110 protein-coding genes, 1 tRNA gene and 2 riboswitches (2 of these 113 running past the window's edge) are annotated in these 112809 nt (G+C 61.2%); of the genes, 64 read left to right on the forward strand and 47 right to left on the reverse strand.

The genetic code is table 11. The features are described from left to right. On the reverse strand, positions 1-121 hold the beginning of the coding sequence (locus GVL52_RS12875; RefSeq protein ID WP_160007619.1) for an alkaline phosphatase family protein. Its footprint begins 1400 nt before the window's first position; only the first 121 of its 1521 coding nucleotides appear in the window; its start codon is at positions 119-121; the stop codon falls past the left edge of the window. A gap of 12 nt (positions 122-133) precedes the next feature. Then, on the reverse strand, positions 134-1117 hold the full coding sequence (gene galE, locus GVL52_RS12880; RefSeq protein WP_160007621.1) for a UDP-glucose 4-epimerase GalE: 984 nt from the start codon (positions 1115-1117) through the stop codon (positions 134-136). Between the two features lie 353 nt (positions 1118-1470). On the opposite strand from galE, the gene GVL52_RS12885 reads away from it, so the two are divergent. Then, complete coding sequence (locus tag GVL52_RS12885) at positions 1471-2253, forward strand: class I SAM-dependent methyltransferase (RefSeq protein ID WP_160007623.1); 783 nt, start codon at positions 1471-1473, stop codon at positions 2251-2253. 163 nt (positions 2254-2416) lie between these two features. Here the strand turns inward: GVL52_RS12885 and GVL52_RS12890 are convergent, their stop codons facing one another. The 4 genes from GVL52_RS12890 to GVL52_RS12905 are packed head-to-tail and all read right to left on the reverse strand — an operon-like array spanning position 2417 to position 5032. Next, the gene (locus GVL52_RS12890) at positions 2417-3064 is read right to left on the reverse strand and encodes a CDP-alcohol phosphatidyltransferase family protein (RefSeq protein WP_160007625.1); all 648 of its coding nucleotides are present in this window, start codon (positions 3062-3064) and stop codon (positions 2417-2419) included. Beyond that, positions 3061-3453, reverse strand: coding sequence for a hypothetical protein (locus tag GVL52_RS12895; RefSeq protein WP_160007627.1), 393 nt, complete (start codon positions 3451-3453; stop codon positions 3061-3063). The genes GVL52_RS12890 and GVL52_RS12895 overlap by 4 nt, the downstream gene beginning before the upstream one ends. Next, on the reverse strand, positions 3450-4400 hold the full coding sequence (locus GVL52_RS12900; RefSeq protein WP_160007629.1) for a phosphatidate cytidylyltransferase: 951 nt from the start codon (positions 4398-4400) through the stop codon (positions 3450-3452). The genes GVL52_RS12895 and GVL52_RS12900 overlap by 4 nt, the downstream gene beginning before the upstream one ends. Then, the gene (locus tag GVL52_RS12905; RefSeq protein ID WP_160007962.1) at positions 4397-5032 is read right to left on the reverse strand and encodes a lysophospholipid acyltransferase family protein; all 636 of its coding nucleotides are present in this window, start codon (positions 5030-5032) and stop codon (positions 4397-4399) included. The genes GVL52_RS12900 and GVL52_RS12905 overlap by 4 nt, the downstream gene beginning before the upstream one ends. Positions 5033-5235: 203 nt before the next feature. Here GVL52_RS12905 and GVL52_RS12910 point away from each other — a divergent pair, with 203 nt between their 5' ends. The 9 genes from GVL52_RS12910 (at position 5236) to GVL52_RS12950 (ending at position 15692) form a co-directional block, all read left to right on the forward strand. Continuing rightward, a complete protein-coding gene (locus GVL52_RS12910; RefSeq protein WP_160007631.1) occupies positions 5236-5550 on the forward strand; it encodes a DUF6074 family protein in 315 nt (104 codons plus the stop codon). Between the two features lie 433 nt (positions 5551-5983). Beyond that, on the forward strand, positions 5984-7147 hold the full coding sequence (locus GVL52_RS12915) for an isovaleryl-CoA dehydrogenase (protein WP_160007633.1): 1164 nt from the start codon (positions 5984-5986) through the stop codon (positions 7145-7147). Between the two features lie 37 nt (positions 7148-7184). Further along, the gene (locus tag GVL52_RS12920; protein WP_160007635.1) at positions 7185-8792 is read left to right on the forward strand and encodes a carboxyl transferase domain-containing protein; all 1608 of its coding nucleotides are present in this window, start codon (positions 7185-7187) and stop codon (positions 8790-8792) included. Between the two features lie 7 nt (positions 8793-8799). Then, on the forward strand, positions 8800-10785 hold the full coding sequence (locus tag GVL52_RS12925) for an acetyl/propionyl/methylcrotonyl-CoA carboxylase subunit alpha (protein WP_160007637.1): 1986 nt from the start codon (positions 8800-8802) through the stop codon (positions 10783-10785). 2 nt (positions 10786-10787) lie between these two features. Beyond that, complete coding sequence (locus GVL52_RS12930) at positions 10788-11672, forward strand: hydroxymethylglutaryl-CoA lyase (protein ID WP_200847811.1); 885 nt, start codon at positions 10788-10790, stop codon at positions 11670-11672. Further along, the gene (locus GVL52_RS12935) at positions 11665-12456 is read left to right on the forward strand and encodes a crotonase/enoyl-CoA hydratase family protein (protein WP_160007641.1); all 792 of its coding nucleotides are present in this window, start codon (positions 11665-11667) and stop codon (positions 12454-12456) included. Before GVL52_RS12930 ends, GVL52_RS12935 begins: the two co-directional genes overlap by 8 nt. 173 nt (positions 12457-12629) lie before the next feature. Then, positions 12630-13187 carry a thioredoxin gene (locus GVL52_RS12940; RefSeq protein ID WP_160007643.1) on the forward strand — a complete coding sequence of 186 codons (558 nt, stop codon included), beginning with the start codon at positions 12630-12632 and terminating at the stop codon, positions 13185-13187. Between the two features lie 115 nt (positions 13188-13302). After that, entirely contained in the window at positions 13303-14736 is a 1434-nt protein-coding gene (locus tag GVL52_RS12945) for a DUF6880 family protein (protein WP_160007645.1), read from the forward strand. Positions 14737-14870: 134 nt separating this feature from the next. Then, positions 14871-15692: an SHOCT domain-containing protein gene (locus tag GVL52_RS12950; RefSeq protein WP_160007647.1), complete on the forward strand. Its 822-nt coding sequence runs from the start codon at positions 14871-14873 to the stop codon at positions 15690-15692. Between the two features lie 125 nt (positions 15693-15817). Here the strand turns inward: GVL52_RS12950 and GVL52_RS12955 are convergent. After that, positions 15818-15907 (reverse strand) — tRNA-Ser (locus GVL52_RS12955). 301 nt (positions 15908-16208) lie between these two features. Here GVL52_RS12955 and rplU point away from each other — a divergent pair. From rplU to GVL52_RS12975, 4 genes are all read left to right on the forward strand, one after another. After that, positions 16209-16526: a 50S ribosomal protein L21 gene (gene rplU / locus GVL52_RS12960; RefSeq protein WP_112429547.1), complete on the forward strand. Its 318-nt coding sequence runs from the start codon at positions 16209-16211 to the stop codon at positions 16524-16526. A 34-nt stretch (positions 16527-16560) separates the two neighbouring features. Next, positions 16561-16830 (forward strand): 50S ribosomal protein L27, encoded by a 270-nt coding sequence (gene rpmA / locus GVL52_RS12965; protein ID WP_160007649.1) that lies wholly within the window; start codon positions 16561-16563, stop codon positions 16828-16830. Between the two features lie 130 nt (positions 16831-16960). Next, complete coding sequence (locus GVL52_RS12970; protein ID WP_160007651.1) at positions 16961-17593, forward strand: GNAT family N-acetyltransferase; 633 nt, start codon at positions 16961-16963, stop codon at positions 17591-17593. Continuing rightward, complete coding sequence (locus GVL52_RS12975; protein ID WP_160007653.1) at positions 17590-18162, forward strand: GNAT family N-acetyltransferase; 573 nt, start codon at positions 17590-17592, stop codon at positions 18160-18162. Before GVL52_RS12970 ends, GVL52_RS12975 begins: the two co-directional genes overlap by 4 nt. A 53-nt stretch (positions 18163-18215) precedes the next feature. On the opposite strand, the gene GVL52_RS12980 is transcribed toward GVL52_RS12975, so the two are convergent. Then, complete coding sequence (locus GVL52_RS12980; protein WP_160007964.1) at positions 18216-19082, reverse strand: endonuclease/exonuclease/phosphatase family protein; 867 nt, start codon at positions 19080-19082, stop codon at positions 18216-18218. Between the two features lie 80 nt (positions 19083-19162). On the opposite strand from GVL52_RS12980, the gene obgE reads away from it, so the two are divergent. The 7 genes from obgE to modC all read left to right on the forward strand — a co-directional run bounded on the left by obgE (position 19163) and on the right by modC (position 26436). Beyond that, positions 19163-20242: a GTPase ObgE gene (gene obgE, locus GVL52_RS12985; protein ID WP_160007655.1), complete on the forward strand. Its 1080-nt coding sequence runs from the start codon at positions 19163-19165 to the stop codon at positions 20240-20242. Further along, entirely contained in the window at positions 20235-21404 is a 1170-nt protein-coding gene (gene proB / locus GVL52_RS12990; RefSeq protein WP_160007657.1) for a glutamate 5-kinase, read from the forward strand. The genes obgE and proB overlap by 8 nt, the downstream gene beginning before the upstream one ends. Next, the gene (locus GVL52_RS12995; protein WP_160007659.1) at positions 21397-22680 is read left to right on the forward strand and encodes a glutamate-5-semialdehyde dehydrogenase; all 1284 of its coding nucleotides are present in this window, start codon (positions 21397-21399) and stop codon (positions 22678-22680) included. The genes proB and GVL52_RS12995 overlap by 8 nt, the downstream gene beginning before the upstream one ends. Further along, positions 22655-23305, forward strand: coding sequence for a nicotinate-nucleotide adenylyltransferase (locus GVL52_RS13000; protein WP_160007661.1), 651 nt, complete (start codon positions 22655-22657; stop codon positions 23303-23305). The genes GVL52_RS12995 and GVL52_RS13000 overlap by 26 nt, the downstream gene beginning before the upstream one ends. 484 nt (positions 23306-23789) lie before the next feature. Then, positions 23790-24575 (forward strand): molybdate ABC transporter substrate-binding protein, encoded by a 786-nt coding sequence (gene modA, locus GVL52_RS13005; protein WP_160007663.1) that lies wholly within the window; start codon positions 23790-23792, stop codon positions 24573-24575. Positions 24576-24670: 95 nt separating this feature from the next. Continuing rightward, complete coding sequence (gene modB, locus GVL52_RS13010; RefSeq protein WP_160007665.1) at positions 24671-25372, forward strand: molybdate ABC transporter permease subunit; 702 nt, start codon at positions 24671-24673, stop codon at positions 25370-25372. Next, positions 25369-26436: a molybdenum ABC transporter ATP-binding protein gene (modC, locus tag GVL52_RS13015; RefSeq protein WP_160007667.1), complete on the forward strand. Its 1068-nt coding sequence runs from the start codon at positions 25369-25371 to the stop codon at positions 26434-26436. Before modB ends, modC begins: the two co-directional genes overlap by 4 nt. A gap of 18 nt (positions 26437-26454) precedes the next feature. Here the strand turns inward: modC and GVL52_RS13020 are convergent, their stop codons facing one another. Further along, the gene (locus GVL52_RS13020) at positions 26455-26814 is read right to left on the reverse strand and encodes a winged helix-turn-helix domain-containing protein (RefSeq protein WP_160007669.1); all 360 of its coding nucleotides are present in this window, start codon (positions 26812-26814) and stop codon (positions 26455-26457) included. Positions 26815-27020: 206 nt separating this feature from the next. Here GVL52_RS13020 and rsfS point away from each other — a divergent pair, with 206 nt between their 5' ends. From rsfS to GVL52_RS13050, 6 genes are all read left to right on the forward strand, one after another. Then, complete coding sequence (gene rsfS / locus GVL52_RS13025) at positions 27021-27461, forward strand: ribosome silencing factor (RefSeq protein ID WP_160007671.1); 441 nt, start codon at positions 27021-27023, stop codon at positions 27459-27461. Between the two features lie 187 nt (positions 27462-27648). Continuing rightward, positions 27649-28131 carry a 23S rRNA (pseudouridine(1915)-N(3))-methyltransferase RlmH gene (gene rlmH / locus GVL52_RS13030; RefSeq protein WP_160007673.1) on the forward strand — a complete coding sequence of 161 codons (483 nt, stop codon included), beginning with the start codon at positions 27649-27651 and terminating at the stop codon, positions 28129-28131. Between the two features lie 121 nt (positions 28132-28252). Beyond that, positions 28253-29701, forward strand: coding sequence for a murein hydrolase activator EnvC (locus GVL52_RS13035; RefSeq protein WP_244619164.1), 1449 nt, complete (start codon positions 28253-28255; stop codon positions 29699-29701). Continuing rightward, positions 29691-31013, forward strand: a complete 1323-nt coding sequence (locus GVL52_RS13040) for a S41 family peptidase (RefSeq protein WP_160007675.1) — start codon at positions 29691-29693, stop codon at positions 31011-31013. Before GVL52_RS13035 ends, GVL52_RS13040 begins: the two co-directional genes overlap by 11 nt. A gap of 79 nt (positions 31014-31092) precedes the next feature. After that, positions 31093-32289 carry a divergent polysaccharide deacetylase family protein gene (locus GVL52_RS13045; protein WP_160007677.1) on the forward strand — a complete coding sequence of 399 codons (1197 nt, stop codon included), beginning with the start codon at positions 31093-31095 and terminating at the stop codon, positions 32287-32289. A 12-nt stretch (positions 32290-32301) separates the two neighbouring features. Continuing rightward, complete coding sequence (locus GVL52_RS13050) at positions 32302-32832, forward strand: RNA pyrophosphohydrolase (RefSeq protein ID WP_160007679.1); 531 nt, start codon at positions 32302-32304, stop codon at positions 32830-32832. Positions 32833-32873: 41 nt separating this feature from the next. Here GVL52_RS13050 and bfr read toward each other — a convergent pair whose 3' ends face one another. The 5 genes from bfr to GVL52_RS13075 all read right to left on the reverse strand — a co-directional run bounded on the left by bfr (position 32874) and on the right by GVL52_RS13075 (position 39668). Then, complete coding sequence (gene bfr / locus GVL52_RS13055) at positions 32874-33359, reverse strand: bacterioferritin (RefSeq protein ID WP_160007681.1); 486 nt, start codon at positions 33357-33359, stop codon at positions 32874-32876. Beyond that, on the reverse strand, positions 33325-33699 hold the full coding sequence (locus GVL52_RS30885; RefSeq protein WP_244619165.1) for a (2Fe-2S)-binding protein: 375 nt from the start codon (positions 33697-33699) through the stop codon (positions 33325-33327). The genes bfr and GVL52_RS30885 overlap by 35 nt, the downstream gene beginning before the upstream one ends. A gap of 116 nt (positions 33700-33815) precedes the next feature. Beyond that, positions 33816-37265, reverse strand: a complete 3450-nt coding sequence (locus tag GVL52_RS13065) for an error-prone DNA polymerase (protein WP_160007685.1) — start codon at positions 37263-37265, stop codon at positions 33816-33818. Further along, positions 37262-38734 (reverse strand): DNA polymerase Y family protein, encoded by a 1473-nt coding sequence (locus tag GVL52_RS13070; protein ID WP_280179103.1) that lies wholly within the window; start codon positions 38732-38734, stop codon positions 37262-37264. The genes GVL52_RS13065 and GVL52_RS13070 overlap by 4 nt, the downstream gene beginning before the upstream one ends. Further along, positions 38718-39668: an ImuA family protein gene (locus tag GVL52_RS13075; protein WP_244619166.1), complete on the reverse strand. Its 951-nt coding sequence runs from the start codon at positions 39666-39668 to the stop codon at positions 38718-38720. The genes GVL52_RS13070 and GVL52_RS13075 overlap by 17 nt, the downstream gene beginning before the upstream one ends. A gap of 164 nt (positions 39669-39832) precedes the next feature. Between GVL52_RS13075 and GVL52_RS13080 the strand changes: the two genes are divergently transcribed. After that, complete coding sequence (locus GVL52_RS13080; protein ID WP_160007689.1) at positions 39833-40270, forward strand: metallopeptidase family protein; 438 nt, start codon at positions 39833-39835, stop codon at positions 40268-40270. A gap of 68 nt (positions 40271-40338) precedes the next feature. Here GVL52_RS13080 and GVL52_RS13085 read toward each other — a convergent pair whose 3' ends face one another. Continuing rightward, positions 40339-40545 carry a DUF1737 domain-containing protein gene (locus GVL52_RS13085; RefSeq protein WP_018901046.1) on the reverse strand — a complete coding sequence of 69 codons (207 nt, stop codon included), beginning with the start codon at positions 40543-40545 and terminating at the stop codon, positions 40339-40341. Positions 40546-40556: 11 nt separating this feature from the next. Next, positions 40557-41495: a CoA ester lyase gene (locus GVL52_RS13090; RefSeq protein WP_160007691.1), complete on the reverse strand. Its 939-nt coding sequence runs from the start codon at positions 41493-41495 to the stop codon at positions 40557-40559. 128 nt (positions 41496-41623) lie between these two features. Between GVL52_RS13090 and GVL52_RS13095 the strand changes: the two genes are divergently transcribed. From GVL52_RS13095 to GVL52_RS13115, 5 genes are all read left to right on the forward strand, one after another. Next, on the forward strand, positions 41624-41866 hold the full coding sequence (locus tag GVL52_RS13095) for a hypothetical protein (protein ID WP_160007693.1): 243 nt from the start codon (positions 41624-41626) through the stop codon (positions 41864-41866). Positions 41867-41987: 121 nt separating this feature from the next. Beyond that, positions 41988-42416, forward strand: coding sequence for a glyoxalase/bleomycin resistance/extradiol dioxygenase family protein (locus GVL52_RS13100; RefSeq protein WP_160007695.1), 429 nt, complete (start codon positions 41988-41990; stop codon positions 42414-42416). 131 nt (positions 42417-42547) lie between these two features. Beyond that, entirely contained in the window at positions 42548-43156 is a 609-nt protein-coding gene (gene leuD, locus GVL52_RS13105; RefSeq protein WP_160007697.1) for a 3-isopropylmalate dehydratase small subunit, read from the forward strand. Positions 43157-43336: 180 nt separating this feature from the next. Continuing rightward, positions 43337-43576 (forward strand): CopG family ribbon-helix-helix protein, encoded by a 240-nt coding sequence (locus GVL52_RS13110; protein ID WP_244619167.1) that lies wholly within the window; start codon positions 43337-43339, stop codon positions 43574-43576. After that, positions 43576-43929 (forward strand): type II toxin-antitoxin system RelE/ParE family toxin, encoded by a 354-nt coding sequence (locus GVL52_RS13115; protein WP_160007701.1) that lies wholly within the window; start codon positions 43576-43578, stop codon positions 43927-43929. Before GVL52_RS13110 ends, GVL52_RS13115 begins: the two co-directional genes overlap by 1 nt. Before the next feature lie 10 nt (positions 43930-43939). On the opposite strand, the gene GVL52_RS13120 is transcribed toward GVL52_RS13115, so the two are convergent. Further along, positions 43940-44872, reverse strand: a complete 933-nt coding sequence (locus GVL52_RS13120; protein WP_160007703.1) for a pyridoxal-phosphate dependent enzyme — start codon at positions 44870-44872, stop codon at positions 43940-43942. 176 nt (positions 44873-45048) lie between these two features. Between GVL52_RS13120 and leuB the strand changes: the two genes are divergently transcribed. Both leuB and GVL52_RS13130 read left to right on the forward strand, forming a co-directional pair. Continuing rightward, complete coding sequence (gene leuB / locus GVL52_RS13125; RefSeq protein ID WP_160007705.1) at positions 45049-46161, forward strand: 3-isopropylmalate dehydrogenase; 1113 nt, start codon at positions 45049-45051, stop codon at positions 46159-46161. Between the two features lie 116 nt (positions 46162-46277). Next, entirely contained in the window at positions 46278-47039 is a 762-nt protein-coding gene (locus GVL52_RS13130; RefSeq protein ID WP_160007707.1) for a phosphatase PAP2 family protein, read from the forward strand. Positions 47040-47108: 69 nt separating this feature from the next. Here GVL52_RS13130 and GVL52_RS13135 read toward each other — a convergent pair whose 3' ends face one another. Beyond that, positions 47109-48995, reverse strand: coding sequence for an MFS transporter (locus tag GVL52_RS13135; protein ID WP_160007709.1), 1887 nt, complete (start codon positions 48993-48995; stop codon positions 47109-47111). A gap of 168 nt (positions 48996-49163) precedes the next feature. Further along, positions 49164-49517 carry a VOC family protein gene (locus GVL52_RS13140; RefSeq protein WP_160007968.1) on the reverse strand — a complete coding sequence of 118 codons (354 nt, stop codon included), beginning with the start codon at positions 49515-49517 and terminating at the stop codon, positions 49164-49166. Between the two features lie 133 nt (positions 49518-49650). On the opposite strand from GVL52_RS13140, the gene GVL52_RS13145 reads away from it, so the two are divergent. Continuing rightward, the gene (locus GVL52_RS13145; RefSeq protein ID WP_160007711.1) at positions 49651-50121 is read left to right on the forward strand and encodes a nucleoside deaminase; all 471 of its coding nucleotides are present in this window, start codon (positions 49651-49653) and stop codon (positions 50119-50121) included. A gap of 154 nt (positions 50122-50275) precedes the next feature. Here GVL52_RS13145 and GVL52_RS13150 read toward each other — a convergent pair whose 3' ends face one another. After that, positions 50276-52039, reverse strand: coding sequence for a glucan ABC transporter ATP-binding protein/ permease (locus tag GVL52_RS13150; RefSeq protein ID WP_160007713.1), 1764 nt, complete (start codon positions 52037-52039; stop codon positions 50276-50278). Between the two features lie 330 nt (positions 52040-52369). On the opposite strand from GVL52_RS13150, the gene GVL52_RS13155 reads away from it, so the two are divergent. After that, a complete protein-coding gene (locus GVL52_RS13155; protein WP_160007715.1) occupies positions 52370-53113 on the forward strand; it encodes a LuxR family transcriptional regulator in 744 nt (247 codons plus the stop codon). 115 nt (positions 53114-53228) lie between these two features. Beyond that, positions 53229-56693 (forward strand): pyruvate carboxylase, encoded by a 3465-nt coding sequence (gene pyc, locus GVL52_RS13160; RefSeq protein ID WP_160007717.1) that lies wholly within the window; start codon positions 53229-53231, stop codon positions 56691-56693. 287 nt (positions 56694-56980) lie between these two features. Here the strand turns inward: pyc and GVL52_RS13165 are convergent, their stop codons facing one another. The 3 genes from GVL52_RS13165 to GVL52_RS13175 form a co-directional block, all read right to left on the reverse strand. Further along, positions 56981-57742, reverse strand: a complete 762-nt coding sequence (locus GVL52_RS13165; protein WP_160007719.1) for an amino acid ABC transporter ATP-binding protein — start codon at positions 57740-57742, stop codon at positions 56981-56983. Next, positions 57739-58419 (reverse strand): amino acid ABC transporter permease, encoded by a 681-nt coding sequence (locus GVL52_RS13170; RefSeq protein ID WP_160007721.1) that lies wholly within the window; start codon positions 58417-58419, stop codon positions 57739-57741. The genes GVL52_RS13165 and GVL52_RS13170 overlap by 4 nt, the downstream gene beginning before the upstream one ends. A gap of 119 nt (positions 58420-58538) precedes the next feature. Then, on the reverse strand, positions 58539-59312 hold the full coding sequence (locus GVL52_RS13175; protein WP_160007723.1) for an amino acid ABC transporter substrate-binding protein: 774 nt from the start codon (positions 59310-59312) through the stop codon (positions 58539-58541). Between the two features lie 238 nt (positions 59313-59550). On the opposite strand from GVL52_RS13175, the gene GVL52_RS13180 reads away from it, so the two are divergent. From GVL52_RS13180 to ispG, 3 genes are all read left to right on the forward strand, one after another. Then, positions 59551-60333, forward strand: a complete 783-nt coding sequence (locus GVL52_RS13180) for a DeoR/GlpR family DNA-binding transcription regulator (protein WP_160007725.1) — start codon at positions 59551-59553, stop codon at positions 60331-60333. 67 nt (positions 60334-60400) lie between these two features. Continuing rightward, a complete protein-coding gene (locus tag GVL52_RS13185) occupies positions 60401-61594 on the forward strand; it encodes an MFS transporter (protein WP_160007727.1) in 1194 nt (397 codons plus the stop codon). Positions 61595-61691: 97 nt separating this feature from the next. After that, complete coding sequence (gene ispG / locus GVL52_RS13190) at positions 61692-62945, forward strand: flavodoxin-dependent (E)-4-hydroxy-3-methylbut-2-enyl-diphosphate synthase (protein WP_160007729.1); 1254 nt, start codon at positions 61692-61694, stop codon at positions 62943-62945. Between the two features lie 29 nt (positions 62946-62974). Here the strand turns inward: ispG and GVL52_RS13195 are convergent, their stop codons facing one another. Together GVL52_RS13195 and GVL52_RS13200 are read right to left on the reverse strand one after the other, a co-directional pair. After that, positions 62975-63613, reverse strand: a complete 639-nt coding sequence (locus tag GVL52_RS13195) for a LysE family translocator (RefSeq protein WP_160007731.1) — start codon at positions 63611-63613, stop codon at positions 62975-62977. Between the two features lie 130 nt (positions 63614-63743). Then, the gene (locus GVL52_RS13200) at positions 63744-64655 is read right to left on the reverse strand and encodes a polyprenyl synthetase family protein (protein WP_160007733.1); all 912 of its coding nucleotides are present in this window, start codon (positions 64653-64655) and stop codon (positions 63744-63746) included. A 134-nt stretch (positions 64656-64789) separates the two neighbouring features. Between GVL52_RS13200 and GVL52_RS13205 the strand changes: the two genes are divergently transcribed. The 4 genes from GVL52_RS13205 (at position 64790) to GVL52_RS13220 (ending at position 67195) form a co-directional block, all read left to right on the forward strand. Further along, complete coding sequence (locus tag GVL52_RS13205; protein WP_200847812.1) at positions 64790-65536, forward strand: transglycosylase domain-containing protein; 747 nt, start codon at positions 64790-64792, stop codon at positions 65534-65536. Positions 65537-65652: 116 nt separating this feature from the next. Continuing rightward, on the forward strand, positions 65653-66300 hold the full coding sequence (locus GVL52_RS13210) for a glutathione S-transferase family protein (protein ID WP_160007737.1): 648 nt from the start codon (positions 65653-65655) through the stop codon (positions 66298-66300). 156 nt (positions 66301-66456) lie between these two features. Next, the gene (rpmF, locus tag GVL52_RS13215) at positions 66457-66642 is read left to right on the forward strand and encodes a 50S ribosomal protein L32 (RefSeq protein WP_148183836.1); all 186 of its coding nucleotides are present in this window, start codon (positions 66457-66459) and stop codon (positions 66640-66642) included. A gap of 145 nt (positions 66643-66787) precedes the next feature. Beyond that, the gene (locus tag GVL52_RS13220; protein WP_160007739.1) at positions 66788-67195 is read left to right on the forward strand and encodes a hypothetical protein; all 408 of its coding nucleotides are present in this window, start codon (positions 66788-66790) and stop codon (positions 67193-67195) included. Positions 67196-67255: 60 nt separating this feature from the next. Here GVL52_RS13220 and phaR read toward each other — a convergent pair whose 3' ends face one another. Further along, entirely contained in the window at positions 67256-67834 is a 579-nt protein-coding gene (phaR, locus tag GVL52_RS13225; protein WP_160007741.1) for a polyhydroxyalkanoate synthesis repressor PhaR, read from the reverse strand. Between the two features lie 236 nt (positions 67835-68070). Between phaR and GVL52_RS13230 the strand changes: the two genes are divergently transcribed. Then, positions 68071-69252 (forward strand): acetyl-CoA C-acetyltransferase, encoded by a 1182-nt coding sequence (locus GVL52_RS13230; RefSeq protein WP_160007743.1) that lies wholly within the window; start codon positions 68071-68073, stop codon positions 69250-69252. Between the two features lie 64 nt (positions 69253-69316). Continuing rightward, entirely contained in the window at positions 69317-70042 is a 726-nt protein-coding gene (locus GVL52_RS13235; RefSeq protein WP_160007745.1) for a beta-ketoacyl-ACP reductase, read from the forward strand. Positions 70043-70097: 55 nt separating this feature from the next. On the opposite strand, the gene GVL52_RS30400 is transcribed toward GVL52_RS13235, so the two are convergent. The 7 genes from GVL52_RS30400 to metA all read right to left on the reverse strand — a co-directional run bounded on the left by GVL52_RS30400 (position 70098) and on the right by metA (position 75788). Continuing rightward, positions 70098-70250, reverse strand: a complete 153-nt coding sequence (locus GVL52_RS30400) for a hypothetical protein (protein ID WP_200847813.1) — start codon at positions 70248-70250, stop codon at positions 70098-70100. A gap of 96 nt (positions 70251-70346) precedes the next feature. Next, entirely contained in the window at positions 70347-70481 is a 135-nt protein-coding gene (locus GVL52_RS31180; protein WP_280179101.1) for a hypothetical protein, read from the reverse strand. Between the two features lie 140 nt (positions 70482-70621). Beyond that, on the reverse strand, positions 70622-71773 hold the full coding sequence (gene nagA, locus GVL52_RS13240) for an N-acetylglucosamine-6-phosphate deacetylase (protein ID WP_160007747.1): 1152 nt from the start codon (positions 71771-71773) through the stop codon (positions 70622-70624). Further along, positions 71773-72804 (reverse strand): SIS domain-containing protein, encoded by a 1032-nt coding sequence (locus tag GVL52_RS13245; protein WP_160007749.1) that lies wholly within the window; start codon positions 72802-72804, stop codon positions 71773-71775. The genes nagA and GVL52_RS13245 overlap by 1 nt, the downstream gene beginning before the upstream one ends. Continuing rightward, the gene (locus GVL52_RS13250; RefSeq protein ID WP_160007751.1) at positions 72801-73574 is read right to left on the reverse strand and encodes a GntR family transcriptional regulator; all 774 of its coding nucleotides are present in this window, start codon (positions 73572-73574) and stop codon (positions 72801-72803) included. Before GVL52_RS13250 ends, GVL52_RS13245 begins: the two co-directional genes overlap by 4 nt. A 128-nt stretch (positions 73575-73702) precedes the next feature. Then, positions 73703-74725 carry an aldose epimerase family protein gene (locus GVL52_RS13255; RefSeq protein WP_160007753.1) on the reverse strand — a complete coding sequence of 341 codons (1023 nt, stop codon included), beginning with the start codon at positions 74723-74725 and terminating at the stop codon, positions 73703-73705. A 139-nt stretch (positions 74726-74864) separates the two neighbouring features. After that, a complete protein-coding gene (gene metA / locus GVL52_RS13260) occupies positions 74865-75788 on the reverse strand; it encodes a homoserine O-succinyltransferase (protein ID WP_160007755.1) in 924 nt (307 codons plus the stop codon). Positions 75789-75823: 35 nt separating this feature from the next. Continuing rightward, positions 75824-75901, reverse strand: a riboswitch (SAM riboswitch). Positions 75902-76052: 151 nt separating this feature from the next. Here metA and GVL52_RS13265 point away from each other — a divergent pair. Next, positions 76053-77882: an ABC transporter ATP-binding protein/permease gene (locus GVL52_RS13265; protein WP_160007757.1), complete on the forward strand. Its 1830-nt coding sequence runs from the start codon at positions 76053-76055 to the stop codon at positions 77880-77882. 18 nt (positions 77883-77900) lie between these two features. On the opposite strand, the gene GVL52_RS13270 is transcribed toward GVL52_RS13265, so the two are convergent. The 5 genes from GVL52_RS13270 to GVL52_RS13290 form a co-directional block, all read right to left on the reverse strand. Next, positions 77901-78521 carry a DUF5666 domain-containing protein gene (locus tag GVL52_RS13270; RefSeq protein ID WP_160007759.1) on the reverse strand — a complete coding sequence of 207 codons (621 nt, stop codon included), beginning with the start codon at positions 78519-78521 and terminating at the stop codon, positions 77901-77903. A gap of 251 nt (positions 78522-78772) precedes the next feature. Next, positions 78773-80596, reverse strand: coding sequence for an ABC-F family ATP-binding cassette domain-containing protein (locus GVL52_RS13275; protein ID WP_160007761.1), 1824 nt, complete (start codon positions 80594-80596; stop codon positions 78773-78775). A gap of 3 nt (positions 80597-80599) precedes the next feature. After that, complete coding sequence (locus GVL52_RS13280) at positions 80600-81256, reverse strand: thiamine diphosphokinase (RefSeq protein WP_244619168.1); 657 nt, start codon at positions 81254-81256, stop codon at positions 80600-80602. A gap of 76 nt (positions 81257-81332) precedes the next feature. Beyond that, positions 81333-82013, reverse strand: coding sequence for an OmpW family protein (locus GVL52_RS13285; protein WP_160007765.1), 681 nt, complete (start codon positions 82011-82013; stop codon positions 81333-81335). An 83-nt stretch (positions 82014-82096) separates the two neighbouring features. Then, positions 82097-82633: a MarR family winged helix-turn-helix transcriptional regulator gene (locus GVL52_RS13290; RefSeq protein WP_160007767.1), complete on the reverse strand. Its 537-nt coding sequence runs from the start codon at positions 82631-82633 to the stop codon at positions 82097-82099. 115 nt (positions 82634-82748) lie between these two features. On the opposite strand from GVL52_RS13290, the gene GVL52_RS13295 reads away from it, so the two are divergent. The 5 genes from GVL52_RS13295 to GVL52_RS13315 all read left to right on the forward strand — a co-directional run bounded on the left by GVL52_RS13295 (position 82749) and on the right by GVL52_RS13315 (position 89660). Beyond that, the gene (locus tag GVL52_RS13295; protein WP_160007769.1) at positions 82749-84281 is read left to right on the forward strand and encodes an MDR family MFS transporter; all 1533 of its coding nucleotides are present in this window, start codon (positions 82749-82751) and stop codon (positions 84279-84281) included. A 61-nt stretch (positions 84282-84342) separates the two neighbouring features. After that, positions 84343-84458: riboswitch (TPP riboswitch) on the forward strand. Between the two features lie 49 nt (positions 84459-84507). Then, positions 84508-85530 carry a thiamine ABC transporter substrate binding subunit gene (gene thiB / locus GVL52_RS13300; protein WP_244619169.1) on the forward strand — a complete coding sequence of 341 codons (1023 nt, stop codon included), beginning with the start codon at positions 84508-84510 and terminating at the stop codon, positions 85528-85530. Continuing rightward, the gene (gene thiP / locus GVL52_RS13305) at positions 85530-87164 is read left to right on the forward strand and encodes a thiamine/thiamine pyrophosphate ABC transporter permease ThiP (RefSeq protein ID WP_160007972.1); all 1635 of its coding nucleotides are present in this window, start codon (positions 85530-85532) and stop codon (positions 87162-87164) included. The genes thiB and thiP overlap by 1 nt, the downstream gene beginning before the upstream one ends. Then, positions 87157-87873: an ATP-binding cassette domain-containing protein gene (locus tag GVL52_RS13310; protein ID WP_160007771.1), complete on the forward strand. Its 717-nt coding sequence runs from the start codon at positions 87157-87159 to the stop codon at positions 87871-87873. The genes thiP and GVL52_RS13310 overlap by 8 nt, the downstream gene beginning before the upstream one ends. A 242-nt stretch (positions 87874-88115) precedes the next feature. Next, positions 88116-89660: a M48 family metalloprotease gene (locus tag GVL52_RS13315; protein WP_160007773.1), complete on the forward strand. Its 1545-nt coding sequence runs from the start codon at positions 88116-88118 to the stop codon at positions 89658-89660. Positions 89661-89740: 80 nt separating this feature from the next. Here the strand turns inward: GVL52_RS13315 and GVL52_RS13320 are convergent, their stop codons facing one another. From GVL52_RS13320 to GVL52_RS13340, 5 genes are all read right to left on the reverse strand, one after another. Beyond that, positions 89741-90604, reverse strand: coding sequence for an RNA polymerase factor sigma-32 (locus GVL52_RS13320; RefSeq protein WP_160007775.1), 864 nt, complete (start codon positions 90602-90604; stop codon positions 89741-89743). A 379-nt stretch (positions 90605-90983) separates the two neighbouring features. Next, complete coding sequence (locus tag GVL52_RS13325) at positions 90984-91559, reverse strand: CarD family transcriptional regulator (RefSeq protein WP_160007777.1); 576 nt, start codon at positions 91557-91559, stop codon at positions 90984-90986. Positions 91560-91955: 396 nt separating this feature from the next. After that, a complete protein-coding gene (gene fdxA, locus GVL52_RS13330; RefSeq protein ID WP_160007779.1) occupies positions 91956-92294 on the reverse strand; it encodes a ferredoxin FdxA in 339 nt (112 codons plus the stop codon). Positions 92295-92488: 194 nt separating this feature from the next. Beyond that, positions 92489-92893 carry an RNA-binding S4 domain-containing protein gene (locus GVL52_RS13335; protein ID WP_160007781.1) on the reverse strand — a complete coding sequence of 135 codons (405 nt, stop codon included), beginning with the start codon at positions 92891-92893 and terminating at the stop codon, positions 92489-92491. A 3-nt stretch (positions 92894-92896) separates the two neighbouring features. After that, on the reverse strand, positions 92897-96046 hold the full coding sequence (locus GVL52_RS13340; protein WP_160007783.1) for a helicase-related protein: 3150 nt from the start codon (positions 96044-96046) through the stop codon (positions 92897-92899). Between the two features lie 688 nt (positions 96047-96734). On the opposite strand from GVL52_RS13340, the gene GVL52_RS13345 reads away from it, so the two are divergent. Both GVL52_RS13345 and GVL52_RS13350 read left to right on the forward strand, forming a co-directional pair. Next, positions 96735-96890: a DUF3309 family protein gene (locus GVL52_RS13345; RefSeq protein ID WP_160007785.1), complete on the forward strand. Its 156-nt coding sequence runs from the start codon at positions 96735-96737 to the stop codon at positions 96888-96890. A gap of 27 nt (positions 96891-96917) precedes the next feature. Beyond that, on the forward strand, positions 96918-97175 hold the full coding sequence (locus GVL52_RS13350; protein WP_160007786.1) for a YMGG-like glycine zipper-containing protein: 258 nt from the start codon (positions 96918-96920) through the stop codon (positions 97173-97175). A 144-nt stretch (positions 97176-97319) separates the two neighbouring features. On the opposite strand, the gene efp is transcribed toward GVL52_RS13350, so the two are convergent. Next, on the reverse strand, positions 97320-97889 hold the full coding sequence (efp, locus tag GVL52_RS13355; RefSeq protein WP_160007788.1) for an elongation factor P: 570 nt from the start codon (positions 97887-97889) through the stop codon (positions 97320-97322). A gap of 151 nt (positions 97890-98040) precedes the next feature. Here efp and epmA point away from each other — a divergent pair, with 151 nt between their 5' ends. From epmA to GVL52_RS13395, 8 genes are all read left to right on the forward strand, one after another. Then, positions 98041-99105: an EF-P lysine aminoacylase EpmA gene (gene epmA, locus GVL52_RS13360; RefSeq protein WP_160007790.1), complete on the forward strand. Its 1065-nt coding sequence runs from the start codon at positions 98041-98043 to the stop codon at positions 99103-99105. After that, entirely contained in the window at positions 99102-100157 is a 1056-nt protein-coding gene (locus GVL52_RS13365; protein ID WP_160007792.1) for a lysine-2,3-aminomutase-like protein, read from the forward strand. Before epmA ends, GVL52_RS13365 begins: the two co-directional genes overlap by 4 nt. 258 nt (positions 100158-100415) lie before the next feature. Then, positions 100416-100667: an acyl carrier protein gene (locus GVL52_RS13370; protein WP_160007794.1), complete on the forward strand. Its 252-nt coding sequence runs from the start codon at positions 100416-100418 to the stop codon at positions 100665-100667. Next, the gene (locus tag GVL52_RS13375) at positions 100667-101848 is read left to right on the forward strand and encodes an acyl-CoA dehydrogenase family protein (protein WP_160007796.1); all 1182 of its coding nucleotides are present in this window, start codon (positions 100667-100669) and stop codon (positions 101846-101848) included. Before GVL52_RS13370 ends, GVL52_RS13375 begins: the two co-directional genes overlap by 1 nt. Before the next feature lie 5 nt (positions 101849-101853). After that, positions 101854-102762 (forward strand): amino acid--[acyl-carrier-protein] ligase, encoded by a 909-nt coding sequence (locus tag GVL52_RS13380; protein WP_160007798.1) that lies wholly within the window; start codon positions 101854-101856, stop codon positions 102760-102762. Next, entirely contained in the window at positions 102753-103733 is a 981-nt protein-coding gene (locus GVL52_RS13385) for a DUF1839 family protein (protein WP_200847817.1), read from the forward strand. Before GVL52_RS13380 ends, GVL52_RS13385 begins: the two co-directional genes overlap by 10 nt. A gap of 16 nt (positions 103734-103749) precedes the next feature. Further along, positions 103750-106224: a glycoside hydrolase family 2 protein gene (locus GVL52_RS13390; RefSeq protein ID WP_160007802.1), complete on the forward strand. Its 2475-nt coding sequence runs from the start codon at positions 103750-103752 to the stop codon at positions 106222-106224. A gap of 91 nt (positions 106225-106315) precedes the next feature. Next, positions 106316-109687 carry an alpha/beta fold hydrolase gene (locus GVL52_RS13395; RefSeq protein WP_160007804.1) on the forward strand — a complete coding sequence of 1124 codons (3372 nt, stop codon included), beginning with the start codon at positions 106316-106318 and terminating at the stop codon, positions 109685-109687. A 118-nt stretch (positions 109688-109805) separates the two neighbouring features. Here the strand turns inward: GVL52_RS13395 and GVL52_RS13400 are convergent, their stop codons facing one another. The 3 genes from GVL52_RS13400 to GVL52_RS13410 all read right to left on the reverse strand — a co-directional run bounded on the left by GVL52_RS13400 (position 109806) and on the right by GVL52_RS13410 (position 112333). After that, a complete protein-coding gene (locus GVL52_RS13400) occupies positions 109806-110987 on the reverse strand; it encodes a glycosyltransferase family 4 protein (RefSeq protein ID WP_160007806.1) in 1182 nt (393 codons plus the stop codon). A gap of 139 nt (positions 110988-111126) precedes the next feature. Continuing rightward, complete coding sequence (locus GVL52_RS13405; RefSeq protein WP_160007808.1) at positions 111127-111363, reverse strand: Lrp/AsnC ligand binding domain-containing protein; 237 nt, start codon at positions 111361-111363, stop codon at positions 111127-111129. Positions 111364-111436: 73 nt separating this feature from the next. Next, the gene (locus GVL52_RS13410) at positions 111437-112333 is read right to left on the reverse strand and encodes a LysR family transcriptional regulator (RefSeq protein WP_200847814.1); all 897 of its coding nucleotides are present in this window, start codon (positions 112331-112333) and stop codon (positions 111437-111439) included. An 84-nt stretch (positions 112334-112417) separates the two neighbouring features. Between GVL52_RS13410 and GVL52_RS13415 the strand changes: the two genes are divergently transcribed. Beyond that, a protein-coding gene (locus tag GVL52_RS13415; RefSeq protein ID WP_160007812.1) for a VOC family protein crosses the window boundary here: on the forward strand, positions 112418-112809 show its beginning. The gene runs 1039 nt beyond the window's last position; 392 of the gene's 1431 nt are visible here — the first part of the coding sequence; it begins with the start codon at positions 112418-112420; the stop codon falls past the right edge of the window.

Below are 112809 nucleotides of genomic sequence, written 5' to 3' on the forward strand. Positions count from 1 at the left end.
TGCCTTCGGAGGCCAGCGCATCGACATTCGGCGTCGTGACGCAGGGATGGCCGACCGCTGAGAGGCAATCACCGCGCCACTGGTCCGCGGTGATCAGGAGGATGTTCGGTTTCCCCGGCATAGGTTCCGTCGCTCAGTGATGGTTGGATTTCGAGTGCCAGTTCCATGCCGAGCTGATGATCTGGGAAAGATCATGCTGCGGCACCCAGCCAAGAACTTCGCGGGCCTTGTCGTTGTTGGCAACGAGTGTGTGCGAATCACCCTCGCGGCGACCGACATATTCGACCGGGAATGGCTTTGCCGAGACGTCCTCGATGGTCGATAGCAGTTCCTTGACCGTGGTGCCGGTGCCGGTGCCGAGATTGAGAGCGACGGACTCCCCGCCCCGCAGAAGATATTCAACGGCGCGTACATGGGCGTCGGCAAGGTCGAGGACATGGATGTAATCGCGCACGCAGGTGCCGTCACGCGTCTCGTAGTCGCTGCCGAACACCTTGAAGCCCTCGCGCCGGCCAAGGGCGGCGTCGATCGCAAGCGGGATGGCATGGGTTTCAGGCTGGTGCCACTCGCCGATGCGGCCTTCGAAGTCGGCACCGGCGGCGTTGAAGTAGCGCAGCACCACCGAGCGGAAGCCTGTGTACTTGTCGTAGTCGGCGAGCGCCTGCTCGACGATATACTTGGTCTGGCCGTAGGGATTGATCGGCACCTGCCGGTGTGTTTCGTCCAGCGGTACGCTCTGCGGCAGGCCATAGGTCGCGCAGGTGGAGGAGAAGACGAAGGCCTTGATGCCGGCTGCCTGTGCGGCGGCCAGCAGGGTCAGCGTGCCGATAACGTTGTTCTCATAAAAGGCGACCGGGTCCTTCACCGATTCGCCAACTTCGATCAGGGCCGCGAAATGCAGGATGGCTGCGGGCTTGTGCTTGGCCAGAACCTCGTCCAGCCGCGCGCGGTCCTTGATGTCGCCTTCTTCTGCCGGGCCCCATTGCACGAACTCGCGGTGGCCATTTGAGAAGTTGTCGAAAACGACGGGCTTGAAGCCCTTGTTCGCGAGATCGAGACACGTATGCGAGCCGATATATCCGGCACCACCCACGACGAGAACCGTTTCACCTGCCATGCACCACCTTCTGTAGTTTGGAATCGATGACGATAGAGTTAGGCCAACCGGATGGCGATAAAAAGAAGGAAATGGATGGCCGGCGGCTTTGATTGCATCTTATCGCCAACGCAATTAGCGAATTGCCGTGCCACAAGTACGACGATCGCCAATTGTCTTATATCTGCAGGAGTCGCATAACGAAATATTGCTTCCATGAGAATATCTTGCTGGATGCATCATGGATAGGAAATGATCTCATCAAAGATACTGCCTTATTTTAGCTTTCATGCATGGTCTATGCTTTTCTTTCACGTCGGATCTGGCAAATCACTGTGAATAGAACGCAGCAAAGACTTGGAAAATAACCACGCATGGACGCAAATATTCTGAAGTTCATCTTTCACGATCTTCAAACGATCGAGGGATATATAGATCCTCCGGATGCGCTCGTTTTTCTTGCCCTCCTGCAGTATCAGGCTTCCGTGGGCTTTGAAGGTACCGTCGCCGAAATCGGCGTCTACTATGGGCGCTCCTATTTTCTCTTCAGGCGCATCTGCGGCGACCAGGAGCGGATCGTTGCCATCGATCTGTTCGACATCGACAGCGCTTCCAAAGGAAGCGAACAATACCTGAAGTTTGTCGAGAACGGCCGGCGTCTTGGTCTTCCGGTCCAGGAAAATCTGGTCATCAAAGGCGACAGCACGCTGTTGAAGGCGGCAGATATCTCAGCCAAGGCCGGGCTTGTCCGTTTCTTCAGCATCGACGGAGGCCACATGCTTCACCATGTGATCTCCGATACGCATCTGGCCGCGGATACGCTTGCCGACCACGGGATCATTGCATTCGACGACACATTCAATCCCACCTGGCCGGAAGTGACGGTTGGCGTCGGTGATTTCCTGCGTGAGCAGGAAGGCGCATATGCGGTCTTCTGCATCACCAAATATAAGACTTATGTCTGCCGCCAAGCGTTTCACGCCGGCTATTCTGCCGCGATCGCTGCATCGGCGGATCTTTCGGCGTTCGGTCACGTCGAAACCGAGTTCCTCGGTTCAAAGGCGACGCGGCTGGAAAATCCGATGCGGCGGCGGCTTGTCCATCAACTGCTGGTTCGCAGTGGCATGAGCATTTTCGCGGAGAGAGCTTATCGCTAGACCGGTTGCGATGGTCATCAGCAAAGGCGGAAAAGTGCCTCGCCGAAGCGAGGCTAGTCCAAGGTCGCTTCGGGGAAAACAAGAAGCGACGCGGTTGTTCTATGGATGCCTTATGTTTCCGCAAGCGCAGATTCGGTCATTTGGGTACGCCTGGCGCAAACAGCTAGGGCCTGTTGCCGTTCAGACGTTGGACAAGTGTGCGGCCACGGCGAAGCGCCGTCAGCGCGGTGCCGATTGCGATCACCCATAGAGCAACAGTCAGGATCTCATTGCGTCCGTTCCATAGCGGCTCGAATATCGAGAACGCAGCGGCGACCGTGATCGTTGCCATGCGATGCTGCTTGGCCATCGGGCCGGAAAAGTCACTCGGCTGGCCGGCGGCGCGGCCGAGTTCGCGAACATAAGCCGTCAGCACGGCGAACGATGCAGCTGCCCAGCCAAGACCCGGCAAGCCGATGCCGGCCCCTGCCCCGACGAGGATGAGAATGTCGGCGACGCGATCAGGAAATTCGTTCCAGAAAGGTCCGTCGGCAGCGCCTTTTCCGCCTTCGACCGCGACCATGCCGTCAAAGAGATTGCAAAGCAGCCGCAACTGGCAAAAGGCGGCGGCCAGCAAGAGGAAAACCACCCTACCCCAGCCGGTGCCTTGTCCCGACAGAAAGAAGGCGGCGCCGGCCAGTGCAGCGGCGACCATGCTTGCCTGCGATATGTGATTGGGCGTGACGGATTTCGATGCCAGCCATTGGGCGATCGAACGCGCCCAACGCGTGTTGCGGCTTGCCAGTGGCCTGCGGTCGCCGGATTCAATCATGCCCGATCTCCCTTCCGGTACAGAGAATAATTGTAGATTGCCGCGTAGCTGGTGGAAACGGCCAAAGGCAGCGCGATCGTCTTCGCAATCTCAGGTGTGCCGCTCAAGGCATGAATTGTCGCCAGGATGGCGCTTGAGGCGATGCAGGCGAGGAGCGGTGGAGCCCAGAGTGCCGTTGGTCCGCAAAAGCGCGCCGAAAGCCGTTCGACGGCCGTTTTCAGGAATAGCGTCAGGCAGGCAGACAAGGTGCCCTGGACGAGGCCTGCCAGCAGGGCTCGGGGCAACGGATAAACGCGGTTCGCAAACACGGCCCAGCTGCCCATCGCGATGAAAGCGAATGCGACATGCGTGATGCTGCTGCCTGCCAAGCGCTGCAGCCGGGTTTTCATGCCGCCGTCCACCAGTAGCGGACGAGATGGAAGAAGATCGGCGCTGAAAACACGACCGAATCCAGCCGGTCGATCAGTCCGCCATGCCCTTCGATGAGGTTGCCCCAGTCCTTGACGCCGCGGTCGCGCTTGATCGCCGACATCACGAGGCCACCGAAGAAGCCCATCATGGTGATGATGAAGGCGAGCAGGCCCGCCTGGAATGGCGTGAACGGCGTGATCCACCAGAGGCCTGCGCCGATCAGTGTGGCGCTGGCAACGCCGCCGACAAAGCCTTCGACGGTCTTGGAGGGCGACAGCTTCGGGGCAATCTTGGTGCGGCCGAACAGCTTGCCCCAGACATATTGGAGAACATCGCTCAGCTGCACGATGATGACCAGGAAGGCGATCAGCAGGACATTGCGGCCTTCATAGCCCGGAATATGGAGCGTCAGCAGGGCCGGTACGTGCGAAGCGCAGAAGACGCAGATCATCAACGCCCATTGCACTTCGGCGATCCGGTCGAGAAAGCGCTCGGTGTCGCCGCGCAGCACCGAGATGATCGGCATCAGCAGGAAGGCATAAACAGGGATAAAGATCGAGAAGATGCCGTATTGCTCTGCCCAGAGCAGAAAATATTGTAGCGGCAGCACGATGAAGAAGGCGGTGGCAAGCGCCCAGTGATCGGCACGCTTGGTGTGGGTCAGTGTGATGAACTCTCGAAGCGCTGCGAAGGAGCAGAAGCCGAAGAGGACGAGCACACCGATCCGGCCGGCCAGGAAGGCGATGCCGATCAGGATCACCATCACCCACCATGCCTTGATGCGCGCGTTGAGATTTTCGATCGAGGCGTTCGAACCATCCGGCGATAGTCGCCGTTCCAGGATGTAGCCGATCACGGATGCCAGGAGGAGAACCGCGAGGATGCCGAGCACAAGGGTCCAGAGATCGGAGTTGGCCGCGCTCATTCGCTACCGCCTGCCTGTTTGGGGGATAGGTCGAGAAGTGCAGTCCTTGCCCGGTCGAGAAAGACCTGCTTGTCCTCGCCCATGTGCATCTGCATCGGTTCGCCGAAGGTCACCGTGCAGATCAGCGGGATCGGGACGATTTCGCCCTTGGGCATGACGCGGTTGAGGTTGTTGATCCACACCGGCACGAGGCGAACGTTCGGCCGCGCCGATGCGAGATGGAAGACGCCGCTCTTGAAGGGCAGCAACGATGCATCCGTCTGGTTGCGAGTGCCCTCCGGGAAGAGGATCAGCGAGGAGCCGGCATCCAGGGCGCTGGCCATGATTTCGATCGGGTCGCTGGTTCGCCTGTCACGCTCGCGCTCGATCAGAACAGCGTCGAACACATCGCGGCCGATGAAGCGGCTGATCGGCGATTTCAGCCAGTATTCCGCACCGGCAACGGGGCGGGCCGATTGGCGCAGCCGCGGCGGCAGCACGGCCCAGACCAGGATGAAGTCGCCATGACTGGAGTGGTTGGCGAAATAGATGCAGGGCTCGGATGGGACGCCTTGGCTCGGCCAGATTGCCCGCACGGCGGTGATGGCGCGTGCGAACAGAACGATCGCCGTCGCCACAGGTGTCGCGAGCATCTTTCGCAGCAAACTGGTTCCCCCTATCCGCCCCACGCAGATACTCAATGTGTAGCCTTGTTCGCAGCCGATCAAAAGCCCCCCGGTTTTCAGGGAGCTGTAGATGTCGGCCCGAGCAGGCCCGGCACAAGCTGGCTGAGGGAGGGAGGAAAACGTTAACTATGCTTCGGTAGGAATGATGTCGAACACAACGGAACGAATCGATGTCGGTAAACACCAGCAAGAGTTTGAAGGCCATGACCACAAGTGAAATAGTGCTTTTTCCTGTGGCCTCGCGTGCTGGCGATATCGATCGCAGCGCGGCCGAACTCGAGCGTCTCCACGGTGCCGATGCCGTTCAATATTGGAAGACCGAATGCCGGCGTCTGGCCAATGAGCTGACATCGCTTGGCATTTCCGAGGATGACGTGCGCGAGCAGGTGATGATTTTTCAGGCCGAGGTTCAGCAGGCGCTGATGCAGCGTTCCCAGTCGCGCGCCATTTCCCAGAGCCGCAGCGGTCGCGCGCTGAAGCGCTAGTCTAACCGGCGGCTTACCACTTCCTCGAGCACAGACGTCATTTTCGAATGAAAATGTCGCGTCGGTGCTCGATTTTTTTCCTTTCCTGCAACAGATAGTCCTTCTTGGTTCGGAAACTCCGGTTGCCAGGTGGTAGTGTCTTTGCGTCGCGCAGGTGATCCGAGAGGATACACGCGCGACGATACTGCCGTGATGCTGTCTTGGGAGGAGAGCAGATGCAGGAAGACAATGCGTCGCGCGACGACGCTTGCCCTGGCAACGGCCTTGCGGTTGCTGCGCCGATACGGCTGACATGTCATGACAGCTTTCGAACGGCCCGCGCCGGCGGCCTGCCGGTGCATTCGTGGCTTCGTGGAGGAGCATCGCAACAGGCTTGAGACGGGAGCAGGCGTCGCGGATGCCGCTTGTTGTGGCGGGCAGAGGGAGGAAGCACATGTATGCCGGGGGGCTGAATTTCGGGTTTTCGGATGAGATCGAAGCGTTGCGCACCGGCGTCCGTCGTTTCGCGATGGACCGGATCGCGCCGCTTGCCGGTGAAACCGATTCAAGCAACAGCTTTCCAACGTCGCTCTGGCGGGCGATGGGCGGTATGGGGCTGCTCGGTATCACTGCCGAGGACGCATATGGCGGGGCGGGTCTCGGCTACCTCGCGCATTGCCTGGCGATGCAGGAAATCAGCCGCGCATCCGCTTCCGTTGGCCTCAGTTACGGCGCCCATTCCAATCTCTGCGTCAACCAGATCAGTCGCAACGGCACAACCGAGCAGAAATCCCGCTATCTTCCCAAGCTCATTTCCGGCGAGCATGTCGGTGCTCTTGCGATGTCGGAAGCATCGGCAGGTTCGGATGTGGTGTCGATGAAGCTTCGCGCTGACAAGCGAGGCGATCACTATATCCTCAACGGTACCAAGATGTGGATCACCAACGGTCCCGATGCCGATGTGCTGGTCGTGTATGCCAAGACGGATCCTGAAGCCGGGCCGAAGGGGATCACGGCTTTTCTCGTGGAGAAGGGTTTTAAAGGTTTCTCGACGGGCCCGAAGCTCGACAAGCTTGGAATGCGTGGTTCCAATACCTGCGAGTTGGTCTTTTCAGACTGCGAGGTTCCCGAGGCGAATATCCTCGGCAAACCCGGTGGCGGGGTGCGGGTGCTGATGTCTGGGCTCGATTACGAGCGGGTGGTGCTGGCGGCCGGTCCGCTTGGCATCATGGATGCTTGCATGGATGTCGTCGTCCCCTACCTTCACGAGAGACAGCAGTTCGGCCAGGCGATTGGCGAATTTCAGTTGATGCAGGGCAAGCTTGCCGACATGTATGTTACGATGAATACGGCGCGCGCCTATGTCTATGCGGTCGCCGCCGCCTGCGATCGTGGCGAGGCAAGTCGCAAGGATGCGGCAGGCTGCATTCTCTACGCTGCGGAAAAGGCGACGCTGATGGCTCTGGAAACGATCCAGGTCCTCGGCGGCAATGGCTATACCAATGATTATCCGGCAGCACGGCTGCTGCGTGATGCAAAACTTTATGAAATCGGCGCCGGCACATCTGAGATCAGACGCATGCTGATTGGCCGGGAAATTTTTGCCGAGACAGCCTGACCGAGAAAGTTCATCTGCAACCAGCCTTGGGTGACAAATGACGGTTCTGAAGTCGCATATTTCGACGCATTCGGAAAGCTTCAGGAGCAATCGCGTCGCAATGGCCGATGCGTTGCGGGTGGTGGAGGACGCTGCCGTCGCTGCCATGCATGGCGGGGGGGCGGCCCAGCGCGAACGACATGTCAGCCGCGGCAAGATGCTACCGCGGGATCGCATCGCGGCGCTGATCGATCCGGCGACCCCGTTTCTCGAGGTCGGGCTGACGGCAGCGCACGGTCTCTACAACAATGACGCGCCGTCCGCCGGCCTGATCACCGGGATCGGCCGCATTGCCGGCTGCGATTGCATGATCGTTTGCAACGATGCCACCGTCAAAGGCGGGACCTATTATCCGATGACGGTCAAGAAGCATCTGCGGGCGCAGGAGATCGCCGCGCAGAACAATCTGCCCTGCATCTATCTGGTCGATTCCGGCGGCACCAATCTGCCGAACCAGGACGAGGTGTTTCCGGATCGCGATCACTTCGGCCGTATCTTCTTCAATCAGGCAACCATGTCCGCGGCAGGGATTCCGCAAATTGCGGTGGTCATGGGCTCCTGTACCGCAGGCGGGGCCTATGTGCCGGCGATGTCGGACGAAGCGATCATCGTCGAAGGACAGGGAACCATCTTTCTGGCCGGGCCACCCTTGGTGAAAGCGGCAACGGGGGAGGTGGTGTCGGCTGAGGATCTCGGCGGCGGCGATGTCCATACCCGGCTATCCGGCGTTGCCGACCATCTGGCACGCGACGATGCGCATGCGCTAGCGCTGGCCCGGCAAGCGGTCGCCAATCTGAACCGCGGCAAAGCATCGTCTGCGGCGGCAAGGCCGGCGGAGCCACCGATCTACGATCCTGCCGAGATTGCCGGGATCGTTTCGTCCGATCTCAGGCATCCCTACGATGTCCGCGAGGTGATTGCCCGCATCGTCGATGGTTCGCGCTTCGACGAGTTCAAAGCCCGCTATGGACCGACGCTGGTCTGCGGCTTCGCGCATCTGCACGGCATGCCGGTCGGTATCGTCGCCAACAACGGGGTGCTGTTTTCGGAATCGGCACTGAAGGGCGCGCATTTCGTCGAGCTCTGCTCGCAGCGGAAGATCCCGCTGGTTTTCCTGCAGAACATCACCGGCTTTATGGTGGGCCGCAAATACGAGACCGAGGGCATAGCCAAGCACGGCGCCAAGCTGGTGACGGCGGTGGCGACGACCTCGGTGCCGAAGGTGACGATGCTGGTGGGCGGCTCGTTCGGCGCCGGCAATTACGGAATGGCCGGTCGCGCCTTCTCGCCGCGTTTCCTGTGGACCTGGCCGAACAGCCGCATCTCGGTGATGGGCGGCGAGCAGGCGGCAGGCGTGCTGGCAACGGTGCGCGGCGAGGCGCTGTCGCGGGCCGGAACGCCGTGGACACCGGAGGATGAGGCAGGCTTCCGGCAGCCGGTGCTCGATCTGTTCGAGCGGCAAAGCCACCCGCTCTATGCCTCCGCGCGGCTTTGGGACGATGGAATCATCGATCCGGCGAAATCCAGGGATGTGCTCGGGCTTTCACTGGCGGTGTCGTTGAACGCACCGATCGAGAATACTCGGTTCGGCCTGTTTCGGATGTGAGGCGGCGATGTTTCAGAAGATCCTGATTGCAAACCGTGGCGAGATCGCTTGCCGGATCATCCGAACCGCGCGGCGAATGGGCATATCGACCGTTGCGGTCTACTCGGATGCGGATGTCGGCGCATTGCACGTCAATATGGCCGACGAGGCCGTTCGCCTTGGTCCTGCGGCGGCGCAGGAAAGCTATCTTTCGATCGAGCGTATAATCGCCGCTGCCCAGCGCACCGGAGCGGATGCGATTCACCCGGGCTACGGGTTTCTCTCCGAGAATGCCGATTTTGCGGAAGCGGTGGAGGCTGCCGGTTTTGTCTTCATCGGGCCGCAACCGGCGTCGATCCGGGCGATGGGGTTGAAAGATGCCGCCAAGGCGCTGATGGAGCAGTCGGGCGTGCCCGTTGTTCCGGGCTATCACGGCGACGAGCGGGACGGCGGCTTTCTGGCCGACCAGGCGACCCTGATCGGCTATCCCATCCTGATCAAGGCGCGCGCGGGCGGTGGTGGCAGGGGGATGCGGCGGGTCGAGAGCGAGGAGGATTTCGCCGACGCGCTCGATGCGGCGCGGCGCGAGGCGCGGGCTGCCTTCGGCGACGACGGCGTGTTGCTGGAGCGCTGCCTGCTGCAGCCGCGGCATATCGAGGTACAGATATTTGGCGACCGGCATGGCAACGTCGTTCACCTGTTCGAGCGCGATTGCTCGCTGCAGCGCCGCCACCAGAAGGTGATCGAGGAAGCGCCGGCACCGGGAATGACAGCAGAGATGCGGCGGGCGATGGGGGACGCCGCCGTGCGCGCTGCCCGCACCATCGGTTATCGCGGCGCCGGCACCGTCGAGTTCATTGTCGATGTCTCGAACGGGCTTCTGCCGGACCGCTTCTATTTCATGGAAATGAACACGCGGCTGCAGGTCGAGCACCCCATCACCGAGGCGATCACCGGTGTCGATCTGGTCGAGTGGCAGCTGCGCATTGCCGCTGGCGAGCCGCTGCCGAAGAAGCAGTCGGAACTTGAGATAGATGGCTGGGCGTTCGAGGCGCGGGTCTATGCCGAAGATGTCGCCAAGGCGTTTATGCCGGCGGCGGGAACGATAGCGCAGATGCATTTTCCTGGCGACGGCGTTCGCATCGATGCCGGCGTGCGCTCCGGTGATACGATCTCCACTCACTACGACCCGCTGATTGCCAAGCTGACCGTGCACGGTCCGAACCGTGCCGCGGCATTGTCGCGTCTGACCAAGGCGCTCAGGGCGTCCGATATCACCGGCCTCACGACAAACCTTGATTTTCTGGCACGCTTGAGCGTTCAGGACGAGTTCGTTGCCGGCCATCCTGATACCGGGCTGATCGACCGTAACATCGATCTCCTGACAGCGTTTGCCCCGCCCGCGGACACGGCCATCGCGATCGCCGCCGTTCTTTCGCTCGGCGCGCTTGATCGACATCGCGGCAGCAATCCCTGGGAGACGCTCGGGCATTGGCAGTTGTGGAGCGACATGCAGCGCATCGTTACCCTGGAACATGACGGCGGCAGCGCTAGCCTGCGGATCGCCGCAAGAGGTTTTGATTTCTTCGCGGTGCATGACGGGCGGCGGGTCATTCCCGTGAAGATTGTTAGCCGGGTAGAGGGTGGGTGCCGGGCAGAGGTCGATGGCCGGCAGGTCGAGGTGACGGCAAACCACATGCCGGACCGCCTGATGCTGCGGGTGGACAGCCGAACCTATGTCTTTCATCTGCCTGACCCGCTGAATGTCGCTACGGAGGAAACAAGCGCCGGCAGCCGGCTGATGGCGCCTATGCCGGGTTTCGTCAAGATTGTCAGGACACAGGCGGGTGATACGGTTCTCCGGAATGCGCCGCTGGTCGTCATGGAAGCCATGAAGATGGAGCTCACGCTAGTGGCCCCCCGCGATGGCGTGATCGAGGCCATCGAGGTGACGGAGGGGCAGCAGGTCGATGAAGGCGCCTTGCTGGTTATCCTCAAGCCGGTGGAGGCGTGACGATGGCGGTCGGACAATCACTCTTGCCGCGCGACGTATCCATCGTCGAAGTGGCGCCGCGCGATGGCCTGCAGAACGAAGCGGCGCTGATTGCGACGGAAAAGAAAATCGCTTTGGTCGACATGATTTCCGAATGCGGCTTCGAGCGGATCGAGGTGACCAGCTTCGTCAGCCCCAAACGGGTGCCGCAACTGGCGGATGCGGCCGGCGTGATGGCCGGGATCTACCGGCGGCCCGGCGTGCGATACGCGGTGCTGACGCCCAATATCCAGGGCTTCGAGGCGGCGATGGCAGCAGGCGCCGACGAGGTTGCCATATTCGCCTCCGCTTCCGAGAGCTTCTCGCGGCAGAATATCAATTGCAGCATCGCAGAAAGCATCGAGCGTTTTCGACCGGTAGCAGACGCAAGCCGCGCCCGCGGTGTGCCGATGCGCGGCTATGTCAGCTGTGTCGTCGAATGTCCCTATGAGGGCGCGGTCGCACCCGGTGTGGTCGCCGATGTGGTCGAGCAGTTGCACGCGCTTGGATGCTATGAGATCAGCCTCGGCGATACGATCGGCCGCGGCACGCCGGAGATGGTCGATCGCATGCTGGTGACGGTCCTTTCGTCGGCGCCGGCGACGATGTTGGCGGGCCATTTTCACGATACCGACGGGTGGGCACTCGACAATATCGGGGTGTCGCTAGCCCATGGCCTTCGCGTGTTCGATGCCTCGGTGGGCGGGCTTGGCGGCTGTCCCTACGCCCCGGGCGCCAAGGGCAATGTCGATACGCTCAGCGTGGCGCAGTATCTAGCGCGCAAAGGCTACCGGACGGGTCTGCAGACCGACAAACTGGAAGCGGCCGCTGCCTTTGCCATCAGCCTGAGAGGCGCCAGCGATGAGTGAGACGCTGCGCATATCGATCGATCAGCGCGGCGTTGCGGAGTTGCGGCTGGCGCGCCCGCAGAAGCACAATGCGATCTCAGCGGACATGATCGAGGAACTGACGACGGCGGCTGACCGGCTGGGACGGGACGATCGCGTCCGTCTCGTCATTCTCCGCGCAGACGGCGACAGCTTCTGTGCCGGCGGCGATCTGGGGTGGATGCGCGCGCAGTTTAACGCCGGGCGCCGCGAGAGAATGGTCGAGGCGCGCCGCCTTGCGATGATGTTCAAGGCGCTGAACGACCTGCCGAAACCATTGATGGCGCGCGTGCACGGCAACTGCTTCGGTGGCGGCATCGGATTGATCAGCGTCTGCGATCTGGCGGTGGCGGCCGATACGGTGCGTTTCGGGCTGACGGAGGTTCGCCTCGGCCTGATCCCGGCAACGATCAGCCCCTTTGTCGTTGCCCGTATCGGCACGGCCGCTGCAAGGCCGTTGTTCCTGTCTGGAAAAACCTTCGATGCAGCGCATGCAGGGGCCATCGGTCTGGTCGGATGCGTGGTCCCGGCGGTCGATCTCGATACAGCAGTCGAAGCAGAAATCGAGGCGTTTCTCGCCGCTTCGCCACAGGCGGCGTCGCGCGCCAAGGCGCTGGTGCGGTCGCTGGAAACACCGATCTCGGATGCGGTGATCGACGCGGTCGTGCGGCAGCTCGCCGATAGCTGGGAGACCCCGGAGGCGAGAGAGGGCATCGATGCGTTCTTTGGGAAGCGCAAGCCGAACTGGTCCTTGCCTGAAAGTTAGCGTGCTTGAGGATGTCGTATCGGCAGCGAACCGGTTGGGCGGTTGCAGGGGTCTGGACTTCGGAGCGTCAACGATTCAGATTAGATTCCAACGCATAGTCTTGCATCGGATTGCGCTGCAGACAGGGGTGCAGCTTTGATCTGGACGGCGGATGGTATCGAAAAGGAAATCGAATGACGAAACAAGGCTGGCGCGCAGATCCCCTCGTCTGGGGAACTGGTTCGCGCATATTCGAGGTCTTCCTGGAGCCGACGTGTCCCTACTCGGTCCGGGCCTTCAACAAACTCGATGCGCTGCTTGCCGAGGCTGGGGATGGCAAGATCACCATCAAAATCCGGTTGCAGTCGCAGCCCTGGCATCTGTTTTCCGGCGTCATTGTTCGCTGCATTCTGGCGGCTTCGACGCTGGAAGGTGGCAAGGATACGGCCAAGGCCGTAATGGCCGCCGTTGCCGCGCACCGGGAAGAGTTCGAATTTGCGCACCATGCGGGCGGTCCGAACATGGATGTAACGCCCAACGACATCATCGCGCGCCTGGAAGGGTATAGCGGCGTTGCGCTCAAGAGCGCATTCGCGATATTTGATCTCGACCGCGAGATGAAATGGCACTGCAAATATGCGCGCCAGAACGGCATCCACGTCTCACCGACCTTCATGATCGACGGCCTGGTGCAGGCTGACATGAGCAGCGGCGATGACGTCTCGGCCTGGGCGGCGCGGCTGCTGAAGTAGTGCGATGCTCTCCAGCCTGGCTGCCGGCGATGGCGGCGATGGCGGCGATGCAAGAGTCAGACCTGATATCGCCGACCTCTCAGTTAATTTCGGCCGCAAACAACAGTGACGATCGATGGCAGCCAAGACAACACTGAATGCGAAAAACCTCGAAGCGCTCGGCGCGCAGCGCCTGTCTGAACTGCTGATCGAGATCAGCACCGGCAGCGCCGCCCACAAGCGACGCCTTCGCATGGAACTGGCTGGCAATCATGGCAGCGCCGAGGTCAGCCGGGAGGTGCGAAAGCGGCTGGCCAGCATTGCCCGTGCCCGCACATTCATCGATTGGCGCAAAGTGAAGGCGCTCAAGGCCGATCTGGAAACCCAGCGGAAGACGATTGTCGATGTTGTGGCCCCAGACGATCCGAAAGAGGCTTTCGAACTCATCTGGCAGTTTCTCGCCATTGCCGATTCCATCTTCGAGCGATCCGACGACGGCAGCGGCTCGCTGATCGAGAGTTTTTACCAGGCATGCGATGATGCCGGCGTTATCGCCAAATCTGCGCATGTGAACACCGCCGTCCTTGCCAGCAAGGTCTTCGCGGCGCTGCAAGACAATGGCTACGGCCAGTATGACAGGCTGATCGCCGCCATGGTTCCAGCGCTTGGCCAACAGGGGCTGGAACAGCTGAAGGCCCTGTTCGTGCAGTGGTCGAAGGAGCCGCAGGAAAAGCCCGCCGAGCATGATCGCCAGGTTCTCGGCTGGGGCAGCAATGGGCCGATATATGCGGATGAGGTCTATGGCAATCACCGGGCGCTGACGGTGCGGATCGCCCTGCAGGAGATCGCGGACGCCCAGGGCGACGTCGATGCATATATCGCCCAGCAGCCGGCAGACACCAGGACAGTGCCGCGCATTGCGGCAGACATCGCCAATCGTCTGCTGGCGACAGGCAGTGCGGCGCAAGCGCTGGCCACTCTTGATGCCGCAGATATGGCCGGGCGGGAGGCTCCCTCCGAGTGGCAGCAGGCGCGTATCGATGCGCTGGAAGCGCTTGGCCGCAAGGAGGAGGCGCAGGCATTTCGCTGGCTGTGCTTCGAAAAGGCTCTGGATGACCATCATCTGCGTGAATTCATCCGCCGCCTGCCCGATTTTGACGACATCGAGGCCGAGGACAAGGCTTTCGCCTATGTCCACGCCTTCCCAGATGTTCATGATGGCGTCGATTTCTTCCTGCGCTGGCCAGCGCTCTCCGAGGCGGCGAAGCTCATCATGCGGCGCAGAGCGGATCTGGATGGAAATCTCTATGAATTGATGACACCGGCTGCCGAAGCGCTCGCTGCCAAGCATCCGCTCGCGGCAACCATCGTCTTGCGTTCGATGATCGACTTCACGCTCGATATGGCACGGTCAAGCCGCTACAAGCATGCGGCCCGGCATCTTGCCGAGTGCGCGTCGCTTGCGCCTTATATCGAAGACTTCGATAGCGTCGGATCCCACGAAGCCTATGTCGCTGACCTGAAGCGCCGGCATGGCAAGAAGCACGGCTTCTGGAGCTTGGTGCCTTGAGCCACCGCGCCTGACAGTCTTTGGCTGTAGAGGTTCGGCGTCCGGCAACAGCTTTGTGGCAGCGAAGAGTGTGCCTATCCTCAAGGGCAGGCAAATGTCATAGATGAGGCCCGGCCAATGGAGAGCAGTCCGTGATGAGAGATCCCCAGGAGCAGAGCATTATCGAGAGCCTGGCGCATAAGCACGGGTTCAGTTCGGGCGTCGTCGAGCATCTTGCCATGGCCTTGATCGCCGGGTTTGCCAACCAGGCGCAGTTCAACCACGCCGAACTCGGCGGGATGGGGCAATGGTCAAGCGGCGGCATGGTGATGGTCGGGGACATGTTCAACAATGGTCTGAAGCATCGCGTGGATATGCTTTGCTCGGATATCGCCGCTTATATCAGGTCCGGTGAACTCTCTGGCCCGAAGATGGATCGGCCCTATCAGTCGCAGAGCCAGGGAGATGGCACCAGCTTCTTTTACCAGTCAAGTTCGCATGGCAGCGCGTGGCCGCAACAGCTGGGCCAGCCCTCGTCAACCGGCGCACAGAACAACCTGCGCTACGCTTTCTTTCCGGCAAGCCGCCGCCTGGCGATCGATGTGAATGGCCAGATCACCGTTTACGATACAAGGGACCACAGCATCGGCGGCTTTTCCCAGCAGCAGAGTGGCGACCAGTCGCTGACCTTCACCTCGCAGCACGGTCTCGTCCGCGTATCGGACCTGGAGATCATATCGGATGCTGATGAAACGCCGACACCCAAGGGCGCGCAGGAGCAACCAACAGGTCAGAGCGACCCCGCAACCCTTTTGGCGATGGCGCGTGAGGACACGAATGTTTTCCAGGTACCAGTTGGCGCGGACCCGGACGATATCTTCACCAAGATCGAGCGGCTCGCCGGCCTGCATTCGAAAGGCATACTCTCCGACGACGAATTCACGGCGAAGAAGACGGAGCTGCTTCAGCGGCTGTAGGGATGGCGTCGCGGCTTGGACATAGTGGAAATGGCCAGGCCACCACAGTAGCATTGCCAGAACTCATGCCTGCGGCGACAGCAAAGCCGGATGAAAGCTAAGTCACTCGCAATTTAGGTGGACCATGGCGGAGAGGGTGGGATTTGAACCCACGGTGCCCTTGCAGGCACGCCGCATTTCGAGTGCGGTACATTCAACCACTCTGCCACCTCTCCGCGGTCTGGTTGACGCCGTTAGGCGCGGGCTGTCTCATAGCGAGAGTTTCGCGGGCTGGCAAGCCGAAATCGCAAAGCTTTTCACCCTTTTGCCTTGACAGTTTTTTTGACCTCGCGTATCTGCGCAAACCAATAGGTGTGGATAAGTCCGTGCCTTGCCTGCCTCGCGCTCGCGTGGGGCATCACCGGCAGAGAGAGTTTTCGGCGAAAAGCCCTGAAATCCCTGCTTTACATCGACTGATAAAAAGACGGCCACCTGTTTGATGCGGGTTGAGCCGGAACGAACATGAAAGGATAAAAAATGTTCGCAGTCATCAAGACCGGCGGTAAGCAGTACCGTGTGGCAGCAAACGACGTGCTGACCATCGAGAAGCTTGAAGTCACCGCTGGCGAATCGATCGAATTCACCGAAGTCCTCGTTATCGGCGAAGGCGCCGACGCTGCGATTGGTGCTCCGTTTGTTACGGGCGCTTCCGTCAAGGCAGAAGTGGTCGAGCACAACCGCGGCAAGAAGGTCATCGCCTTCAAGAAGCGCCGTCGTCAGAACTCGAAGCGCACGCGCGGCCATCGCCAGCACCACACTGTTGTCCGTATCACGGACATCGTGGCTGCTAAGTAAGATCACGGGACTTTAGGTTTAAAGGAGAAATCCAATGGCACATAAAAAAGCTGGCGGTTCGTCGCGCAACGGTCGTGATTCGCAGTCCAAGCGCCTTGGCGTGAAGAAGTTCGGCGGCGAAGCTGTCATTTCCGGCAACATTATCGTGCGTCAGCGCGGTACGCAGTGGCACCCGGGCTCCAACGTCGGCCTCGGCAAGGATCACACGATCTTTGCTCTTACCGCCGGCAATGTAGCTTACCGTACGAAGGCCAATGGCCGCGTGTACGTATCCGTGATGCCGAAAGCGGAAGCAGCGGAATAAGCCGGTAGCGCTTCATAAGCAGCCGGTGTCTCATCGACCCGGCTGAGCGTATCAGGTTCAGTCAAGACAAAAGGGGAGATGGGGCACCACCCATCTCCCCTTTTTCTTTTCCCTCAAGGAGGACTGAACCATGCAAGGCGAATTGTTACGGAGAGACCAAAGGTCTCCCGGAGAGCGGCTGAGGCCGGAGCGGTTAAGGACCGATTGCCCCGTCTTATTATCGGAACGGCTCGTCATGCGCGCGCCGCACGTAGAAGACATTGACGCCCTTGCCCATCTCGCCAACAACGCCAAAGTCGCCACGATGGTGTCGCGCATGCCGCACCCGTATACGGCCAATGATGCCGCCGACTTCGTGCGACGCACGAAAGATGGCGAGATTGGCAAGTGCGTCTATGCGATCACCAAAGCCGAAAACGGTGCCTTTCTGGGGTGCTGCGGGGTGGAGCCGCATCTGGACGGACATACCGTCGAGATCGGCTACTGGCTGGGCGAGCCTTACTGGAATCAGGGCTTCATGACCGAAGCCTGCCATGCGCTTGTCGACATGGTGTTTCGTACCCGTGAGGATGTCGATCAGATCGATGCCCGTTGCCGGGTCATGAACGTTGCGTCGCGGCGGGTGATCCAGAAGTGCGGCTTCCAGTTCCAGGGTTCCGGGCTTGCTGCCTCGCTGGCGCTGGGCAGCAACGTGCCGGTCGAATGGTACAGGCTGGATCGCAAGACCTGGATGTCGCTTCGAAGCTGGGGGAGCGTATTATGAGCGCGATCAGCCTCGAAAGGCCGCGGCCCCAGGTGGTTTCGGCGGGATCGCAGCCCGTGATCGCCACCGCGCGGCTGACGCTACGGCCGCACCGGCTGAGCGATGCCGATGCGATCGCGGAATCGCTGTCCGACTTCGCCGTCACGCGGATGCTGGCGCGGGTGCCGGCACCCTATGACCGGCAGGATGCGCTCGACTGGCTGGTGCCGGTGACGGCGGGTCGTCTGCCAGACTGGCAGATGGCGATCACCAATGGCGATGATGCGCATATCGGCGTGGTGTCGCTCGAGCTCAGGCACGGTCGCTGGCACCTCGGCTACTGGCTGAACCGCTACTACTGGCGGCGCGGCTACATGAGCGAGGCGGTGGCGGCGACACTGGAGCGGTTTTCGCGGCGGATGCCGGAGACGACCGTGCATTCGGGCGTGTTTGCCGACAACCCGGCGTCGCTCCGGTTGCAGGAGAAGCTCGGCTTCCGGATGACCGGTTGCAGCGAAATCTTCAGTTTCGCCCGCAACACCATGGTCACCCATGTCGAGACGATGCTGCAGCCCGGCGGATTGCAGTAGAGCGATTGCGTTGACAGACAGGAAGCGTCCCGAGATCACTCGGGGCGCTTCGTTCAAATGTCGATCTCGACCCAGACGGGAAAATGATCGGAGCCCGTGGCCGTCGTATCGACGCTTGCGGATATTAGCCGGCTTTCAAGGTCGCAACTGACAAAGCAGTAATCGAGATGCATGCGTTTGCCGTGATCCTTGGGATCCATCCAGCTATAGCTTCCGGGCGCATAGGCGTTGAGCGAGGCCAGCGCGTCGATCGGCGTGCCGATCCGCGCCGTGCGGCCGTAATAGCCGTCGCTGGCGCCGGCGAAGGTGCAGTATTCGGGCGATTCCGGCAGCATGTTGAAGTCGCCCATGACGATGTAATCCTCGGGCAACGGCAGTTCGTCGATGTCGAATTCGGCCGCACCGGTCACCGAGCCGCCTTCGCGGGTAAAGGCGTTGATGCGGTCGTTCAGATGGTTGAGCTGGCGGATGCGCTCGTCGTTGGAGACGTGGTCGAGATGAACAGAATAGACGCGCCGCGCGCCGCCGGGAAGGTCGATGACCGCTTCTGTGGCGCCGCGCTGGATGTTGAGCTTGGAAAGGGTGCGGCTGCGCGGCAGAAGCAGCGTCCGGGTGGAGAGAATGGGCCATCGCGACAGGACCATGTTGCCGAATTGCAGACGCGTGTTGCGCGGCGCAGCCTGGTCGTTAACCCGCCCCACATGCAGATCGCAGGCCGGTCCATACACCCAGAAATGGTCGGGGAACAGGGCGGCGAGGTCGGTGACCATGTCGGCATATCGGTTCTTCGAGAAACCTCTGGTGACTTCCTGCAGCGCAATCACGTCCGCACCGGCAAGACTTTCGGTGATTCGCTCGAGATCGTAGAACCCGTCGAGACCGAAGCCGTACTGTATGTTATAGCTCGCAAACCTAACGATAATCTTTGACCTCCGGCTGAACGGCCTATATCGATCAGGCCAAGACGGGCGTCCAACTGACACCGAATGATGGAAGTAAAATGAAATTTCTCGACGAAGCAAAGGTCTATATCAAGTCTGGAGACGGCGGCGCGGGTGCCGTGTCGTTCCGGCGCGAGAAGTTCATCGAATTCGGTGGTCCGGATGGCGGTGATGGCGGACGCGGCGGCGACGTGTGGGTCGAGGCTGTCAACGGCCTCAACACGCTGATCGACTTCCGTTTCCAGCAGCACTTCAAGGCCACCATCGGCACGCACGGCATGGGCAAGAACCGTACCGGCTCCAATGGCGAGCACGTGACGCTGAAGGTGCCTGTGGGCACCCAGATTTTCGAGGAAGACCAGGAGACGCTGATCTGCGACATCACGGAAGAGGGGCAGCGCTATTGCCTCGCCCGCGGTGGCAATGGCGGTTTCGGCAACGCCCACTTCAAGACCTCCGTCAACCAGGCGCCGGATTGGGCCAATCCTGGCCTCGACGGTGAAGAAAAGACCATCTGGCTGCGCCTGAAGCTGATCGCCGATGCAGGCCTGGTCGGTCTGCCGAATGCCGGCAAGTCGACATTCCTGGCCGCGGTCACCCGCGCACGTCCGAAGATCGCCAACTATCCGTTCACGACGCTGCACCCGAACCTTGGCGTCGCGACGATCGACGAGCGCGAATTCATTCTGGCCGATATTCCGGGTCTGATCGAAGGTGCGCATGAAGGCATCGGCATCGGCGACCGGTTCCTCGGCCATGTCGAGCGTACCCGCGTGCTGTTGCACCTGGTTTCCGCGCAGGAAGAGAATGTCGGCAAGGCCTACAAGACGGTCAAGCACGAGCTTCGGGCCTATAGCGACGAGATCGGCGACAAGCCAGAGATCGTGGCGCTGTCGCAGATCGATATTCTCGACAAGGAAACACTGAAGAAGAAGACAAAGGAACTGGCCAAGGCCTGCGGCAGCACGCCCTTCCAGATTTCTGCGGCAACAGGCATGGGCATGACCGATGTGCTGCGCGCGTTGCGCGACATCATCGTCGAGGCCAACGCCAACGCCAACATTCTTGAGAAGCCGGCGAAGGCCCTGAAGCTGCGTCATCGCGATATGGTCGATGATGAGGGCGAGGCCAATGACTAGGCTGAAGTCGCTCGGCAGCTATCGCAGGATCGTCATCAAGATTGGCTCTGCTCTTCTGGTTGATCGCAAGGCCGGCCTGAAGAAGAGCTGGCTGGATGCGATGTGTGCCGACATTGCCAGGTTGAAGGCGAAGGGCGTTGATATCCTGGTGGTGTCCTCGGGCGCCATTGCGCTCGGCCGCTCGGTGCTCGATCTCCCGGCCGGGGCGCTGAAACTCGAAGAGAGCCAGGCGGCTGCGGCCGTCGGCCAGATCGCGCTGGCACGTGACTGGTCCGACAGCTTGTCGCGCGACAAGATCGTTGCCGGGCAGATTCTCTTGACGCTCGGCGATACAGAAGAGCGTCGGCGTTATCTCAATGCGCGGGCGACCCTCAACCAGTTGCTCAAGATCGGCGCCGTTCCTATCATCAACGAGAACGACACGGTGGCCACCAGCGAGATCCGCTATGGCGACAACGACCGGCTGGCGGCACGCGTTGCGACGATGGCCGGTGCCGATCTGCTGATCCTGCTGTCTGACATCGATGGTCTCTACACCGCGCCGCCAAACCTCGATCCGGATGCGCAATTTCTCGAGACCATTGCCGAGATCACGCCTGAGATCGAGGCGATGGCGGGTGGTGCTGCGTCCGAATTCTCGCGTGGCGGCATGCGGACCAAGATCGATGCCGGCAAGATCGCAACGACGTCGGGCTGCGCGATGATCATTGCATCGGGCAAGACGTATAGCCCGCTATCGGCGATCGAGAATGGTGCGCGGTCCTCGTGGTTTGCGCCGTCGGGCACGCCCGTCACGGCACGCAAGACCTGGATTGCCGGTCAGTTGCAGCCAGCCGGCGAACTGCATGTCGATGACGGCGCCGTTGCTGCACTTGGCGGTGGCAAAAGCCTCCTGCCTGCCGGCGTCCGCAAGGTCGTGGGTCTGTTCAGCCGTGGCGATACCGTGGCGATCGTTGGCCCCGAGGGCCGTGAGATCGCGCGTGGACTGGCCGGCTACGACGCTGAAGAAGCGCGGCAGATTACCGGGCGCAAGTCGGGCGAGATCGAGGCCATTCTCGGCTATGCCGGTCGCGCCGCGATGATCCATCGCGACGACATGGTGATGACTTCGCCTATCAGTTCGAAATCGGAAAGGCAGAAGAAGGACACAGCCCATGCTTGATATCGTTGTGCAAAGCCCTGACATTGACGCGCTGATGAATGACATCGGCCGCAAAGCCAAGGCTGCCGCGCGACCGTTGGGCTTTGCTTCGACAGATGCCAAGAATGCCGCTCTCAACGCCATGGCCGATGCCATTATGGCCGACAAGGCTCTGATCCTCTCTGAAAATGCCAAGGACCTGAAAGACGCGGCTGGTGGCGATATGCTCGCTTCGTTCGTCGATCGGCTGACGCTGACCGACAAGCGCATCATCGAGATGGCAGAGGGTATTCGGGCGATTGCCGCTTTGAAGGATCCTGTCGGCGAAGTCATCAGTGCCTGGGACCGGCCGAACGGCCTGCAGATCGAGCGCGTGCGCACGCCGCTTGGCGTCATCGGGGTTATTTTCGAAAGCCGCCCGAATGTAACGGCGGATGCCGGCGCGTTGTGCGTGAAGGCCGGTAACGCCGTCATTCTGCGCTGCGGCTCGGATTCGCGCCGTTCATCGCAGGCTATCCATCAGTGCATGGTGCGCGGTTTGAAGGCTGCCGGGCTTCCAGAGCATGCTATCCAGCTTGTGCCGACGACCGATCGTGCGGCTGTCGGCGCCATGCTGCGTGGGCTTGAGGGCTCGATCGACGTGATCATTCCGCGCGGTGGCAAGAGCCTGGTGGCGCGCGTGCAGAACGAGGCCCGGGTGCCGGTGTTTGCGCATCTCGAGGGGCTTTGCCACATCTATGTCGATGCGTCTGCCGATCTCGACATGGCCAGGCAGATCGTGGTCAACGCCAAGATGCGGCGCACCGGTATCTGCGGTGCCGTCGAGACCATTCTGGTCGACAGCGCTGTGCGTGACACCCATCTCATTCCGCTGCTCGAGGTTCTCTCGGATGCCGGCTGCGAGGTACGCGGATCGTCGACCGTCGTGACGGCCGCACCGGGCACCAAGCCTGCGACCGAAGAGGACTGGTCGACCGAGTATCTCGACGCGATCGTCTCGGTTGCCGTCGTCGATGGTATCTCTGGCGCGATCGAGCACATCCAGAAATATTCGTCGAACCATACCGAAGCGGTGATTGCCGAAGATCCGGCTGTTGTTCAGCGCTTCTTTACCGAAGTCGATTCGGCCATCCTGCTGCACAATGCCTCGACACAGTTTGCCGATGGCGGCGAATTCGGCATGGGTGCGGAGATCGGTATAGCCACCGGTAAGATGCATGCCCGCGGCCCTGTTGGCGTCGAACAACTGACCTCGTTCAAATACCGGGTGCATGGCACCGGACAAATCCGGACCTAGCGTGATCAACGACGAATTAGACCGACACTATCTTCGCATGCCGCATGCAGAGCGGGGCATGGTGGTCGGTCTTTTCGGCGGCTCGTTCAATCCGCCGCACCAGGGGCATGCGCTGGTCGCCGAGATTGCGATCAAGCGGCTGGCCCTCGATCAGCTCTGGTGGATGGTGACGCCCGGCAATCCCTTGAAGGATCGCAGCCAGTTGCTGCCGCTTTCCGAGCGGGTGGCGCTTAGCGAACGGCTTGCCAAGCATCCGGCGATCAAGGTGACCGCCTTCGAAAAGGATTTCGCTACCAGCTACACCGCCCACACGCTGGCGCGGGTCAAGGCCTGCAATCCGCATGTGCATTTCATCTGGATCATGGGTGCCGATAGTCTCAAGACGTTTCATCGCTGGCAGAAATGGCAGGATATTGCCCGGATGTTCCCGATCGCCATCATCGACCGGCCGGGCGCAACGCTGTCGTTTCTGTCGTCGAAGATGACGAAGACATTCGATTTTGCCCGCATCGACGAGGATGATTCACGGGCACTGTGGAAGAAGTCGGCGCCGGCCTGGACATTCATTCATGGCCCGCGATCGCGCCTGAGTTCGTCGGCGATCCGCGCCAAGAACGGCGCCTGAGCAGCAATTATCCAAAGCCTGAAAATGAAAAGCCCGACGGGGGAGGATCCGTCGGGCTTAAAACTTGACCGACAACTGGGAGGAGGAGTGTTGCCGATCCGTATCGAACGGCTTTGGGAGGAGGAGATCACCGTTCGATGAGTTTGTTGTAAGCCAATCGTCGCAAAACGAAAGCGAATTTGGTGCATTGCAGCAATGCATTTCGAGCATGTGTTTTAATGTCGCACCTTCAACGGTGCTTATTTTCTTGGCAATCTCCAGTCAGGCAAAACCAAAATCCGGCTTTTCAGCCTTAAGGCCGGGGTTTTCATCGCGAGCTATCTGGTGTGCCGCCGCTTGATCCTGGATCGCGCCGTGCATTTTCCGGTGTGGATGCTGCGAATTGCGCGCGGCTATTGGCGTTGTGTTCGGAGGAATATAGCGCTGGCCAATTCCTGTATTCCATTATATCCCTGCGGATATCTCGAAGTGTTGGGGAAGTGATATGCATAGCCGTCGCCAGTGGGTGAAATTCGCAGCCGTCGCGGTCTCCGCGCTCTGGCTTGGCGCAACGGCGGGCACAGCCGTCGCTGCCGAAAAGGTCACGATCTTCGCAGCTGCCAGCATGAAGAATGCGCTCGATGCAGCCAATGCCGCATGGGCCAAGGAGAGCGGCAAGGAAACGGTCGTTTCCTACGCTGCCAGTTCTGCCCTTGCGAAGCAGATCGAGGGTGGCGCGCCGGCTGATGTCTTCATCTCGGCCGATCTCGACTGGATGGATTATCTCGCCAAGAAAAACCTGATCAAGGCGGATACCCGCGTCAACCTGCTCGGCAACAGCATCGTGCTGGTCGCTGAGAAGGACAAGGTCAAGCCTGTCGAGATCAAGCAGGGCTTTGACCTGTCTGGCCTGCTCGGCGACGGCAAGCTGGCGATGGGCGAAGTGAAGTCGGTGCCTGCCGGCAAGTACGGCAAGGCAGCGCTTGAGAAACTCGGTGTCTGGTCTTCCGTCGAAGGCAAGGTTGCCGGCGCGGAAAGCGTTCGCGCAGCACTCGCGCTCGTGTCCCGCGGCGAGGCGCCTTTCGGTATCGTCTACAAGACCGATGTGACGGCTGATCCAGGCGTTGCGATCGCCGGCATCTTCCCTGCCGATTCGCACCCGCCGATCACCTATCCGATCGCTGCTCTCTCCGAGAGCAAGAATGCCGATACTGTTGCCTATTTGGACTTCCTGAAGTCAGATAAGGCCGCACATTTCTTCACCGAACAGGGTTTCACTGTTCTCAAGTGAATGGAGCCCTGACATGATTGCGGATTTATACGCAGCCACCTAGCCTGAAGGCCCGCCCCGGTGGGCCTTCATTACTTTTCAGGGGACGTCTGGATTTGGAAGCAGTTGGCCTGAGCAGTGACGAATGGACGGCGATTTTGCTCAGCCTGCGCGTTTCCGTCGTCGCAATGCTGGTGAGCCTTCCTTTCGGGATCGGCGTTGCTCTGCTTTTGGCGCGCGGTCGGTTCTGGGGAAAATCCATCCTGAACGGTATCGTTCACATGCCGTTGATCCTGCCGCCTGTCGTTACGGGCTTCATTCTTCTGGTTCTCTTCGGCCGCCGCGGCGTCATCGGCAGCTTTCTCGATCAGCATTTCGGCATCGTCTTCTCGTTCCGCTGGACCGGTGCGGCCCTTGCCTGCGGCGTGATGGCCTTCCCATTGATGGTTCGAAGCATCAGGCTTTCCATAGAGGCCATTGATCGCAAGCTGGAAGAAGCCGCCAGCACGCTTGGTGCGAGCCCGTTTTGGGTCTTCCTCACCGTGACGCTGCCTTTGACCTTGCCCGGCATCATCGCCGGCATGATCCTGGCCTTTGCCAAGGCTATGGGCGAGTTCGGGGCGACGATCACATTCGTTTCCAATATCCCCGGTGAAACACAGACGCTGTCCGCCGCCATCTATTCCTTCACGCAGGTGCCGGGTGGCGATGCAGGCGCGTTGCGGCTGACGCTGGTGGCTGTCGTCATCTCCATGGCAGCGCTGTTCGCTTCGGAGTTTCTGTCGCGCATGGTGGGCAGAAGGATCGATCCGCAATGACGCTGGTGGTGGAAGCAAAGCACCGGTTCGACGGGTTCTCGCTTGATGCGGGGTTCACTTCCGAGCGCGGGATCACGGCGCTGTTCGGTCGTTCGGGTTCGGGCAAGACGTCGATGATCCGGATGATCGCCGGTCTGACGCGGCCGGACGAGGGGCGGATTGCTCTCGATGGCGAGGTGCTCACCGATACCGTCAAGCGGATCTTCGTGGCCAAGCATCGGCGTCGGTTCGGCTATGTGTTCCAGGAGGCGCGGCTTTTCCCGCATCTGAGCGTTTGGCAGAACCTGACCTATGGCCGCTGGTTCGCACCGAAGGGTGTCCCCGGCGAAAGCCTGGAGCGGATCGTCGATCTGCTCGACATCGAAAGACTGCTCGCGCGCAGCCCCCAGAACCTGTCCGGCGGGGAGAAGCAGCGCGTGGCGATCGGCCGTGCGTTGCTGTCATCGCCACGTCTGCTGTTGATGGACGAGCCGCTTGCCGCACTCGACGAGGCCCGCAAGGCCGAGGTCATGCCGTTCCTGGAGCGTCTGCGCGACGAGATGGATATTCCGATCGTCTATGTCAGCCATTCGGTGACGGAAGTGGCGCGCCTCGCGGATCAGGTGGTGGTCATGCAGGATGGACGAGTGAAGGCTGTTGGGTCGGCAACCTCTGTTCTCAGCCTTCCCGTCGCGTCGCTGGATCGGCGGGAGGCGGGCGCCCTGCTGCAGGGGCAGGTGGAGAGCGTCGATGCAAAGCATCGGCTGGCCACCATAGCGTTGGCGGCCACGCGGCTCTATGTGCCGGAAGCGGGCCTGAAGCCCGGCAAGAAGGTTCGCGTTCGCATTCCGTCTCGCGACGTGATGCTGGCAACGAAGAGGCCGGAGGGTTTGAGCGCGCTGAACGTGCTCGAAGGGGTAATCCAGGCAATGACCGGTTCGGACGACGCAACCGTCGATGTTGCCGTCAACTGCGGTGGAGACGTGATCCTGTCACGGATCACGAGCTTTTCGGCGGAGCGGATGGGACTGGAACCGGGGATGCCAGTCTTTGCCATCGTCAAGACGGTTGCACTGGACTCCTGACCAATCGTTTCCATGCCTTCAGGCCAGACGGTTGGCCTCAAGCCAGGCGAGGTCGTCTGCAAGTGTCACACGGATCGTCTGTTCCATCTGCCGGAAGCGCATCAGCAACTCCTCGCCGAACTCCGTCAGGGCGGCGCCGCCACCCTTCTGCCCGCCGCGCTGTGATTCGACGACGGGCTGCCTGAACATCCGGTTCATCTCGCTGACGAGCAGCCATGCGCGCCGGTAAGACATGTCCATGGCCCGTCCGCCGGCCGAGATGGAGCCGGTCTCCCTGATGTGCTCCAGCAATTCCATCTTGCCGTGCCCAAGACGATCGTCATCCGGGAAACTGATGCGGAGTATCGGAACGAGCGTGCATTCTGAGGCGTTTTTCATATGCAATCTTTGCACTTAGGACGAAGCATCACTTTACGCAGGGTGGCGGCAACTGTACACAGCCGGCTGGATGCACCCAAGGCAGAGCCATTCCTTGCTGCCGCGCCAAATCCGGCATTCATGCTTTGTGATCATGGGCGTCTTGAAACATTAATGGTTCGGTGCCTATCTTAACTATGATCTGGTTCGCCAGATCAGTGATGTGCATGCTTTGTCATTCCGAGAAAGGGAAAGCACTGACAACAGTACACGCCAAGGGAAACACGAAAGTCGTTGTCCCAAAGAGCCTGGAACGTGGCGACGATGCCGCTGCCCGCGCCCTGCACGCCGTCCTCGTCAGCCTCGAGGACTCCAAAGCTGAAGATATCGTTTCTATCGACATTGCCGGAAAATCGGCGCTCGGAGACTTCATGGTTGTCGTCTCGGGCCGTTCGAGCAGGCATGTCATGGCGATTGCCGATCACCTGCTGACGGACCTGAAGGACGAGGGCTACGGTTCTGCCCGCGTCGAGGGTCAGGAAGCCGGAGACTGGATCCTGATCGATACCGGCGATATCATCGTGCACGTTTTCCGTCCCGAAATTCGCGAGTTCTACAACATCGAAAAGATGTGGGCGGCTCCGGATATGGACGAGACGCTGCACTGACCGGTCGTCTGGACGCTACGTCCAGCGCCTGATAGATGGCAATTGATTGGGCCGGAGGGACCATAACCCGGCCCGCGCCATATTTTGTGCCGCGACATTCTTGGCAGCAGGAGGGGCCTGGCAGCAAGAGGGGCCTGGCAGCAGGACTTGCCTGATTGTAGGCTGGCCTGAGAGCAGGAGTGGATAGATGCGCATTGGTCTTTTTGCCGTGGGGCGGCTCAAATCCGGCCCGGAGAAGGATCTTGCGGCGCGCTATTTCGATCGTTTTGCCAAGGCCGGCCCGGCGATTGGCCTCGAATTCTCCCGTGTTGCCGAAGTTGCCGAAAGCCGTGCCTCGAACGCGGATACCCGCAAGCGCGAGGAAGCGGCGATGCTGCAGAAGTCGTTGGCGGACGGAAGCATTCTCATTCTTCTGGACGAGCGCGGCAAAGCGCTCGACAGCGAAGGCTTTGCCAATCTTCTCGGCAATTATCGCGACCAGGGCAAACGCGACCTGACGATTGCAATCGGCGGTGCCGATGGGCTTGATCCGGCGCTTTACGATCGCGCCGATGCGACGCTCTGCCTTGGGAAGATGACCTGGCCGCACCAGCTTGTCCGTACACTGATCGCAGAGCAGCTCTATCGTGCCGTGACCATTCTGTCCGGGCATCCCTATCACCGTGTCTGAGCGGTCACGATCATTCACGCAGGTGTGTCTTGCGCGATTGGTCACAGACGCCCGATCTTTCTGGCAAAGACGGTCAAATCAGCTTAATCTCGGTCTGGTTTAAGAGGATTTCCCAACCGGCATGCCGAGATCTGCATCCAAGCAAAACTATGTGATCGTCTCGGTTGCCGTCGCTGCCGTTTGCGTGTCGATTGTCGGCCTATCCGGTCGGGTTCCCGCCCTGGCGCAGGAGCAGCCGCAGATGGACCGGGCGACGCCCCCGGCCGGCGCTTCGGCGCCTGCCGTGGCGACTGTCGAGCAAGTTGCACCCGATCCAGCGGTCGAACTGGAAAAGAAACGCGACGAGACGCGGACCGAGCTCGAAGCGTTGTCAAAGACGATCAATCTGTCTTCGGACAAGGTCGCAAACCTGCAGAAGAGCATTGACGATCTGGACAAGAGCACCAGCAGCGTGCGGCAGGCGCTGATCGATTCTGCGGCGCGGCGCAAGGCGCTGGAAAAGCAGATATTGGAGAGCGAGAAGAAGCTTGCCGAGCTTGGCGTGAAGGAGGATGCGGTTCGCCGCTCCCTGCACGAGCGTCGCGGCTTGCTTGCAGAGGTGCTTGCGGCGCTACAGCGAATGGGCCGCAATCCGCCGCCGGCTCTGCTGGTGACGCCTGACGATGCGCTGGCTTCCGTTCGTAGTGCCATTCTGCTCGGCGCCGTTGTTCCCGGCATCCGCAAGGAGACCGACAAGCTTGCCGCCGATCTCGGCAATCTGGCGTCGCTTCAGACCGCCAGCGCTGCCGAGAAAGCCAGCCTGACGGGGACGATGACGAACAGCCTTGAGGAAGAGCGGCGGATGGATCTGCTGCTCGCCGAGAACGACAAGTTGAGCCGCAGCAACACCGCGGAGCTTAGCGCCGAAAAGCAGCGTTCAGAGGAGCTTGCCGGCAAGGCCACAAGCCTTGAGAGCCTTGTGGCATCGATGGAAACGGAGATTTCGTCCGTGCGCCAAGCGGCTGCAGCTGCGCGATTGGCCGAGCAAAACCGGAGGCTCCTGACCGACGAGCAACGTGCCCAGGCCAACGCTCTGGCCGAGAGTGGGGTGCCTGATAAAAACCGTATTGCGCCCGCATATCCGTTCGGAGATTTGAAGGCCAAGCTGGAGTTGCCGGTGGCCGGCGATATCCTTCGCCAGTTCGGCGATGCCGATGGAACCGGGCACGAGGCCATGGGAATGACACTTGCGACCAATCCGGAAACGGTGGTCACTGCGCCCGCTGACGGGCTTGTCGTCTATGCCGGTGCATTTCGCAGTTATGGCCAGATGATTATCCTTGATGCCGGCGATGGATACCACCTCGTTCTCTCCGGAATGGAGACGATGAACGCGCGGCAGGGCAAGTTTGTTTTTGCCGGCGAACCGCTTGCGGTGATGGGTGCGAAAAGAGTGGCGAGTGCGACAGCATTGGCGCTGGAAACAAACCGACCAACGCTTTACATTGAATTTCGAAAAGACGGAAAGCCGGTCGATTCCCGACCATGGTGGACCGCCAAAGACACCGGAAAGGCACGCAATGATTCGTAGGGCTTCTCTTGTTCTGGTTGGCGCATTGATGGGTGCGACAGCTATGAGCGTCATTTATTCTGCTGGCGTGCCAGCAGAAGCGGCGGGAGCGTCCACTTACAAGGAGCTGTCCGTTTTCGGTGATGTGTTCGAGCGCGTTCGCGCCCAGTACGTGACGCCACCTGCCGAGGACAAACTGATCGAGAATGCCATCAACGGCATGCTTTCGTCTCTGGACCCGCATTCGAGCTACATGAATGCGAAGGACGCTGCAGACATGCAGACCCAGACGCGTGGTGAGTTCGGCGGCCTCGGCATTGAAGTCACGATGGAAGACGATCTCGTCAAGGTCATCACGCCGATCGACGATACGCCCGCCGCCAAGGCTGGTGTCCTCGCGGGCGACTACATCTCCGAGATCGACGGGCAGTCTGTTCGTGGCCTGAAGCTCGAAGATGCAGTCGAAAAGATGCGCGGCGCGGTCAACACGCCAATCAAGCTGACGCTGATCCGCAAGGGTGCGGACAAGCCGATTGAACTGACGATCGTTCGCGATGTCGTTGCCGTGCAGGCTGTCAAGTCGCGCGTGGAGGATGATGTCGGCTACCTGCGCATCATCTCCTTCACCGAGAAGACCTATCCTGACATGGAAAAGGCCATCGAGAAGATCAAGGCGACCGTTCCGGCCGACAAGCTGAAGGGCTATGTGCTCGACCTGCGTCTCAATCCGGGCGGTCTGCTCGATCAGGCGATCCAGGTGTCCGACGCACTGCTGCAGCGCGGCGAGGTGGTTTCCACCCGTGGCCGCAATGCGGATGAAACCCGCCGCTTCAATGCCGGCCCGGGCGATTTGACCGATGGCAAGCCAGTGGTCGTGTTGATCAATGGTGGTTCGGCTTCCGCCTCGGAGATCGTTGCCGGTGCGCTGCAGGATCTGCGCCGCGCCACTGTTCTCGGCACTCGCTCGTTCGGCAAGGGGTCGGTTCAGACGATCATCCCGCTCGGTGAAAATGGTGCGTTGCGCCTGACGACAGCGCTCTATTACACCCCATCTGGCCGCTCGATCCAGGGTACGGGCATCACGCCTGATATCAAGGTCGAAGAGCCGCTGCCTGATGATCTCAAGGGCAAGATGGTGACGGAGGGCGAATCGTCGCTGCGTGGCCATATCAAGGGTCAGAGCGAGACGGACGAAGGCTCCGGTTCTGTTGCCTATGTGCCACCGGATCCGAAGGACGACGTGCAGTTGAACTACGCACTCGACCTTCTGCGCGGCAAGAAGACAGACCCGTCCTTCCCGCCGAACCCTGACAAGGCTGTAAGCGCCAAGTAATGATCGAACGAGGCGTCAGGCCGGATTATCATCCGGCCTGACGCCTTTTTGCTGTCCTGATGACGGAAGCAGCTGAACGATGAATACCGACCTGCACGCGCCCTTGGGGCAGAATCGCAAACCCGGCGGCAAGCGGCCGGGTGTCTTGCGTATGGGACGGGTGGTTGCCGGGTTGTGCCTCGTGCTCATCGGCGGGTTTTCACTCTACACCGCATTTCGTGGCGACGGCCTGACGCGGGAGACGCCGCCGGAAAAAGAGCAGGCTGCCGCCGTGCCGAGCGAGACCGCGAAAAAACCTTCCTCACCTGATGGACCGCCTCCCGGCGGAATGCCGCGCAGCGATCCGCAGTCCGGCGCGAAGGTGGAGCGGATGACGTCCGGTGATGGCTCCGTAGTGACAAAATACAGCCCGAAAACCCGCGACGGAAGCGGCCCCGTTCTGGTGGATGCCATGCAGGTCGGGCAGGATCCGCGGATGGCAGCGCTGCCGAACGATGCGCTGCTGGAGGCATCTCCGGCTGGCCGGCTGCCGATTGTCGGGCCTGATGGGCGACGCCCGATGGATCAATATGCGCGGCCATGGTCGGGTGCCCATGGAACGAGGATTGCAATCGTCGTCAGTGGCCTTGGCCTGAGCCAGACGGGAACGCAGCGGGCGATCCAGCAGCTGCCTGAAGAGGTGACGCTTGCCTTCGCCGCCAGCGGCAACAGCCTGCAGCGCTGGATGCAGGAGGCGCGTCGTACCGGCCACGAAATCCTGCTTCAGGTTCCGTTCGAACCTTTTGATTATCCGGCGAACGATCCTGGGCCGGATACGCTGCTGACCTCGAAAAGTGCCGCCAAGAATATCGAAAGCCTGCACCGGGCGATGGGCGAGATCACCAATTATACCGGCGTGATGAATTATCAGGGCGGTCGCTTTCTATCCGATCCGAACGCGATGGAACCGGTGATGCGCGATATCGGCAAGCGCGGCCTGTTGTTTCTCGACGATGGCACGTCGGCGCAATCAAAAACGTCGGTCGTCGCCAAGGGCACGGAAGTGCCTTACGCCTTCGCCGACGTCCAGCTCGACGGGCAGGTCGATTTCAATGCGATCACCAGCAAGCTCGACGAGCTCGAGCGCGTGGCGAAGCGCAACGGCCAGGCGATCGGTGTCGCTTCGGCATTCGACGAGAGCATCGACGCGATTTCGAAGTGGACGGAGGAGGCCGCCATGCGCGGCATCGAGATCGTCGGCATTGCGGCGCTGACCAATGATCCCACGAAACCATAGCAGAGACATCCCATGAGCAAGCCGACCGTCAACGCCGAAGACCTGCCCTATCGCCCTTGCGTGGGCGTGATGATCCTCAATGAAAAAGGGCTTGTCTGGGCCGGGCGGCGCATTCCAGCGGAGAATTCCGAATATGATGGGTCGCCGCAGCTCTGGCAGATGCCGCAGGGCGGGATCGACGAGGGCGAAGATCCGCTGGAGGCGGCCTATCGGGAGCTTTACGAAGAGACCGGCATGCGGACAGTGACGCTGCTGGCCGAGGCGAGGGACTGGATCAATTATGATCTGCCGTCGCAGCTGATCGGCATCGGCCTGAAGGGGAAATTCCGTGGCCAAACGCAGCGCTGGTTTGCATTCCGGTTCGATGGCGATGAAGGCGAGATCGCGATCAATCCGCCACCGGGCGGTCATTCTGCCGAGTTCGATGCCTGGGAGTGGAAGCCGATGGAGCGCCTGCCTGAGCTGATCGTGCCGTTCAAGCGGGTGGTTTACGAGCAGGTCGTCAGCGAATTCAGCCATCTGGCTGGGTTGCCTGCTGCCTGACCCAAAAGACCGGCCGCTTTCGCGGCCGGATCTTGAACTTGTTATTCGGCTTCGTTGGCGGAGTCGGCATTCAGCTGGCCATACTTGGCTTCGCCGATCTTGCCGAGCAGCTCCAGCTGCGTTTCGAGGAAGTCGATATGACCTTCCTCATCCATCAGCAGCTGTTCGAACAGCTTCATGGTGACGTAGTCGCCTGCTTCATGACAGATATCGCGGGATTTCTTGTAGGATGTGCGGGCGTCGTATTCGCCGGCGAGATCCGCTTCAAGGACTTCCTTGACGTTCTGTCCGATGCGCAGTGGCGCGAGTGTCTGTAGGTTTGGGTGGCCTTCGAGGAAGATGATGCGTGCCACCAGACGGTCGGCATGCTGCATTTCTTCTATCGATTCGGCGCGCTCCTTCTTGGCGAGCTTGGTGTAGCCCCAATCCTCGAGAAGTCGGTAGTGAACCCAGTACTGATTGACAGCACCGAGCTCCAAAAAGAGGGCCTCGTTAAGCCGCTCTATGACTTTTTTGTCGCCTTTCAATGTCCGCTCTCCTGTTTTCCTCATGGAAGTTCCTGAGGCGGGACATGAAATCAAACATTTCGGCTTCCGTCGAGTGGTGACGGGCGTGATATTCTTCAGTTGTCTGGATAATTATATCAACGACGTTCGGGAAACAGCCGCAGCAACGGCCCCGTTTTTCCATGGCGTGATAGACTTTCGCAGGCACGATAAGCTGCCAACAGTCCTCATCGAGAAGGCTGTTGATAACCTCCCGGATATCCGTGTCCGTTATGTAATTGCAGCTACAGACAAGCACGTCTTCATTCCAAACATGACAATCAATATCGTCTTTTGTGCTAAAGAAGATGGTGGTTGTCAAGAAAAAATCACATGCGCTGTTGGCTCAGCAATTCGACTTTAGGCTCGGTCTCCAGGCGGACAGACAGGGATATGTGGTTGCGATGGGGGCCTGCACCGGCGCTCCATATTGATAAATCAGTGAAAATTGCGCCCCCTCGGCATGACATCGGCTGTGCCCGCAGCCTGTCTGTGGCTGTCTTGCGACAGCATACGTTTTTCCATCGCAGCCTTCTCCACATGGTCGGCGAGTTTGCGCTGCCGCGGATCGGCGGTTGGTCTCAGCACTTCGTCGGAACGATCGCAGACACCGAACCGCTGCGCCTCCTTCTGCAGGAGCCCCAGAGACGGCGTGATATCCTCGATGTGATCGACAACCGTATGGATCACGCCGCTTTGGCTCTGCAGCTTGCCCCTGATCTTGACCAACCGGGCGCCCATGACGATGGCGCGGTACTTCTCGAATGTCTTCGGCCAGACGATGGCGTTGGCGACACCCGTCTCGTCCTCCAGCGTCATGAAGATGACGCCCTTGGCCGAGCCCGGCCGCTGGCGCACCAGCACCAGGCCGGCAATGCTCACCCACCTGCCATTGGCCACGTCAAGGAGATCGACATTGCGGGTGATGCCTATCCTCTTGAGTTCGTCTCGCAGGAACGAAACGGGATGGGCCTTCAGCGATAGCGACAGGTAACGGTAATCCTCGACCACCTGCTCTCCCGGCAACATCTCGGGCAGCCTAGTCTGTGGCTCCACCTGCAGATCGAGGTGGCCTGCCTGATCGAACAGCGGCAATCGCTCGGCCGCGCTCTTCACATCGAGCGCCCGCACCGCCCAGAGCGCTTCCCGCCGGGAGAGACCGATACTGCCAAAAGCATCGGCATCCGCCAGCCGCTCGATATCCGATTTGTCGAGGCCAGATCGGAGCCAGAGATCGCGGATGGAGGTGTAGCCGCCTCCCCGGTTGGCCATCAGCCTGCCCTGGATGGCCTTTTCCGACAGTCCTTTGACCTGTCGAAAGCCAAGGCGGACGGCTCTGTTTGCCTTGATGACCCCGCTCATCTCCCGATGCCTGAAATCGATCCTGCGGCTATCGAAGTAACTTTCCTCCAACAGGCAATCCCAATCCGACCGGTTGATATCCACCTCGCGGATTTCCACGCCGTGTTCCCTTGCATCGCGGACCAATTGCGCTGGCGCATAAAACCCCATCGGCTGCGAGTTCAGCATCGCCGCACAGAAGATGTCGGGGTAATAGGCCTTCATCCAGCAAGAGGCGTAGACCAGTAGCGCAAAGGATGCGGCGTGGCTTTCCGGAAAGCCATACTCTCCGAAGCCCTTGATCTGGTTGAAGCACTGCTGGGCAAATTCAGGGGAATAGATTCCTTTCGAGGTCATGCCATCAATGAAGCGTTTTTCGAAGTTGCCGATGGTGCCGGTGCGCTTGAAGGTTGCCATTGCCCGACGCAACTGATCGGCTTCGGCTGCCTTGAACCCTGCCGCGGTGATGGCGATCTGCATCGCCTGCTCCTGAAACAGCGGCACACCCAGCGTTCTTTCCAGCACGCCTTGCAGTTCCTCGCTCGGATACTCGATCTTAATGCCGCGGTTCCTCTGCTCCCTTCGCTTCAGATAGGGGTGGACCATGTCGCCTTGAATGGGCCCGGGCCTGACGATCGCGACCTCGATGACGAGGTCATAGAATTGCCTGGGCCGCAGGCGTGGCAGCATGCTCATCTGCGCGCGGCTTTCGATCTGGAAAACGCCCAGCGTATCGGCCCGGCACATCATGTCGTAGACCGGCTTTTCATCCTCATGCGTATCGTTGCCGAGATCGGCCAATGTCTTCTTCACATCGTAATGCAGCAACAGCAGATCGAAGGCCTTGCGCAGGCAGGTGAGCATGCCGAGTGCGAGTACATCGACCTTGAGAATCTTCAGATTGTCGAGATCGTCCTTGTCCCACTCGATCATGTAGCGGCCCGGCATGGCCGTGTTCATGATCGGCACAACCTCGTCGAGCCGGTCGCGGGTGATGACGAAGCCGCCGACATGCTGGGTGAGGTGGCGGGGGAAGCTCAGGAGTTCGGTGGCGTATGTCAGCACGTTCCTGGTCATGGGATCGAGAATATCGAGACCGGCAGCCTTGGCCTCCCGCTCCGACAGCGTGTCGTCCGACCAGCCCCAGACCAGGCTGCCGATTGCCGACTGGATGTCTTCCGACAAACCGAAGGCTTTCGAGACCTCGCGTCCGGCGGATCGGGTGCGGTAGCTGGTCACGGCCGCCGTCAGGCCGGCATGCTCCTTACCGTATCTTTGGTAGATATGCTGGATGACCTCCTCGCGCCTGTCGTGCTCGAAATCGACGTCGATATCCGGTGGCTCGTCGCGGTCCATCGACATGAAGCGGTCAAAGAGCAGCGTGCTTTTCTCCGGGTTTACTTCGGTAATCTCAAGGCAGTAGCAGATGACCGAATTGGCAGCCGAGCCGCGCCCCTGGCACAGAATGCCCAGTTCATATCGGGCGTGCATGATGATCCGGTGGACGGTGAGGAAGTAGGGGGCGTACTTCTTTTCCTTGATGAGGCTCAGTTCGTAGTTGATCTGGCCCTGGATCTTTTCCGTGATCCCGTTCGGGAAGCGGCTTGCAGCCCCTGATCTGGTCAGACGCTCCAGCGTTTCATAAGGGGTCTCGCCCTCGTCATTTTCATCGGGGTAGTTGTGCTCCAGTTCGTCGAGATCGAACGACAGCCTGGCGAAGAATTTTTCCGTATTGGCGATAGCGTCCGGGCAATCCCTGAACAGCCGCGTCATTTCGCGGCCATGCTTGATGTAGCGCTCGGCATTCGGGGCCAGCAGGAACCCGGCTTCGGGAATCGGCACATGCTCGCGGATCGAAGTGACGATGTCGGAGAGAGGCCGCCGCGCGGTATTGTGGTAGATCGGCTGGTTGGTGGCGAGAAGGGGCACGCGGTTGCGGGCAGCGAGCCCGGAAAGCACGGCAAAGACACGCTTGTCGCGACCGTCATGGGCCGGCGATAGCACCATGTAGAGCTTGTCCCGGAAGCGACCGCGCAAACGGGTGAGGCAGGCTTCGAATGCCGGATGACGAAGCGGATCATCGGCGAGCGCCAAATCGGGGATAACGGCGAGCATCATCCGATCGCCCCACTCGATCAGATCCGCCTCCGTCAGGAGGCAGTTGCCTTTCTCAGTCCGCAGGTTGCCAGTGCTCAACAAGCGGCAGAGATGCGCCCAGCCTTTTCGATCCTGCGGGTAGGCCAGAATATCAGGCGTTGCGTCCGAGAAGACGAGGCGGGCGCCGGGCTGGAATTGGATCGGGTCGAGAACATCTTCAGGTTTCTCATCCTTCTCCAGAAGCCCCTGCTTTTTCCTCTCGAACTTCTTACGAAGCGCCTTTGCCTGTGCATGGGCCCTGACGACGCCGGCAACCGAATTGCGATCGGCAATGCCAAGGCCGCCAAGCTTCAGGATCGCGGCCTGCAGCACCATTTCTTCGGGTTTGGAGGCGCCCTCCAGAAAGGAAAAGTTCGTCTTGGCGCCGATCTCGAAGAATGCGGGTGTCATGCGAGCACTCCATGCATGTACCAGCTTTGCGTCTCGTCATGGCCATAGAGGCCCTTGCGATAGATCCAGAAGCGATGGCCCTGATCGTCCTCGACGCGGAAATAGTCGCGGGCCGCCGCATCCGATCCGTCGATCCACCATTCCATGGCGAGCCGTTCCGGCCCCTCGCTTTTGACAACGCGATGGCGCATGCGCCGCCAGTGAAAGTTGGCGGGCGCGCCGTCTGGCACTTCGATGGCAAAGGCGTCCATCGGCTCCGGCCGCTCCAGCAGGCGCACAGGCCTCTCGCTGCGCGAGGGGGCGGGATTACATTGGGCGTCCTTTGGGGCCGACAGGGCGTCGATTGTGGGAACGGCCAGAACCGCCCTTTCCGGTACGTGGCTTTCACGCAGCTGGAAGGTCTGCAGGCAATCGGCGCCGAGGCGGGCGGAGACGCGATCGACGAAGACTGCAAGCGATGCATCCTTCTGCCGGTGTCCTTCGAAGTCGCTCTGCGTCGTGTCGAAAGCCTCGTGGCGCAGGACATTGAGGCGCAGGATCTCGAAACCGTAGCCGGCGTCCAGATCGTCGTGAACGGCCTGCAGGCGCTCGGCAAAGAGAGCGGCAATGCGGTTGGGATCGCGCAGCGGCTGGGCCGTGCCCGCGGAAATACGGAAGACCTTGCCGTCCACACGGAAGAGAACGAGCTGAAAGATGCGGCCGCCGGCGCCGCGGGCTTCCAGCGAAGGTTTCAACGAAATGGCAATCTGGCCGGTGAGATCGAGGATCTCCTCCTCCGTGCCAACAGGCTCGATCAACCGGCGCTCGGCCGAAAGGCTGGCAATGGGCAGGCGCGGCGATATCGGCTCTTCGTCCAATCCAAGAACCTGATCCAGTCGCAACAGCACGTTGGCACCGAAGCGGCGGGCCAACGGCGCGCGCGGGGTTTCCATGAGGTCGCCAACATATTTCAGGCCCATCTTGGTCAGGCCGGCGACGGTGTCTTCGGCAATGCGCAGCGCGGCGATGGGGAGGGGGGCGGCGACGCGTTCCGTTTCATTCTCTTCAATGACGCCGCCCTGGCCAAAGCGGCTGATCGCCCATGAGAGGCCGGGCGACGATGCAATGGCACCGCGGACATCGAGGCCCATCTGGAACAGCCGTGAAAGGATATCCTTGAGCAGAGCCTTTTCGCCGCCGAACAGGTGAGCGCAGCCGGTGATGTCGAGAAAAAGGCCATCCCTGCCGTCGAGGGAGACCAGCGGCGTATAGCGGTCGCACCAGTCGGCAATGCCTTCGAGAAAGCGCAGGTCGGCGGCCGGGTCTGCCTCGACCACCTCGATCGTCGGATAGATGGCGCGGGCTTCGGCGACGCCCATGCTTTTGCGGAGGTTGATCGCTTCTGCCGTTTCATCGAGCGCCGTCAGCCTCATGGCGTTGGCATGGCGGCCGGAGCAGACGATCGGCGGTGCCTCAGGACGATCGCGCAATCGCCAGGCGGGGCCCCATTTTTTCCTTGATATCCGATCGGTCGGCAGATGCGGGAAGCTCAGCGCCAGAATGCGCTGTGCGCTCGCCTGGAAAGCGAGTGTCGGCTGATTGGCGGACAGGGAAAAACCGGCGGTCATGGGGGTTCCACTCCAGAAGAAGGGAGAGAGGGGCCGGATTGCGGCTCTTCTCAAGGGTCAGGCGAAAAACCGGATTGCCGATGCTGCCGCCCAGCATCGAACCATCCGGCAAGGGCCGCGCCTTGGCAGGCGCGGGTTCGGCAAGCAAGCGGAAGACGGCGCTGCTGGCCTCCTCCTCTCCTGCCTGCCGCAACAGGAAAAGCGGGCGCCCGGAGGCCTTTGCCCTGAGGTTCAAACGCCGACTTTCCGTCAGCCCGAACGGCTTCGGATTGCCGCGGACCTCCAGAATGGTGGCCGGAAAGACGCCGCTTTCGACGGCGGCTTCCGCCAGCCACAGCGCATCCTCCAGCTTGCGCGGGCTGGCGTAGAGAAACAGCCTTGGTTTCAAGCCGAAATCGCTGAGGCCGACGGCATAGGGTCGTCCCGCCTCCATCGTGGCGACCGTGTCGGAGATCCAGAGGATCGGCAGGGGCGCTTTGCCGTCCTCCTCATCCTGACGCTGCAGCATGGCTGATAGCGCCAGCACGAAGCCGCTGCTTGCGCCTGCATCGCGCAGCAGTCTGGTGCGGATTTCGGTCAATCCGTCCAATGGCAGGCCGCCCTCCAGGGCCTCGTCGAGGACAGGTATTCCGAGCGGCAGGCGGAGCGTGTTATCGGGTTTTTCTCCCTCGAAATCGGTTTCAGCCAAAGCCTGGCTTTCCGCTGCCGACAAGGCCGGTGCGGGCTTTCCTTCAAGCTTTGCAATGGTTTCGCGGAGCGCAAAAATCCGCTCGCGCGCCACGGCGGACTGTGCCATGACGTTCACTCCACATGTCTAATGTTCCTGTTATGTTCCTATAGATTCCTGAGGCCGGCCGAAGAGTCAACAGCCATTTCCTGTGAATTTATTCCTGCCCTTGATTCAACTCTCGAAAATCTCAAGCAAAGGTTCTATATGGGCCGCAAAGGAAGGGAGTTTTTATGGCTCGCATAGACCAGAGCGATAACTGGCAGGATCGCCACGCTCCGACGATCAGCACCTTCGAGTCCCTGGCGATGGAAGCCTACAGCCATCTGCCGGAAGAATTCCGGGCGCTGACCACCAATCTGACCATCGATATCGAAGATTTTCCTGATGACGAGGTGTTCGAGGACATGGCGCTGGAAACGCCGTTCGACCTGCTTGGCCTGTTCGAAGGACGCGGCATTTCCGAGCGTTTCAGCATGGAAACCGGCGAGTTGCCGAACCGCATCCGCCTCTATCGCCGGCCGATCCTTGACTATTGGGCCGAAAACGACGAGACGCTGGGCGATATCATCACCCATGTGCTGATCCACGAGATCGGCCACCATTTCGGTCTCAGCGACGACGACATGGAGCGGATCGAGGCCAGCGCCGAGGAAGCCGTCGAGCGATAGCCGGCGGCTCTTTGTCTTCCGTAATTCCGGATTGAAAACCGCGACACACGTTTTCTGGAGTTGCGGGCTTACTGCTCGGAGAGCTTCATGTCGGGGTGGTAGTCCTTGCCTTCGACATGCTTGACGATCGCCTGGGCACACATCACCTGGCCGGTCTGCGAATTGAAGGTCATTGCCGGAGAGCCGTTCAGCGACCAGCCCTTGTTGAGGGCATCGGTCACGCGGTGGCAGAATGCGGCATCGTCCTGGCCGGTCAGAAGGCGGTAGAGCTTCATGGGATCGTCTTTCAAATCGCCGTCTGGCTTCCTACAATGGGGCTGGCTGCAATCGGGCGGGCTGCAATAAGACGGGCTTTATGAACCAGACTTTCGGCCTGGACAAGATGCAGCCGCTCGATCATCCGCCCATCGATATTGATGATATTCAGCCCGTCCGTGGCCGGATCCGCGAAGGCGGCGATCACGGCCTGCGCCTCGGCGATGGCTGCGGCGTCCGGTCCGAAATGCCGGTTGGCGACGTCGATCTGAGCGGGGTGGATCAGCATCTTGCCGTCGAAGCCCATGGCGCGGGCCTGCGCGCATTCGGCATCGAAGCCGTCCACATCCTTGAAATCGTTGAAGACGCTGTCGATCGCATCGAGGCCATAGGCGCGCACGGCAAGGATCACCTGCATCAGCCATGGCACCAGATAGGTGCGGCCCGGCTGCGGCAGGACGCCGGTTTCCTTGCGCAGATCATTGAGGCCGACGACGAAGCCATCGAGCCTGGAGCCGGCGGTGCGTCCGGCTTCGGCGATGGCGGCGGCGTTGAGGATGCCGCGCGGTGTTTCGATCATCGCCCAGATGCGCAGGCTGTCCGGCGCGTCGGCATCGGCAAGCAGATCACTGACAGACATGACATGCTGTGGCTCGTCCACCTTGGGCAGCAGCACCGCATCGGGTTCCAGGGCTGCGACCAGTTCCATGTCGGCGCGGCCCCAATTGCTGGAGAGGCCATTGATGCGGATGATGCGCTCCTTGCCGATCAGCGGCTTGCCGCGGAAGAAGGCTGCCAGGTTTTCGCGTGCTTCCGCTTTCTTTTCCGGCGCCACCGAATCCTCGAGATCGAAGATCACCGCATCGCAGTCGAGAAGGTGGGTCTTTTCGAGCGCACGGACGTTGATTGCGGGAACGCTGAGCACCGAGCGGCGCAGGGTCATCGAACGGGTGAGGGGACTTTGGCTCATCACGAATGTGTGCCAAGCTTTGTGCTCGGTGGCAAGGTGACGGGGGGCAAGACAACAAAAAGCCATGCTCATCTTGCAGAGAGGATGACGAAGGACCACATTCCTTTCCGAAGAAAGGTTTCAAAACCATGCAGAATATCCGTTCCGTCTTCCTCTTGCTTGCAGGCATCACCGCATTTGCGGCCTTGGCATTGTTCACCTTCTCGGTGACGCTTGCCGTCGGCGCCATTCTGACGGTGCTGATGGTTGGCCGTGCGCTCTCGCTGAAGATGAAGCCGGTGCCGGTTCGCGCCACCGCCAAGTCGAAGCATCACTCCGGTGAGACGATGCGCATCTGGAACGACGGACGCGGCACGATCATCGATCTCTGATCGCCGTCGGCCGCATTCGTCCGCGTTAATTTTCCCGAGACTGTCGGCTCGATCGGTGCTCCAGCGTCTTTGATGCAGCAAGGCTTTGCCTGCTTCATCAATTAAGCGAATGGAGGACCGCATGGAGACCGAAACGCAAGACAGCCAGATGACGATGCCGCCGGTGAAGAACGGGCTGTTGCCCTACATTACCGTCGATGGCGCCCTGAAGGCTGCGGAATTCTACACGCGTGCGTTTGGCGCCGAGAAGGCTTTCGTGGTGCCGCCCGATGAAAAGGGCCGGACGATGCATGTGCATCTCTATATCAACGGCAGCTCGCTGATGCTGAGTGATGCCTATCCCGAACATGGTCATCCGTTCCAGAAGCATCAGGGCTTTTCGCTGCAACTGGTTGTCGATGACGTCGATTCTTGGTGGGATCGGGCGGTCGCGGCCGGTGTCGAGGTGGTCATGCCGGTGGAGCTTATGTTCTGGGGTGATCGCTATGGCCAGCTGCGCGATCCCTTCGGCGTGCTCTGGGCAATGAACGAGCCGGCGAAGGCCAGGTAAATGCAAGAGGGCGGGCTGCGCCCTATCCGCGCGTGGCCGGCCTTTCCAATGCAGATTCCCCTTCATTTTGTCGGGAAACTGGATTAAACGCTGATCAACAAAGTATCTCTGCCGAACTTGGAGGCCAGGCCATGGAAAAATTCGTAAAGCTGACAGGCGTTGCTGCCCCTTTGCCGGTCGTCAACATCGACACCGACATGATCATTCCGAAGGACTACCTGAAGACGATCAAGCGCACCGGCCTTGGCAAGGGCCTCTTCGCCGAAGCCCGTTACAATGAAGACGGCACGGTGAACGAGGATTTCATCCTCAACAAGCCGGCCTACCAGAACGCCAAGATCCTCGTTGCGGGCGACAATTTCGGCTGTGGTTCCTCACGTGAGCATGCTCCGTGGGCGCTGCTCGATTTCGGTATCCGCTGCGTGATCTCCACCAGCTTCGCCGACATTTTCTACAATAACTGTTTCAAGAACGGTATCCTGCCGATCAAGGTCAGCCCGGAAAATCTCGAAAAGCTGCTGGATGACGCCTCGCGCGGCTCCAACGCCATCCTGACGGTCGATCTCGAAAACCTTGAGATCACCGGCCCTGATGGTGGCTCGATCAGTTTCGATCTCGACGCGTTCAGACGCCACTGCATGCTGAACGGTCTCGACGACATCGGCCTGACGATGGAAAAGAGCAAGGAAATCGACAGCTTCGAAAAGGCAAACTCGGCGTCGCATCCCTGGGCTGCCTGAGGCTTTCAAGCAAGTTTCACATAGTCAAAGCCGGGTTTTCGCCCGGCTTTTTCTTTTGCCTCTTGGAAACAATCTTATAGGCCGTCTTTGATTTTGGGGTCCATTGGGTTACGCTGTATCCCAATGAATTGCGGAGGCAGCAGCATGCCCGGCCGAGAAAAAACGCAGGTTTCCTTGAGGTTGTCGACAGATCTCGTCGCAACATTCGATCACATCGCCCAGGTGCTCGATCGTGATCGCAGCTGGGTCATGCAGAAGGCCCTCAAGCAGTATATCGAACATGAGGGTATCGACATTCTTCGCGATGCTCAGGGGCTGGACGAGCTCGATCGCGGCGAGGGTGTCGATCTGGATGACGTGCTGGAGAAGGCCCGAATGATCGTCGATGCCGCTGAACGCCGGCAACGCCGGGCTGGCTAATGCGGCTTGTCCGCTTATCAAGGAGCGCGGAGCGCTGGTTTCTAGCGAAAATCGCGGCGTTAGCGGACGTGAATCCTGCCGCAGCAAGGCACCTTATAGGTCGCCTGGAAAAATTGAAGGCGCTTCTATCGTCGTTTCCCCGGATGAGCGAGAAGGGCATTCTGGAAGGAACGCGGAAGGTGAGCATGCCGCCTTTGGTGCTCACGATCCGCGAGCGGGATGGCATCATCGAAATTGCAGCCATTCGAGACGGGCGCCAGAAGGATGCATTGGCGCCTGCCGAACTGCGGGATGTCGATGATGAAGAAGGCCAGGATGAAAGTGACGATGACGCGGCCAAGCCTCAGTCCTAAGTGATTTGCCTCAGAGCAACTGCTCCCTCCAAACCTTCAGTTTCTCCAGCGATACGCCGATGCCGCCGCAGACCTCGATCAGCGGATTTTTGAAGCGCGCGAGGATGTCCGGGTGAGCGTCGGCCACGGCCAATGCGGCGCCGCAGGCGGGTTCGACCAGGATGCGGTAGGCGTCGGCGAATTTGAGGCAGGCAGCGACAGCCTGCGCATCGGTGACCGTGACGCTTTCGATCGGGTGTTGCTTTGGCAGGTCGAAGACGTGCCGGGCGACCTGACGGGCGCCGAGCGAGTTGGCGATCGAGGTGATGGTGGGAAGGGTGATGCGTTCGCCGGCCGCAAGGCTGGCGTGGAAGGAAGCGGCGCCTTCGGTTTCCACCGCGATGACGGGCACATCGGACAGTCCGTTGCGCTTCAGGCCGGCGACGATGCCGGCCATCAGGCCGCCACCGCCGACGCTGGCGATCACGCAGTCGAATTCGGCGCCCTCGACCACCACTTCATCAATCAGCGTACCGTGGCCTTCCCAGAGCAGCGGGTGGTCGAAGGGATGAACGTAGGCGGCCTTGCGCTGTTCTGCGAGCGTCACCGCATGGGCGTTGGCCTCGTCGAACACCGAGCCGTGAACGAGGACGGTGGCGCCGGTGGCAGCGATCGATTGGCGGACCTCCTCGGAGGTCGTTTCCGGCACGATAATGGTGACCGGGATGCCGAGCGCGCGGCCGGCATAGGCAGCGGCAATGCCGGCATTGCCGCCGGAGGCGCAGAAGATTTCCCTGGCGCCGTTTTCCACCTCGTGCTGGCACAGCCTGCCGATGCCACGCAGCTTGAAGCTTCCTGATGGCTGTAGCGCGTCGAGTTTCAGCCAGAGCGGCTTGTTGCTGGCGCTATAGCTTGGCTGGGTGCGAAACAGCGGTGTGTCGAGATGGAGGGGAGAGGCGGGCATTGGCGATTTCCAGATCGTTGTCACGGTGGTTTCTTGTTACCTGCGTATGCGGGCGGGTCAACTCATGCCGATTGAGCGACTGTGGTGCCAACCGTACCGAAACGGCCCGTTGCTCGCTTGAAATAGCTGTTGCCGGGGTCTAATAAGCCGCAACTTGTTTTTCCCGGAGGATTTCCATGACGACGCGCAATCTTTTCCTGCTGCCTGGCGATGGCATCGGTCCCGAGGCCATGGGCGAGGTCCGCAAGATCATCACCTATATGAACGAAGAGATGTCTGCCGGTTTCACCACCGACGAAGGTCTGGTTGGCGGCAGCGCTTATGATGCGCACGGCGCGGCGATCTCAGAGGCGGACATGCAGAAGGCGCTGGCAGCCGATGCGGTGCTGTTCGGTGCCGTCGGCGGCCCGAAGTGGGATGATGTCGCTTACGAAGTGCGCCCGGAAGCCGGCCTGCTGCGCCTGCGCAAGGATCTCGAACTGTTCGCCAACCTGCGCCCGGCGATCTGCTACCCGGCGCTGGCCAATGCCTCGTCGCTGAAGCCGGAGCTGGTCGAAGGCCTCGATATCCTGATCATCCGCGAACTGACCGGCGGCGTCTATTTCGGCGAGCCGAAGACCATCACCGATCTCGGCAATGGCCAGAAGCGCGCCATCGACACGCAGGTCTATGACACATACGAGATCGAGCGCATCTCCGCCGTTGCCTTCGAGATGGCCCGCACCCGCGGCAACCGCGTCTGCTCGATGGAAAAGCGCAACGTCATGAAGTCGGGCGTGCTGTGGAACCAGGTGGTGACCGCGACGCACAAGGCCAAGTATTCCGACGTCCAGCTTGAGCATATGCTGGCGGATGCCGGTGGCATGCAGCTGGTGCGTGCGCCGAAGCAGTTCGACGTCATCGTCACCGACAACCTGTTCGGCGACATGCTGTCCGACGTTGCCGCCATGCTGACGGGTTCGCTCGGCATGCTGCCGTCCGCTTCGCTCGGTGCGCCCGATGGCAAGACCGGCAAGCGCAAGGCCCTCTACGAGCCGGTGCATGGCTCGGCTCCTGATATTGCCGGCAAGGGCATTGCCAACCCGATCGCGATGATCGCCTCGTTTGCCATGTGCCTGCGCTATTCGTTCAACATGGTGACGGAAGCCGACAACCTTGAGAAGGCGATTGCCAACGTCCTCGACAAGGGCATCCGCACATCGGACATCATGGCCGACGGCGCCACGAAGGTCGGCACGGTTGAAATGGGCGAGGCAATCCTGGCCGAGTTCAAGTCGCTTTCTGCCTGATAGTTCACGTGAAACACGCTTTTGGCCCTTCGCATCAGCTGATGCGCAGGGCCTTTGCTTGAAGGTCGATGCCACCGCCCCTATCTCCATCCTGCATTGAAAAAAGTGGGAGCGGAATGAGCGAGACTGTCGAGCAGGCCCCAAGTTTCTGGAGCTATCTGAAGAAGCGCTATCAGGCGCGGCGCACGATCCATCGGCGCGTTCCCTGGAAGGGCTTTGCATTTTCGGCGATCAATGCGGTGGCTATCGCCTTCTTCGTGTTCGATCGGCCGCTCGGTATCGCCGCCAGGGAGCTGGCACAGCCGCTTGTCACGATTGCCGGCGACATTACCGACATTGGCAGGCTCGCCTGGATTTCTGCCGCTCTTTGCACGGTCTTCGCCACCGGCTATCTCGTCCGGCGCCGCCTGTGGAAGGTGCGCACCCGGTTCCGCGTGGTCTATTTCGCGCAGATGACGACTTATGTCGGCCTCTCCGTTCTGTTCACCGCCATCGTCGCCAATGTCCTCAAGTATGCGATCGGCCGGGCCCGGCCGCTGATCTATGATCAGGAGGGCATCTTCAGCTTCGCGCCGTTCAACATGGACTTCCTGCACCAGAGCTTCCCCTCCGGCCACTCGTCCAACATCGGTGCGCTGTTCGTGGCGCTTGCCCTGCTTTTCCCGCGCTTTCGGCTTGGCTTTATCGGCATCGGTCTCTGGCTCGGAGCCACCCGCATCATTGTCGGCGTGCATTATCCGAGCGATGTTGCCGCCGGTCTTGCGTTGGGGGCATGGATGGCGTTCGCCACGTCGATCCTGTTTGCGCGCTTCGGGCTGGTGTTTTCGATCGGCCGCGATGGCGGCTGGCCGACGCCCAGGCTCAGCCGTCTTCTTTGAACCTTCGCTACATATGAAAAACCCGGCGCCTTTCGAGCGCCGGGTCGATGTTGACGGTGGTCGGTCGTCTCAATCCATGGCGTGGATGTCGCGATCCTTGGTTTCCGGCAGGAAGATCAGGCCGATGACCAGCGTGATCGCTGCGAAGATGATCGGGTACCAGAGGCCAAAATAGATATCGCCTGTGGCCGCGCTCATCGCGAAGGCCGTTGCCGGCAGCAGGCCGCCGAACCAGCCATTGCCGATGTGGTAGGGCAGCGACATGCCGGTGTAGCGAATGCGGGTCGGGAAGAGTTCGACCAGCAAGGCCGCGATCGGGCCGTAGACCATCGTCACGTAAAGCACGAGTACGAACAGGATGGCGATGGTGCCGATCCAGTTGACGCGGGCAGGGTCCGCCGCCATGGCGAAGGTACCGCCGCCGGCGACGGTGTAGACCGCCATGTCGGTGACGCCCTTTGCCTCATCTGCCGTCAGAAGCTTGCCTGCGACCAGCTTGTCGGCAGGCATCGTATCCTTGGTGCCGGCGCGGATTGCCTCGGCATTCAGTGCAAGCTCCGGATTGGCGGCGATGAAGGCGTCGAGCTTGGCATCCGGAACCTTGATGGTGCCGCGGTTGAGCGGGTAGCCGCCATCATGAAGGGCGATGTTGGCGCTCTTCTCGAAGGCTGCCGTCAGGCCCTTTGCCTTGTCGCCAGCGGCGATGACATCGAAGCTGTTGATGGTTTCATCGCCGATCTTGACGGTTGCCGGCTGACCGGCAGGGCCGGCGACGACATCGTAAGGCACCGAGTTCTTGGTGAGGAACGCCGTTGCCACGTCGCAGGAGCTGGTGAACTTCGAGGTTCCGGTCGGGTTGAACTGGAATTTGCAATCCGCCGGATCTGCCGTCACCGTGGCACGGATCGATGCCTGGGCTTCGGCAAGTGCCGGGTTGGCGGTCCAGGTCATGGCCTTGAACAAAGGATTATAGGTGACGGCCGCAATCAGCAGGCCGGCCATGATGATCGGCTTGCGGCCGATCTTGTCGGAGAGGCTGCCGAAGACGACGAAGAACGGCGTGCCGAGGATAAGGCCGATGGCCACCATGATGTTGGCCGATTGCAGATCGACCTTCAGGACGTTCTGCAGGAAGAACAGCGCATAGAACTGGCCGCCATACCAGACGACGGCCTGGCCCATGGTGGCACCGAGAAGGGCGATGAGCGCGATCTTGGCATTCTTCCATTGCCCGAAGGCTTCGGTGAGCGGTGCTTTCGAGCCCTTGCCTTCTGCCTTCATCTTCTGGAATGCGGGCGATTCGTTCATCTTCAGGCGGATCCAGACGGAGACGCCGAGAAGCACGACCGAGACCAGGAACGGAATGCGCCAGCCCCAGGCGGCGAAGGCTTCCTTGCCCATCATGAACTGGACGCTGACGATGACGATCAGTGACAGGAACAGGCCGAGCGTGGCCGTCGTCTGGATCCATGATGTGAAGTAGCCGCGGCGTCCGTTGGGCGCGTGTTCGGCCACGTAGGTGGCGGCACCGCCATATTCACCGCCGAGCGCCAGGCCCTGCAGCATACGCAGCGCAATCAGGATGATCGGGGCGGCGATGCCGATGGTGGCGGCGCCGGGCAGGATACCGACCAGGAAGGTCGACATGCCCATGATCAGGATGGTGACCAGGAAGGTGTATTTGCGGCCGACGAGATCGCCGAGGCGGCCGAAGACCAGGGCGCCGAACGGGCGCACCAGGAAGCCTGCCGCAAAGGCGAGCAGCGTGAAGATGTTGCGGGTGGCTTCCGGATACTGGGTGAAATAGGTGGCGCCGATATAGGTGGCGAGCGACCCGTACAGATAGAAATCGTACCATTCGAATACGGTCCCGAGCGAGGAGGCGAAGATGACCTTCTTCTCCTCCGACGTCATCGGCCCGGCTTTTGCGCCGGCGACGCTTGCGACATGTGACATGTTCTGTCCTCCACAGACTGATATGAAACGCGGCGCGCGACCATACTCTCCTCAAAGCATACCCCTGGTCGCGGTTCGCCCGACGGGACTGTGACAGAAAAGTGATCCGTTACGGAGAGCGGCTTTGGGATTATGACTTTAGTCTAACGCCTTGCGCCGGTTGGCCATTCAGCTTCTGTGGGAGACGATGTTGATCAGCGTTCCGAAGGGATCTCGGACATAGAGTCGGCGCACACCCCAGGGCTCATCGGCCGGGCTATAGGTGATTTCAAAGCCAGCCTCGCTCATGGCTGAAAAGGCTTCGTCGATGTCATCGACTTCGATCGACAATCCCGGCACCGGTGTTCCCGAGCCGCCTTCGCTGGCGAAACTGATCTGCACCGGCATCTCCCGGCCGGAGCCATAGGTGGCGATCCAGCCATGATCCATCAGCGGGTCAAGCCCAAGGATGTCCTGGTAGAAGGCCTTCGCGGCGGCGGGATCGGCGGTTTGGATATTGGCTACGATTCGTCTGACCTGCATGAGACCTCCCGAGGTTCGTCTTGGATGATCAAGGATGATGGTTGCAGCAATCTCGAATCCGGTTTGCACCCCCTTGGAAATGCCTCCGCTTCCAGACAAGATCATTCCGCTTCAAGCTATCTGGGAGACTCCGATGGAAAATCACGAGCCGTTTTTGCGCGAGGCGATCGCGCTGTCGAAATCCGCGGTAGACCGCGGCGACGAACCGTTCGGCTCGTTGCTGGTGAAGGACGGTGACGTCATCCTGCGCGCCGAAAACAGCGTCTTCACCGGCCACGATATGACCAACCACGCCGAGATGAACCTGGTCAAGCTGGCGGCCCAGCACTACGACACGGCCTTTCTGGCTGATTGCACGCTCTACACCAGCACGGAGCCATGCGCGATGTGCTCCGGGGCGATCTATTGGTCGGGCATCGGGCGGATGGTGTTTGCGTGCTCCGAAGTACGGCTTGGCGAGATTGCCGGGATCGGGCTGAATGTGCCGAGCCGGGCTGTGCTGCAGACCGGCGCGCGCATCGTCACCGTGGTTGGCCCGAACCTCGAAGACGAGGCCGCCGCAGTCCATCAGCAATTCTGGCCGAAGCATCTCGGCAAGGTTTAGATCCTCGGCTGAGGACACCTTGATCAGAGCCCGTTTGACGTTGCGGCGATTTCTGGACGCGGCAGCCGTCGCCTGGTCGTATGTCGTTGTCGAACAAGAAAAAAGCCGGATGGCAGAACCATCCGGCTTCGATCGATTGTCAGGCTCGCCTTGATCAGGCAGCTTCCGTCGCGTGGGCATTGCGGACTTCCTCGTCCGTGATGATGCCCGAGGCGCGCAGCAGGGCAGCGAAGCGGCCGTTGCTCTGGCTGAGTTCATCGAAGCTGCCTTCTTCGACGACGCGACCGTTGTCGAGGAAGAGAACCTTGTCGGCTTCGCGAACCGTCGATAGACGGTGGGCGATGATGAAGGTGGTGCGGTTCTGACGAAGATTGTCGATCGCAGCCTTCACGCGGTTTTCGGTTTCGACGTCGAGCGCGCTGGTCGCTTCGTCGAGTACCAGGATCGGCGCATCCTTGAGGATGGCGCGGGCGATGGCCACACGCTGGCGTTCGCCGCCCGAGAGCCTGTTGCCGCGTTCGCCGACATGGGTGTCGTACTGGTCTTCGCGGGTCTCGATGAAGTCTGCAGCAGCGGCAGCTTCGGCTGCACGGCGCATGTCTTCATCCGAAGCGCCTTCCCGACCGAGGCGAATGTTGTCGCTGATCGAACGGTTGAGCAGGCCGGCATCCTGGAACACGGTAGCGATATAGCGGCGCAGCGACTTGCGGGTCACCTTGGTCGTATCGTGGCCATCGACCAGGATCTGGCCACTGTCCGGGTCATAGACGCGCTGCAGCAGGTTGATCATCGTGGTCTTGCCGGAGCCGGTCGGGCCGACGATTGCAACCGTCTGGCCAGCCTTGGCGGTGAAGGACACGTTGTGCAGGCCCTGCGCGGTGTTGCCGAAGCGGAACGAGACGTTGCGGAATTCGACTTCGCCCTTGACGTCCTTGATGTCGGCAGTGCCGGCAGGCTCTTCGCGTTCACGGACCGAGTCTTCGAGCGTGTAGAAGTCCTCAAGCTTGGAACGGGCTTCGAAAATCTGCGTTGCGAACTGGCGCATCTGGTCGAGACGCGAGATCAGCAGGTTGGCAAAGCCGATGAAGGCGATGACGTCACCGATGCGCAGCTCTCCGGCCTGAACCATGACCGTACCGATGACCAGAATGATCATCATGGCGACGGTCGAAGCCATGCGGTTCATCGCGCCGGCAAGGGCCCACCAGTCGAGAACCGGATACTGGGCCTGCAGCAGGCGTTCGGTGAACGAGCGCAGTGCCTTGGTTTCGGCTTCGATGCGGTTGTAGCTATGCAGCACCGAGACGTTGCTGATCGAGTCGCTGACATGCGAGAAAACCGTGTGGTAGTGGTTTTCGACCGACGCCTGGCCATCCTTGGTGCGGCTCATGACGAGACGACCGATCAGCCAGTAGGCGGCGCCGAGCACGACCAGCACGCCGGAAAGGCGCATGTCCATCGACATTGCCGTCGGGATCAGGATGAGGATAGCGACAACGGTTGCGAGGTGATTGCGCATGAATTCGAGCCAGAGGCCGAACAGCGTTTCACAAGCGCGCAGCAGTGTATGCAGGGCATTGGACGTGCCACGCTGATGGTGCCAGGAGAGCGGCATCGAGATGATGCGACCGAAGGCTTCCGTCAACAGCGTTGCACGACGACCATGCGCCAGCCGGTCTGCCTCGCGGGCGACCAGCACGAATGCAATGGTGTTGAAGACGGCAAAGGCCGCCCACATGAAGAGGATCGGCTTGACCTCACCTTTGCCCGAAATGGCATCTATGATCCGACCGAAAAGGATCGGCTCGGCGATTGTGATCGCGGCGAGTACGATGTTCGCGATAACGACCAGGGATACGCGGAACTTGTATGCGCCAAGATAGCGCAAAGCTCTTGCATAGACCTTGAATAGCGACACGGCGATTACCTCTTTGTGCATCTGCGAAATAGCGGATGTTGCAATGCTACAAAATTCTATCTGAACCGGCGATTAACAGCGCATTCATTGTTGGATTCCGGCGGTCGCGCGGCGGCGTTTTTTCCAAGGCGAAAGGCCAGATGTCGTGAAGATTTTTAGTGAAATAAAAAGGCCCTACAATTATCACTTGCGTTGTGGTGCCAGACTGGCACACCATAAACAGATATTCTGAACTCAGTTTTAAATTGCAACGATAACCGTTTGCTATCGGGGCGTATCCCGGCGTGGCGGCTTCACTTAAAAAGCCTGGTACGGGATGGGGGCATTTTAGTGAATATTCATTCTTTAATTCAATTACTTGTCGTTCTTGAAGAGTGCCGGAAAGCGGAATCGGTCGTCGATGAGCTGAAGCATGTTATCCTGTCATATGGGTTCGAGTTCTACGGACTTCTCAAGTATCCCAAGCATAGCGAGGATCTGGTCGGTTCGGTGCTTGTCGGCCAATGGCCGGAAGGGTGGGCGCAGGTCTATATCACCAAGAAATACATGCTGAGCGATCCGACGATCCGCTATCTCGCACATGCGCAACGGCCGTTCCGCTGGCGAGACAGTCTGGCGGCATTTCGCAAGGATCCGCATTACCGGCGCCTGGAGCAGATGATGTCGGCTGCTGCCGGCCATGGATTGAAGGAAGGGTACATTTTTCCGATCCACGGCCGAAGTGGCGTCCTTGGCTACATGACAATCGGCGGCAGGTCGGTCGATCTCTCGCCGGTCGAGATTTCTCTGCTGGATGCGATCGCACGCAAGGCGTTCTGGCGTCTTCTCGAGCTTCGTGGCGAAGAGGGCGTGGCGCTCGAGGATTTGCCCGGTGCAGATACGCGGCTGACGCGGCGTGAAATGGAAATCCTGCAGTATCTGGCGGAGGGGATGACCTCCGTGGAGATCGGCAAGCAATTGCAGATCTCCAACCATACGGTCGATTGGTACATGAACGGTCTGCAGGACAAGCTGAAGGCCAAGAACCGGCAGCATGCCGTGGCAGTTGCTTTCCGGCATGGGCTTATTACCTAGTTTGAAGAAATTCGATTTGGGAGTGGTCGGGGAAATTGAACTTTCCGTGACAGCGCGTTAAGACTCTTCTTCGCGGGTGCAGCATTGCCCGTTTCGATGCCGTGAGGAGACTGCATTGCCCATTTCGAAGATCCTTGTCGCCAACCGTTCCGAAATTGCCATTCGCGTGTTTCGCGCAGCCAATGAGCTGGGCATAAAAACGGTGGCGATATGGGCAGAGGAAGACAAGCTGGCGCTGCACCGCTTCAAGGCGGACGAGAGCTATCAGGTCGGCCGCGGCCCGCATCTGGCCCGCGATCTCGGGCCGATCGAGAGCTATCTGTCGATCGAGGAAGTGATCCGCGTCGCCAAGCTGTCCGGCGCCGACGCCATTCATCCGGGCTACGGCCTGTTGTCGGAAAGCCCCGAATTCGTCGATGCCTGCAAAGAGGCCGGGATCATCTTCATCGGTCCGCGCGGCGATACGATGCGCCAGCTCGGCAACAAGGTGGCCGCGCGCAATCTGGCGATCTCGGTCGGCGTGCCGGTGGTGCCTGCCACCGACCCGCTGCCTGACGACGTGGCCGAAGTCGCCCGCATGGCCGAGGAGATCGGCTACCCCGTTATGCTGAAGGCCTCCTGGGGCGGTGGTGGGCGCGGCATGCGCGCCATCCGCGATCCGAAGGACCTTGCCCGCGAAGTTGTCGAAGCCAAGCGCGAGGCGATGGCCGCCTTCGGCAAGGACGAGGTCTATCTCGAAAAGCTGGTCGAGCGTGCCCGCCATGTCGAAAGCCAGGTGCTCGGCGACACGCATGGCAATGTCGTGCATCTGTTCGAGCGCGACTGCTCGATCCAGCGCCGCAACCAGAAGGTCGTCGAGCGTGCGCCTGCTCCCTATCTCAGCGAAGCGCAGCGCCAGGAACTGGCCGCCTATTCGCTGAAGATCGCGGCTGCGACCAATTACGTCGGTGCCGGCACCGTCGAATATCTGATGGATGCCGATACCGGCAAATTCTACTTCATCGAGGTCAATCCGCGCATCCAGGTCGAGCACACGGTCACCGAAGTCGTCACCGGCATCGATATCGTCAAGGCGCAGATCCATATCCTCGACGGCTTTGCCATCGGCACGCCGGAATCGGGCGTTCCCAAGCAGGAAGACATCCGCCTCAACGGCCATGCGCTGCAGTGCCGCATCACCACCGAAGATCCGGAGCACAACTTCATCCCGGATTACGGCCGCATCACCGCCTATCGTTCGGCGTCTGGCTTCGGTATCCGCCTCGATGGCGGTACGTCCTATTCGGGTGCGATCATCACCCGCTATTACGATCCGCTGCTGGTGAAAGTGACGGCCTGGGCGCCGAACCCGTCTGAGGCGATTGCCCGCATGGACCGTGCGCTGCGCGAGTTCCGTATCCGCGGCGTCGCCACCAACCTGACCTTCCTGGAGGCGATCATCACGCATCCGAAGTTCAAGGACAACACCTACACGACCCGCTTCATCGACACGACGCCGGAGCTGTTCCAGCAGGTGAAGCGCCAGGACCGTGCAACCAAGCTGCTCACCTATCTGGCCGACGTCACCGTCAACGGCCACCCCGAAGCCAAGGACCGGCCAAGGCCGACGGCGGATGCTGCCGCGCCTGTTGTGCCCTACACCAACGGGTCGGGCATCAAGGACGGTACCAAGCAGCTACTCGACACACTCGGCCCGAAAAAGTTCGGCGATTGGATGCGCAATGAAAAGCGCGTGCTGATGACCGACACGACGATGCGCGATGGCCACCAGTCGCTGCTCGCCACCCGCATGCGGACCTACGACATCGCCCGCATCGCCGGCACCTATGCGCATGCGCTGCCGAACCTGCTCTCGCTCGAGTGCTGGGGCGGTGCGACCTTCGACGTGTCGATGCGGTTCCTGACGGAAGATCCGTGGGAGCGTCTGTCGATGGTGCGGGAAGCCGCTCCGAACCTGTTGCTGCAGATGCTGCTGCGCGGTGCCAACGGCGTCGGCTACAAGAACTATCCAGATAATGTCGTCAAATACTTCGTCCGCCAGGCGGCGCAGGGCGGTATTGATCTGTTCCGCGTGTTCGACTGCCTGAACTGGGTGGAAAACATGCGCGTGTCGATGGATGCGGTGGCCGAAGAGAACAAGCTCTGCGAAGCGGCGATCTGCTACACCGGAGATCTCTTGAACTCGGCGCGTCCGAAGTACGATCTGAAGTATTATACCGACCTCGCCGTGCAGCTCGAAAAGGCCGGCGCGCATATCATCGCGCTGAAGGACATGGCGGGCCTGCTGAAGCCGGCGGCTGCCACGGTGCTGTTCAAGGCGCTGCGCGAAGCCACCAGTCTGCCGATCCATTTCCACACGCATGACACGTCGGGCATCGCCGCCGCGACTGTTCTCGCGGCTGTCGATGCCGGCGTCGATGCCGTCGATGCCGCGATGGATGCACTGTCGGGCAACACCTCGCAGCCTTGCCTCGGCTCGATCGTCGAGGCGCTGCGCGGCTCCGAGCGCGATCCGGGCCTCGATCCCGAATGGATCCGCCGCATCTCCTTCTATTGGGAAGCGGTGCGCAACCAGTATGCGGCCTTCGAAAGCGACCTCAAGGGTCCGGCGTCGGAAGTCTACCTGCACGAAATGCCGGGTGGCCAGTTCACCAACCTCAAGGAACAGGCCCGTTCGCTCGGGCTGGAGACCCGCTGGCACAAGGTGGCGCAGGCCTATGCCGATGCCAACCAGATGTTCGGCGATATCGTCAAGGTCACGCCGTCCTCCAAGGTGGTCGGCGACATGGCGCTGATGATGGTGAGCCAGGATCTATCCGTTGCCGACGTCATCAGCCCCGACAAGGAAGTCTCCTTCCCTGAGTCGGTTGTCTCGATGCTGAAGGGCGACCTGGGCCAGCCGCCGTCCGGTTGGCCGGAAGCGCTGCAGAAGAAGGCGTTGAAGGGCGAGGCCGCCTATACGGTTCGTCCGGGCTCGCTGCTCGAGGATGCCGATCTCGATGCCGAGCGCAAGACGATCGAGACCAAGCTGGAGCGCGCGGTCAACGACTTCGAGTTCGCCTCCTACCTGATGTATCCGAAGGTGTTCACCGACTTCGCGCTGGCGTCCGACACCTACGGCCCGGTCTCAGTGCTGCCGACGCCGTCCTACTTCTACGGCCTGCCTGACGGTGCCGAGCTGTTTGCCGATATCGAAAAGGGCAAGACGCTTGTCATCGTCAACCAGGCGATGAGCGGCACCGATAGCCAGGGCATGGTCACGGTGTTCTTCGAACTCAATGGCCAGCCGCGTCGCATCAAGGTTCCGGATCGCGCCCATGGCGCCACCGGTGCGGCTGCGCGCCGCAAGGCGGAGCCGGGCAATGTCGCGCATGTCGGCGCGCCGATGCCGGGCGTCATCTCGCGCGCCTTCGTCTCCGCCGGCCAGACGGTCAGCGCCGGCGACGTGCTGGTATCGATCGAGGCGATGAAGATGGAAACGGCGATCCACGCGGAGAAGGACGGCACCATCGCCGAAGTTCTCGTTAAGGCCGGCGACCAGATCGACGCCAAGGATCTGCTTGTGACGTACGCGGGCTGAGGTGACTTGACGGGTGCCGCGTGATGCGGCGCCCTGCCACCGGATAGGGCATCCGCGATGTTGCGTTCTGGTCGACGTGGTTAGATCCTCGGCACAAGGCCGAGGATGACGTCGAGAATTAATTAACGTAACAATCTCAATTGTTTAATCACGGAATCCCACCCTCCGCCGTCATCCTCGGGCTTGTCCCGAGGATCTGCAACATGTCGGTTGTCTCGACGTGACCGGGCGCCCGGAACAGTGGCTGAGAACGCCGCGCAAGTGCGATGATCTCACGAGGCCGCCCATCAGATATCGTAGGTGTGGGCGGCGTTGATCGTCGAGATGAAGCGTTTGGTGCGCTCGCGTTCCGGGGCGGTGAAGATGTTCCTGGCGCTGCCGGTCTCGACCACGCTTCCGGCTTCCAGAAACACCACGTCGTTGGCGATCTTCGAGGCGAGTCGAAGGTCATGCGTTGCCATGACCATGGTCGTGCCTTCGCTGGCGAGGCGGCCGAGGACATCGACCACTTCGGCCGACAGTTCCGGATCGAGCGCCGAGGTCGGCTCGTCGCAGAGCAGCACGCGCGGCGAGGGTGCCAGCGCGCGGGCGATTGCCACGCGTTGCTGCTGGCCGCCTGACAGCGTCGATGGCCAGGCGTCGGCCTTGTGGGCCATGCCGACCTTGGTCAGCAGTTCCATCGCCCGGTCGCGGGCTTTCTGCCTTGGCCATTTCAGCACGGTCACCAGGCTTTCCATGACGTTTTCGATCGCCGTCTGGTGCGGGAAGAGTTGGAAGTTCTGGAACACCATGCCGGTCTGCCGGCGGATTTTCTGGATCGCCGGCCAGCTGGTTTTCTGGCCGGGCTTGAAGGTCAGTGTCTCGTCGCCGAGATGGATCGTTCCTGCGGTCGGGATCTCCAGCAGGTTGATGCAGCGCAGCAGCGTGCTCTTGCCGCCGCCGGACGGGCCGACGAGGGCGGTGACGTTGCCCTCGGGTATGCGGATGCTGATGTCCTTCAGGATGACGGCGTCGCCGAAGCGCTTTTCGATGTTTTGAAGCTCGATCATGCGTTTGCCTCCAGCATGCCGCCGTAGCGGGCGAAGCGGCGCTCCAGCCTGACCTGCAGCGCCGACAGGACGGAGCTCAGCGCCAGATAGATCAGCGCCGCCTCGATGTAGAGGATCAGCGGCTCATAGGTGGTGGCGACGATGCGCTGGGCGGCCTGGAACAGTTCCGGTACGGTGATCGCGGCTGCCAGCGAGGTGTCCTTGACCAGCGAGATGAAGGTGTTGGAGAGGGGGGGCACGGCAACGCGGGTGGCCTGCGGCAGAATGGTACGGATCATCGCCTGACGCCAGCTCATGCCGATCGAATAGGCGGCCTCCCACTGGCCCTTGGGGACCGAGGAGATGACGGCACGGATGATTTCGGAGCTGTAGGCGCCGACATTCAGCGTGAAGCCTATGAGGGCTGCCGGGAAGGCGTCGAGCAGGATGCCGATGCTGGGCAGGCCGTAGAAGATGACGAACAACTGCACGAGCAACGGCGTGCCGCGGATCACCCAGACGTAGAAGCGCGCGATGGCGACGAAGGGTGCGGCGCCAAACAGCCGGGCAATGGCGGTGATCAGGCCAAGGGTGAGCCCGAGGACAAACGACAGCAATGTCAGCGGAATGGTGAAGATCAGCCCGGCCCACAGCAGGGGCACAAGCGAATCCGCCATCAATTGAAGCCAGTGCGGCACGGGCGTGTTCCTCAATGAAAGAGGCGTTCAGCGAGGCTTCGCTGAACGCTTTATCAAGCAGATATAGAGGATGTCGGGGCGGCGGCAAACCGCCCCTGGGAAGGCGTTGGTCGAAGACCTTACTTGGAGACGTCCTGGCCGAAATACTTGTCGGAAATCGTCTTGTAGGTGCCGTCGGCCTTGATCTCGGCCAGCGCCTTGTTGATCGCTTCCACAAGTTCCGGCTCGCCCTTGCGGATGATGATGCCGGAGTGATCGGCATTTTCTTCCTGCGCTACGATCTTCACCGGAGCATCCGGCTTGTGCTTCTTGAAGTCGAGGAAGGACAGGCTGTCGTTGATGGTGGCATCGGCGCGCTTGGTCAGCACCAGCTGGATCGACTGGTCGAAACCGTCGGTACCGACGAGTTCCGCACCCGATTGTTCGGCGAGTTTGCCGAAATTGCTGGTCAGCGACTGTGCCGACTTCTTGCCCTTGAGATCGGCAAACGACTTGATGCTGTCGTCGCCTGCGCCAACGATCAGCACCGCCTTGGAGGCAATGTAGGGGTCGGAGAAGTCATACTTCTGCTTGCGTGCGTCGGTGATGCCGACCTGGTTGATGACCGTGTCGTAGCGCTTGGCATCGATACCCGCGATCAGGCCGTCCCACTTGCCCTCGACGAACTCGGCCTTGACGCCGAGCTTGGCAGCGACCGCTTCACCGATCTCGACGTCGAAACCGACGAGCTTGCCTGATGTGTCATGAAAGGTGAACGGTGCGTAGGTGCCTTCGGTGCCGATCTTCAGCACGCCTGCCGATTTGACGGCGGCGAGATTTTCACCGGCCAGCGCCGGCATCAGGGCTGCGGCCTGGAGCAGTGCGGCGGTGGCAAGCGTCTTCAGGAGGTTCATGTGTCTATCCAATTCACCAGATGTTCGATGGGTGGAAAATCGCAGAAAAGCCGATGCCTTGATGCGTCGAAAACTGCAAATAAAATCGGCAAGTGCGAATATTTTTCTCATTTATCACGAATTCGGCGCGGACTGTTTCAGTTTGCCAGAAAACGTGTGCCGGCACCCACTTGCTTGCATGTTTGTGCATGTTTATACGTGTTGTCATCGATTTGGCGTGCAGCTAGGCAGAACCGGCATGAATGCGAACGAAATGCTCCTGGGCGAGCGACAAAATGCGATCTCGCGGAAGCTCATGGCCCATGGCCGCGTGCTGGCCGCCGAGCTTGCTTCCGAATTCGGCGTCTCCGAGGATACGGTCAGGCGGGACCTTCGCGAAATGGCGGCCGCCGGTCTTTGCGAGCGCGTCTATGGCGGTGCTCTGCCGATCTCGCCGGCCGGTGGAAGTCTTACTCACCGGGCGACGGTGGCGCGTGATCGCAAGCAGGCGCTGGCGATTGCCACCGTCGCGCAGATCGTGCCCGGCTCGACGGTGTTCTTCGATGCCGGCAGCACCAATCTGGCGATTGCGGCGGCATTGCCGATCGATATGGCGCTGACCGCCGTGACCAACGCACCGGCGATTGCCGCGGCGCTGCTCGAAAAGCCCTTGGTCAATGTCATCCTCGTCGGCGGTCTGGTCGACCGGCAGGTCGGGGGTGCGCTTGGCGCCAAGGCGATGCGCGATATGGAATCGCTGTCGCCGGATCTCTGCATTCTCGGTGTCTGTGGCGTCGATCTGACGGCCGGGGTGACGGTGTTCGGTTTCGAGGATGCCGAGTTCAAGCGCTTCGTGGCGTTGAAGAGCCGGCAGGTGCTGGTTGCCGCCACCTCCGACAAGTTCGGGACCGCGGCGCCACATGGCGTAATTTCCGTTTCCGACTGCCAATGCCTGGTGGTCGAGCGCGATGCCGACCCGGAGATGCTGATCCATTATCGGGAGCGCGGCTGCCGGACGATCGTTGCCGGCGGTGCGGCATAGACAGAATTCAATCGGGCGTCGGGCGGGAGTGCCAATGCCAGTGGCTTCAGGCCCAATGGGAAGAGACATGGACAATCACGTAAACACGGTGCCGGTCGCCAGAAGCGGCCTCATCAACAGACACAGGGCAGCGGTCTCGCTGCTGTTCCTGATCAACGGCTTCATGGTGGGCTCCTGGGCACCTAAGATCCCCGAGTTCGCCGAGCGCCTGCAGCTCAACAAGTTTCAGCTCGGCCTGATGATCCTCGTGCTGGGGATCGGTTCGCTGACGCTGATGCCGATCGCCGGCGCGCAGATTGCGCGCTATGGCTCGAAGCGTGTGGTGCAGATCACCGCGATCTGCCTGCTGCCGGGTCTGCTGACATTGACGCTGGCGCCCAACGTGTTCACCGCAGCGGTGGCGATCTTCCTGTTCGGCGGCTTCATGGGGGCCATGGACGTTTCGATGAACGCCAATGCCGTTGCGGTCGAGCAATCGATGCGGCGGGCGATCATGTCGTCGTGTCATGCGTTCTGGAGCCTGGGTGGCCTGATCGGCGCCGGTCTCGGCGGGCTGCTGATCGCCAATCTCGGCGTGCTCTGGCATGCCGGGATCGCCACGCTGCTTGCAATCGTCGTGCTTATCGTCGCCTGGAGCATGCTGTTTGCCGACCAGCCGCATCCGGATACCAAAAAGGAAAAGACGCGGCTGCCGCTGGTGCCGCTGCCGTGGCTGCTGGGTTTGATGGCATTGTTCTCGATGGTTCCCGAAGGTGCGGTGCTTGATTGGGGCGCGCTTTATCTGCGTGAGGAACTCGGCGCTTCCGTCGCGCTCTCGGGTTTCGGCTTTGCCGCCTTCTCGCTGACGATGGCAGCCATGCGGTTTGGCGGCGATCTGGTTCGTGACCGGCTCGGCGGGGTCAAGACGCTGAGGATCTGCACGCTGTTTGCGATTGCCGGCATGCTGGTCTCGGCCTTTGCGCCAGGTGCGGAAATTGCCATCCTCGGCTTTGCGCTTTGCGGCGTCGGCATCTCGAACATGGTTCCGATCGCCTTTTCGGCTGCCGGCAATATCCCGCATCTGAAGGCAGGTATCGGCCTCTCCGTGGTCACCACGATGGGCTATTCCGGCATGCTGGTGGCGCCATCCGCCATCGGCTTCGTGGCCGAGCATGTCGGCTTTTCGGTCGTGTTCATGGCGTTGCCGGTGCTGCTGTTGGTCGTGCTCGCCTTGTCCAATCTGGCGCGCTATGCCGATGGTATTTCCGGCGACGGTCAGTGAGCTCGCCGCGACACAAAGTGATGGATGCTGCGGGTTGACAAGCGGACGGTCATGATCCACCTGAAAGGCACGTAACTTAAGGGTTCAAGCGCTCTTCATGTCTTCTGCCAGTGATTTTGATCCGAAACCGCGCCGCGCGTCCGTTGCCGTTGATGTCGGCGGCGTCATCGTGGGTGGTGGTGCGCCTGTCGTCGTCCAGTCGATGACCAACACCGATACGGCCGATATCGATGGGACCGTCGCCCAGGTGGCCGCGCTGTTCAAGGCCGGGTCGGAGCTGGTCCGCATCACCGTCGATCGCGACGAAAGTGCCGCCGCCGTGCCGCGGATCCGCGACCGGTTGCTGCGTCTCGGACTGGATGTGCCGCTGGTTGGCGACTTCCACTATATCGGCCACAAGCTGCTGGCCGATCATCCCGATTGCGCCGAGGCGCTGGCAAAATACCGGATCAATCCCGGCAATGTCGGCTTCAAGGACAAGAAGGACAAGCAGTTCGGCGACATCATCGAGATGGCGATCCGCTACGACAAGCCGGTGCGTATCGGCGTCAACTGGGGTTCGCTCGATCAGGAACTGCTGACCGCGCTGATGGACCAGAACTCGGCAGCCGGCTCACCATTGTCGGCACGCCAGGTCACCCGCGAGGCGATCGTGCAATCGGCGCTGATCTCGGCCAATCTGGCCGAAGAGATCGGACTGCCACGCAACCGCATCATTCTGTCCGCTAAGGTCAGCCAGGTGCAGGACCTGATCGCCGTCTATTCGATGTTGTCGGAGCGCTCCGATCATGCGCTGCATCTCGGGCTGACCGAAGCCGGCATGGGCACCAAGGGCATCGTCGCCTCGTCGGCGGCGATGAGCTATGTGCTGCAGCACGGCATCGGCGATACGATCCGCGTGTCGCTGACGCCGGAGCCGAATGGTGACCGGACCCGCGAAGTGCAGGTGGCGCAAGAAATCCTGCAGGTCATGGGCTTCCGCCAGTTTATTCCTGTTGTCGCGGCCTGTCCCGGCTGTGGCCGTACGACGTCCACGGTGTTTCAGGAACTGGCGCAGAACATCCAGAACGACCTGCGCAAGAACATGCCTGTGTGGCGCGACAAGTATCCGGGTGTCGAGGCGCTCAACGTTGCGGTCATGGGCTGCATCGTCAATGGTCCGGGCGAGAGCAAGCATGCCGATATCGGCATTTCGCTGCCGGGTACGGGTGAGAGCCCGTCGGCACCCGTTTATATCGACGGGCAGAAGGCGATGACGCTTCGCGGTCCCAATATCGCCGGCGATTTTGAGGCGCTGGTCGCCGATTATATCGAAAAGCGCTTTGGCCAGAGCAGGACGGCAGCGGAGTAATCCGCGCTGCCGTTTCGCTCAGATCAAAATCAGATGCGGCTGGTCAGCAGCTTCAGGCCTGCGAAGCAGTAGAAGGCTGCCATCGTGCCTTCGATCCAGCGGCGCAGGCTGCGATAGATCTTTAGCGCACGCGGCGTTGAGAACAGCACGGCATAGCCCATGAAGACGATGAAACCGGTCGTCAGGCAGATGCCGACGATCAGGCCGGCCACCGAGGCGGGCGCACCCTGCGGCATGCCGAGCGCAATGATCGCCAGCCAGGCAAAAATCGCTTTCGGATTGGTGACGTGGATGCCATAGCCGCGCAGCAGCAGGGCACGGGTCGACAGGCTCTTCTGCGTGGTCGCCTGCGGCATGTCGTCGTTGGCGCGCACGGCCTTGAACGCCTTGTAGGCGAGATAGAGCAGATAGAGGCCGCCGAAGACCTTCAGAATCTCCAGCGCAATCGCGTATGTGTGCAGGATCGTCGCCAGACCGAGGGCGGCAGCGCAGGCCCAGGTGAAGGAGCCGGCGAAGATGCCGAGCGAGAGCGTCATGCCGGCCCTGCGGCCGTGGACCATCGAGGTCGAGATAATCGCCATGATGGCCGGGCCGGGGCTGATCACCGCGACGATATAGGCGATATAGGCGGGAAGGATCTGCGGCAGGTAACTCAGCGTGTCGTGCATGGCGCGTCTCTGTTCGGCCGGCCGCAATCCATAGGGCGGCGCTGCTGGCCATTTCTAAGCGCGATTTTTGACGTTCGGCAAGGGATTGCGGCTCGAAGATGCGCGGGAATCTTGTCCCGGTGACGCTTTTTCAGCTCTTGCGCTCGGCAATGAAGCGGGCCGTATCGGCCAGAACGGCTGCGCGGTCGCCGTAAGGCTGCAGCAGGGCTTCCGCCTCGCGCACATGAGCCTCAAGCGTCGCTTCGGCCCAGGCCATGCCGTGCAGGCCAACCAGCGTGCCCTTGCCGCGGCCCGCATCCTTGCCGGTTGCCTTGCCCATGGTGGCGCTGTCGGCGGTCAGGTCGAGCATGTCGTCGGCCAGCTGGAAGGCGAGGCCGATGCGCTCGCCGAAGCGGCGCAGGGTTGCGCGGTCGGCTGCCGATGCGCCGGCAACGATGGCGCCGGCCTCGCAGGCGAAGCGGATCAGCGCGCCGGTCTTCATCGCCTGCAGGGTGATGATGCCTTGCTCGTCGGGCGCCTGTTTCTCTGCGGCGAGATCGAGCGCCTGTCCGCCTGCCATGCCGCCGATGCCGGAGGCGCGGGCCAGCGCCAGGATCAGCGCCAGCTTGCTCGCCTCGTCAAGCGCTTCGGTCGAGACGATGATGTCGAAGGCATAGGTCAGCAGGCTGTCGCCGACGAGAATCGCTGTCGCCTCGTCATAGGCGATGTGAACGGTCGGCTTGCCGCGGCGCAGATCGTCGTCGTCCATGGCCGGCAGGTCGTCATGAACCAGCGAATAGCAGTGGACGCATTCGAGAGCCGCGCCGATCCGCAGTGCCGCGTCCCTGTTGCCGCCAAGCATGGTCGATGTTTCGACCACCAGAAACGGGCGCAGGCGCTTGCCGCCATTGAGCACGGCGTAATGCATGGCGGAGCGCAGCCGCTCCGGCCTGATGATCTCGTCGTCCAGAACCCGTTGCGAGAGAAGCGTGTCGAGCACGGCTTCGATCTCGCGGGCGTTGGCTGCCAGTCGGCTTTCGAATGTTTTAAAATGCGCGTCCATGCCCGGTTGTTTGGCATGAGCGGGCTTTGGCTTGCAACGGAATTGTCGATGGGGCGCCCAAGATTTCCATTGTGTCTGGCAATGGCAGTTTGCAGGCGGTATGGAGGGTAAGGGAACGATACTGGGTCAGGGAATTGGACATAGCGCCGGAGAGAGACGACAGCGTGGCCGTGCCGATTTACCGGCGCGCCTTTGTTTGGCTGAAGGGGCGCTCGTTGATGATGCGTATTGTTCTGGCGGTCGCCGCCCTTTTGGCTCTGCCCTATGTGCTGATCTTCCTCTATCTGCTGCCATTCATCCATCCCGTCTCGACGCTGATGCTGCGCGATCTGGCCTTGTTTCGCGGGTACGACCGGCAGTGGGTGTCGATCGACGATATCGCGCCGGTGCTGGTGCAGTCGGTGATGATGTCGGAGGATGGGCAATACTGTTTCCACGGCGGCGTCGATTGGGGTGAGATGCGGATGCTGGTCACCGATACGCTCGGCGGCAAGTCGACGCGCGGCGGCAGCACCATCCCGATGCAGACGGCCAAGAACCTGTTCCTCTGGAACAGCCGTTCCTTCGTGCGCAAGGCGATGGAACTGCCGCTGGCGGTGGCGGCCGATTTCGTGCTGCCGAAGCGGCGATTGATGGAGATCTACCTGAACATCGCCGAATGGGGGCCGGGCATCTACGGTATCGAGGCTGCGGCGCGCTATCATTTCAAGGTGCCGGCGTCCAAGCTCACCAGCCGTCAGGCGGCACTGCTCGCCGTCTCATTGCCCAATCCGATCGACCGGAATGCCGGCAAGCCGGGCCGTGGCCTGCGCCGGCTTGCCGCGGTCATCGAGCGGCGGGCGCGCAGCTCGGGCGAATACATCAGATGCATTTATGATTGATATCAGCAGATGTCGTTGGTGATGGCCGGTCTCGTCTGGCATTGGTGGCTCGACATATGATCCCATTCCCGCCATCGGCTGCCCGTTGACGGGAGCCACGCAAGAGGAAAGATCCGTTGGACAGACTGACGCTTTATATCGGCAACAAGAACTATTCCTCCTGGTCGTTTCGCCCGTGGATCGCGATGACTGCGGCCGGCGTACCGTTTGAGGAGGTGTTGGTGCCCTTCGATATGGCGGCCGGCAATCCCCGCTTCAGGGAATTTTCGCCGACCGGCCAGGTGCCGTTGCTGCAGCATGGCAGCACGCGTGTCTGGCAGTCGCTGGCGATCATCGAATATGTCGCCGAGCTTTATCCGGAAGCGGCTCTCTGGCCAAAGGAGCGCGACAAGCGGGCTGTGGCGCGTGCGGTGTCGATGGAGATGCTGGCGGGCTTCCGGGCGCTGCGCGGAGCCTGCCCGATGAATATTCGCCGACCGAAGAGCAAGATCGTGCTGGCCGACGGCGTGATGGCCGATGTCTCCAGGATCGAGACGATCTGGCGGGATCTGCGGGCGCATTCCGGCGGCCCCTTCCTGTTCGGCGGGTTTTCCGCCGCCGATGCGATGTTTGCGCCGGTCGTCAATCGCTTCGAGACATATGATCTCGTGACAACGGGCGATACATTGAGCTATATGGCTGCGATCAAGGCTCATCCTGCCTGGCAAGCCTGGGAAGACGCGGCGCGCGCCGAGCCCTGGATCGTCGAGGAAGACGAGGCCTGATCCGAGATTTATCTGAATCTCAAAAAATAAAGCTGGGGACTGGTCAAGCCCCTTCAAGGCATGTATAAGCGCGCAAAATTTCCGAAATCGCGACACGTCGTTTCGGCCGCCATTCTGGCTGTTGGATGTGTTCGCCTGTGAAGTGGAGTAACAAAAATGGCTGTACCGAAGAGAAAAACAAGCCCGTCCAAGCGCGGTATGCGCCGCTCTGCTGACGCGCTGAAGACTGCGACCTACGTTGAAGACAAGAACTCCGGCGAACTGCGCCGTCCGCACCATATCGATCTGAAGACCGGTATGTATCGCGGTCGTCAGGTTCTGACACCGAAGGAAAGCGCATAATTTATTTGTGCGTTCTGCTTCAGCGGAATTTGCAAGGTCGGCCATGTGCCGGCCTTTTGCGTTTCAGCGACAATATATTGTTTGACGTCTTGAAGTGACACAGCGATCTACGGCACTATTCTTCCGTCGAGGGAGAATCTTCTAGATGTTCAATGCTATTCCGCTGATGGTCATACCTTTCATTCTTTACAATCTGGCAATGGCTGGATTGATGGGCAGTGGCGGCCTGCCAGCCCTGCACAATGATCTGCTTGTTCTCTCGATGATTTCAGGTGCGATGTGGAGCATGTCGCTCGGCGATCTGTTCATCGTCGTGGCGCTGGTCGTGTTGTTCTTCGAGATATTGAGGGCAACCAACAATTCCCGTGGCAGTCTGGTCAACCACATGCTGTCGATGCTTGTTTTTATCGGCTTTCTGGTCGAGTTTCTGCTCGTTCAGGATGCAGCGACGCAGGTCTTCTTCATTTTGCTGACGATTGCGCTGATCGATGTGATCGGCGGCTTTGCCGTGTCGATCCGCAGTGCCGGACGCGATGTGTCGATCGGGCTTTGAGGTGCGGTGCATCTCTTCGAGCCGTTGCGGCCGAAGAGATGCTGAAGCAATGACGATGGTTCAGAGGCTGTCGAGCTTGCTCTGAAGCGCGCGCAGTTGTTCCTTCAGTTCGTCGATATCCTTGGCCTCGGCCTTGCGGCCTTCCTTGGCGGCTGCCGTCGGCGCCTTGAAGGGCGAGAACATCTGCATCGCCTGCTGGAACATCTCGGTGTTGCGGCGCACCTGGTCTTCGACCATCTGCATCGGCAGTGCGAGGTTCTTGGTCAGCGGCGTTTCACCAAAGGCGCGGGTCACCTGCTCTCGCATCTGCACCTGCTGCTCGGTAAAGGCGCGCATCGAGTGCTCGAGGAAGCTCGGCACCACCATCTGCATCTGATCGCCGTAATAGGTAATCAACTGGCGCAGAAATGAAATCGGCAGGAGCGTATTGCCGGTCTTCGATTCCTGCTCGAAGATAATCTGCGTCAAGACCTGATGGGTAATGTCGTCGCCGCTCTTGGCGTCCTGTACAGTAAAATCCTCCCCCTTCTTCACCATCTCCGCCAGGTCTTCCAAGGTCACATAGGTGCTGGTGCCCGTGTTGTAGAGGCGGCGATTGGCGTATTTCTTGATTGCGATCTGACCCTCATTCTTCGCCATATGAGTCTCCCGAAGCCCGTCTTATTGTCATTGAAATTCCTCCACTTGGGAGTGTAGACGCAAAAGAAGCCCGGTGACAATCTCTTTGTGCGATGCGGCAACTGCCTTTTGCGGCGGTCATAATTGGCCCACGTAAGTTCTTTCGAAAATTCGCAGATGCTCGGTTGGCGTTTGACTCGGGGATGAAGCTTTGTCAGTTTCAACCTATATGTGGTGGAGCTGTTGAGGAGGTCTTCATGTCCAATCCGTCTATCGTCATCGCCGGCGCCGGCCGCACCGCGGTCGGCTCGTTCAATGGTGCCTTTGCGACCGTTCCCGCCCATGAGCTCGGGGCGGCTGCGGTCAAGGGCGCTCTGGAGCGCGCCGGCGTCGATCCTGCAGAAGTGGACGAGGTGATCCTTGGGCAGGTGCTGCAGGCGGGAGAGGGACAGAACCCGGCACGGCAGGCGGCGATGAAGGCCGGCGTGCCGAAGGAGGCAACGGCCTGGGGCTTGAACCAGCTCTGCGGCTCCGGACTTCGTGCTGTTGCGCTCGGCATGCAGCAGATCGCGCTCGGCGACGCCAGGATCATCGTTGCCGGCGGCCAGGAATCGATGTCGATGGCGCCGCATGCAGCGCATCTGCGCAGCGGGACCAAGATGGGCGACATGAAGATGGTCGACACGATGATCAAGGACGGCCTGACCGACGCCTTCTACGGCTACCACATGGGCGTGACGGCCGAGAATATCGCGCGACAGTGGCAGCTTTCGCGCGAAGAGCAGGACATGTTTGCCGTGTCGTCGCAGAACAAGGCGGAAGCGGCGCAGAAGGCCGGGCGCTTTGCCGACGAAATCATTCCCTACATCATCCAGGGTCGCAAGGGCGATGTCACCGTCGATGCCGACGAATATATCCGCCACGGCGCCACCATGGAGGCGATGGCGAAGCTTCGCCCCGCTTTCGACAAGGAGGGCAGCGTGACGGCTGCCAACGCATCCGGCCTCAACGACGGCGCGGCTGCCGCCGTGCTGATGACCGAGGCGGAGGCGTCGCGACGCGGCATCGAGCCGCTGGTGCGGATCGTTTCCTGGGCGACCGCGGGCGTCGATCCGCAGGTGATGGGCACCGGGCCGATCCCGGCCTCACGCAAAGCGCTGGAGAAGGCCGGCTGGTCGGTCGGGGATCTCGATCTGATCGAGGCCAACGAAGCGTTTGCGGCGCAGGCCTGCGCGGTCAACAAGGATCTTGGATGGGACCCTTCGATCGTCAACGTCAATGGCGGCGCGATCGCTATCGGCCATCCGATCGGTGCGTCGGGTGCGCGCGTGCTCAACACGCTGTTGTTCGAGATGAAGCGTCGCGGCGCCAGGAAGGGACTTGCGACATTGTGCATCGGCGGCGGCATGGGTGTGGCCATGTGCTTCGAGGCGCTTTAGATAGCCTGCATTACATGTCTGGTTGAGCTCCGGGGATAGCGGAGCCTTACAATGGGAGCGGAACATGAGCAGAGTAGCTGTTGTGACGGGCGGTACGCGTGGCATAGGCGCGGCAATATCAGTGGCGTTGAAGACTGCCGGCTATCAGGTTGCCGCAAACTATGCCGGCAATGACGAGGCGGCCCAGGCCTTCCACGCTGAAACCGGCATTCCGGTGTTCAAGTGGGATGTGTCCGATTATGCCGCCTGCACCGAAGGCCTGGCGCGGGTCGCGGCCGATATCGGCCCGATCGACGTTCTGGTCAACAATGCCGGCATCACCCGCGATGCGATGTTTCACAAGATGACGCCACAGCAATGGCACGACGTGATCAACACCAATCTCACCGGTCTGTTCAACATGACGCACCAGGTGTGGAACGGCATGCGCGAGCGTGGCTTCGGGCGGATCGTCAACATCTCGTCGATCAACGGCCAGAAGGGCCAGATGGGACAGGCGAACTATTCGGCGGCGAAGGCGGGGGATCTCGGGTTCACCAAGGCGTTGGCTCAGGAAGGGGCTGCCAAGAACATCACCGTCAACGCGATCTGCCCCGGTTACATCGGTACCGAGATGGTGCTGGCGGTGCCGGAAAAGGTGCTGAACGAGCGGATCATTCCGCAGATCCCCGTCGGGCGTCTCGGCGAACCGGAAGAGATTGCGCGCTGCGTGGTATTTCTGGTCTCGGACGATGCCGGCTTCATCACCGGCTCGACGCTGAGCGCCAATGGCGGACAGCTGTTCGTCTAGGATCTGCTCTGATGCACATTTCGGAAAGCGCGGGTGGCGCTTTCCTTCAATCGATCTAGCGGATGGAAGCCGTGTGTTCGATGTCGCGGGCATTGGTCTGCTGCGACTGCTCATGCGGGGCTTTGCGTGTTTCATACGGATTGATCGAAGCCGCATAAGTGGCGAGCGCAATCGTCAGGATCGCTGCTGCGCCGATGATTTTGGTCATTTCATTCTCTCCCAAGGCCGGTCGCGCATTCCTGCTCCTGACCGGTGTCGATATTGGGGCAAATTCGAGGAATTATTCGGTCATTCAACCGTTCGGTTACTGCCGGTTTCTGACCCGGACGCGCACCTTCTGCAGCGCCTGGTTTTGCGAGCGAAGCGCTGCAGCTAAAGTGGTGACGAAGGCTGCCGCGAGCAGGATGGCGGCTGCCGAATTCAGGATGATCTGAGCCATGGACGTGTCCTCTCAAGCGCGTTGGCGAGGTCGCCGCCGGCGCTGTTCATGAGGAGAATATGAGCCTGCTGCCGGCCTCCGGATAGGCCGGGCTTTGGCAACCGATTGTCAATGATGCATTGACAATCGGAGTGACGTGGTCACGCAGCCTCGCCGTTGATCCAGGTCTGCTTGACCTCGATCCTATCCGTCATATGCACGAGATCGGCGCGCAGGCCGGGCGCAAGCCTGCCGCGGTCCTCGATCTTGAGGAACCGTGCCGGATAGATCGTCGCCATCCTGAGCGCTTCGGACAGCGACAGGTCGAGATAGGTCAAGCCATAGCGGATGGCCGAGGCCATATCGACGTCGGAGCCGGCCAGCGTGCCGTCCGATAGAACCAGCTTCGAGCAGAAGCCGCCGGTCTCGCGGCGCACGGTGCGGCCGTTGAGCGTGAAGCTGTTCTCGGCGGAGCCGACCAGCGACATGGCGTCGGTGACGAAGAACAGCTTGCCCTCGCCGCGCTTGGCCCTGAGCGCCGTGCGCAGTGCCTTGGGATCGACATGGTGGCCATCGGCGATGATGCCACACCAGACGGCCGGGTGGTCGAGCGCTGCACCGACCAGTCCCGGCGTGCGATGGCCGAGCTGGCTCATGGCGTTGAACAGATGGGTGACCCCGCGGGCGCCGGCATCGAAACGTGCTTCCGCCGCCTCGCTGGAGCAATCGGAATGACCAATGCTGACAATGATGCCGGCTTCGCTGAGCTGGCGCACCTGCCTGGCTGTCACCTGCTCGGCTGCCATCGTGACCAGCAGCGTGCCGATTGCCTGGGCGGCCTCGCCAAGTGCCTTGACGTCGGCGTCTTCGACCGGGCGCATCAGTTCGGCCAGGTGCGCGCCCTTGCGGGCGGGTGCCAGATGCGGGCCTTCCAGATGCAGGCCGGCGACGCCGCGGTTGGCCTGGACCGCCTGCCTGGCGGCCTCGATGGCGGCGGCTGTGGCGTCGGCCGTATCGGTGATCAGCGTCGGCAGCAGCGAGGTGGTGCCATAGGGGCGGTGTCCCTCGGCGATGGTGTACATCGATGCCGGCGATGGCGCGTCGTTGAGCATGCGGCCGCCGCCGCCGTTGACCTGCGCGTCGATAAAGCCGGCCGAGAGGATGCCGCCGTCGAGCCTGATCGCCTCGCCCTCGGGAAGGTGGTTCAACGCGGCGATGGTCTCGACGCGGCCGTCAGCGACAACCAGCGCCTTGTCGTCATGGAAACGCTCGCCGTCGAAGATGCGGGCGCCGGAGAAGATCTTGCGCGACATCAGAGCGTCTCCGTGACCTTCAGCAGGTTGGCCGGCTTGTCGGGGTCGAAGCCCTTGCGGCGGGTGACGCTCTCGATCATCCGGTAGTAGACCAGCAGCGAGACCAGCGGATCGAGCAGGCCGTTGCCCGTCGTGGGCACCCGCAGATTGATGCCGGAGAGCGGCTGGGTCGAGAACGGGACCGTGGTGGCGCCGAGCTTCTGCAGACGCTCCAGCGCCTTGATATTGTTGGTGTAGGCGGCATCGTCGGGCGCGAAGGCGATGATCGGGAAGCCCGGCTGCACCAGGCGCATCGGGCCGTGCATGAGTTCTGCGAGCGAAAAGGCCTCGGCGTGCAGGCCGGAGGTTTCCTTGGCTTTCAGCGCTGCTTCAAGGGCAATCGCAAAGGCCGGGCCGCGGCCACCGGTGTAGAGCGAGGTGGCGTTGAAAAGCACGTCTTCAGCGGCCAGCGTATCAATGCCCGTGGTGGCGCTGAGCGCTTCCGGAAGCTTTTCAAGTGCGACCTGCAGGTCGGCCTTGGCGCCGATGGCGGCGGTGACGCCGGAGAGGGCTGCAGCCGAGGCGATGAAGGATTTGGTGGCAGCAACGCTCTTTTCAGCGCCGGCATTGAGATCGAGCACAATGTCTGCCTGCCTGGCCAGCGGACTGTCGGTGACGTTGACGACGGCAATGGTCGTGGCGCCGCCGCGCTTGGCGGCCTCCTGCAGGGCAACGATGTCAGGGCTGGCACCGGACTGCGACACGGTGAAGTGGATGCCGCCCTCCAGGTGCAGTGGCGCGCCGTAGACCGAGGCGATCGACGGGCCGATGGAGGCGACGGGCACGCCGCAGGTGATCTCGAACAGGTATTTGAAGAAGGTGGCGGCGTGATCGGACGAACCGCGGGCGGCGGTGGTGACGACGCTCGGGGTGTTCTTCGAAAACAGCCGGGCGATTTCGTCGAAAACCGGCTTTTCCTTCTGCAGCAATGTTGCGACCACGTCAGGCGATTGGCCGGCTTCCTGCAACATCAGTGACTGGGTTTCACTCATAGGTCGTCTCCAATTCTCAATTCTGCAACAAAATCATAAGCATCACCGCGGTAATGCGAGCGTGTGTATTCAACGACGCGCTGGTCCTCCAGACGCGAAACGCGTTCGATCAGAAGCGCCGGGGCGCCCGGCTTGACGTGGAGGGCTGCCGCCGACGAGGGATCGAGTGTCACGGCCGACAGCTTCTGTAGTGCGCGCACCGGCCGGTGGCCGCTTGCCGTCAATGCGTCATAGAGCGAGCCTTCGCCGCCGCCGTTCTCGCCCAGGAATTTTACGGGCACGACCGAGCGATCGATGGCGAGCGGCAGGCCGTCGGCCAAGCGCAAGCGGTCGAGGCGCAGCACGCGTTCATCGATGCCGAGGCCGAGCAAAAAGGCTTCCTCGGGCGAGGGGGTGTTGATGGTGCGCGATAGAATCCTGGCGGCGGGAACGCGGCCGCGGGAACGCATGTCGGCAGAAAAGGAGGAGAGACGCCAGAGCGATTGCTCCATGCGTTCAACCCTGGCCGACACGAAGGTGCCGCTGCCGTGGCGCGATTCGAGCGTGCCTGCGTTCAGCAGATCGCGGTAAGCCGTGCGAACGGTGACGCGGCCGATCTTCAGCGCTTCTGCCAGATCGCGTTCGCTCGGAAGTGCAGCGCCCGGCTTCAGCAGTCCTTCCTGGATCAGGCCGGTCAGCGCCTGCGCAAGACGGCGATACAGAGGGCCGCTGCGCGCGGTGTCGCGCAGGCCGCGGGCATCGATCTCTGCTATCAGACTGGTTCTATCCATGACTTATAAATAGAACCTATCTGGAACCAATTGCAAGAGGCCGTCTGCATGAAAAAACCCTCGCAGAGGTCTGCGAGGGTTTGATGACATCAAGGATGGTGACTATCACTGATCTCCAGCGACGAGTTTCAGTTCTTCGAGAAAATGTAATCCGTGTCCTGGCGGAGCACTTCTCCGGGGCGCAGAACGGCGTTCGGGAAACCTTCGTGGTTGATGGCGTCGGGCCAGATCTGCGTTTCCAGGCAGAAGCCGGCGAAGGGGCCGTACTTGCGGCCACCGATGCCGGGCACCGGCACGTTCAGCTTGAAGGCGGCGTAGAACTGGACGCCGGGCTCGGTGGTGCGGACCTCCAGAGAAACGCCGGAATGCAGGCTGCGGGCCAGCACCACGGAGCGCTTGGCAGTGCGCTCTGGGGAGAGGCAGAAATTGTGGTCGTAGAGCGCCTGTTCGCCGTCCTCGAAGCGCTTCATCGGCGCCATCTCGCGAAAGTCGAAGGCGGTGCCGTCAACGGGCTTCACTTCGCCGGTCGGGATCTGCCGCTCATCGGTCACCAGATAGCCGTCGGCGGCGATCATGATATCGTGGCCGAGTGTATCGTCGCGACCATCGAGATTGAAGTAGGCGTGCTGGCAGACATTGGCGATGGTCGGCTGGTCGCTTGTCGTTTCGTAAGTGACGGAGAGTTCGCCATCGCCATGCACCCGGTAGGTGGCAAGGATGGTGCAATTGCCGGGATAGCCGCCGCGGCCGTCGGCATCGACGATCTTAAGCACGACGCGGTCGGCTTCGTGCTCGACGATCGTCCAGTTGCGCACGGCAATGTTGTCGAAGCCGCCGTGAAGATGGGTGACGCCGTTCTCGTTGAGATCGAGCTGGTAGTCCTTGCCGTCGAGCGTGAATTTGCCACCGCCGGTGCGGTTGGCGGCGCGGCCGGGTGTGGCGCCGAAATAGGGGGAATGGGCAGGGTAGCTGTCGAAATCGTCGAAGCCGAGGGTGAGCGGCGCATCATGACCTTCAAGGCGCAGATCCTGGATTACGGCGCCCCAGGTGATCACGTTCGCGGTCAGCCCGCCGCCGGTGATTTCGACGCGATGGACGGTTTCGCCCGCCTTGGTCGTGCCGAATACGTCGCGTTTCAATTCGCCCGTCATCAAAATTCCTCCCGTATGTCGATCTCTGATTTCGGCAGGGAACCTGCCCCCATTCGCCTGCAACCGCAACCGCCGCGGCACAAAAAAGAAACGCCGCTGGCGATGGGCAGCGGCGTCTTTCGGTGCTGATGAAGCGGCTTCAGCCGTCCTCGCCGATCTCTTCGAGATTATACGACGTCGTCTGGTAGATCTCGTTTATCCAGTTGCCGAACAGCAGATGGGCATGGCTGCGCCACCTGTTCTGCGGGGCGATCGACGGGTCGTTGTGCGGGAAATAGTTATGCGGCATCTTGATTGGCACGCCGGCATTCACATCGCGGAAATACTCGTCGCCCAGCGAGGTGGAGTCGTATTCGACATGGTTGAAGATGTAGAGCCTGTTGCCCTTGCGCTCATGCACAAGACACACGCCCATCTCGCTCGATTCCATCAGGATCTCGAGGCTTTCGGATGTCTCGATGTCGGCGCGGCGCACTTCGGTCCAGCGTGAAACGGGTATCTCGAAATTATCCGAGAAGCCGTTGAGATAGACCGATGATGGCTTGAGGTTGTTGTGGCGGTAGACGCCGAATGCCTTTTCCTTCAATTCGTGCTTCGGAATCCCGTGGAAATGATAGATGGCGGCCATGGCGCCCCAGCAGACGTTCATCGACGAATGGACGTTGGTCCGGGTCCAGTCGAAAATCTGCTGCATTTCTTGCCAATAAGTGACGTCTTCGTATGGAAGCGTCTCGATCGGCGCACCCGTTATGATGAAGCCGTCGAACTTCCGGTGTTTGATCTCTTCCCACGTCTGGTAGAAGGAGAAGAGATGGTCTTCCGAGGTGTTCTTGGCCTTGTGATTGCCGACGCGGACCAGCGACAGCTCGACCTGTAGCGGCGAGGCGCCGATCAGGCGCGCCATCTGCAGTTCGGTCTTGATCTTGTTCGGCATGAGATTGAGAAGGCCGATCTGCAGCGGGCGAATGTCCTGACGGATCGCGGCCGTCTCGGTCATCACGCGCACACCTTCCTGAACCAGGGTTTCAAAGGCGGGCAGGGTATCGGGGATCTTGATCGGCATAGCGGTCACTCGATGAAAAATACGAATATATCGCTATCGGTCCGCACGCGGCCCTTTAGCAACTTCTTTAACGTGGCTGCAAGCCGGCCGGCCAAATCACCACGGAGTGCTCTAAATAGCGCCAGTCGGGCTACGAATCAATCACCGAAAGACGCTCGTCCATTCTGGCAAGGTAACTTGCGCATTAATACGCGCTAGAATCTGTTGCTGGACAGGCTGAGTCACAATGTTATTCAGGTAGGATAGACCGCGTAAGGAAGTATAATGGCAGATGACGTCAAAGGTAGGCCGAGCCTTCAGGGGCAGGACCGGGTGGGTTACGATCTCAGTCTGGTCTTCCGGCTTAAGGTGATGTTCTCGGCATTCTGGCATTCCAGGGTGCGTGGACGGGTTCTGGTTCTATCGACGGCGCTGATCGCCGTCATTTTGGCCACCGCTTACGCCACCGTTATCCTGAACCAGTGGAATGCGCCGTTCTACGACAGCATCGCGCGGCGCGATTTGCCGGAATTCTTCCATCAGCTGAAGATTTTCGCGATGATTGCCGGCATGCTTTTGCTGCTCAATGTGGTGCAGTCCTGGTTCAACCAGATGACGGCGCTCTACATGCGCGAGGGGCTGACCCGCGATCTGGTCGATCAATGGCTGCAGCGCAAGCGGGCGCTGCGCCTTGCTTCGAGCGGGCTGATCGGCGTCAATCCGGACCAGCGCCTGCATGAGGATGCCCGCAATCTGGCGGAAAGCACCACCGGGCTCGTGCTTGGCCTGGTGCAATCCACCATCCTGCTGGTCAGCTTCATCGGCGTGCTGTGGGAGCTTTCCAGCGGCTTTGTCTTCCGCTTCGGTGAGCACAGCTTTTCGATCCCGGGCTATATGGTCTGGGCGGCGATCTTTTATGCGGCGTCGGCTTCCGTGCTCAGCCAGCTTGTCGGCCGCAAGCTGGTGAAGCTCAATGCCGACCGCTTCTCCAAGGAGGCGGAGCTGCGCTTTGCGCTGATGCATGCCAACGAGAACATCCCGGCGATTACCGCTGCACGCGGCGAAGAAAACGAGCGCGGGCGGATCAACACCGATATCAGCGCGGTGCTCGCCGTTCTGAAGCGGCTGGCGATGGCCAACGTCAATCTGACCTGGGTTTCGGCGGGCTATGGCTGGCTGGTCGTGGTCATCCCGATCATCGTGGCGGCACCAGCCTATTTCTCAGGCGGGCTCACCTTCGGCCAGCTGATGATGTCGGTCGGCGCCTTCAACCAGGTGAATACGGCGCTGCGGTGGTATGTCTCCAACTTCGGGCCGATCGCCGAATGGCGTGCGACGCTGATGCGCGTCACCGATTTCCGCCAGGCGCTGACGACGATGGGCGACGATATCGATCTCAAGGAGAAGATTGCCTACGAGCGCAGCGCGCCCGGCACGCTGACGCTTGAGAATGTCACCATAGCAACCAAGATGGACGAGGAGATCGACCAGTGCGGCGGCTTCCGGCTGAAAGAGGGCAGCGTTACCATCAAGGCCGGCGAGAAGGTGATGATCAACGGCGATCACAATGTGAACCGCAAGCTCCTGTTCCTGGCAATGTCGGAGCTCTGGCCCTGCGGCGACGGCAAGATCGGCCTGCCGCCAACCGACGACATGCTGTTCGTGGCGCAATCGGCCTATATCCCCGGCGGCACGCTGCGCGAGGCACTGGCATTCCCTGAACCTTCAGACACCTACAAGAACGACGATGTGGTGGCTGCGCTGGAGAAAGCCGGACTGCACAACCTCGTTGCCCGCCTCGATACCCGCGCGCGCTGGGACAAGCTGCTCGATTCCGACGAGCAACGGGCGATCGGCTTTGCCCGGCTGCTGCTGGTGCGGCCGCAGTGGATGGTGTTCGATGAAGTGCTTGAGGGCATGGAGGCTGAATGGCAGGCGACGATGATCGAGGTTCTGAAGACGATGCCGGACGCCACGATGATCTATATCGGCCGTTCCGAGGCTTATGTGGACGCGTTCCATCCCCGCGTGCTGCATCTGGAAGCGCTGGTCGCAAAGCCCGAAGAGCCGAAGGTCGCAGAAAAGGCGCCGAATGCTCCGGCGCCTGCGCTCTGACAGATTTGATCGGCCGACTTACATCGGTGGGACGATGCCGTTGGTGCCGACCGTGACCTGGGCTGCCGAGACCGTGCCGTCGGCTGCCTTCTCGCCCATGACGATGACGTGGGCGCCCGGTGTCAGATCCGGCTTGCCAGCCGAGGTGAAGGTGACGATCGGCGTATCATTGGCGATCGATATGGTCTTTTCCTTGCCCTGATAGGTCAGCGTCACGCTGTGGCCATCGACAGACTTGACCGCCTTGGCGACGGTCGCGTTGGTCATGCTGCTGTTCGGCTTCAGGTCCCAGGGGCGATTGCCTTCGCCGGTGCCCTTCATGGCCGCCGGAAAGATCAGCACTTCCAGCGCGCCATCGCCGCCGTCAGCCTTGGGCAGGGACGCGATGCCGACGAAATCGCCGGGCTTGATGTCTTCGACCGACGCCTTCTTGATTCCGCCGACCTTCCAGTCCGGCTTCAACGTGATCGTCTGGTCGGTGCCTTCGCGGGTCTTTACGACAAGCGTATCGCCGGTCAGGCTGGTGATGTCGCCACGTACGCGAACGCGCTGGGCGTCGGCTGCCGATGCCTGCGATGCGACGATCAGCATGCCTGCCGCAAGTGCGGCCGCTGCCGTGGTTTTCAGGGAATGGTGCATGGTACTCTCCTTGCAGCCGGGGGGATCGGCTGTTCGGCGAGAGATTAGGCACGCCGCTTCAGCGCTGGCTAATCAATGAAACGTGAGAGGTTTTCAGGGGTTAGCAGGGAACTATTTCGCTGTGGGAGTGATCCAGTGACGGTATCTCGAACCGGTCCATAACCGTTCGAGCGGTTCGATTGACAGGCAAGGAGGATTTCACATGCCAGGGCTGGCGTCGAGGCGCAGATTCCTGAAGCGTGAGGGCTCTATCAGCCCTCCATCTCTTCCCTGAGAATCTCGAGTTCCATCCATTCCTCTTCCATCTTCACGATGCTGTCGCGGAACTTTTCCATCTCGGCGGCGAGACGGTTGAAGGTGGCGGGGTCCTTGGTGAAGAGCTTGGGGTCGGCCATCTTTTCCTCGCGCCTGGCGATTTCGGCTTCGGCCTTGGCCATCTCCTTGGGCAGGTTCTCCAGCGCGAACTTCTGCTTGAAAGACAGCTTGCCCTTGGTCTTCGGCGCATCCGCTGCGGGCGTGGTGTCCGGCGTCTTCGCCTTCTCGGCTTTCTCCGCCTTCCGGCGCTCGTCGGCAGCGCCCTTGCGCTGCACCAGCATGTCGGAATAGCCGCCGGCATATTCGATCCAGCGTCCATCCGGCGCATCAGGAACGGCGGGCGCGATGGTCGAGGTCACGGTGCGGTCGAGGAAGTCGCGATCGTGGCTGACGAGGATGACGGTGCCGGGGAAGCCGGCAACCACTTCCTGCAGCAGGTCCAGCGTCTCGATGTCGAGATCGTTGGTCGGTTCGTCGAGGATCAAAAGGTTGGAGGGACGGGCCAGCATGCGGGCCAGCATCAGGCGGGCGCGTTCACCGCCCGAGAGGTTCTTGATCGGCGTGCGGGCCTGTTCCGGCTGGAACAGGAATTCCTTCATGTAGCCGGTGACGTGGCGCTGCTCGCCATTGACCAGCAGGTTGTCGCCGCGGCCGTCGGTCAGGTAATGCGCCAGCGTGTCCTCGAGATCGAGGTCCTCGCGCTTCTGGTCGAGCGTGGCGATCTCCAGATTGGTGCCGAGCTTGATCTTGCCGCTGTCGGGCTTCAACTGGCCGGTCAGCATCTTCAGCAGCGTGGTCTTGCCGGCACCGTTCGGGCCGACGAGGCCGATGCAGTCGCCGCGATGGACGCGGATGGAGAAGGGCGTGACGATCGGGCGGTCGCCATAGGTCTTGGTGATCTTGTCGGCCTCGATGACGAGCTTGCCGGATTCCTGCGCGTCGGAGGCGGTGGCCTGCACGGAGCCCTGCGGCCCCTTATGGCCGCGGTAGCTGGAGCGCATGGTCTGCAATTCGCCGAGGCGGCGCATGTTGCGCTTGCGGCGCGCGGTAACGCCGTAGCGCAGCCAGTGCTCTTCGCGCTCGATCGCCTTGCCGAGCTTGTGCTGCTCCATCTCCTCCTCTTCGAGAACCTGATCGCGCCAGGCTTCGAAATGGGCAAAGCCGCGGCTGAGGCGGCGCGAGGTGCCGCGGTCGAGCCAGACGGTGGCATTCGAGACCTTTTCGAGGAAGCGACGGTCATGCGAGATCACGACGAGAGCACTGCGGTTCTTCTGCAGCTCGCCTTCCAGCCATTCGATGGTCGGCAGGTCGAGATGGTTGGTCGGCTCGTCGAGCAGGAGGATGTCGGGCTCGGGAGCGAGAACGCGGGCAAGGGCTGCGCGGCGAGCTTCGCCGCCCGACAGGTTCCTCGGGTCTTCCTCGCCGGTCAGGCCGAGATGCGACAGAAGATAGGTGACGCGATAGGGATCGTCTCCTGGCCCGAGACCAGCTTCGGCATAGGCCATCACAGTCTTGAAGTCGCCGAAATCCGGGGCCTGCTCGAGATAGCGCACGGTCGATGAGGGATGCCGGAAGACTTCGCCGGATTGCGCCTCGACCATGCCGGCTGCGATCTTCAGCAGCGTCGATTTGCCGGAGCCGTTGCGGCCGACCAGGCAGATCTTGTCGCCAGGCTCCACCTGCAGGGAAGCGCCGTTCAGCAGCGGCGCGCCGCCAAAGCTCAGGAGGATATCGTCAAGTTTCAGAATGGGAGGCGCCAACAGTCAGACTCCGGAAAGATCGTAAGGGCGGGCGAGCACGACGGCGCGGCCACTTTGAAGGGAAAAGCGCACGCTGCCTTCCGCGACATTGGAAATGGTGCGCGACGAGCCGAACGGCAAATGAAAATCGGTAAGCGGGTAGCGGGCGTTTTCGAGGGATAGCCCGTGTAGTTCGCTGAAGGCAGCGACGGAAAACAGACTGTTCTGCGGCAGGTCGAGAGTGACCGAACCTGGGATCAGCGGCACAGCCTCTTCGCTGCCGGATGTGAGCAGCACGTCGAGGCCCGATTCCGCCAGGCTGACGGCGTAAAGCAGATGCTGCAGCGCATGGTCGGAGCGTTCGCCGGCAAGTGCGCCGGCCAGGATCAGCCGGTTGGCGCCACGGGCGATGGCTTCGGAAACGGCGATCTCGCCGTCGGTGGCGGCCTTGGCTGCGGGATAGGGTTTTCTGGCGACGGATGAAAAGGCATCGGCCAGATCGCCGGGCGTGGAATCGAAATCGCCAACCCAAACCTCCGGCGTGACGCCGAGGGCTGCGGCGTGCCGCATGCCGCCGTCGGCTGCGATGAAACGGCTGCCGGAGACTGCTGCCCGAAGGCGCTCCGTCAGTCGAAGCTCGCCGCCGAGCAGGATGGTGAAGGTGGATTGGCTCATGGGCATTGCCCATAGCGCAAAGCGGGGGGCAAGGGAAAGGGCGCAGACATGGCTTTGTCCGCGCCCTTGCAGGTCTTTATGTCTAGAAGCGGTAGGTTACGCCGGCGCCGATCAGCCAGGGATCGAGCTTTGCCTTGCCCGACATCTCGGTTCCGCCAACATTCACGTCGAAATCGGGACGCAGGAAGATCTTCTTCACATCGACGTTCACGCCCCAGTGGTCGTCGAGCATATAGTCGAAGCCGGCCTGCAGGGCGACGCCGAATGTGTTCTTGATATCAAGGCTTTGGGCGCTCTTGCCCTGCTCGTTGTAGAAAATCGTGTAGTTGATGCCGGCGCCGACATAAGGCTGGAATTTGCCGAAATCGGTGAAATGATACTGCAATGTCACCGTCGGTGGCAGCAGCCAGGTCTTGCCGATCTTGCCGAGGCTCTCGATCGAGCCTTCACCGTTGACGTTGGCGAATGTCGTTCCGAGAACCAGTTCTGCTGCGATGTTCTTGGTGAAGAAATATGTGACGTCGAACTCGGGGATGACGGTATCGGAGTAAGACAGGTCAGATCCTGCAACGCCGCCGACATATCCGGAATCCTGGGTGATGACGCCGAGTGCGCGCAAACGGATCATCCAGGGGCTCTGGCTCTGCGTCGCCTCTTGTGCCGCGGTCGGCGGTGTCAGATCCGCCGACAAGGCCGGATGTGCTGCTGCGACCAGAACTGCGGCTGCAAACATGCCTTTGAGTTTGGATGGGCGGCGCTTCATTGATTCTCTCCTGAATTGTATGTCCCGGAGAGGTTTAGGAAATGACGCCGGCGGCCTGATTGATTCAGATCAATCCATGCGCGTTATTTTGAAGGGCTCGGTGCGTGTGGCAGATTTTTGTCGCGCATGTCAAACACCCGCTCGAAGCCGGTCATGAACTTGTCGAACAGTCCGGCAAAAGCCGCCGCTTCTTCGGTTGACCAGTCGCCGACGATATCCTTGATGATGGCGAGCTTCTGCGCTTTCAATTCTTCCAGCAAGCGCTGGCCGAACGGGGTGACGACCACGAGAATTCGCCGCGCGTCCTGCTGCGAGGCGGCGCGCTCCAGAACGTTCCTGCCGACCATGTCGGCGACCACCCGGCTTGCCCGCGAGGGATCGATGCGCATCGCTTCTGCAATCGTGCCAACGGTGACCTCTCCCTGGTCTGCCGCGCGCATGACCGCATCCAGCACGTCGAGATGCGAGAGTTCGAGCTCCGGCGCCACCTTGGCAATGGCAAGGCGGGCAATCAGCCGCCGCCCGGTGATCATGCGCATGCGGCCCATGCTCTGTCCGATATGGACGATGTCCTCGATCGTCGCATCAGGCTCAGGAGATTTTTTCAGGGTGTCACTCATGCCGCGCAGAATAGCAGCAAGTGCTGCCGAAGAAAATATGCCGATGTCATTTATGTGACATTGACATTTATATGCTAAAGGCACATAAATTTGCCGAAACCTGAAAGATCATTCGATGAACGTGCAAATTGCTGCCCAGCCGCTGGTGACCGATCCCCGTCGCCGGCTCATTCTCTTTCTCTTCCTGATGACCGCGATGTTCATGGCGATGCTGGACAACCAGATCGTTGCCACGGCGCTGCCGACCATCGTCGGAGAGTTCGGCCATCTCGAGCGCTTCAGCTGGATCGGCTCTGCCTATCTTCTGGCGGTGAGCGCGGTCATGCCCGTTTACGGCAAGCTGGGCGATCTGTTCGGACGCAAATATGTGATGATGGCGGCGATCCTGATCTTCACGATCGGCTCGGCTGTTTGCGGGCTGGCGGTGTCGATGAACACGCTGATTGCAGCCCGCCTGCTGCAGGGGCTTGGCGGCGGCGGCATCATGGTGTCGATCTTCGCGGTCACTGCCGATCTGTTCGAGCCGCGCGAGCGGGCCAAGTACCAGAGCTATGTCAGCCTCGTGCTGATGGCGTCTGGCGCCATCGGGCCGGTGCTTGGCGGCACGATGAGCGATCTGTTCGGCTGGCGCTCGATCTTTCTCGTCAATATCCCGATCGGCATGATCGTGCTCGGCGGGCTGGCCTTCATGCTTCCCTACCGCAAGCCGAACCGCCGGCCGAAGATCGACTATGCCGGTGCCATCCTGCTGGCGCTGACGACCACCAGCATCGTGCTGTCTGCCGATGGCGCGCAGGTATTCGGTTCGCTCGTCGCGCCGGAAAATCTGGCGATCATCGCTGCCGGCGTCGTTTGCCTGGTTTCTTGGATCTTCGTTGAACGGAGGGCCGTCGAGCCGATCATCCCGCTGTCGCTGTTTGGCAATTCGACCTTCAGCCTGTTGCTGCTGATGTCGGTCATGAGCGGCGGCATCGCCATCGGCATGGTCAATTATTTTGCGCTTTTCCTGCAGACGACGACCGGGCTGTCGCCCTCCGCAGCAGGCCTGTTCTTCATCCTCTTGACCGGCGGCCTGATGTGCGGATCGATGACGGCTGGCCGGATCATTTCGGTGACCGGGCGCTACAAGCCGTTTGCCGTTGCCAGCCTTAGCTGCAACGCTATCGCTTTCGCGCTGCTGTCGCAGTTCCATGCGGGCACGCCGATCGTCTTCATCGGTGCGGTGATGACGCTGCAAGGTCTCGGTATCGGGCTGGCGCAGCAGGTGCCGATCATCGGCGTCCAGAACGCGGCGCCAGCCCGCGATCTTGGTGCGGCAACAGGGTCTGTGACGCTGTCGCGGATGGGGGGCGCATCGATCGCGATTTCCATCTACGGCGCGATCATCGGTTCGCAGCTCTCACGGGTCGGCTCGTCGATCCCCGGGGTGGCGGATATCGAGCAGCTGACGCCGAAGATGATGGCAGCCTTGCCGGAGGCTGCGCGGCACGCCGTGGCGGAGGCCTATGCCAGCGCCTTCGTACCGCTGTTCATGACATCGTGCTGCATCGCGCTGATCGGACTGATGGCAGCGCTGTCGCTGAAGCCGGTGCAGTTGCCACGCGCCGAGCCATCGACCGTAAAACCAGCTGCGGAAGCGGCCGAATAAACTGGCTAATGTCGCCGGCGGCGGGCTCTTGCCAGACGCCGGCGACAGAGATACATCTTTCGACGCTCTAACGGGGTGCCTCGTGTCCGCAGGATGCTTGGCTGAGAGGCTTGCAAAAGCTAACCCGCGGAACCTGATCCGGCTAACACCGGCGGAGGGATTAGACGCGTGACATCTTCTGGCACCGCCCTTTTCCCCTTCAATTTGAACCTAGAGGAGAGGTGTCATGAATCCATTCAAAATCCCTGCGTCGTTCGTTGCTGCCCTTGCGGCTTTTTCCGCGCTGGGCGCGACGATCGCCGACGCTGCCGACAAGACGCTGACCATCTACACCTATGAGAGCTTCACCTCCGAATGGGGTCCCGGTCCCAAGGTGAAGGCGGCGTTCGAGAAGACCTGTGGCTGCACGGTGAATTTCGTCAGTGTTGCCGATGGCGTGGCGCTGCTGTCGCGCCTCAAGCTCGAGGGCGCCGGCACCAAGGCCGATGTGGTGCTCGGGCTCGACACCAACCTGATCACCGAAGCCAAGGCGACCGGCCTGTTCGATGCCAGTGGCGTCGATACGAGTGGCCTGAAGGTGCCGGGCGATTTCAAGGACGATGTGTTCGTGCCCTACGACTACGGCCATTTCGCCGTAGTCTACGACACGCAGACGGTCAAGACCCCACCGACGAGCCTCAAGGATCTGGTCGAGGGCGATCCGAAGCAGAAGATCGTCATCGAGGATCCGCGCACCTCGACGCCGGGGCTCGGGCTGCTGCTCTGGGTGAAGTCGGTCTATGGCGACAAGGCGCCGGAGGCATGGGCGACGCTCAAGGGGCGCGTGCTGACGGTGACGCCCGGCTGGTCGGAAGCCTATGGCCTGTTCACCAAGGGCGAGGCGCCGATGGTGCTGTCCTATACGACATCGCCTGCCTATCACATGGTCTCGGAAAATACCGATCGCTATCAGGCAGCCGCGTTTTCCGAGGGGCATTACATCCAGATCGAGGTGGCCGGGCTCTTGAAGAACGCGCCCGACAAGGCGCTCGCCCAGGATTTCCTGAAGTTCATGGTGACGACGGGCTTCCAGGACACGATCCCGACCAACAACTGGATGATGCCGGTGGCCACCACGTCGGAACCCTTGCCGGATGCTTTCGGAAAGCTGGTCAATCCGGCGAAGACCTTCCTGATGAGCCCGGACGAGGTGGCCAGGAACCGCAAGGCCTGGATTGACGAGTGGCTTGCGGCGATGAGCATGAACTGATGCTGCTGACGCTGTCGGAGAGGCGATTTTCACTGGCCGGCGGGGCGCTCAGCCTCGCCGCCATCGCCGTCTTTGTGGCCGTCGCAACGCTTTCGCTGCTGATCTCGACCGGCGAGATGTCGCTGACATCGACGCTGTTCGAGCCTTACATTCTGCGCGTGTTGCGCTTCACGCTGCTGCAGGCCTCGCTTTCGACGCTGTTGTCGATCCTGCTCGCCATCCCGATCGCGCAGGCGCTGGCGCGGCAGCCGCGGTTTCCCGGCCGGATCTGGATCATTCGGTTGATGGCGGTGCCGATGGGGCTGCCGGTGCTGATCGGGGCGCTCGGGCTGATCGGCATCTGGGGCCGGCAGGGCATCGTCAACTCGTTGCTTGCTGGTGTGGGGATGGCAGAGCCGGTCAGCATCTATGGTCTCTCCGGTATCCTGCTGGCGCATGTGTTCTTCAACCTGCCGCTCGCCTGCCGGCTGATGCTGGCGGCACTCGAGCGGGTGCCGGGCGAATACTGGCTTGTGGCCAGCGGTCTCGGCATGCGGCCTTTGTCGATCTTTCGTTTCATCGAATGGCCGGTGCTGCGCTCGATCATTCCCGGCATTGCCGGGCTGATCTTCATGCTCTGCGCCACCAGCTTCACGCTGGTGCTGATGCTTGGTGGCGGCCCCGCTGCGACCACCATCGAGGTGGCGATCTACCAGTCGCTGCGTTTCGATTTCGATCCCGGCCGGGCGGTGGTGCTGTCGCTGCTGCAGATCGTGCTGACGGCCGTGGTGCTCGGCGTGCTGGCGCTTTTGCCTGCCACCGGCGATGACGGGCTGACATCAGGCAGGACGCTCAGGCGGCCCGATGGGGCATTTTTCGGCATCCGGATTACCGATGGCGGCTTGCTGTTGGTGACTGTGCTGTTTCTCGGCCTCCCGCTGATGGCGGTCGTCATTGCGGGCTTGCGTGCCGATCTGCTGAAGCTGGTCAGCGAGCCGATCTTCTTGCGTGCGCTTGCGACCAGTGCGGCGATGTCGATCTCGTCTGCGGTCCTGTCGCTTTCGCTTTCGGCACCCTTGGTGCGCGCGCGCCATGCGATGTCGGTCACCGGCGTAAATGGCACAAGCGCTCTCGCGTTCTTCGGCGGCATGGGCGCCGCTTCCTCGCTGGTTCTGCTGGTGCCGCCGATCGTGCTGGCGACCGGCTGGTTTCTGGCGGCGCGGAATTTTGGCGACGTCGGCGTGGTCGCCCCCGTTCTGGTCGTTGCGATCAACGCGCTGATGGCGCTGCCGTTCGTCATGCGGGTGCTGGAACCGGCCTATGGCATCCACCAGCGGCGCACGCAGCGGCTGAGCGCCAGTCTCGGCATCTCAGGGATTGCCCGTTTGCGCTTCGTCGCCTGGCCAGGGCTGCGCAAGCCGCTGCTGACGGCGCTGTCCTTTGCGATGGCGCTGTCGCTTGGCGATCTCGGGGCGGTGGCGCTGTTCGGTTCGGATAGTTTCGTGACCTTGCCGTGGCTGGTCTATTCCAGCCTCGGCAGTTACCGGACCAATGATGCCGACGGACTGGCGCTGATCCTCGGTGTCATCTGCCTGCTGCTGACGATATCAGGGACGATGGGCGAGCCCCGGCAGGAGGCTGCTTCGAATGACTGAGGCTATCGAGATGCACAATGTCGGCCTGCGCCTCGGCCGACATGATTTCGTCTTCGATTGCCGGCTGCCGGCCGGCGCCATCATCGCGGTCACCGGGGCGTCGGGTGCCGGAAAATCGACGTTTCTCAATCTGCTGGCCGGTTTCGACACGGCCACGCGGGGGCGGATCCTGATCGGGGGCAAGGATGTCGGTGATCAGCACCCATCGGAGCGGCCGGTGTCGCTGGTGTTCCAGGACAACAACCTGTTTGCCCATCTCGACGTGTTCACCAATATCGGGCTCGGCGTGCATCCGGCGCTGAAGCTTTCGTCGAGCGACCGGCTGGCGATCGAAGCGGCGCTCGAGAAGGTCGGTCTGGCCGGCTTCGAACGCCGCATGCCGGCAACGCTTTCCGGTGGCGAGCGGCAGCGGGTTGCCTTCGCCCGGGCACTGGTGCGCAGGCGGCCGGTGCTGCTGCTCGACGAGCCGTTTGCGGCGCTCGATCCGGGCCTGCGCAGCGAAATGGCAGCGCTGCTGATCGCAATGCATCGCGACAGCGGCAATACTGTGGTGATCGTTTCGCACGACCCGGAAGAGGTCCGTCGCATCGCCGACTATGCAATTTTCATCGACCAGGGTCGAATTGCCGTTGCGGCGCCGATCGACCGGTTCTCGACCGGCGAGGACCATCCTGCACTGCGTCAATTTCTACGGATTGACGAATCTTAACAAGGCAACGGCACTTTCGCCATAATTTCGTCCGACCCAAAGAACTCCTTAACCACGTTAGGCTTGCTAAAGTACAAAGGCGCCATATTTAGGCAGAGTCTCGCTATGCAACCGATGCGGAAATCAGCTACAGCAAAGACTTGGGTCCTCGATTTGTGCACTGCAGAAACGGGGACAGACGCCTGTTGAACCCTAATGAAGACGACCGGGACGCGATGACAGCGAGCCGGCCGAGAAGCACGATGACTCGGAGAGCCAGACTGGACCGTATGACGACGTGGAAAATGACCGCGCCTTCCAGTGATGTGTTCTTCGCAGCGTGCCGTTGGGCACGAAGGGCGTCGATCGTCTCTGCCGCAAGCGTTGCGCTTTACGGCTGTCAGTCGGCGCTGGAACAATCCTATCAGCCAAGTGTCGGACCGTCCTCCAATCCGCAGATTGTCGATGAGGTCCAGAAGAACGATCCGCGTGCGGCCATGGGCGCGCGCGAGCATCCGCGCATCGTTGCCAGCTACGGCGGCGAGTACAAGGATGCGAAGACCGAGCGGCTGGTGGCCCGCATTGCCGGCGCGCTGACGGCAGTGTCGGAAAACCCGAGCCAGTCCTATCGCATCACTATCCTCAATTCGCCGGCGATCAATGCCTTTGCGCTGCCGGGCGGCTATCTCTATGTGACGCGCGGTCTGCTGGCGCTTGCCAATGATGCGTCCGAAGTGGCAGCGGTGCTGTCGCACGAGATGGGCCACGTCACCGCCAATCATGGGATCGAGCGGCAGAAGCGCGAAGAGGCGGAGGTGATTGCCAGCCGCGTCGTCGCCGAAGTGCTGTCCAGCGATATTGCCGGCAAGCAGGCGCTGGCGCGGGGCAAGCTGAGGCTCGCGGCGTTTTCGCGGCAGCAGGAGCTGCAAGCCGACGTGATCGGCGTGCGCATGCTGGGCGAGGCCGGCTACGATCCCTATGCGGCCGGACGGTTCCTGGATTCGATGGCCGGTTATAGCCGCTTCATGTCCGTCGATCCCGATGCCGACCAGAGCCTCGACTTCTTGTCCAGCCACCCGAACTCGGCGCAGCGCATCGAGCTTGCGCGCGATCATGCGCGCGCCTTCGGCCAGGAGGGCAAGGTCGGCGATACCGGCCGCGGCTACTATCTCGACGGCATCGATGGGCTGCTCTATGGCGACAGCCCGGAAGAGGGCTATGTCCGTGGCCAGACCTTCCTGCATGGCGGCCTCGGCATCCGTTTCGACGTGCCACCGGATTTCAAGATCGATAACAAGGTCGAAGCGGTCATGGCGACCGGCCCCGGCGATGTGGCAATCCGCTTTGATGGCGTGGCCGACAATCAGAACCAGTCTTTGACCAATTACATCTCCAGTGGCTGGGTCACCGGGCTCGATCCATCGACCATCCGGCAGATCACGGTGAACGGCATGGAAGCTGCCACCGCACGCGCAAGCGCCGATCGCTGGGATTTCGACGTGACGGTGGTACGCAACAATTCGCAGATCTTCCGCTTCCTCACGGCTGTGCCGAAGGGCAGTGCGGCGCTGCAAACGACGGCCGACGTGCTGCGGTCAAGCTTTCGTCGCATGACACCGGCCGAGGCGGCATCCTTGAAGCCGCTGCGGGTCCGGGTGTTGACGGTGCAGCCGGGCGACAACATCACCACGCTTGCGGCGCGGATGATGGGGACGGATCGCAAGCTCGATCTGTTCAAGCTGATCAATGCGCTGCCGACAGGCGCCTCGGTCTCTCCCGGTGACCGGGTGAAAATCATCTCCGAATAAAAAGGCCCGGCTTTCGCCGGGCCAGTCACGTCGCTGCTTCACATCACTGCGCCCCATCGCTGGGGGGAGTAATCTCTCGGTCAGTTCGATACGCCCATGTAGGGATCGGCGCTGACCAGCGCGGCCCGGAGCTTTTCCATGGCGCGGCTTTCGATCTGGCGGACACGTTCCTTGGAGATGCCAAGGTCGGTGCCGAGCTCTTCCAGCGTCGCGCCGTCTTCAGCCAGACGGCGGGCGCTGATGATCTTCATCTCGCGTTCGTTGAGATGGGTGAGTGCAGAGGCCAGCCAGACGCGGCGGCGCTCGCCATCGATCATGTTGGTGACCTGTTCATCCGGCAGCGGCTCGTTGCTGACGAGGAAATCCATCTTCTCGGCACTGTCGGCATCGCCCGACACCGAAGGTGCCTGCAGCGAGGCGTCGTTGCCGGAGAGACGTGCATCCATCGTCTGCACGTCATTCAGGCTGACGCCGAGAGCGGCGGCGATTTCCTGGTGAATGGATTGCAGCGTGAGCTGGCTGTCGCCCTTCGCAAGCTTGGCGCGCAGGCGGCGGAGGTTGAAGAACAGCGCCTTCTGCGCAGAGCTCGTGCCGCCGCGAACGATCGACCAGTTGCGCAGGATGTAATCCTGGATGGACGCGCGGATCCACCAGCTGGCATAGGTGGAGAAACGCACGTCACGCTCCGGCTCGAAGCGCGCTGCAGCCTCCAGCAGGCCGACATAGCCTTCCTGCACGAGGTCGCTCATCGGCAGTCCGAAGTTGCGGAATTTGGCGGCCATCGAGATAACGAGGCGCATATGGGCCATGGCGATCTGGTTGCGGGCACCACGGTCTTCGTTGTGCTTCCAGCGAACGGCCAGATCATGTTCTTCTTCACGAGCAAGATAGGGAGCCGCCATGGCGATCTTGATCATGCGACGGTCTGCAGACATATTCTTCATATCGGTCTCCTGGGCTCAGGCTTTCAGCCCCGAAAAAGGGCAAACAATGCTTGCTTCCGGACATCGCTGACCGGATCAAATTTCATGGCTTGAAGATATGATGACCTCGAACTCTGGACGTTTCAGAAGGAGGCCCTATTTACTGCTAGGTCTTGGTCATGCAGTGGGGCCAGATCATTTTCGTTCCTTTGCCGCGTTGGCAAGTTGTGGAAGGCATGATCCGCTCCTCGTCGAATGTTGGCATGAAAACAGACCTCTAGCGAAATTGCTTTCCCGTAGAAGTCCGCACTGACAATTAGAAAACGTGCGAGCTCTAAAAAAGTTCCAATAAAAAACCCGGCTCGAGGCCGGGTTTTTTAGGAGGCAGAGAGGCCTGAAATCAGGCCGCTTCTTCTTCCTGGGCTTCGTCTTCTTCAATCGCCTTGCCGCGCTTCGGACCCTTGTTCAGGTTCGTTTCGACGAGGCGGACAGCTTCCGTTTCCGACAGCTTGTTCACGGCGGCGATTTCGCGTGCCATGCGGTCAAGTGCGGCTTCGTAAAGCTGGCGTTCGGAGTAGGACTGCTCAGGCTGATTTTCGGCACGGTAGAGATCGCGAACCACTTCAGCGATCGAGATCAGATCGCCGGAGTTGATCTTCGCATCGTATTCCTGCGCGCGGCGGGACCACATGGTGCGCTTGACGCGCGCCTTGCCTTGCACAACCTTCAATGCACGCTCGACGAAATCCGCCTCTGAAAGCTTGCGCATGCCAATGCTCATGGCCTTACCGACCGGCACTTTCAGACGCATTTTATCCTTTTCGAAATCGATTACGAAAAGTTCGAGCTTCATGCCGGCGACTTCTTGCTCTTCGATGGTGCTGATGGTACCGACGCCATGAGCGGGGTACACGATCGATTCACCGGTCTTGAAACCATGGCGTGCTGCTGAAGGCTTTTTCTGCTGGATCGTCATTCTTGTCAAAAACTCCCTGTTACGCTGCCGGCAGGCGCCGGAGCCGGGTCAGTCAGGCCCGGATGAGACGGTCGGATCCGTCGGGTGACTTTACTTCTGGTCCCACCGGGGCGAAGCAAGCATGGTCAGACGCGCGATTTTAGGACCTTGACTGCTCAAGATATTGAAACGTCACGGAAATCGCGCTTGGATTTAGTTGCTTTCGTGGTGGTTTGGGGCATTCACGGTGCCGCAAAAGGATCAGTGTGGGAAAGTTACCACAAAAATATGAGGAAATCAATAATTTACTGCGTGTGAGTCATGCGGGCAACACAAGTCGCCCATATGACTCACGCAGATCTGGCGCCTCATAGGCCGGATTTCGGCATGCGCTACGACTATAGTCTCAGGGCAGGATCAGTCGCCTGCGCCGGGCTTTTCGGAAAAGTACTTGTCGAACTTTCCGGTCTCGCCATCCATTTCCTTGGCCCCATCCATCGCGTCCTTCTTGACGGTGATGTTAGGCCACATGCTGGCATATTCGGCATTGACCTTCAGCCACTTGTCGAGGCCCGGTTCCGTGTCCGGCTTGATCGCCTCGGCAGGACATTCGGGTTCGCAAACGCCGCAATCGATGCATTCGTCGGGATGAATGACGAGAAAGTTCTCGCCTTCATAAAAGCAATCGACAGGGCAGACTTCAACGCAGTCGGTATATTTGCAGCGAATGCAATTGTCGGTCACGACGTAGGTCATGAAGAACTCCAGGATTTTTACGCATCCGGGGCCGGGCAACCTGGAACGTCGCGCCTTTCCCCTAGCCGGTGAAAGGACATGATCGGTCTTGGGAACCGCTATGCCATCCGGCAAGTTGCTTGTGAAGTATCGGCTTTGGCGCCGAAATTCAAGAATAAACCTATCGCAAAAGCCGGTCGATGAGAGACAGTTTTCTAATCCTCGTCGGACATCAGCCTGTCGATGGCGCGACGCTCTTTTTTCGTCGGCCGTCCGGCGCCGGATTCGCGCGTCGCCTGCTCGTAGGGCGTCAGGCGCTTCCTGTCTTCGGCGGTCGGGCTGATGTCGTCATAGAGGAGGCGCGCTTCCTCGAAAGGCCCGCGCCTGTGGCCGCCGGATTTGACGATCAGCACGATCTCCCGGCGGTCGAGCGAGAGCTCGACCTTGTCGCCGGGTTTGATCTGATGGCTGGGCTGATTGACGCGCTCGCCGTTGATGCGGACATGGCCGGTCTGGATCTGGCCTTGCGCCAGCGAGCGCGACTTGCTCATGCGCGTGAAGAACAGCCATTTGTCGATGCGCTGGCGCGGACCGCTTGGTGGCTGTGTCTCCCCGCTCATGGACTACTTCTTCATCTGCTCCTTCAAGGCAGCGAGCTTGGCGAAGGGCGAATCGGGATCGATCGGCTTTTCCTTGCGCGGCGGCTTTGCCTCGAAGCGCAGCGGCTGGGCGCCGCCACGGTTGTTGTTGCGGTCGTTGCGGTCCTTGCGATCGCCACCACGGTCATTGCGGTCACCGCGCTGCTCGTTGCGGCCCTGGTTCGGCTTGCCGCCGTCCTTGCCGCGGTTCGGGCGATTGTCGCGGTTGTCGCCGGCACCTTCGCCACCCGGGCGACGATTGCCCTGGCCGCGATCCTGGCGTTCGCCACGTTCCTGACCCTGACCGCGTTCCTGGCCCTGGCCCTGACGCTCTCCACCACGGCGATCGCCATGGCCGCGCGCCTGGCGCTGGCTGTTGTTGTCGGTGCGTCCACCCAGGCGCCACAGCAGCACCGGCTTCGGCTCTTCAGCCTCTGCCGCATCGGCTACCGGCGTTGCTTCGGCGACCGCTTCCGGCGCAGCTGCGTCGGTTGCCGCGGCTTCTGCCACAGGTGCCTCGGCGCCTGGCGCTTCGGCAGTCGGTGCTTCGACGGCTGGCGTCTCAGTCGTTGCTTCTTCCGACGAGGCGCTGTCGGCATCGTCGTGGTCGGCCTTGTCGACGCCTTCTTCGGCGACGACGTCAACCGTTGCAGCAACAGGTGCCGCGGAGGCATCCTGGGTCGCAAGGTGCGCCGAGGCCTCTTCGGCCTTCACGGCGTCTGCACGATAGCCGAGACCCTTGAGGATCTCTTCCATGTCTTCGAGCGTTGCGCCGAGGATGGAGAGCATGGCTGTCGTCGTGGTGAAACGGCGACCGTCATAAGCGCCCTCGGGACGGTTCGGCTGACCCGGCTTCCACTGCAGCAGCGGACGGATGATATCTGCCAGACGCTCGAGGATATCGACGCGCACGGCACGCTTGCCGAGGAAACGGAAGCCGGCGAGCTTGTAGAAGGTGCGCTCATAGGTCGGATCGGTGACAACAGAGGTGCGGCCGGCGGCCAGCACCGGAATGAGGTCGCCATAACCCGGCTTGTCGAGGCCGTCATTCTTCAGCGCCCAAAGCAGCGTGATGAGCTCGGCCGGAGCGGGCTTCAGAAGCGCGGGAACGAAGATGTGGTAGGCGCCGAAACGAACGCCGTAGCGGCGCATCGATGCGCGCGCATCCTGATCCAGCGACTTGACCTCCTCGGTCACGTCGCGACGGAACAGCACGCCCAGATTTTCCACCAGCTGGAATGCCAGACCCTTGGCCAGGCCCTGCAGGTCTTCGGCGCGCGACAGATCGTCGAGCGGCTTCAGCACCGTGCTGATGTGGTGATTGACAAAGCGTTCGACGCGGGCTGCGACGTGGTCGCGCGCGTTGCCGCTCAAGCTATCGTCGGCCAGCAGGATCACGCGCGGACGCATGATGTGCTCGGTGCCCGACAGGCGGGCCACCGGATCGCCGATCCAGCGGATCAGACCATCCGAACCGATCGCCAGATCGCCATTGCCGGACGCGTGGATACGCGCCGCACGGGCTTCAAATTCCAAAGCAAGCGCCTTCTGCGAAGCAGTCTGGACCGCCTTGGCGTCCGGACCATCCGCTCCCGATACAGGCGTGAACCGGAAACCGGACAACTGCCCCACATGATGTCCTTCTACAAAGACATCGCCATTTACACTGATTTCAGCTTCCAGCATCGCATTCTCTCTCAGGCGCTTCATGAGCACAGATGTCCTGCGATCAACAAAGCGTTTCGTCAACCTTTCATGTAACGCATCGGACAATCGATCTTCGATTTCCCGCGTCTTTTCCTGCCAGTGTGTCGGATCGGCAAGCCAACTGGGCCGATTCGATACATAGGTCCACGTCCTTATCTGCGCGATTCGCGCCGAAAGAGTGTCAATCTCACCGTCCGTTCGATCTGCACGGTGTACCTGCTCGGCAAGAAAATTCTCATTCACCGTGCCATAGCGCACGAGATCGGAAAAGAGGGCGGCAATAAGATCGGCATGTTGTGCCGGGGTAATGCGCCTATAATCCGGCAGTGCGCAGGCTTCCCAGAGCTTTTCGACCCTGGCCGGGGTATCGGCAAGGTCGACGATCTCGGGATAGCGCGACAGCTGTTCGAGCGCCTGCTGATCGACAGCGGGCAAAGCACGCGTCAATCCCGAGACGCGCGGCGCGGTCTCCAGGCTTGCGCGCAGGGATTGAATCGATTTGAAGTCGAAGTCTGTCGTGCGCCACTGCAAAACCTTGACGTGGTCGAAGTGGTGGCCCTCGATGCGCTGCACGAGTTCCTCGTCGAGGGGGTCGACATGGCCGGTGACGCCGAAGGTGCCGTCGCGCAGATGGCGTCCGGCGCGGCCGGCGATCTGGGCGAGCTCGGACGGATTGAGGTTGCGGAACTGATAGCCGTCGAACTTGCGGTCCTGGGCGAAGGCGACATGATCGACATCGAGATTGAGGCCCATGCCGATCGCATCGGTCGCCACCAAATATTCGACATCGCCTGATTGATAGAGCCCGACCTGCGCATTGCGGGTGCGCGGGCTCAGCGCGCCGAGCACGACGGCGGCACCGCCGCGCTGGCGGCGGATCAGCTCGGCGATCGAATAGACCTCTTCGGCGGAAAACGCGACGATGGCCGAGCGCTGCGGCAGGCGGATGATCTTCTTCTGGCCGGCGTAAAGCAGGTGCGACAGCCGTGGACGCTCGACGACGGTGATGCCGGGAAGCAGATGCTGCAGGATCGGCCGCATGGTGCCGGCGCCCAGCAGCAACGTCTCGTCGCGGCCACGCAGATGCAGGATGCGATCGGTGAAGATATGGCCGCGCTCGAGATCGCCGGCCAGCTGCACCTCGTCGATGGCGACGAAGGCGGCCTTGGTCTCGCGCGGCATCGCCTCGACGGTGCAGACCGAAAAGCGCGCCTTGGGAGGGGAAATCTTTTCCTCGCCGGTCACCAGCGCAACGTTGTTGACCCCGACCTTCTCGACGACGCGGGTGTAAACTTCGCGCGCCAGAAGGCGCAGCGGCAGGCCGATGACGCCGGTACCGTGGGCAACCATGCGCTCGATGGCGTAGTGGGTCTTGCCTGTATTGGTCGGTCCGAGCACCGCGGTCACGCCGCGGCCGCTCAGTATCATGGGCTGCGATGTCAGTGTCTTTGTCCTGCAGACGGGGCGGGGGTGCCCCGGGGGTAAACCAAGCTCCTGATCCGAAGCAGACAACAAATGGACAGCCGGTGGTGCAAACGCAAGGGCTGATTTGAATTTGGTGGGCCAATTTCGGCTGCTCGAATAGCTTGCAGAATACGCGCATAGCGATTCAGAACAGCAAGGGAACGAATCAGAGACGAATCGCTGACTCCGGCTGATTCAGTGTTTGTTCACGGCTAAGTGTTGATTTTGAATCACTTTTTCCCACCAGATGCTGAATCTCGATGTTCGCGCTTTGCGTGTGTCGATGTTTTCGCGGGGGCTTGCGATGCGTCGTTTGCGCTGTGATGGAAGTGCGGCTGCGCGCTCCCCCGACGCCGCAATAAATCGGCTGCGTTAACGGTTCGATCAAAGCCGGAACAAAAGGCGGCCGAATCAGCGACCTCTGCGATTTCCCGCTTTGTTCACGCCAACATCTTGTTGTTAAATGATTTCTTAACCATACGGACAGGCGGCGAAGGGCGCTTTGCCGGCTATTCGGCTCGGCAGTCGTTAAGACGTCGGTTCGGCGTGCGGCAGAGGAATTATTGTCCTCCTGGAAAATATCGGCGGAACAAAAAGCCGGCTTACGTGTTTCTCGCTCATTCAAACTCGAAATGCGCTGAGGTTACGGAATATGCTTGGAACAATACTGCTTATCGTCCTTATTCTACTTTTGCTCGGAGCCCTGCCGAATTGGGGATATAGTCGCGGATGGGGCTATGGACCTTCGGGCGGTTTGGGATTAGTGCTCGTCATTATTATCATTCTTGTACTCATGGGCCGGATCTAAGCGCCCGAAAAACCTGGGAGAAATGTCATGATGAAGAAGATTGTACTTATTGGTGCCCTGGTCGGCGCGCTGGCATCGTGCACCGCCACAGAGCAGGGCACGGCGATCGGCGCAGGTAGCGGGGCTATCATCGGCGGTGCTGTCAGCAACAGCTGGGGCGGCGCTGCAGTCGGCGCGGTTGCCGGTGGTCTCGCTGGCGCGCTCATCGGCCAGTCGGTCGAACGCCGCGGCTACTGCGTCTATCGTGACCGTTACGGTCGCCGCTACGAAGCCCGTTGCCGCTAACGAATTTGCCTGAAGCTTCAGGCTCGGACTGAAAGAAAGGCGTCGGATTTCCGGCGCCTTTCTTGTTTTGGTTTCCGGTGTTGCCAAACAAAAAGGCCGCATCGCGAACGATACGGCCTCTTCAGAAAAACGATTGCAGGACGATCAGTCCTTGGCGCGCTCGACGTAGGAATTGTCTTCGGTGGCGATGACAACGCGGGTGCCGGCATTGATATGCGGCGGAACCAGCGTGCGAACGCCGTTGGAGAGGATCGCCGGCTTGTAGGACGAGGATGCCGTCTGGTTCTTGACAACAGGCTCTGTCTCGGAAATTTCGAGCGTGACGTGGCGCGGCATCTGGATCGACAGTGCATTGCCTTCATACATCGACAGAACGCAGGTCATGCCTTCCTGAAGGTAGGCCTTCTGGTCGCCCATGGTATCGGCGTCAACGACGATCTGGTCGTAGTTCTCCGGGTTCATGAAGTGGAAGCCTTCGCCATCTTCATAGAGGAACTGGTGGTTGACGTCTTCCACGAAGGCGCGCTCGACCTGCTCCGTGGTGCGCCAACGCTCGGCGACCTTCACGCCATCGACGATGCGGCGCATGTCGACCTGGGTGACCGGCGTCCCCTTGCCCGGGTGAAAGTTGTTGGCCGTCAGAACGACGTAGAGCTTGCCGTCCACTTCGAGGACGTTGCCCTTGCGGACAGAAGAGGCGATGACCTTGACCATAAGACTTCCTTGTAACTCGGCTTTTGGCGTCGTAGAGGACTGTCGAAATGGTCCGCGGGACGCAATTAAGTGTTCTTTGGGGGCGCAACTAACCTAAAATCCGGCAAATAGCCAGCCCTCGCGTTGGCTGATCCGGTAAGGATAGCATTCGATGAAACCTTCGATCGCAAAGGTGTCTCCATGGTGGACGCCCAGCGTGCACGCCGATCGCCGGCCGTTCCTGATCGGACGCAATGCGATCCAGGCGGCGTTGCGCGGCTATTTCGCTCGCGAGGACTTCATCGAGGTCGATACCGCGACGTTGCAGGTCTCCCCCGGCAACGAAGCGCATCTGCATGCCTTTGCGACCAAAGCGCTGACGACTGACGGGCAGTCGGCTCCGTTTTATCTGCATACATCGCCGGAGTTTGCCTGCAAGAAGCTGCTGGCGGCCGGCGAGGAGCGCATCGCCTGCTTCGCCCATGTCTACCGCAACCGCGAGCGCGGGCCACTGCATCATCCCGAGTTCACCATGCTGGAGTGGTATCGCACCGGCGAAAGCTATGAGAGCCTGATGATGGACTGCGTCCGCATCCTGGCGCTGGCGGCCGAGACGGCGAAGACCGAGACATTGAACTACCGGGAGATGGTCTGTGATCCGTTTGCCGGACCTGAGCGCGTCAGCGTGGCGGAGGCCTTCCGGCGCCATGCGGATATCGATCTGCTGGCCTCGGTCAGCGCCGACGGCTCGACCGATCGCGAGCATCTGGCGACGGAAATGCAGCGCGTCGGCATGCGGGTGTCCGACGATGACCAATGGGCCGATCTGTTCAGCCGGGTGCTGGTCGAGAAGATCGAACCTCATCTCGGCATGGGGCGTGTCACGATCCTTGACGAATATCCGGTGTCGGAGGCAGCGCTTGCCCGGCCTTCCGCCAATGATCCGCGTGTTGCCGAGCGTTTCGAGGTCTATGCCTGCGGCGTCGAGCTGGCCAATGGTTTCGGCGAATTGACCGATCCGGTCGAACAACGCCGCCGTTTCGAGATTGAAATGACGGAAAAGGCGCGCATCTATGGCGAGACCTATCCGATCGACGACGATCTGCTCGATGCGCTTGCGATCATGCCTGACGCCAGCGGTATCGCGCTCGGTTTCGACCGGCTGGTGATGCTGGCAACAGGCGCGCGTCGGATCGAACAGGTGCTGTGGGCCCCGGTGGCGGAGTATGGGCAGTGAATGTCGTCCGGCCGATCAAGACGGTTGATGACCTTGCCGATGCAGGGCTCGTTTCCGATCGCGATCGGGATGGCCTCGAAGACGTTGCGGCGCGTTATGCGATCGCGTTGACGCCTGCGATATCAAAACTGATCGATCGCAATGATCCCAATGATCCGATCGCGCGTCAGTTCGTGCCCGACGCGGCCGAGCTTGTCATCACGCCGGAAGAGCGTGCCGATCCGATCGGCGACCACGCGCATAGCCCGGTCGAGGGCATCGTCCATCGCTATCCTGATCGCGTGCTGCTGAAGGCGGTGCATGTCTGTCCCGTCTATTGCCGCTTCTGCTTCCGCCGCGAAATGGTCGGCCCGCAGGGGCTGGGGACGCTCGATGCCGGCGCCATGGCCGCTGCTTTCGATTATATCAGGGCGCATGACGAGATCTGGGAGGTGATCCTGACCGGTGGCGATCCGCTGGTGCTGTCGCCACGGCGCCTGCGCGAGATGCTGGAGCAGCTGGCCGGTATCGAGCACGTCAAGATCGTCCGCTTCCATACCCGGGTACCTGTCGTCGATCCGCTGAAGGTCGATGCAGCCTTGATCTGTGCGCTGAAGGCGAGCGGCAAGACGGTCTACGTCGCGCTGCATGCCAATCACCCGCGCGAACTGACAGACGAGGCGCGCGCTGCCTGCGCCCGACTTGTCGATGCCGGTATCGTCATGGTCAGCCAGTCGGTGCTGCTGAAGGGTGTCAACGACGATCCCGCAGTTCTTGCCGAACTGATGAAGGCTTTCGTCGAGACGCGGGTGAAACCCTACTATCTGCACCATCCCGATCTTGCACCGGGCACCAGCCATTTCCGGTTGTCGATCGAGGAAGGCCAGGCGATCGTCGCGGCACTGCGCGGCCGTATCTCTGGATTGTGCCAGCCGGCCTATATTCTTGATATTCCCGGCGGTTATGGCAAAGCTGCAATCGGCGAGAATGCCATTCGCAAGACGGGAGAAGGTTGCTATTCGGTTTCCGACTACAATGGTGGAGAGCATAGCTATCCCCCTGCTGACGCATGATACGGAGACACGACGTATCATTTCAGCACTGAAGCTGATCCAGAATCGAACGGGCCAGTGTTCAAGATTCGCCTGCAAGCACATGATACGGCTTGCTTATCTGCACTTCAGCCGCGAAGCAGATAAATTTTTACATTTCAATCAGAGCTAGATTTAACCAAGTGTTTTAGCGGAATTTTGGGTTTTTCTCCTTAAAAGCGTCTTCAAGACAGGGCGATGAACGCCCGCTCTGGTTATGACAAGCTTGGAGATGTGAGGATGAATACGACAATCCGTGGACTGCTGGCCAAGTTCGGCAAGTTGCCAGTGGCTATCGACGAGGTGGCCGACGATGCTGATCTCTACGCTGTCGGGCTCACATCCTTTGCATCGGTTCAGCTGATGCTCGGCATCGAAGATGCCTTCGATATCGAATTTCCCGACAATCTGCTCAACCGCAAATCCTTTGCCAGCATCTCGGCCATCGCCAAGACCGTCGATCTGATCCAGGATAGCCGGAAGGTCGCATAATGAACTTCCCGGTCAAAATCACGGAAGACAGTTTTGCAGCAAGGGCTGCCCGCGTTGTCGCCATTGCGGCGAAACATGCGGACACCGTCGATTTTGAAGGCCGGTTTCCGCGGGAAGCCGTGGATGCGATGAAGGCCGAGCGCCTGCTCAGCATCCAGATCCCGCGCAGTCTCGGTGGCGAAAGCGCCACCACGACCGAAATCGCCGAACTCTGCTCGATGCTCGGCCAGGCCTGCGCTGCCAGCGCCATGGTCTTTGCGATGCACCACATCAAGCTGTCGAGCCTGGTCGAACACGGCGCCGACAGCCAGTGGCACGCCGACTTCATGCGCCGCATTGCGGCCGAACAGATGCTGATCGCCTCGGCGACCACCGAGGGCGGGATTGGCGGCAATCTTCGCAACAGCATCTGCGCAGTCGAGGTCGATGGCGGCATTTGCCGTCTCGAAAAGGATGCGACGGTGATTTCCTATGGTGCGCACGCCGATGCGATCCTGATCACGTCGCGTGCCCATGCCGAGGCCGCACCGTCTGACCAGGTTCTGACGGCGTTCCTCAAGGATCAGTACACGCTCGAAAAGACGCATGCCTGGAACACGCTTGGCATGCGCGGCACCTGCTCGGATGGCTTCCTGTTCAAGGGTGAAGCGCCGGCCGAACAGATCCTGCCGAAACCGTTTGCCGAGATTGCCGCGCAGTCGATGCTGGCCTCTTCGCATCTGCTGTGGAGCGGCGTGTGGTACGGCATTGCCATCGACGCATTCTCGCGGGCTCAGGCCTTCGTGCGCGCCGCGGCCCGCAAGTCGCCGGGTGCGCCGCCTCCGGGTGCGCTGCGCCTTGCCGAAGTGTCGAACCTGCTGCAGATGGTGAAGTCGAACGTTGTCGCCGGCCTCAAAGCCTACGAAGACGCCAAGGCCAATCCCGACAAGCTGTCGTCGATGGGCTTTGCCGTGGCGATGAACAACGTCAAGATCGCATCGTCGGAAACGATCCTCGAGATCGTCAACCACACGATGCTGATCTGCGGCATCATGGGCTACAAGAACGGCACGCCGTTCAGCCTTGGCCGCCATCTGCGCGATGCGCATTCCGCACAATTGATGATTTCCAACGACCGCATCCTTGGCAATACGTCGAGCATGCTCCTTGTCCACAAGCAGGACACTAGCCTTCTGGGGTGACTCACATGGATATGCAGACCTCCTTTCTGGACCGGCTTTTCGAATCCGGCCTTCTGATCGACATGGGTGTTGACGGCCTTTATGGCCGCAGCGGCCAGTTCGAAGACGTGATTGCCGCTTTCGAGCGCCTGATCGACCGTTTCGGCGGCCAGGATGGTGCGGAAGCGATGCGCTTTCCGCCCGGCATGAACCGCGAGATCTTCGAGAAGAGCGGCTACATGAAGAGCTTCCCGCAGCTGGCCGGCACCGTCCACAGCTTCTGCGGCAACGAGCTCGACCACATGAACCTTTTGCAGTGCATGGAAGTCGGCGAGGACTGGACCGAGGGCCAGAAGCCGACCGAAATCGTGCTGACGCCGGCGGCCTGCTATCCGCTCTATCCGACCGTCGCCCGCCGCGGCAACCTGCCGAAGGACGGTGCGCTGTTCGATCTGCAGTCCTATTGCTTCCGGCATGAGCCATCGCGCGATCCGGCCCGCCAGCAGCTGTTCCGCATGCGCGAATATGTCTGCATGGGCACCGAGAAGCACGTTACCGATTTCCGCCAGAACTGGATGGATCGCGGTCTTGAGATGATGAAGCTGGTCGGCCTCGACGTCACCATCGATGTTGCCAACGACCCGTTCTTCGGCCGCGCCGGCAAGATGATGGTCAACAACCAGCGTGACCAGAACCTGAAGTTCGAGCTGCTGATCCCGATCACCTCCACGGCCAATCCGACGGCCTGCATGAGCTTCAACTTCCACCAAGATTCGTTCGGCCAGAAATGGGGCCTGAACCTCGATGATGGCAGCGTGGCGTTTACGGCCTGCGTCGGCTTCGGTCTGGAACGCATCGCGCTGGCGCTGTTCCATCACCACGGGCTCGACGTGAAGCTGTGGCCTGCCTCGGTTCGCCAGGCACTTTGGGGCTGAGCGGATCGATGTCATCCGTCTTCCCGGCGATCCGCCCGGACAGCTATTGCCCGCATGCGCTGCATTCCATGGAGCGCATGTGGCCGGAGACCAATTGCTACATCGATCTGTGGATCGAGGTGCTATCGACACTCGGCCTGCCGCCTGAAGCCATGCTCGGCTTCACGCTGGGGCAGGATTTCGAAGGCGACCAGTTCACCTTCTTCAAGGTGCCGCTGGAGGATCTGGAAGCGCTCTACGGCATTCGGGTCACGGAGCTGGCGATCTTCGACAAGGTGGAACGCCATATCGAGATGCAGATTTCGCGCGGGCGTCTCTGCCTGATCGAGATGGATTCCTTCTATATGCCCGACACGCAGGGCACTGCCTACCGGCAGGAGCACGGCAAGACCACGGTTGCGATCAACCGGCTGGATGTTGCCGGCAAGCGCGTCGAGTATTTCCACAATGGCGGCTTCTTCACCCTTGAAGGCGAGGATTTCGACGGGCTGTTCCAGCTGCATCTCGCAGACGAAGACCCGCTGTTCCTGCCCTATACGGAATTTGCCAAGTTCCCGGAGGGGCCTGCCGATGAAGCGCAGACGCGCGCCGTCTCGCGCCAGCTGCTGACCTCGCATTTTGCCCGCCGGCCGCGCGCAAACCCGATCCGCGCCTTCGCATCGGTGTTTCCGCAGCAGGTGGAGGCGGTTGCCGAGCGCCCGTTCGGCTTCTTCCACAAATACGCCTTCAACACGCTGCGCCAGTTCGGTGCCAATGCCGAGCTTTTGGCCGATCATCTGACCTGGCATTCCAGCACCGAGTTCGGCGCTGCCGCCGAACATGCCCGTCGTCTGTCCGAGGCGGCGAAGTCTGTTCAGTTCCAGCTGGCGCGTGCCGTGACCCGCAAGAAGTTCGAGCCGTTGCTGACCGCGCTTGATCCGGCTGCCGATGCATGGGATGCCGTGATGGCGTCGCTCGCGGAGCGTCTGTGAAGCCGGAGGCCTGATCATGCGGGGGAGATTGGCGAGCATTGCGGCGGAGGAAACGCTGCTCAGCGAAGGGTGGAACCTGGTGCTGACGGAGCCTGGCGCCTGCGCCAATCCGCACGACCTGCCGCTATCGGCGCAGATGATTGCCGCCGAGGTGCCGGGCACGGTGGCCGCAGCGCTCGAAAAGGTAGGGCTGTTCGATCGCGAGAACCCCGAGCCGCTCGATACGCGGGACGCCTGGTATGTTTGCCGGCTGTTCGATGCGGAACCGGGCGATGCGATCCTGCGCTTCGAGGGGCTTGCGACGCTCTGCCATGTGTTCCTGAACGGTCAGGAAATCCTCTTCTCCGAGAGCATGTTCACTCTGCACGAAGTGCCGGTGACGCTGTCTGGTGGCGACGAGCTGGCGCTGTGCTTCCGGGCGCTGGGCCCGCGCATTGCCGAAACCGGCCCGCGCGCCCGCTGGCGGCCGCAGATGATCACCCCGCAGGGGCTGAAGAATGTGCGCACCACGCTGCTCGGCCATATGCCCGGCTGGTGCCCCGAGATTCACGCGGTCGGCCCCTGGCGACCGATCACGCTGGTGCGTCGCGATGTCGTGTCGCTCGACAATGTCACGGTGCGGGCGGTGCTCGAGGCCGATGGCACCGGCAAGCTCAGCGTATCGCTCCATACCGATGCCGATGCGCCGGAGCTGTCGCTTCGCTGCGGCGGCATCGAGCAGCCATTCGAGAAGGTCGGCGAGCAGCACTATTCCGCCATTCTGAGATTGCCGGACGTCAAGCCGTGGTGGCCGCACACGCATGGTGCGCCTGAACTCTACGACTATGCCGCGGTTATCGATGGCGTCGAGCATCCGATCGGCCGCACCGGCTTTCGCACCGTCGAGGCTGACCGGGGCGCCGACGGCAACGACTTCGCGCTTCTGATCAATGGCGAACGGGTGTTCTGCCGTGGCGCCGTGTGGACCACGGCCGATATCGTGCGGCTGCCCGGCACGCGGGCGGATTATGAACCGTTCCTGCGGCTGGCGGTCGAGGCGGGGATGAACATGATCCGCATCGGCGGCACGATGGCCTATGAGACGCCTGATTTTTTCGAACTTTGCGACGAACTCGGACTGCTGGTCTGGCAGGATTTCATGTTTGCCAATTTCGACTATCCCAGGAATGACAAGGCGTTTACCGCGCATGTCCATGCCGAGGTCGAGGAATTCCTGCACGGCGTCCAGGGCTCGCCCTCGCTTGCCCTGCTCTGCGGCGGCAGCGAGATCCAGCAGCAGGCGGCGATGCTCGGCCTGCCGCAGGATTTCTGGTCGGGGCCGATCACCGACGAGATCATTCCGGCGATTGCCGGCCGCGTCAGGCCCGATGTGCCTTACATCCCCAATTCGCCCTCCGGCGGCGCCATGCCGTTTTCGCCGAATGCGGGCGTGACGCATTATTACGGCGTCGGCGCCTATATGCGGCCGCTCGACGATGCGCGCCGCGCCAACGTGCGGTTTGCCGCCGAGAGCCTGGCCTTCGCCAACGTGCCGCAGCAAAGGACGCTGCAGCGCCATCTCGACGTGCCGCCGGTTCATAGCCCGTTGTGGAAAGCCCGCGTGCCGCGCGACCGCGGTGCTTCGTGGGATTTCGAGGACGTGCGCGATTTCTATCTGGCCGAGCTTTACGATGTCGATCCGGCGACGCTGCGCCGCGAGAACCGCGATCTCTATCTCGATCTGTCGCGCGCCGTCAGCGGCGAGGTGGTCGAAGCGACGTTTTCCGAGTGGCGCCGCAAGGGGTCCGGCTGCAACGGCGCGCTGGTCTGGACGCTGCAGGACCTGCTGCCCGGCGCCGGCTGGGGCGTGATCGACTCGACCGGCGAGCCGAAGCCGATCTGGTACGCCATGCGCCGCGCCTTCCGGCCGGTGCAGGTGCTTCTGACCGACGAGGGCACAAACGGTCTCGACGTGCATGTGATCAACGAGAGCGAACTGAGCCTGCAGCTCGATCTCGAAGTGGTGTGCTTGCGCAACGGCAAGCAGCATGTGGTGAGCGGTGGGCGCATCCTGACGCTTGCGCCGCGGAGCAAGGAAAGCTTTGCGGCAACGGATCTGTTCGGCGCCTTCTTCGACACGACCTATGCCTTCCGCTTCGGCCCGCCATCGCATGACGTGACGGTCGCACGGCTGCGGCTGCCTGATGGCGGTGCCGTCGTGGCCGATGCCTTCCATTTCCCGCTCGGCCGCTCCAAAGCCTCCCAAGACGGAGAGATCCAGGTGTCGCTGGTGCAGGACGGTGGCGACTGGTTTGCCGATCTGACGACGGACAGGCTTGTTCAATCCGTCCACTTCGGCGTCAATGGCTACCGGCCCGACGACGACTGGTTTCATCTGGCGCCGGGTGGCGCCAAGCGCGTTCTGTTGCGCCCGCTGTCCGGCAATGGCGGGCAGGAAGCGCCGACCGGCGAGGTGCTGATCCCCGGTGGTCTGCGGTCCTTTGCCTTCTAAACGTGCCTCCCGCAAAAGGTGAGGCACAATCAATTTCGAAAGACTTCTTCATTAAGATAGGCCGCTTGGAGCGACCTAAAGCGGGTAGGGCATGTCGAAGGGAATTATTGCGAATTCTGTGATGAACGGAGCAGCGGGCATGCTGCTTCTGGTGACAGGTTTCATTTCCTCCATCATCACCGCGCGATTGCTCGGCCCCGAGGCCAACGGCATCATCGCCTTTTCGCTCTGGCTCGTCGTTACCGGCGCATCGATTGCCGAGCTCGGCTCTTCCATCACGCTGTCGAAGACGCTGCCGCAGCTGCAGGCTGAGGGTTTCGACGCGCGTCAACGCCTGGGCTTCGCCTCCTTGCTGGTGACGGTGATGCTGTGCTCGACGCTGGTGTTGCTGGGTCTCTATGCGCTGTTCTTCCTGACGTCGGAGGAGATGCACTGGGCGGAAACGGCACCGTCGGTCGCCTATGTCACCGCGGCCCTGTTTTTCGTCCAGGCGATCGGCTCCTTCGTCAAATTCTACCTGATCGGCGAACGCCGGCTGACCGATTTCTTCAAGCTCGCCACCGGCGTCTGCGTGCTGCAGTTGATCGGCGTTGGGGTCGGTGCGGTGTTTTATGGCGTCGAGGGCGTGCTGGTCGGCTATCTGCTTGGGCAGATGGTGTTTTTCATTGCCACCCTGCCGATCCTTTTGACGCCGCGCGACCGCTGCGGCATTCCGCTGAAGCATCTGGCGGCGTCGTCCGTCGTGCTGTCGGCGCAGTTCGTGATCGATTCGATTTTCCTCAACCGGTTGGAGATTCTCTTCATCCAGCAGTTCTGGTCGGTGGAGATGGTCGGCTTTTATGCCGTTGGCCTGTCGATCGCCAATATCGCGCTGCAACTGCCGATCCAGATGACCGGCAGTCTGCTGCCCTATTATTCAGAGCGGCGCCACAGCAGCGATGATCGTACGCTGCCGGTGGAGGTGTTTGCGGCGGTGACCCGCAGCATGGCCTATATCATCCTGCCGATGAGTTTCGGTCTGGCGGCGATCTCCAGCGAGCTGGTGCCGGCGGTGTTCGGCGAGGCCTTCGGGCGCAGCGGTACCGTGGTGGCGCTGCTGGCGCTGGCGGCCCCGTCCTACACCTTCATGCAGACGCTCAGCCTCTATCTTCTGTCGATGGATCGGGCGCGCGACCGGTTGAAGGTCAGCATCGTCGGTGGTGCGGTGATGACGATCGGCTGCCTGGCGGTCATTCCCTATTTTGCCGCCGAGGGTGCGGCACTTGTTCGCATCGGCGTGTTTACGGTGATGTGCATCATCATGGTTCGCTATACGGGCTTTGGCTCGCAGCTGTCGGGCCTCTATGTAAGTCTTTCGAAAACGCTCGTGGCGGCAGCGATATGCGCAATTATAGCCGTCGCAATTTTACATTTTATCAATGGTTCTATTGGACTTTTGCTCGCCATAGCCGCTGGAGGTGCTGGTTATATTGTCGCGCTTAAGGTTTTGAAGGCCATTCCTTCAGAGGATGCCGAGGTTATGTTGTCTATCGTTGCGAAGATGCCGGGATCGGTGAGAAATTCTGCCAGAAGGGCCGTCGAATTCGTCGCTCCTTCCCATTCCCAAAATCGAGCCGAAGACCGGGCAGACGATCGGCTGGCCGAGCAGTATGCCGTTTCACAGGTTGCAGAACCGGCAGCCGAACTGACAGCAGAACTGGCAGTCGAACTGGCCGAGGGTGCCGGCCGGGATGCGGCGCTGCCGTTTGCCTTCGACACGACGATCGGGCTGTTCAAGCCGGAAAGCCTCGGCACGCAGAAGCGTTCTGCGGCGGTTCTCTTCGTCAACCCGTGGGGTCTTGAGGAAATGTGCAGCCGGCGGTTCTTCCGCGTGGCGGCCGAACATTTCGCCGATCTCGGCGTGCCGAGCCTGCGTTTCGATTATCCCGGCACCGGTGATGCGCTTGATCTCGGCAATGACCCCGTCGGCCTCGCTGTCTGGGAAGACGCCATTCGCCGCGCCGCCGCGCGACTGAAGAGCCTCAGCGGCTGCGCACGCATCGTGATCGTCGCGCAGGGCCTTGGCGCCACGCTGGCGCAGAGAACGGCGCCGTCGATCGGCGGTGTCGATGCGATTGCCATGCTGGGGCCGGTGCTGAACGGCCGCGCCTATCTGCGCGAACTCAGCGCATGGTCGAAGTTCATCAATTATCACCTCGGGCTTGGCGAGAATGCTGTTCCTGAGGGCAAGCATGTGATTGCCGGGCTGGAAATGCCGGCTGGCATCGCAGCCGAGCTTTCGAAGCTGAAGATCGCCGCGCCCGACGCTGCCGCCGCTCGCCGTTATCTCATCCTCGAACGGCCAGAGCGCGCCGACGACACGACATTCGCCGACAATCTCAGGGCGCTGGGCGCCGAGGTCGATCAACGGACCTTCGAGGGTTACGACAAGCTGGTGTCGGACCCTGTTTTTTCCAGGACGCCGATGGCGACCGTCCAGGCGCTGGCCGAATGGGTGGATGCAAATACGTCGGCGGACCCATCCGCGGTTCCTTCGGTGACCGCAATCGAGGCGCAATCGATCGTCGGCGACGGGTTCGAAGAGGTGCCGGTACGCTTCGGTGCGTTCAATCATCTGGTCGGGATCGTCTGCCGGCCGGTCGGCTTGCCAAGCGGCAATGCCGTGCTGTTCCTGTCGACAGCCTATGACCGCCAATCCGGCTGGGGCCGCACGATCGTCGACATGGCGCGCGGGCTGGCGCGGGAGGGCGTGGCCTCGCTGCGCTTTGATTCCGCCAATGCCGGCGACAGCACGCCGCGTCCCGATGCGCCCGAACAGATCCTCTATTCCGCTACCCAGAACGAAGATGCGCGGGCCGCGATCGATCTGCTCGAAGGCCTCGTGCCGGGGCCGCTGATGGTCGCCGGTCGCTGCAGCGGCGGCTATCTCGCCCTTCGCTCGGCCGTCGATGACGAGAGGGTCAAGGCTGCCGTCTCGATCAATCCCTTCGTCTACTACTGGGATCCGAACCAGCCGGTCGAGAACAAGCATGTGGTCTCGGTGCCGCGCAGCTTCGAGGATTATGGGCAGCGGCTTTCCAGCCTTGCCACGTTCAAGCGGCTGCTGAAGGGCGACATCGATGTCGTGGCGGCAGCGCGCAACGTTACCATCGCCTTCACGCGGCGCATGTCGGTGCGCATCGCGCCGCTGCTGGAATATCTGCCGAGCCGTCGCCATACCGCCACCGAAGTCCGGAAGTCATTTTCGAGTGTGGGTAAGCGCAAGGTGCCGCTGACGCTGATCTATAGCGAGGGCGATGTCGGGCTGGAGCACATGTATTTCCACTTCGGCCCCGGTGGCCGCAAGTTCGCGCGCCATCCGAATGTCCGGCTGGTGATGCTGCCGGATGCCGATCACAATCTGACGCCGCCGCAGTCGCGCAGGACCGTGTTTGCGGAAATCGTTCGGCTGGCAAAGGCCTGATCGACACAGATCAGGCGGCCAATGGCGTGCTTCCGGTCGGGCCGAATGTGCGCCCGATCGTCGTTGTCATGTCGATTTCCGTTTGAGCCGCTCGACCGTGCCGGGCAGGTCGGAGCCGTTAGCCGGCTTTCTGCCGGGTGCCGATGATCGTGTCGTAGACGGCGACATAGCGCTCCGCGACGACATCCCAGGAATAGGCGCGGGCATCGGCCAGAAGCGCGGCCCTGATGGCCGGGCCCTGCGCGTCGAGGCGTGCATGGGCGGTTTCGATCGCGTCCGCCGCCGATGCCGTATCGCTGAAATCGGCGAGCACGATCTCTCCGTGGCGCTCGGCGAGCGTCGTATAGGCCGCGTTGTTGTTCAGTACCGGCAACAGGCCGGCGCTCATGGCTTCGAGCGCCACCAGCCCGAAGCCTTCGTAGGACGATGCCGAGGCGAAGATCGAAGCGTCGGCGATGATCCTGCCGATCGCCTGATTGTCTGCGCCGATATGGACGGTGACGGCGTCGCCAAGCTTCAGCCTGTCGATCTGATCCATCAGATCCTGTCTGGTCAGATCGGATTCGACGCCGGCAATATCGAGATGCCATTCGGGATCGCGGGCGCTCAGAACCGCCATCGCATCGATCAGCTTCTCCAGCCGCTTGTTCACCGAAAACCGGCCGATGGTGACGATCCGGCGCCTGGCGGTGCGCGAGGCGCGGTCGGCGAACTTGCCGATGTCGGCGCCGTTTTCGATGGCGATGGTGTGGGTGGGAGCGATCTGCGAGAACTGCCGGAGATCGGACAGACTGCAGCCGATGACCTTGTCGTAGGCCATGGCCGAGACCCGGGTGATGGTCCGGAACCAGACCTTCTTGATCGCCGCATGCTTTGTTGTGTGGAAGAAGCCGCCATGGGTGGTCACCACCATGGGCTTGCGATGCAGCAAGCGGCCCCAGGCGAGCGCATCGAAGAAGAAATCGATGGCGTGCACATGAACGAGATCGGCATCGCCAAGGTGGCGAAACACCTGCGGGGCAATCGGATAGCGCGTGCTGCCCGACCAGGGAATGCGGACGATGTCGATGCCGTTGATGGTTTCGCGGTGCGGCAGCGTCTTGTCGCGGGCGGTAAACAGCGAATCCAGGGTCACGACGCGAACGCGGTAGCCGCGATCGAGTGTCTGGCGGGCCAGATTGGCGACCACGTCCTCGAGCCCGCCGCGATTGGGCAGGAACTGGCGGATGACGTGGACGATCAACGGTGATGACGCGGCAGACGGCTCGGCGTCATGGACGTAGATTTCGGCAGCAGACATCACAGATCCTTCGGGCCACGCGGGGGCGGTCGCAGCTTGTACCGACGTAACAAGACGACCGCCGGGCTTAAGGGCGCGTTAAATCTCTCAATCCGCAAAGATCTGCCGTGTGGAAGAGTTAACCGACCGTCACGTCGGATCAGAATGCCCGGAAGGTCAGCGTCGTCAGCGAGCGGACGATCCCGGGAATGCTGGCGATTTCGTCGTTAACGAATTTGCCGATGTCCTCGCCCTCCTGGATATAGACCTTCAGCAGCAGGTCGTAATCGCCGCTGGTCGAATAGAGCTCCGAGGCGCGTTCGGTCTTGTAGATGGCGTCGGCAACCTCGTAGGTCTTGCCGGGGGCGCATTGGAGCTGGACGAAAATCGGCTTCATGGGAGTTTCCTGCATGGAATTCTGTTTGGCCGGCATAATGCTCGAAAGCACCGGTCGGGCGCAAGCCGTTCTCTCATCCGGCGGCTTCGCGGACGATCCAGTCGCGAAAGGCCGACAGCGGCGCATAGTCGGCGCGCTCGGCCGGATAGGCCAGATAGTAGCGCTCCTTGCTCTCCATCTCGCGATCGACGGCGGCCACCAGATAGCCGCGTTTCAACTCGTCCTGGATCAGGAAGGTCGGCAGTAGTGCGACGCCGAGGCCGGCCGTCGCTGCCTGTGCTGCGGTCGCAAACTGGTCGAACAGCATGCCATGGACGTTCTGCAGCGCCACGTCGTTATCGGCAAACCATTGCTCCCAGGCGTCGGGCCGGGTGGTGAGGTGCAGCAGCGGCACGTCGACGAGGTCGGACGGCGCGCTGATCGCGTGGCTGTCGCGAAATTCCGGGCTGCAGGCGGGCACGGTCTTTTCCGACATCAGGAAGGTCAGTTCGGCGCCCGGCCAGTGCGGATGGCCGAAATGGATGGCGGCGTCGATCGAATCGAGGCGGAAATCGAAGGAGGAGAGCCGGGTGACGAGATTGATTGTCACGCCGGGATTGGCGGCGAGAAACCGCCCGAGACGCGGCGCCAGCCAGCGGGTGCCGAAGGTGGGCAGGATCGCCAGGTTGAGCGTGCCGCCATGCGGATTGGCGCGCAGGTTCAGCGAGGCGCTGGAGATGCGCCTCAGCGCCTCGCGGATCTCGCGGGCATAGCTGTCGCCGGCCAGCGTCAGCCGCACCGTCTGGCGCTCGCGGATGAACAGTTCGACGCCGAGCTGCTCCTCCAGCGCCTTGATCTGGCGGCTGACGGCGCTCTGCGTCAGGTCGAGTTCGCTGGCAGCCGCGGTGACGCTGCCGGTGCGCGCCACCGCCTCGAAGGCAGCGAGCAGCGAAGTGGACGGTAGAAAACGCCGTGATGGCAGCATGGTCATTCCATTTCAGAATGAGCTATTTCCGAAATGTCGATATTTATGGCTTCCCTGCGCTTGTAAATAGCGTCAACAATCAAAAATGGAATGAACGTGGGGTTTCCTAACATGACAGGCTTCGTTTCCACAGACCGCATCCGCTCGTTGTTCACGGAAGCGATGTCGCAGATGTATCGCGCCGAGGTGCCGCAGTACGGAACGCTGCTTGAACTGGTCGCCGACGTCAATGCCGAGGTGCTGGCCACAAACCCCGAGCTTCGCAATCGCCTGACACGCGCCGGTGAGCTGGAGCGCATCGATGTCGAGCGCCACGGCGCCATCCGTCTCGGCACGGCGGAGGAACTCTCGACCATTCGCCGGCTGTTTGCCGTCATGGGCATGCAGTCGGTCGGCTATTACGATCTGTCGGTGGCCGGCGTGCCTGTTCATTCCACCTGTTTCCGGCCGATCGACCAGGCGGCGCTCGGCATCAACCCGTT

It is taken from the genome of Rhizobium sp. 18055 (assembly GCF_902706285.1).
In the GTDB taxonomy this organism is placed as follows: domain Bacteria; phylum Pseudomonadota; class Alphaproteobacteria; order Rhizobiales; family Rhizobiaceae; genus Rhizobium.

Bases quoted from the DNA above. Each gene is read 5' to 3' on its own strand.
- galE (WP_160007621.1), bottom strand. From the start codon at position 1,117: ATGGCAGGTGAAACGGTTCTCGTCGTGGGTGGTGCCGGATATATCGGC.
- GVL52_RS12885 (WP_160007623.1), top strand. From the start codon at position 1,471: ATGGACGCAAATATTCTGAAGTTCATCTTTCACGATCTTCAAACGATC.
- GVL52_RS12890 (WP_160007625.1), bottom strand. From the start codon at position 3,064: ATGATTGAATCCGGCGACCGCAGGCCACTGGCAAGCCGCAACACGCGT.
- GVL52_RS12895 (WP_160007627.1), bottom strand. From the start codon at position 3,453: ATGAAAACCCGGCTGCAGCGCTTGGCAGGCAGCAGCATCACGCATGTC.
- GVL52_RS12900 (WP_160007629.1), bottom strand. From the start codon at position 4,400: ATGAGCGCGGCCAACTCCGATCTCTGGACCCTTGTGCTCGGCATCCTC.
- GVL52_RS12905 (WP_160007962.1), bottom strand. From the start codon at position 5,032: ATGCTCGCGACACCTGTGGCGACGGCGATCGTTCTGTTCGCACGCGCC.
- GVL52_RS12910 (WP_160007631.1), top strand. From the start codon at position 5,236: ATGTCGGTAAACACCAGCAAGAGTTTGAAGGCCATGACCACAAGTGAA.
- GVL52_RS12915 (WP_160007633.1), top strand. From the start codon at position 5,984: ATGTATGCCGGGGGGCTGAATTTCGGGTTTTCGGATGAGATCGAAGCG.
- GVL52_RS12920 (WP_160007635.1), top strand. From the start codon at position 7,185: ATGACGGTTCTGAAGTCGCATATTTCGACGCATTCGGAAAGCTTCAGG.
- GVL52_RS12925 (WP_160007637.1), top strand. From the start codon at position 8,800: ATGTTTCAGAAGATCCTGATTGCAAACCGTGGCGAGATCGCTTGCCGG.
- GVL52_RS12930 (WP_200847811.1), top strand. From the start codon at position 10,788: ATGGCGGTCGGACAATCACTCTTGCCGCGCGACGTATCCATCGTCGAA.
- GVL52_RS12935 (WP_160007641.1), top strand. From the start codon at position 11,665: ATGAGTGAGACGCTGCGCATATCGATCGATCAGCGCGGCGTTGCGGAG.
- GVL52_RS12940 (WP_160007643.1), top strand. From the start codon at position 12,630: ATGACGAAACAAGGCTGGCGCGCAGATCCCCTCGTCTGGGGAACTGGT.
- GVL52_RS12945 (WP_160007645.1), top strand. From the start codon at position 13,303: ATGGCAGCCAAGACAACACTGAATGCGAAAAACCTCGAAGCGCTCGGC.
- GVL52_RS12950 (WP_160007647.1), top strand. From the start codon at position 14,871: ATGAGAGATCCCCAGGAGCAGAGCATTATCGAGAGCCTGGCGCATAAG.
- rplU (WP_112429547.1), top strand. From the start codon at position 16,209: ATGTTCGCAGTCATCAAGACCGGCGGTAAGCAGTACCGTGTGGCAGCA.
- rpmA (WP_160007649.1), top strand. From the start codon at position 16,561: ATGGCACATAAAAAAGCTGGCGGTTCGTCGCGCAACGGTCGTGATTCG.
- GVL52_RS12970 (WP_160007651.1), top strand. From the start codon at position 16,961: ATGCAAGGCGAATTGTTACGGAGAGACCAAAGGTCTCCCGGAGAGCGG.
- GVL52_RS12975 (WP_160007653.1), top strand. From the start codon at position 17,590: ATGAGCGCGATCAGCCTCGAAAGGCCGCGGCCCCAGGTGGTTTCGGCG.
- obgE (WP_160007655.1), top strand. From the start codon at position 19,163: ATGAAATTTCTCGACGAAGCAAAGGTCTATATCAAGTCTGGAGACGGC.
- proB (WP_160007657.1), top strand. From the start codon at position 20,235: ATGACTAGGCTGAAGTCGCTCGGCAGCTATCGCAGGATCGTCATCAAG.
- GVL52_RS12995 (WP_160007659.1), top strand. From the start codon at position 21,397: ATGCTTGATATCGTTGTGCAAAGCCCTGACATTGACGCGCTGATGAAT.
- GVL52_RS13000 (WP_160007661.1), top strand. From the start codon at position 22,655: ATGGCACCGGACAAATCCGGACCTAGCGTGATCAACGACGAATTAGAC.
- modA (WP_160007663.1), top strand. From the start codon at position 23,790: ATGCATAGCCGTCGCCAGTGGGTGAAATTCGCAGCCGTCGCGGTCTCC.
- modC (WP_160007667.1), top strand. From the start codon at position 25,369: ATGACGCTGGTGGTGGAAGCAAAGCACCGGTTCGACGGGTTCTCGCTT.
- GVL52_RS13020 (WP_160007669.1), bottom strand. From the start codon at position 26,814: ATGAAAAACGCCTCAGAATGCACGCTCGTTCCGATACTCCGCATCAGT.
- rsfS (WP_160007671.1), top strand. From the start codon at position 27,021: ATGCTTTGTCATTCCGAGAAAGGGAAAGCACTGACAACAGTACACGCC.
- rlmH (WP_160007673.1), top strand. From the start codon at position 27,649: ATGCGCATTGGTCTTTTTGCCGTGGGGCGGCTCAAATCCGGCCCGGAG.
- GVL52_RS13035 (WP_244619164.1), top strand. From the start codon at position 28,253: ATGCCGAGATCTGCATCCAAGCAAAACTATGTGATCGTCTCGGTTGCC.
- GVL52_RS13040 (WP_160007675.1), top strand. From the start codon at position 29,691: ATGATTCGTAGGGCTTCTCTTGTTCTGGTTGGCGCATTGATGGGTGCG.
- GVL52_RS13045 (WP_160007677.1), top strand. From the start codon at position 31,093: ATGAATACCGACCTGCACGCGCCCTTGGGGCAGAATCGCAAACCCGGC.
- GVL52_RS13050 (WP_160007679.1), top strand. From the start codon at position 32,302: ATGAGCAAGCCGACCGTCAACGCCGAAGACCTGCCCTATCGCCCTTGC.
- GVL52_RS13065 (WP_160007685.1), bottom strand. From the start codon at position 37,265: ATGACACCCGCATTCTTCGAGATCGGCGCCAAGACGAACTTTTCCTTT.
- GVL52_RS13075 (WP_244619166.1), bottom strand. From the start codon at position 39,668: ATGGCACAGTCCGCCGTGGCGCGCGAGCGGATTTTTGCGCTCCGCGAA.
- GVL52_RS13080 (WP_160007689.1), top strand. From the start codon at position 39,833: ATGGCTCGCATAGACCAGAGCGATAACTGGCAGGATCGCCACGCTCCG.
- GVL52_RS13085 (WP_018901046.1), bottom strand. From the start codon at position 40,545: ATGAAGCTCTACCGCCTTCTGACCGGCCAGGACGATGCCGCATTCTGC.
- GVL52_RS13090 (WP_160007691.1), bottom strand. From the start codon at position 41,495: ATGAGCCAAAGTCCCCTCACCCGTTCGATGACCCTGCGCCGCTCGGTG.
- GVL52_RS13095 (WP_160007693.1), top strand. From the start codon at position 41,624: ATGCAGAATATCCGTTCCGTCTTCCTCTTGCTTGCAGGCATCACCGCA.
- GVL52_RS13100 (WP_160007695.1), top strand. From the start codon at position 41,988: ATGGAGACCGAAACGCAAGACAGCCAGATGACGATGCCGCCGGTGAAG.
- leuD (WP_160007697.1), top strand. From the start codon at position 42,548: ATGGAAAAATTCGTAAAGCTGACAGGCGTTGCTGCCCCTTTGCCGGTC.
- GVL52_RS13115 (WP_160007701.1), top strand. From the start codon at position 43,576: ATGCGGCTTGTCCGCTTATCAAGGAGCGCGGAGCGCTGGTTTCTAGCG.
- GVL52_RS13120 (WP_160007703.1), bottom strand. From the start codon at position 44,872: ATGCCCGCCTCTCCCCTCCATCTCGACACACCGCTGTTTCGCACCCAG.
- leuB (WP_160007705.1), top strand. From the start codon at position 45,049: ATGACGACGCGCAATCTTTTCCTGCTGCCTGGCGATGGCATCGGTCCC.
- GVL52_RS13130 (WP_160007707.1), top strand. From the start codon at position 46,278: ATGAGCGAGACTGTCGAGCAGGCCCCAAGTTTCTGGAGCTATCTGAAG.
- GVL52_RS13135 (WP_160007709.1), bottom strand. From the start codon at position 48,995: ATGTCACATGTCGCAAGCGTCGCCGGCGCAAAAGCCGGGCCGATGACG.
- GVL52_RS13140 (WP_160007968.1), bottom strand. From the start codon at position 49,517: ATGCAGGTCAGACGAATCGTAGCCAATATCCAAACCGCCGATCCCGCC.
- GVL52_RS13145 (WP_160007711.1), top strand. From the start codon at position 49,651: ATGGAAAATCACGAGCCGTTTTTGCGCGAGGCGATCGCGCTGTCGAAA.
- GVL52_RS13165 (WP_160007719.1), bottom strand. From the start codon at position 57,742: ATGATCGAGCTTCAAAACATCGAAAAGCGCTTCGGCGACGCCGTCATC.
- GVL52_RS13175 (WP_160007723.1), bottom strand. From the start codon at position 59,312: ATGAACCTCCTGAAGACGCTTGCCACCGCCGCACTGCTCCAGGCCGCA.
- GVL52_RS13180 (WP_160007725.1), top strand. From the start codon at position 59,551: ATGAATGCGAACGAAATGCTCCTGGGCGAGCGACAAAATGCGATCTCG.
- GVL52_RS13185 (WP_160007727.1), top strand. From the start codon at position 60,401: ATGGACAATCACGTAAACACGGTGCCGGTCGCCAGAAGCGGCCTCATC.
- ispG (WP_160007729.1), top strand. From the start codon at position 61,692: ATGTCTTCTGCCAGTGATTTTGATCCGAAACCGCGCCGCGCGTCCGTT.
- GVL52_RS13195 (WP_160007731.1), bottom strand. From the start codon at position 63,613: ATGCACGACACGCTGAGTTACCTGCCGCAGATCCTTCCCGCCTATATC.
- GVL52_RS13200 (WP_160007733.1), bottom strand. From the start codon at position 64,655: ATGGACGCGCATTTTAAAACATTCGAAAGCCGACTGGCAGCCAACGCC.
- rpmF (WP_148183836.1), top strand. From the start codon at position 66,457: ATGGCTGTACCGAAGAGAAAAACAAGCCCGTCCAAGCGCGGTATGCGC.
- GVL52_RS13220 (WP_160007739.1), top strand. From the start codon at position 66,788: ATGTTCAATGCTATTCCGCTGATGGTCATACCTTTCATTCTTTACAAT.
- phaR (WP_160007741.1), bottom strand. From the start codon at position 67,834: ATGGCGAAGAATGAGGGTCAGATCGCAATCAAGAAATACGCCAATCGC.
- GVL52_RS13230 (WP_160007743.1), top strand. From the start codon at position 68,071: ATGTCCAATCCGTCTATCGTCATCGCCGGCGCCGGCCGCACCGCGGTC.
- GVL52_RS13235 (WP_160007745.1), top strand. From the start codon at position 69,317: ATGAGCAGAGTAGCTGTTGTGACGGGCGGTACGCGTGGCATAGGCGCG.
- GVL52_RS30400 (WP_200847813.1), bottom strand. From the start codon at position 70,250: ATGACCAAAATCATCGGCGCAGCAGCGATCCTGACGATTGCGCTCGCC.
- GVL52_RS31180 (WP_280179101.1), bottom strand. From the start codon at position 70,481: ATGGCTCAGATCATCCTGAATTCGGCAGCCGCCATCCTGCTCGCGGCA.
- nagA (WP_160007747.1), bottom strand. From the start codon at position 71,773: ATGTCGCGCAAGATCTTCTCCGGCGCCCGCATCTTCGACGGCGAGCGT.
- GVL52_RS13245 (WP_160007749.1), bottom strand. From the start codon at position 72,804: ATGAGTGAAACCCAGTCACTGATGTTGCAGGAAGCCGGCCAATCGCCT.
- GVL52_RS13250 (WP_160007751.1), bottom strand. From the start codon at position 73,574: ATGGATAGAACCAGTCTGATAGCAGAGATCGATGCCCGCGGCCTGCGC.
- GVL52_RS13255 (WP_160007753.1), bottom strand. From the start codon at position 74,725: ATGACGGGCGAATTGAAACGCGACGTATTCGGCACGACCAAGGCGGGC.
- metA (WP_160007755.1), bottom strand. From the start codon at position 75,788: ATGCCGATCAAGATCCCCGATACCCTGCCCGCCTTTGAAACCCTGGTT.
- GVL52_RS13265 (WP_160007757.1), top strand. From the start codon at position 76,053: ATGGCAGATGACGTCAAAGGTAGGCCGAGCCTTCAGGGGCAGGACCGG.
- GVL52_RS13270 (WP_160007759.1), bottom strand. From the start codon at position 78,521: ATGCACCATTCCCTGAAAACCACGGCAGCGGCCGCACTTGCGGCAGGC.
- GVL52_RS13280 (WP_244619168.1), bottom strand. From the start codon at position 81,256: ATGCCCATGAGCCAATCCACCTTCACCATCCTGCTCGGCGGCGAGCTT.
- GVL52_RS13285 (WP_160007765.1), bottom strand. From the start codon at position 82,013: ATGAAGCGCCGCCCATCCAAACTCAAAGGCATGTTTGCAGCCGCAGTT.
- GVL52_RS13290 (WP_160007767.1), bottom strand. From the start codon at position 82,633: ATGAGTGACACCCTGAAAAAATCTCCTGAGCCTGATGCGACGATCGAG.
- GVL52_RS13295 (WP_160007769.1), top strand. From the start codon at position 82,749: ATGAACGTGCAAATTGCTGCCCAGCCGCTGGTGACCGATCCCCGTCGC.
- thiB (WP_244619169.1), top strand. From the start codon at position 84,508: ATGAATCCATTCAAAATCCCTGCGTCGTTCGTTGCTGCCCTTGCGGCT.
- thiP (WP_160007972.1), top strand. From the start codon at position 85,530: ATGCTGCTGACGCTGTCGGAGAGGCGATTTTCACTGGCCGGCGGGGCG.
- GVL52_RS13310 (WP_160007771.1), top strand. From the start codon at position 87,157: ATGACTGAGGCTATCGAGATGCACAATGTCGGCCTGCGCCTCGGCCGA.
- GVL52_RS13315 (WP_160007773.1), top strand. From the start codon at position 88,116: ATGACTCGGAGAGCCAGACTGGACCGTATGACGACGTGGAAAATGACC.
- GVL52_RS13320 (WP_160007775.1), bottom strand. From the start codon at position 90,604: ATGAAGAATATGTCTGCAGACCGTCGCATGATCAAGATCGCCATGGCG.
- GVL52_RS13325 (WP_160007777.1), bottom strand. From the start codon at position 91,559: ATGACGATCCAGCAGAAAAAGCCTTCAGCAGCACGCCATGGTTTCAAG.
- fdxA (WP_160007779.1), bottom strand. From the start codon at position 92,294: ATGACCTACGTCGTGACCGACAATTGCATTCGCTGCAAATATACCGAC.
- GVL52_RS13335 (WP_160007781.1), bottom strand. From the start codon at position 92,893: ATGAGCGGGGAGACACAGCCACCAAGCGGTCCGCGCCAGCGCATCGAC.
- GVL52_RS13340 (WP_160007783.1), bottom strand. From the start codon at position 96,046: ATGATACTGAGCGGCCGCGGCGTGACCGCGGTGCTCGGACCGACCAAT.
- GVL52_RS13345 (WP_160007785.1), top strand. From the start codon at position 96,735: ATGCTTGGAACAATACTGCTTATCGTCCTTATTCTACTTTTGCTCGGA.
- GVL52_RS13350 (WP_160007786.1), top strand. From the start codon at position 96,918: ATGATGAAGAAGATTGTACTTATTGGTGCCCTGGTCGGCGCGCTGGCA.
- efp (WP_160007788.1), bottom strand. From the start codon at position 97,889: ATGGTCAAGGTCATCGCCTCTTCTGTCCGCAAGGGCAACGTCCTCGAA.
- epmA (WP_160007790.1), top strand. From the start codon at position 98,041: ATGAAACCTTCGATCGCAAAGGTGTCTCCATGGTGGACGCCCAGCGTG.
- GVL52_RS13370 (WP_160007794.1), top strand. From the start codon at position 100,416: ATGAATACGACAATCCGTGGACTGCTGGCCAAGTTCGGCAAGTTGCCA.
- GVL52_RS13375 (WP_160007796.1), top strand. From the start codon at position 100,667: ATGAACTTCCCGGTCAAAATCACGGAAGACAGTTTTGCAGCAAGGGCT.
- GVL52_RS13380 (WP_160007798.1), top strand. From the start codon at position 101,854: ATGGATATGCAGACCTCCTTTCTGGACCGGCTTTTCGAATCCGGCCTT.
- GVL52_RS13390 (WP_160007802.1), top strand. From the start codon at position 103,750: ATGCGGGGGAGATTGGCGAGCATTGCGGCGGAGGAAACGCTGCTCAGC.
- GVL52_RS13395 (WP_160007804.1), top strand. From the start codon at position 106,316: ATGTCGAAGGGAATTATTGCGAATTCTGTGATGAACGGAGCAGCGGGC.
- GVL52_RS13400 (WP_160007806.1), bottom strand. From the start codon at position 110,987: ATGTCTGCTGCCGAAATCTACGTCCATGACGCCGAGCCGTCTGCCGCG.
- GVL52_RS13405 (WP_160007808.1), bottom strand. From the start codon at position 111,363: ATGAAGCCGATTTTCGTCCAGCTCCAATGCGCCCCCGGCAAGACCTAC.
- GVL52_RS13410 (WP_200847814.1), bottom strand. From the start codon at position 112,333: ATGACCATGCTGCCATCACGGCGTTTTCTACCGTCCACTTCGCTGCTC.